The 104,584-nt window shown below is 69.5% G+C and carries 85 protein-coding genes and 6 pseudogenes (1 of these 91 only partly in view); 50 read left to right on the forward strand and 41 right to left on the reverse strand.

Going from position 1 to position 104,584, the window contains the following annotated elements:
- The 11 genes from drmD to ACQPXS_RS47300 form a co-directional block, all read left to right on the forward strand.
- Positions 1-717 carry the final stretch of a DISARM system SNF2-like helicase DrmD gene (drmD, locus tag ACQPXS_RS47250; protein WP_433456573.1) on the forward strand. Its footprint begins 2,499 nt before the window's first position, so only the last 717 of its 3,216 coding nucleotides appear in the window; its start codon lies off the left edge, out of view; its stop codon occupies positions 715-717.
- The gene (locus ACQPXS_RS47255; protein WP_433456575.1) at positions 717-4,703 is read left to right on the forward strand and encodes an Eco57I restriction-modification methylase domain-containing protein; all 3,987 of its coding nucleotides are present in this window, start codon (positions 717-719) and stop codon (positions 4,701-4,703) included. The genes drmD and ACQPXS_RS47255 overlap by 1 nt, the downstream gene beginning before the upstream one ends.
- Before the next feature lie 43 nt (positions 4,704-4,746).
- A complete protein-coding gene (gene drmA / locus ACQPXS_RS47260) occupies positions 4,747-8,274 on the forward strand; it encodes a DISARM system helicase DrmA (RefSeq protein ID WP_433456577.1) in 3,528 nt (1,175 codons plus the stop codon).
- A complete protein-coding gene (gene drmB / locus ACQPXS_RS47265) occupies positions 8,271-10,106 on the forward strand; it encodes a DrmB family protein (protein ID WP_433456579.1) in 1,836 nt (611 codons plus the stop codon). Before drmA ends, drmB begins: the two co-directional genes overlap by 4 nt.
- Entirely contained in the window at positions 10,103-10,921 is an 819-nt protein-coding gene (drmC, locus tag ACQPXS_RS47270) for a DISARM system phospholipase D-like protein DrmC (protein WP_433456581.1), read from the forward strand. The genes drmB and drmC overlap by 4 nt, the downstream gene beginning before the upstream one ends.
- A gap of 215 nt (positions 10,922-11,136) precedes the next feature.
- A complete protein-coding gene (locus tag ACQPXS_RS47275; RefSeq protein ID WP_433456583.1) occupies positions 11,137-11,469 on the forward strand; it encodes a hypothetical protein in 333 nt (110 codons plus the stop codon).
- 395 nt (positions 11,470-11,864) lie between these two features.
- Positions 11,865-12,527 (forward strand): DUF6308 family protein, encoded by a 663-nt coding sequence (locus ACQPXS_RS47280; protein ID WP_433456585.1) that lies wholly within the window; start codon positions 11,865-11,867, stop codon positions 12,525-12,527.
- Positions 12,528-12,726: 199 nt separating this feature from the next.
- Positions 12,727-12,891, forward strand: a complete 165-nt coding sequence (locus ACQPXS_RS47285; protein WP_433456587.1) for a hypothetical protein — start codon at positions 12,727-12,729, stop codon at positions 12,889-12,891.
- 372 nt (positions 12,892-13,263) lie between these two features.
- Positions 13,264-15,402 (forward strand): UvrD-helicase domain-containing protein, encoded by a 2,139-nt coding sequence (locus ACQPXS_RS47290; RefSeq protein WP_433456589.1) that lies wholly within the window; start codon positions 13,264-13,266, stop codon positions 15,400-15,402.
- A 335-nt stretch (positions 15,403-15,737) separates the two neighbouring features.
- The gene (locus tag ACQPXS_RS47295; protein ID WP_433456591.1) at positions 15,738-18,296 is read left to right on the forward strand and encodes a GmrSD restriction endonuclease domain-containing protein; all 2,559 of its coding nucleotides are present in this window, start codon (positions 15,738-15,740) and stop codon (positions 18,294-18,296) included.
- A 44-nt stretch (positions 18,297-18,340) separates the two neighbouring features.
- The gene (locus ACQPXS_RS47300) at positions 18,341-18,715 is read left to right on the forward strand and encodes a hypothetical protein (protein WP_433456593.1); all 375 of its coding nucleotides are present in this window, start codon (positions 18,341-18,343) and stop codon (positions 18,713-18,715) included.
- Here the strand turns inward: ACQPXS_RS47300 and ACQPXS_RS47305 are convergent.
- Positions 18,690-19,769: an integrase core domain-containing protein gene (locus tag ACQPXS_RS47305; protein ID WP_433456595.1), complete on the reverse strand. Its 1,080-nt coding sequence runs from the start codon at positions 19,767-19,769 to the stop codon at positions 18,690-18,692. The genes ACQPXS_RS47300 and ACQPXS_RS47305 overlap by 26 nt on opposite strands.
- 6 nt (positions 19,770-19,775) lie before the next feature.
- Between ACQPXS_RS47305 and ACQPXS_RS47310 the strand changes: the two genes are divergently transcribed.
- A complete protein-coding gene (locus tag ACQPXS_RS47310) occupies positions 19,776-20,705 on the forward strand; it encodes a hypothetical protein (RefSeq protein WP_433456597.1) in 930 nt (309 codons plus the stop codon).
- A 154-nt stretch (positions 20,706-20,859) separates the two neighbouring features.
- Here ACQPXS_RS47310 and ACQPXS_RS47315 read toward each other — a convergent pair whose 3' ends face one another.
- The 4 genes from ACQPXS_RS47315 to ACQPXS_RS47330 form a co-directional block, all read right to left on the reverse strand.
- Positions 20,860-21,213: a hypothetical protein gene (locus ACQPXS_RS47315; protein ID WP_433456599.1), complete on the reverse strand. Its 354-nt coding sequence runs from the start codon at positions 21,211-21,213 to the stop codon at positions 20,860-20,862.
- A 345-nt stretch (positions 21,214-21,558) separates the two neighbouring features.
- Positions 21,559-22,065, reverse strand: coding sequence for a hypothetical protein (locus ACQPXS_RS47320; RefSeq protein ID WP_433456601.1), 507 nt, complete (start codon positions 22,063-22,065; stop codon positions 21,559-21,561).
- A complete protein-coding gene (locus ACQPXS_RS47325; RefSeq protein WP_433456649.1) occupies positions 22,062-26,279 on the reverse strand; it encodes a DUF6531 domain-containing protein in 4,218 nt (1,405 codons plus the stop codon). The genes ACQPXS_RS47320 and ACQPXS_RS47325 overlap by 4 nt, the downstream gene beginning before the upstream one ends.
- A 28-nt stretch (positions 26,280-26,307) precedes the next feature.
- Positions 26,308-26,673 carry a hypothetical protein gene (locus tag ACQPXS_RS47330; protein WP_433456603.1) on the reverse strand — a complete coding sequence of 122 codons (366 nt, stop codon included), beginning with the start codon at positions 26,671-26,673 and terminating at the stop codon, positions 26,308-26,310.
- Positions 26,674-28,108: 1,435 nt separating this feature from the next.
- Between ACQPXS_RS47330 and ACQPXS_RS47335 the strand changes: the two genes are divergently transcribed.
- Positions 28,109-29,026 carry a replication-relaxation family protein gene (locus ACQPXS_RS47335; RefSeq protein WP_433456605.1) on the forward strand — a complete coding sequence of 306 codons (918 nt, stop codon included), beginning with the start codon at positions 28,109-28,111 and terminating at the stop codon, positions 29,024-29,026.
- 71 nt (positions 29,027-29,097) lie between these two features.
- Here the strand turns inward: ACQPXS_RS47335 and ACQPXS_RS47340 are convergent.
- The 3 genes and pseudogenes from ACQPXS_RS47340 to ACQPXS_RS47350 all read right to left on the reverse strand — a co-directional run.
- A pseudogene (locus ACQPXS_RS47340) lies at positions 29,098-29,340 on the reverse strand (WbqC family protein); the annotation flags it as partial.
- Positions 29,341-29,369: 29 nt separating this feature from the next.
- Entirely contained in the window at positions 29,370-30,059 is a 690-nt protein-coding gene (locus ACQPXS_RS47345) for a YdcF family protein (RefSeq protein WP_433456607.1), read from the reverse strand.
- A gap of 499 nt (positions 30,060-30,558) precedes the next feature.
- Positions 30,559-31,032, reverse strand: a complete 474-nt coding sequence (locus ACQPXS_RS47350) for a winged helix-turn-helix transcriptional regulator (RefSeq protein ID WP_365334520.1) — start codon at positions 31,030-31,032, stop codon at positions 30,559-30,561.
- 543 nt (positions 31,033-31,575) lie between these two features.
- Here ACQPXS_RS47350 and ACQPXS_RS47355 point away from each other — a divergent pair.
- A complete protein-coding gene (locus ACQPXS_RS47355; RefSeq protein WP_433456609.1) occupies positions 31,576-32,274 on the forward strand; it encodes an SDR family oxidoreductase in 699 nt (232 codons plus the stop codon).
- A 308-nt stretch (positions 32,275-32,582) separates the two neighbouring features.
- Entirely contained in the window at positions 32,583-35,054 is a 2,472-nt protein-coding gene (locus ACQPXS_RS47360) for a SpoIIE family protein phosphatase (RefSeq protein ID WP_433456611.1), read from the forward strand.
- Positions 35,055-35,670: 616 nt separating this feature from the next.
- Here the strand turns inward: ACQPXS_RS47360 and ACQPXS_RS47365 are convergent.
- Positions 35,671-36,261: a TetR/AcrR family transcriptional regulator gene (locus tag ACQPXS_RS47365; RefSeq protein ID WP_433456613.1), complete on the reverse strand. Its 591-nt coding sequence runs from the start codon at positions 36,259-36,261 to the stop codon at positions 35,671-35,673.
- 166 nt (positions 36,262-36,427) lie between these two features.
- Here ACQPXS_RS47365 and ACQPXS_RS47370 point away from each other — a divergent pair, with 166 nt between their 5' ends.
- The 4 genes from ACQPXS_RS47370 (at position 36,428) to ACQPXS_RS47385 (ending at position 39,533) form a co-directional block, all read left to right on the forward strand.
- Positions 36,428-37,057: a cysteine hydrolase family protein gene (locus tag ACQPXS_RS47370; protein ID WP_433456615.1), complete on the forward strand. Its 630-nt coding sequence runs from the start codon at positions 36,428-36,430 to the stop codon at positions 37,055-37,057.
- The gene (locus ACQPXS_RS47375; RefSeq protein ID WP_433456617.1) at positions 37,054-38,631 is read left to right on the forward strand and encodes an aldehyde dehydrogenase (NADP(+)); all 1,578 of its coding nucleotides are present in this window, start codon (positions 37,054-37,056) and stop codon (positions 38,629-38,631) included. Before ACQPXS_RS47370 ends, ACQPXS_RS47375 begins: the two co-directional genes overlap by 4 nt.
- 231 nt (positions 38,632-38,862) lie before the next feature.
- Positions 38,863-39,348, forward strand: coding sequence for a lipocalin-like domain-containing protein (locus ACQPXS_RS47380; RefSeq protein WP_433456619.1), 486 nt, complete (start codon positions 38,863-38,865; stop codon positions 39,346-39,348).
- 56 nt (positions 39,349-39,404) lie between these two features.
- Entirely contained in the window at positions 39,405-39,533 is a 129-nt protein-coding gene (locus ACQPXS_RS47385; protein ID WP_433456621.1) for a hypothetical protein, read from the forward strand.
- 442 nt (positions 39,534-39,975) lie between these two features.
- Here ACQPXS_RS47385 and ACQPXS_RS47390 read toward each other — a convergent pair whose 3' ends face one another.
- Entirely contained in the window at positions 39,976-41,577 is a 1,602-nt protein-coding gene (locus tag ACQPXS_RS47390; RefSeq protein ID WP_433456623.1) for a TROVE domain-containing protein, read from the reverse strand.
- A gap of 797 nt (positions 41,578-42,374) precedes the next feature.
- On the opposite strand from ACQPXS_RS47390, the gene ACQPXS_RS47395 reads away from it, so the two are divergent.
- On the forward strand, positions 42,375-42,512 hold the full coding sequence (locus tag ACQPXS_RS47395; RefSeq protein ID WP_433456625.1) for a hypothetical protein: 138 nt from the start codon (positions 42,375-42,377) through the stop codon (positions 42,510-42,512).
- 411 nt (positions 42,513-42,923) lie between these two features.
- On the opposite strand, the gene ACQPXS_RS47400 is transcribed toward ACQPXS_RS47395, so the two are convergent.
- Entirely contained in the window at positions 42,924-44,276 is a 1,353-nt protein-coding gene (locus ACQPXS_RS47400) for a hypothetical protein (protein WP_433456627.1), read from the reverse strand.
- A gap of 210 nt (positions 44,277-44,486) precedes the next feature.
- Between ACQPXS_RS47400 and ACQPXS_RS47405 the strand changes: the two genes are divergently transcribed.
- The 6 genes from ACQPXS_RS47405 (at position 44,487) to ACQPXS_RS47430 (ending at position 49,231) form a co-directional block, all read left to right on the forward strand.
- Positions 44,487-44,921 (forward strand): ATP-binding protein, encoded by a 435-nt coding sequence (locus tag ACQPXS_RS47405; protein ID WP_433456629.1) that lies wholly within the window; start codon positions 44,487-44,489, stop codon positions 44,919-44,921.
- Positions 44,918-45,295 (forward strand): hypothetical protein, encoded by a 378-nt coding sequence (locus tag ACQPXS_RS47410; protein WP_433456631.1) that lies wholly within the window; start codon positions 44,918-44,920, stop codon positions 45,293-45,295. The genes ACQPXS_RS47405 and ACQPXS_RS47410 overlap by 4 nt, the downstream gene beginning before the upstream one ends.
- Before the next feature lie 127 nt (positions 45,296-45,422).
- Positions 45,423-45,719: a putative ATP-grasp-modified RiPP gene (tgmA, locus tag ACQPXS_RS47415; RefSeq protein ID WP_433456633.1), complete on the forward strand. Its 297-nt coding sequence runs from the start codon at positions 45,423-45,425 to the stop codon at positions 45,717-45,719.
- Positions 45,716-46,663 (forward strand): ATP-grasp ribosomal peptide maturase, encoded by a 948-nt coding sequence (tgmB, locus tag ACQPXS_RS47420; protein ID WP_433456635.1) that lies wholly within the window; start codon positions 45,716-45,718, stop codon positions 46,661-46,663. The genes tgmA and tgmB overlap by 4 nt, the downstream gene beginning before the upstream one ends.
- Positions 46,660-47,778, forward strand: a complete 1,119-nt coding sequence (gene tgmC, locus ACQPXS_RS47425) for an ATP-grasp peptide maturase system methyltransferase (protein ID WP_433456637.1) — start codon at positions 46,660-46,662, stop codon at positions 47,776-47,778. The genes tgmB and tgmC overlap by 4 nt, the downstream gene beginning before the upstream one ends.
- 883 nt (positions 47,779-48,661) lie before the next feature.
- On the forward strand, positions 48,662-49,231 hold the full coding sequence (locus ACQPXS_RS47430) for a MarR family winged helix-turn-helix transcriptional regulator (RefSeq protein ID WP_433445813.1): 570 nt from the start codon (positions 48,662-48,664) through the stop codon (positions 49,229-49,231).
- Positions 49,232-49,265: 34 nt separating this feature from the next.
- On the opposite strand, the gene ACQPXS_RS47435 is transcribed toward ACQPXS_RS47430, so the two are convergent.
- Complete coding sequence (locus ACQPXS_RS47435) at positions 49,266-51,596, reverse strand: SpoIIE family protein phosphatase (RefSeq protein WP_433445814.1); 2,331 nt, start codon at positions 51,594-51,596, stop codon at positions 49,266-49,268.
- A 64-nt stretch (positions 51,597-51,660) separates the two neighbouring features.
- Complete coding sequence (locus ACQPXS_RS47440; RefSeq protein WP_433445815.1) at positions 51,661-52,344, reverse strand: TetR/AcrR family transcriptional regulator; 684 nt, start codon at positions 52,342-52,344, stop codon at positions 51,661-51,663.
- Between the two features lie 117 nt (positions 52,345-52,461).
- Between ACQPXS_RS47440 and ACQPXS_RS47445 the strand changes: the two genes are divergently transcribed.
- The 3 genes from ACQPXS_RS47445 to ACQPXS_RS47455 are packed head-to-tail and all read left to right on the forward strand — an operon-like array spanning position 52,462 to position 55,323.
- Positions 52,462-53,583: an aminomethyltransferase family protein gene (locus ACQPXS_RS47445; protein WP_433445816.1), complete on the forward strand. Its 1,122-nt coding sequence runs from the start codon at positions 52,462-52,464 to the stop codon at positions 53,581-53,583.
- A 19-nt stretch (positions 53,584-53,602) separates the two neighbouring features.
- A complete protein-coding gene (gene purU, locus ACQPXS_RS47450) occupies positions 53,603-54,448 on the forward strand; it encodes a formyltetrahydrofolate deformylase (protein WP_433445817.1) in 846 nt (281 codons plus the stop codon).
- A gap of 20 nt (positions 54,449-54,468) precedes the next feature.
- Positions 54,469-55,323 carry a bifunctional methylenetetrahydrofolate dehydrogenase/methenyltetrahydrofolate cyclohydrolase gene (locus tag ACQPXS_RS47455; protein ID WP_433445818.1) on the forward strand — a complete coding sequence of 285 codons (855 nt, stop codon included), beginning with the start codon at positions 54,469-54,471 and terminating at the stop codon, positions 55,321-55,323.
- 156 nt (positions 55,324-55,479) lie between these two features.
- Here the strand turns inward: ACQPXS_RS47455 and ACQPXS_RS47460 are convergent, their stop codons facing one another.
- From ACQPXS_RS47460 to ACQPXS_RS47470, 3 genes are read right to left on the reverse strand one after another with little or no spacing between them, the layout of a single operon-like run.
- A complete protein-coding gene (locus ACQPXS_RS47460; protein ID WP_433445819.1) occupies positions 55,480-56,430 on the reverse strand; it encodes a hypothetical protein in 951 nt (316 codons plus the stop codon).
- Entirely contained in the window at positions 56,396-57,097 is a 702-nt protein-coding gene (locus tag ACQPXS_RS47465) for a gamma-glutamyl-gamma-aminobutyrate hydrolase family protein (protein ID WP_433445820.1), read from the reverse strand. Before ACQPXS_RS47465 ends, ACQPXS_RS47460 begins: the two co-directional genes overlap by 35 nt.
- On the reverse strand, positions 57,094-58,584 hold the full coding sequence (locus tag ACQPXS_RS47470; RefSeq protein ID WP_433445821.1) for an aldehyde dehydrogenase: 1,491 nt from the start codon (positions 58,582-58,584) through the stop codon (positions 57,094-57,096). Before ACQPXS_RS47470 ends, ACQPXS_RS47465 begins: the two co-directional genes overlap by 4 nt.
- Positions 58,585-58,695: 111 nt before the next feature.
- On the opposite strand from ACQPXS_RS47470, the gene ACQPXS_RS47475 reads away from it, so the two are divergent.
- The gene (locus ACQPXS_RS47475) at positions 58,696-59,406 is read left to right on the forward strand and encodes a type 1 glutamine amidotransferase (RefSeq protein ID WP_433445822.1); all 711 of its coding nucleotides are present in this window, start codon (positions 58,696-58,698) and stop codon (positions 59,404-59,406) included.
- 5 nt (positions 59,407-59,411) lie between these two features.
- Here ACQPXS_RS47475 and ACQPXS_RS47480 read toward each other — a convergent pair whose 3' ends face one another.
- Both ACQPXS_RS47480 and ACQPXS_RS47485 read right to left on the reverse strand, forming a co-directional pair.
- The gene (locus tag ACQPXS_RS47480) at positions 59,412-60,518 is read right to left on the reverse strand and encodes a class II histone deacetylase (protein ID WP_433445823.1); all 1,107 of its coding nucleotides are present in this window, start codon (positions 60,516-60,518) and stop codon (positions 59,412-59,414) included.
- Between the two features lie 93 nt (positions 60,519-60,611).
- Positions 60,612-62,069 (reverse strand): APC family permease, encoded by a 1,458-nt coding sequence (locus ACQPXS_RS47485; protein WP_433445824.1) that lies wholly within the window; start codon positions 62,067-62,069, stop codon positions 60,612-60,614.
- Between the two features lie 526 nt (positions 62,070-62,595).
- Here ACQPXS_RS47485 and ACQPXS_RS47490 point away from each other — a divergent pair.
- On the forward strand, positions 62,596-63,837 hold the full coding sequence (locus ACQPXS_RS47490; RefSeq protein WP_433445825.1) for an RNA-guided endonuclease InsQ/TnpB family protein: 1,242 nt from the start codon (positions 62,596-62,598) through the stop codon (positions 63,835-63,837).
- Between the two features lie 39 nt (positions 63,838-63,876).
- Here the strand turns inward: ACQPXS_RS47490 and ACQPXS_RS47495 are convergent, their stop codons facing one another.
- The 7 genes from ACQPXS_RS47495 to ACQPXS_RS47525 all read right to left on the reverse strand — a co-directional run bounded on the left by ACQPXS_RS47495 (position 63,877) and on the right by ACQPXS_RS47525 (position 70,335).
- Entirely contained in the window at positions 63,877-64,089 is a 213-nt protein-coding gene (locus ACQPXS_RS47495; protein ID WP_433445826.1) for a ferredoxin, read from the reverse strand.
- 58 nt (positions 64,090-64,147) lie between these two features.
- Complete coding sequence (locus tag ACQPXS_RS47500) at positions 64,148-65,329, reverse strand: cytochrome P450 (protein WP_433445827.1); 1,182 nt, start codon at positions 65,327-65,329, stop codon at positions 64,148-64,150.
- Positions 65,330-65,538: 209 nt separating this feature from the next.
- Positions 65,539-66,174: a TetR/AcrR family transcriptional regulator gene (locus tag ACQPXS_RS47505; protein ID WP_433445828.1), complete on the reverse strand. Its 636-nt coding sequence runs from the start codon at positions 66,172-66,174 to the stop codon at positions 65,539-65,541.
- Between the two features lie 81 nt (positions 66,175-66,255).
- Entirely contained in the window at positions 66,256-67,101 is an 846-nt protein-coding gene (locus ACQPXS_RS47510; protein WP_433445829.1) for a fumarylacetoacetate hydrolase family protein, read from the reverse strand.
- A gap of 11 nt (positions 67,102-67,112) precedes the next feature.
- Positions 67,113-68,039, reverse strand: a complete 927-nt coding sequence (locus tag ACQPXS_RS47515) for a 3,4-dihydroxyphenylacetate 2,3-dioxygenase (protein WP_433445830.1) — start codon at positions 68,037-68,039, stop codon at positions 67,113-67,115.
- Positions 68,032-69,495: an aldehyde dehydrogenase gene (locus ACQPXS_RS47520; RefSeq protein ID WP_433445831.1), complete on the reverse strand. Its 1,464-nt coding sequence runs from the start codon at positions 69,493-69,495 to the stop codon at positions 68,032-68,034. The genes ACQPXS_RS47515 and ACQPXS_RS47520 overlap by 8 nt, the downstream gene beginning before the upstream one ends.
- Positions 69,496-69,528: 33 nt before the next feature.
- Entirely contained in the window at positions 69,529-70,335 is an 807-nt protein-coding gene (locus tag ACQPXS_RS47525; RefSeq protein WP_270086148.1) for an acetoacetate decarboxylase family protein, read from the reverse strand.
- Between the two features lie 211 nt (positions 70,336-70,546).
- Between ACQPXS_RS47525 and ACQPXS_RS47530 the strand changes: the two genes are divergently transcribed.
- Complete coding sequence (locus ACQPXS_RS47530; RefSeq protein WP_433445832.1) at positions 70,547-71,752, forward strand: IS110 family transposase; 1,206 nt, start codon at positions 70,547-70,549, stop codon at positions 71,750-71,752.
- Positions 71,753-71,770: 18 nt separating this feature from the next.
- Here the strand turns inward: ACQPXS_RS47530 and ACQPXS_RS47535 are convergent, their stop codons facing one another.
- On the reverse strand, positions 71,771-72,991 hold the full coding sequence (locus ACQPXS_RS47535) for an NAD(P)/FAD-dependent oxidoreductase (RefSeq protein ID WP_433445833.1): 1,221 nt from the start codon (positions 72,989-72,991) through the stop codon (positions 71,771-71,773).
- A gap of 5 nt (positions 72,992-72,996) precedes the next feature.
- The gene (locus ACQPXS_RS47540; protein ID WP_079307251.1) at positions 72,997-73,185 is read right to left on the reverse strand and encodes a ferredoxin; all 189 of its coding nucleotides are present in this window, start codon (positions 73,183-73,185) and stop codon (positions 72,997-72,999) included.
- A 351-nt stretch (positions 73,186-73,536) separates the two neighbouring features.
- On the opposite strand from ACQPXS_RS47540, the gene ACQPXS_RS47545 reads away from it, so the two are divergent.
- From ACQPXS_RS47545 to npdG, 4 genes are all read left to right on the forward strand, one after another.
- On the forward strand, positions 73,537-74,892 hold the full coding sequence (locus ACQPXS_RS47545; protein ID WP_433445834.1) for a glutamine synthetase family protein: 1,356 nt from the start codon (positions 73,537-73,539) through the stop codon (positions 74,890-74,892).
- Between the two features lie 36 nt (positions 74,893-74,928).
- On the forward strand, positions 74,929-76,245 hold the full coding sequence (locus ACQPXS_RS47550) for a cytochrome P450 (protein ID WP_433445835.1): 1,317 nt from the start codon (positions 74,929-74,931) through the stop codon (positions 76,243-76,245).
- A gap of 91 nt (positions 76,246-76,336) precedes the next feature.
- Positions 76,337-77,275 (forward strand): TIGR03619 family F420-dependent LLM class oxidoreductase, encoded by a 939-nt coding sequence (locus ACQPXS_RS47555; RefSeq protein ID WP_433445836.1) that lies wholly within the window; start codon positions 76,337-76,339, stop codon positions 77,273-77,275.
- Between the two features lie 100 nt (positions 77,276-77,375).
- Entirely contained in the window at positions 77,376-78,104 is a 729-nt protein-coding gene (npdG, locus tag ACQPXS_RS47560; RefSeq protein ID WP_433445837.1) for an NADPH-dependent F420 reductase, read from the forward strand.
- Positions 78,105-79,252: 1,148 nt separating this feature from the next.
- On the opposite strand, the gene ACQPXS_RS47565 is transcribed toward npdG, so the two are convergent.
- The 3 genes from ACQPXS_RS47565 to ACQPXS_RS47575 all read right to left on the reverse strand — a co-directional run bounded on the left by ACQPXS_RS47565 (position 79,253) and on the right by ACQPXS_RS47575 (position 82,592).
- The gene (locus ACQPXS_RS47565) at positions 79,253-79,978 is read right to left on the reverse strand and encodes an ABC transporter permease (RefSeq protein WP_433445838.1); all 726 of its coding nucleotides are present in this window, start codon (positions 79,976-79,978) and stop codon (positions 79,253-79,255) included.
- Between the two features lie 107 nt (positions 79,979-80,085).
- On the reverse strand, positions 80,086-81,648 hold the full coding sequence (locus ACQPXS_RS47570; protein ID WP_433445839.1) for an ABC transporter permease subunit: 1,563 nt from the start codon (positions 81,646-81,648) through the stop codon (positions 80,086-80,088).
- Positions 81,645-82,592, reverse strand: coding sequence for an ABC transporter ATP-binding protein (locus ACQPXS_RS47575; RefSeq protein ID WP_433445840.1), 948 nt, complete (start codon positions 82,590-82,592; stop codon positions 81,645-81,647). The genes ACQPXS_RS47570 and ACQPXS_RS47575 overlap by 4 nt, the downstream gene beginning before the upstream one ends.
- 125 nt (positions 82,593-82,717) lie before the next feature.
- Between ACQPXS_RS47575 and ACQPXS_RS47580 the strand changes: the two genes are divergently transcribed.
- Both ACQPXS_RS47580 and ACQPXS_RS47585 read left to right on the forward strand, forming a co-directional pair.
- Positions 82,718-83,971, forward strand: a complete 1,254-nt coding sequence (locus tag ACQPXS_RS47580) for a sensor histidine kinase (RefSeq protein ID WP_433445841.1) — start codon at positions 82,718-82,720, stop codon at positions 83,969-83,971.
- Entirely contained in the window at positions 83,968-84,645 is a 678-nt protein-coding gene (locus tag ACQPXS_RS47585; protein WP_433445842.1) for a response regulator transcription factor, read from the forward strand. Before ACQPXS_RS47580 ends, ACQPXS_RS47585 begins: the two co-directional genes overlap by 4 nt.
- A gap of 500 nt (positions 84,646-85,145) precedes the next feature.
- On the opposite strand, the gene ACQPXS_RS47590 is transcribed toward ACQPXS_RS47585, so the two are convergent.
- The 5 genes and pseudogenes from ACQPXS_RS47590 to ACQPXS_RS47610 all read right to left on the reverse strand — a co-directional run bounded on the left by ACQPXS_RS47590 (position 85,146) and on the right by ACQPXS_RS47610 (position 89,936).
- Positions 85,146-86,012, reverse strand: coding sequence for a hypothetical protein (locus ACQPXS_RS47590; RefSeq protein ID WP_433445843.1), 867 nt, complete (start codon positions 86,010-86,012; stop codon positions 85,146-85,148).
- A gap of 465 nt (positions 86,013-86,477) precedes the next feature.
- On the reverse strand, positions 86,478-87,005 hold the full coding sequence (locus tag ACQPXS_RS47595; protein ID WP_433445844.1) for a hypothetical protein: 528 nt from the start codon (positions 87,003-87,005) through the stop codon (positions 86,478-86,480).
- 151 nt (positions 87,006-87,156) lie between these two features.
- Positions 87,157-87,537: pseudogene (locus ACQPXS_RS47600) on the reverse strand (DUF4158 domain-containing protein); the annotation flags it as partial.
- Positions 87,538-87,636: 99 nt separating this feature from the next.
- Complete coding sequence (locus ACQPXS_RS47605) at positions 87,637-88,299, reverse strand: hypothetical protein (protein ID WP_433445845.1); 663 nt, start codon at positions 88,297-88,299, stop codon at positions 87,637-87,639.
- Positions 88,296-89,936, reverse strand: coding sequence for a serine/threonine-protein kinase (locus tag ACQPXS_RS47610; protein ID WP_433445846.1), 1,641 nt, complete (start codon positions 89,934-89,936; stop codon positions 88,296-88,298). The genes ACQPXS_RS47605 and ACQPXS_RS47610 overlap by 4 nt, the downstream gene beginning before the upstream one ends.
- 965 nt (positions 89,937-90,901) lie before the next feature.
- Here ACQPXS_RS47610 and ACQPXS_RS47615 point away from each other — a divergent pair.
- The 3 genes from ACQPXS_RS47615 to ACQPXS_RS47625 all read left to right on the forward strand — a co-directional run bounded on the left by ACQPXS_RS47615 (position 90,902) and on the right by ACQPXS_RS47625 (position 92,389).
- Positions 90,902-91,171: a hypothetical protein gene (locus ACQPXS_RS47615; protein ID WP_433445847.1), complete on the forward strand. Its 270-nt coding sequence runs from the start codon at positions 90,902-90,904 to the stop codon at positions 91,169-91,171.
- A gap of 78 nt (positions 91,172-91,249) precedes the next feature.
- Positions 91,250-91,714: a MarR family winged helix-turn-helix transcriptional regulator gene (locus tag ACQPXS_RS47620; RefSeq protein WP_433455630.1), complete on the forward strand. Its 465-nt coding sequence runs from the start codon at positions 91,250-91,252 to the stop codon at positions 91,712-91,714.
- Between the two features lie 258 nt (positions 91,715-91,972).
- Positions 91,973-92,389 carry a hypothetical protein gene (locus ACQPXS_RS47625; RefSeq protein WP_433445848.1) on the forward strand — a complete coding sequence of 139 codons (417 nt, stop codon included), beginning with the start codon at positions 91,973-91,975 and terminating at the stop codon, positions 92,387-92,389.
- 556 nt (positions 92,390-92,945) lie between these two features.
- Here the strand turns inward: ACQPXS_RS47625 and ACQPXS_RS47630 are convergent.
- Positions 92,946-93,203, reverse strand: a complete 258-nt coding sequence (locus ACQPXS_RS47630; RefSeq protein WP_433445849.1) for a hypothetical protein — start codon at positions 93,201-93,203, stop codon at positions 92,946-92,948.
- A 380-nt stretch (positions 93,204-93,583) separates the two neighbouring features.
- On the opposite strand from ACQPXS_RS47630, the gene ACQPXS_RS47635 reads away from it, so the two are divergent.
- From ACQPXS_RS47635 to ACQPXS_RS47645, 3 genes and pseudogenes are all read left to right on the forward strand, one after another.
- A complete protein-coding gene (locus ACQPXS_RS47635; protein ID WP_433445850.1) occupies positions 93,584-93,748 on the forward strand; it encodes a hypothetical protein in 165 nt (54 codons plus the stop codon).
- 357 nt (positions 93,749-94,105) lie between these two features.
- Positions 94,106-94,525 (forward strand): hypothetical protein, encoded by a 420-nt coding sequence (locus ACQPXS_RS47640; protein ID WP_433456639.1) that lies wholly within the window; start codon positions 94,106-94,108, stop codon positions 94,523-94,525.
- A pseudogene (locus ACQPXS_RS47645) lies at positions 94,458-95,568 on the forward strand (IS110 family transposase); the annotation flags it as partial. The gene ACQPXS_RS47640 and the pseudogene ACQPXS_RS47645, both read left to right, overlap by 68 nt.
- A gap of 71 nt (positions 95,569-95,639) precedes the next feature.
- On the opposite strand, the gene ACQPXS_RS47650 reads toward ACQPXS_RS47645, so the two are convergent.
- Together ACQPXS_RS47650 and ACQPXS_RS47655 are read right to left on the reverse strand one after the other, a co-directional pair.
- The gene (locus ACQPXS_RS47650; RefSeq protein ID WP_433445851.1) at positions 95,640-96,179 is read right to left on the reverse strand and encodes a GNAT family N-acetyltransferase; all 540 of its coding nucleotides are present in this window, start codon (positions 96,177-96,179) and stop codon (positions 95,640-95,642) included.
- Between the two features lie 297 nt (positions 96,180-96,476).
- On the reverse strand, positions 96,477-97,028 hold the full coding sequence (locus ACQPXS_RS47655) for a hypothetical protein (protein ID WP_433455632.1): 552 nt from the start codon (positions 97,026-97,028) through the stop codon (positions 96,477-96,479).
- Between the two features lie 118 nt (positions 97,029-97,146).
- Between ACQPXS_RS47655 and ACQPXS_RS47660 the strand changes: the two are divergent.
- Positions 97,147-97,517: pseudogene (locus tag ACQPXS_RS47660) on the forward strand (helix-turn-helix domain-containing protein); the annotation flags it as partial.
- Between the two features lie 33 nt (positions 97,518-97,550).
- On the opposite strand, the gene ACQPXS_RS47665 reads toward ACQPXS_RS47660, so the two are convergent.
- Complete coding sequence (locus ACQPXS_RS47665) at positions 97,551-98,786, reverse strand: IS110 family transposase (RefSeq protein ID WP_433445852.1); 1,236 nt, start codon at positions 98,784-98,786, stop codon at positions 97,551-97,553.
- Between the two features lie 261 nt (positions 98,787-99,047).
- Here ACQPXS_RS47665 and ACQPXS_RS47670 point away from each other — a divergent pair, with 261 nt between their 5' ends.
- From ACQPXS_RS47670 to ACQPXS_RS47680, 3 genes are all read left to right on the forward strand, one after another.
- Positions 99,048-99,560 (forward strand): hypothetical protein, encoded by a 513-nt coding sequence (locus tag ACQPXS_RS47670; protein ID WP_433445853.1) that lies wholly within the window; start codon positions 99,048-99,050, stop codon positions 99,558-99,560.
- 204 nt (positions 99,561-99,764) lie between these two features.
- The gene (locus ACQPXS_RS47675) at positions 99,765-101,525 is read left to right on the forward strand and encodes a S8 family serine peptidase (protein WP_433445854.1); all 1,761 of its coding nucleotides are present in this window, start codon (positions 99,765-99,767) and stop codon (positions 101,523-101,525) included.
- A 318-nt stretch (positions 101,526-101,843) separates the two neighbouring features.
- The gene (locus ACQPXS_RS47680; protein WP_433445855.1) at positions 101,844-102,311 is read left to right on the forward strand and encodes a hypothetical protein; all 468 of its coding nucleotides are present in this window, start codon (positions 101,844-101,846) and stop codon (positions 102,309-102,311) included.
- A 60-nt stretch (positions 102,312-102,371) separates the two neighbouring features.
- Here ACQPXS_RS47680 and ACQPXS_RS47685 read toward each other — a convergent pair whose 3' ends face one another.
- Positions 102,372-102,764, reverse strand: coding sequence for an aldehyde dehydrogenase family protein (locus tag ACQPXS_RS47685; RefSeq protein WP_433445856.1), 393 nt, complete (start codon positions 102,762-102,764; stop codon positions 102,372-102,374).
- A 422-nt stretch (positions 102,765-103,186) separates the two neighbouring features.
- Between ACQPXS_RS47685 and ACQPXS_RS47690 the strand changes: the two are divergent.
- Positions 103,187-103,354, forward strand: a pseudogene (locus ACQPXS_RS47690) (ATP-binding protein); the annotation flags it as partial.
- Here the strand turns inward: ACQPXS_RS47690 and ACQPXS_RS47695 are convergent.
- A pseudogene (locus tag ACQPXS_RS47695) lies at positions 103,340-103,498 on the reverse strand (ATP-binding protein); the annotation flags it as partial. The pseudogenes ACQPXS_RS47690 and ACQPXS_RS47695 overlap by 15 nt on opposite strands.
- A gap of 254 nt (positions 103,499-103,752) precedes the next feature.
- On the opposite strand from ACQPXS_RS47695, the gene ACQPXS_RS47700 reads away from it, so the two are divergent.
- Entirely contained in the window at positions 103,753-104,001 is a 249-nt protein-coding gene (locus ACQPXS_RS47700; RefSeq protein ID WP_433445857.1) for a hypothetical protein, read from the forward strand.
- Positions 104,002-104,584: the final 583 nt, after the last annotated feature.

The raw sequence follows: 104,584 nt of genomic DNA on the forward strand, positions 1-104,584 counted from the left end.
CTGCTGCACCTGGGCCACCGGCTGGTGCAGATGTGCCTGCGCCTGCTGCGCGCCGAGATCTGGGCCGGCGGCACCAGCGCGAAGCTCACCCGGGTCACCGCCCGCGTCGTCCCCGGCGCTACCCTGCGCACCCCGGCCGTCATCGCCCACGGCAGGGTGGTGGTCACCGGCTCGGAAGGCACCCGGCTGCACGAGGAGATCGTGACCGCCGGCGGTCTGATTGAGGGCGGCAAGCTGGTCCGCGCCAAGGAGGCCGACCTGAGCTCCTGGCTGGACGCCGCCACCGAACAGCTCCCCGACGTCGCCCTCCTGGGCCGGCTCACCGACTTGTGGCCGACTCTGGAAGGCCCCCTAGGCCGGGCTCTGGGAGCCAGGGCGGAGCAGCGGGCCCGCAGCCTGCACAGCCTGCTCGAGCGGCGCTGCAACGAAGAGGTCACCGGAGTCGAGAGCGTTCTGGCCGACCTGGAGCGCTCCATCCGCACCGCGCTGTCCGACCACGCCCACTGGGAGCAGGCCAGCCTCTTCGAGGTCGCCGCCGAGGCGAACCAGCTCCGCAAGGACCGCGCCGCGCTCACCGAGCGGCTGGAGACAATCCCCGGCCTGCGCGAGCAGGAAACCGCAGCCCTGCGCCGGCGCTACGCCGACCCCACCGCGCGCTGGTTCCCCGCCGCCGTCACCTTCCTCGTCCCCTCCGCGCTGGCCCGAGGTGCCCGCTGATGCCGCGTTCAACCAACCCCGCCGCACCCGCCCCCGGCAAGCAGCACGCCGACTGGCTGCGCCTCCTCCCGGTCGACGGGCCGTTCCTCGCCCTGCCCGTCCTCACCGAGGTCTTCCCGCACGGGCTGGAGACCATCCCCGACGACACCCTGGCCCGCGTCCGGCAGGCCTGGGCCGAGGTCTGCCAGGCCCCCGACCTGCTCGCGCCCGCCTGGACGGACCTGGTCCTGCGCGAGCTGCTCGCCTACAGCGGCCCCACCCTCACCGAAGGGGCGGCCGTACCGGCTGAGTTCACGGCACCCGCCTCGGCCGGCGGTGGCAACCTGCGGCCGGACGCCGTGGCGTTCGGCCCGGACGGGACCGGCGGCCGCGCCGCCCGCCTGCTCGTCTACCGCCGTCCCTGGGAGGAACGGCTCACCCGCGCGTCCAAGGGCGAGTCCTCCCCTGTCGAGCAGGCCGCCGAGGCCTGCCGCCGCACCGGTGTCCCGCTCGCCCTGGTCACCAGCGGTCGCTTGTGGATCCTCGTCCATGCCCGCCGCGGCGAGCCCACCAGCGCCGCCACCTTCGATGCCGACCTCTGGTTGGAAGAGCGCATTCTGCTGCGCGCGTTTGCCACCCTCCTCAGCACGCAGCGGGTCCTGCCGCCCGCCACCCGTCCGGACGGGACACCCACCCAAAGCCTGGCCGCCCTGTTCGACCGCAGTGCCTCAGCCCAGGCCGAGATCACCGACACCCTGGGCCGTCAGGTCCGCGCCGCCGTCGACCTGCTGGTGGGCGAACTCTCCCGACTGGACCGCGAATCCGGCGGCACCCTGCTGGATCAGGTCGAGGCCCGCGATATCTACCGGGCCGCGCTCACCGTGATGATGCGCCTGGTGTTCCTGCTGTATGCCGAGGAGCAGCGCCTGCTGCCGATCGAGTCGGAGCTCTACGCCGATTCCTATGCCATCTCCAGCTTGCACCGGCACTTGGAAGACGAGCGCAGCCTGTACGGCGAGGAGGTCGGCGACCGCCGCTCCGCCGCGTGGCCGCGCCTACTCGCCACGTTCGCCGCGCTGCACGACGGCAGCGAGCACCCCGATCTGCGCATCCCCGCCTATGGCGGCTCCCTGTTCGACCCCGACCGGTACCCATGGCTCGCCGACACCAAGGTCAGCGACCGGGTCGCCCGCGAGATCCTCGACGCACTCCTGGTGCTGCGCGGCAAGCACGGCGCCGAACAGCTCTCGTATGCGAGTCTGAACGTCGAGCAGATCGGTCACGTCTATGAAGGCCTGCTGGAATTCTCCTGCCTGCGGGTCACCGAACCGTACGTGGGGCTGGCCGGCAAGCTGGAACCCGAACTGCCGCTCGCCCAGGTCGAGCACGCACACGGTGAAGGCGAAGCCGCCTTCGCTGCCTGGCTGAAGGACAAGGCCGGCTTCACCGCAGCCACCCTGAAGAAGGCACTCGCCGCCGAACCGACCGGCGACGACCTCGCCGACCTGGACGCCGCCTGCGACAACGACGCCGCCCTCGCCGAACGGATCCGTCCCTTCCTCGGCCTGCTCCGCCGAGACCTGCGCGGCTGGCCCGTGGTCGGCCCGACCGGCTCGGTCGTCCTCACCCAGGTCGGCGACCGCCGCGCCACCGGCACCCACTACACCCCGCGCGCCCTGGCCGAAGAGGTCGTCGAACACACCCTCGCCCCCCTGTGCTACTCACCCGGGCCCGCCGACGGCGCAGAACCCGACGCCTGGCAGGTCAAGAAAGCCGACCAACTGCTGGCCCTGCGCGTTGCCGACATCGCCATGGGCTCCGGCGCCTTCCTCGTCTCCGCCTGCCGCTACCTTGCCGAACGGGTCGTTCAGGCGTGGGAACGTGACGGCCTGCCCGCCGACGTGAGGGCGCTCGTCGGTGAGGAGGCGGACCGTGATGAGTGGGCCCGCACCGCCCGCCGCCTGGTCGTCGACCGCTGCCTGTATGGGGTGGACCGCGACCCCATGGCCGTCGAACTCGCCAAACTCTCCCTCTGGCTGGTCACCCTCGCCAAGGACAAACCCTTCAGCTTCCTCGACCACGCCCTGCGCCACGGCGACTCCCTCATCGGAGTCACCTCCATCGACCAGATCACCGCCTTTCATCTCAATCCCGAGATTGGCCGACGCATCAACGCGCGCCTGCACGGCGATATCGAGGAAGACGCGGCTCGCATCCTCGCCCGGGCCACCGAAGTGCGCCAGGACATCGCGGCCACACCCGTCATCGACATTCGGCAGGCGCAGCTAAAGGCGCAGAAGCTGATGTATGCCGACGACCTCACCGAGAAACTCCGACTTGCCGCCGACGCCGTGGTCGCTGCTGCCCTGTCCGCTGCTGGCCAGAAGGCGAATGCCTACGATGACCGGCTGACCGGCCTGTCTGAAGAAGTCCACGCCGCACTACGTGGGATTGCGAAGGCGGAAGAGACGGCACGGCAGCAGATCGATGGCTGGCTAGGCGGCCCTCGCCCCGAGCCAACCAGGCCACTGCACTGGCCGCTAGAGTTCCCCGAACTGTTCGGCCCAGACGGTCGCGGGTTCGACGCGATCGTAGGGAACCCTCCGTTCGTGGGCGGGCAAAAGATCACGGGAAGCTCAGGTAAGGACTACCGCGACTACCTGGTCGAGCGGATCGCCGATGGACGCACCGGCAGTGCCGACCTGTGCGCGTATTTTCTACTCCGTGACAGCGATCTGGTGCCAGCAGGTCGGATCGGCATCATCGCCACCAACACCATCGCCCAGGGCGACACCCGTGAAGTCGGCCTGGACCAGTCACTTGAGCACGGCCGAACGATCTATCGCGCCGTGAAGTCCCAGCCGTGGCCAGGCACCGCGTCGCTGGAGGTCTCGCTCCTGTGGCTGGGCCGACCTGGCGAGATCGAACTTCGGGTACTTGACGGTCGACCGGTGCGCGGCATCACACCCTCACTCGACCCGGTCAGTCGGGTGAACGGTAACCCGCGTCGACTGGCGGCCAACGCAGGGCAGTCGTTCCAGGGCTCAATTGTGCTCGGCAAGGGATTCATCCTCGAGACCAAAGAGGCACGCGCCCTCATCGCGAAGGCTGCGCGCTACGCCGACGCGCTCTTCCCCTACCTCAACGGGGAGGACCTCAACTCTCGGATGGACTGCTCGGCCAGCCGCTGGGTGATCAACTTCCACGACTGGACGGAGACGCGTGCGCAGGAATATCCGGATCTGTACGCGATCATCGAGGAGAAGGTCAAGCCGGAGCGAGCGCAGAACAAGCGGAAGGCGCGTCGTGAACGGTGGTGGCAATACGCCGAACGCGCCCCACAGCTGTACCGAACCATCGCCGGCTTGGACCGCGTACTTGCGATCGCATTGGTCAGCAAGACAGCATTGCCGCTCTGGCAGCCAAGAGGGCAAGTGTTCTCCCACGCGTTGGGAGTCTTCGCCACAGATCGTGCCGCAAATCTGACGCTGCTTTCCAGTGCCCACCACTACTGGTGGGCGATCACGAGATCGTCCAGCCTCAAGGGCGACCTCCGCTACACCCCTTCCGACGTCTATGAGACTTTCCCCAAGCCTGCCCTTACCGCCCGGATGGACGAGGCCGGTGAAGAGCTGGACTGTTACCGTCGCTCGCTCATGTTGGAACGGCAGCTCGGCTTGACCAAGCTCTACAACCAGGTACACGACCCGAACGTGGCCGATCCGGCAGTCGAGCGACTGCGGCAGATCCACATCAAGATCGACCGCGTAGTAAACGAGGCCTACGGTTGGACCGATCTGGAGCTGGGTCACGGGTTCCACGAGACCTGGCAGGGTCCACGGTTCACTATCGCGCCCGACATAAAGGTCGAGGTGCTGGACCGGTTGCTGGAGCTGAACCTTGCACGTCATGCCGAGGAACAGGGCGGCGGTGGCCGAACAAAAGGTAGTGACGCCTTCATCTTCGACGACGGGGCACTGCTGCCTCCGCCGGATTCCTTGTTCTGAGAGGGCTGTCTGGGTGTCAGTCGTGGAACCTAGGGTGATCCGCATGGGTGATGAGGGCGTGCTGCAGGTGCCAACCGCGGCAAAGATCCGGAACGAGTTGGAGGAGGCCGTGGTGGCCGACCTGCTCGGCCCGGTGGGCGATGTGCAGGAGGAGATCGCGGAGCGCCCGACAGACCGCTATTTGCTGGGGCGGCTCGCGCCGAGGGGCGCGGTGATCGAGCCGGGTGAGCAGGAGAACCTGGCCGGCGCGGAGCCCAGCGGTGGTGAAGAAGGCGATGCGGAGCCGGACGCCCCCAATGTGCCGAGCCTTTTCCCGTCCACGTTCGGTTTCACCTCGTGCGTGGATGGCGAGGCCCGGGAGCTGGCTGTGACGGCTACGTGGGGTCGCTACGAGACGGCGACGGCGCCGGAGGGCAGTCGTCGCAGCAGCGTGTGGCGGCGGGTCCCGATGGGTGACACGGTCACGGTGCCGCTTGTCGAGGGTGACTTGCAGTCGGTCGCGCCGGATCCGGAGGCGCCGCAGGTGCGGGTGCGGGGCCGGGCGCGGCGCTTCGGTGGTAACTGGCTGGTGTCGCTGTTTCTCGTCAATGATCAGGCGGGCGCCATAGGTAAGCAGCAGGCGTGGCTGTTCCAGGCTGAGTTGTCTGCCGCGGCTGCGGACGGCGTTGCGGTGTTCCGGCGCCGTGTGGTCGATCGGGCCTCCGGTGGGGACGCCGCTGATCGGCAGGAGCAGAACCGGTTGGCGATGACGTACCGGTTTCATCCGGAGTTCGCGGTTGGGCATGGCGTCGCGGTTCATGTCGAGGCGGCCCCTGGGGATCCGTTGGCTGCGGTCGCGGTCCGCACGGCCGCTGTGCCCGGGTACGAGATTCCGCACACCGACGTGCCCACCGCGGCGGAGGACCCGGACCTTCCGGAGCTGGCCGAGTTGGTGACGGACATGTCCCGGCTGGGGACGATGGGCCCGGCGGAGCTGGAGGCGGCGTTGATGCCGCTGGTGACCGGCTACCGGCGGTGGATCGCCGACCGTGAAGCGGAGATCGGTGACTCCCGCGCGCACTTGGACGATTTCGCGCTCGAGGCCAATGCCAACCTTGCGCAGGCGCGGGAGGCGGCCGAGCGGATCGAGGCTGGTATCCGGCTGGTCTTGACCGATGCGACGGCGCGGCAGGCGTTCGCGTTCGCCAATCAGGCCATGCACCTGCAGCGCGTGCACAGTCTTGCCGCCGCCATGCGCCGTGCGGATCCGCAGCGGGTCACGCTGGAGGCGGCGCTGGCGGAGTGCGATGTTGCCAAGAACCGGAGCTGGCGGCCGTTCCAGTTGGCGTTCGTGCTGCTGAATCTGCCAGCGCTGGCCGATCCGGCGCACCCGGAACGCGGGACGGACTCGGGTGTGGCGGACCTTTTGTGGTTCCCCACCGGTGGCGGTAAGACCGAGGCCTATCTGGGGTTGACCGCGTTCACGCTGGCGATGCGCCGCCTGCAGCCCGCGTGGGGGGATCGTGACCCTCGAGCCGGCATGGCTGTGTTGATGCGCTACACGCTGCGGCTGCTGACGATCCAGCAGTTCCAGCGGGCCGCGGCGCTGATATGCGCGTGCGAGGTGCTGCGCCGCCAGGACCCGGGCACCTGGGGCGAGGAGCGGTTCAGGATCGGCCTGTGGGTCGGTGGGCAGGTCACACCGAACCGGACGGATGCAGCCGAGGACTGGCTGACCCGGCTCCGCAGCGACAGGGGCGAGTCGCACCGCGCTTCCCCGCACCAGCTCACCGGCTGCCCGTGGTGCGGCAACCCGATCAGCCCGGGGCGCGACATCCGGGTCGACGGCCTTCGGCGGCGCACGTTGATCCTGTGTGGCGACCCTCACTTCGCCTGTCCGTTCACGGAGTGGAACAGCTCCGACGGCGAGGGCCGGCCCGAGGGTTTGCCGGTCGTGGTGGTGGATGAGGAGATCTACCGGCTGCTGCCGTCCTTGGTCATCGCGACGGTCGACAAGTTCGCGCAGCTGCCGTGGAAGGGCGAGACGCAGGCGCTGTTCGGGAACGTCACCGAGCGCTGCGAACGCCACGGCTACCTGACCGCGGATTTGAAGGACGCCGAATGGGAGAGCGGCTCCCATCCGGCGAAGGGGGATGCGCGGGCGGCGCGTACGGTGCCGGTGAGTGCGCTGCGGCCGCCGGATCTGATCATCCAGGACGAGCTGCATCTGATCTCCGGGCCGCTCGGGTCGCTGGTGGGCCTGTATGAGACGGCGGTGGACCGGCTGTGCACGTGGGAGATGGGCGGCGGCCGGTCGGTCAGGCCCAAGGTGATCGCCTCCACCGCCACCGTGCGGCGGGCCCAGCGGCAGATCAGCGCGCTGTTCTTCCGTGACACCCGCGTCTTCCCCCCTCCGGGCCTGGATGTGCGCGACACCTTCTTCGCCCGACAGCGCGACACCGACACGGTACCCGGGCGGCGCTACGTGGGAATCTGCGCCCACGGCACCCGGATCAAGTCGACCTTGATCCGCGTCTATGTGGCGGTGCTCGGATCGGCGCAGCGGCTGCATGAGAAGTACGGCCGCAACCCGGTCACCGACCCGTACATGACGCTGGTCGGCTACTTCAACAGCTTGCGGGAGCTGGGCGGCATGCGACGCCTGGTCGAGGACGACGTCTCCACCCGTCTGGCGCAGGCCGACGGCGCGGTGCTGGCCCGCCGGTACGATCCGATCCTGCGCGAGTTGACCTCCCGACTGTCCAGCAGCGACATCCCGGAGATCCTCGATCAGTTGTCCACCGCTTTCCCAACCACCAGCGTCAGGACGGGCAAGAGCGGCAAGGCGAGCAAGCGGCCCATCGACGTGCTGCTGGCCACCAACATGATCGCAGTCGGGGTCGACGTGCCCCGACTTGGTGTGATGGTGGTGGCCAATCAGCCGAAGTCGGCCGCCGAGTACATCCAGGCCACCAGCCGCGTGGGCCGTGCGGCGCCAGGCCTGGTCCTGACCGTGCTCAACTGGGCCCGGCCTCGGGACCTGTCGCACTACGAGCGGTTCGAGCACTACCACGCGACGATCTACCGTCACGTCGAGGCGCTGTCCGTGACACCGTTCGCCGAGCGTGCCGTCGACCGCGGGCTGACCGGCGTGCTCACCGGGCTGATCCGGAATCTGGAGTCCACGTACAACGGCAATTTGCGGGCTCGGGATGTCGACCGGCACAGCCGGCTCGCCGACCACGTGGTGCGGTATCTCAAGCGGCGTGCCGCGGAAACCACCGGTGCCAACGCCACGGGTGTGGAGGTGGAGCAGGCCCTCGAGCAGCGGCTGGATCACTGGGCGCACGAGCGGTCCGTCCCGGCCCGCCGGCTCGCCTACCGCAAGCCCTGGGGCAAGGCCGACGATGTCGCCGGGCTGCTACGCGAACCCGATCAGGGGCGCTGGCGGCTGACGACGTGCCCCACCTCGCTGCGGGATGTCGAGCCCGGCATCCGGTTGCTGATGGCCACCGGCAACGATCTGGGGGATCACGATCAGCCGCCCTTCCTGCCCGCATCGAGCCCGGATGGCACTGGAGGGAACGCGTGAATGCCACTGTGCGGCTCGGAGAGCTGCGCCCCAACCAGCTCCTGCACACCTTCGGTGTGGGCGCCATCGCAGACCTTCCCAATTTGTCGGTGATGGTCCTCGGGCTGGACGGCTGGCAGCTGGACCGGGCGGACATCGTCCGTGAGGAGCGCCTGCTCGCGGCGGTGCGCAAGGTCCTCGGCCCGCAGGTCGACACCCTGCGCACCCCGCCCTACACGCCCGAGGACTCCGACCCGTTCGGCGACTGGAGCCGCATCGGCGTCCCGGTCGGTCTGTTCCCGCGGTGGCTGCGCTGCTCGAACCCGCAGTGCAACCGGCTCGCCCCGGTCGTGTCCGGGTTGTTCGAGCTGGTCACCAACGCCTACGCCCCCGACAAGATCCGCTACGTGCACAACTGCCGGGGCAACGGCCGCAACCGGCCCACCGCCGTACCCGCCCGTTTCGTGCTCGCGTGCCCGGACGGGCACATGGACGACTTTCCGTGGGTGTATTTCGTCCACCGGGGCGCCGATCCCTGCCCGGACGGCACATTGAAGCTGATTGGCCGCGGCACCACCGGTGAGGTCACCAGCGTCTATGTCGAATGCTCCTGCGGGGCGCGGCGCGCCATGTCCGAGGCCTACGGGGAGGCCGCGGAGCGGAACCTACCCGCCTGTCGCGGCCGCCACCCCCACCTGGGGTCCTTCGAGCCGTGCGGCACCGCTGCCCGCACCGTCGCTCTGGGCGCCACCAACAGCTGGTTCGCCATGCAGATGCGCGTTTTCAGCCTTCCCCGTGCGGTCGAGCCCCTCGACCACGCGGTCGCCGAGCACTGGGGGCAGCTGGAATTGCTCGCCCCGCTCCCCGAGGGGGTCGCTCTGGGGCTGATGCCCAGTCTGCAGTGCTGGCCCATGCTGGAACCCTTCGGCAAGGCCGCCGTGATGAAGGCGGTACGCCGCAAGGCCGCCGCAGCCAACACCCCGGCTGGTGAGGGGGACGACGTCCTGGACCTGGCTGCGCCCGAATGGCAGGCCTTCACCGACCCCCGCGATGTCGAGCTGCCCGATTTCACGACCCGCCGCACCGCCGTGCCGGCGGGGAGCGGCGACTGGCTCGACGAGGTCGTCTTGGTGCCCCGGCTGCGTGAGGTCGCTGCCCTGTACGGCTTCGCCCGCATCGACGCGCCCGAGTGGGGCGTGGTGGACACCGAGGAATACCGCCGCGCCCCGCTCACCTCCCACGCCCCCACCTGGCTGCCCTGCGCCGAGATCCGCGGCGAGGGCATCTTCCTACGCTTCAACGAGGACCGCATCGCCTCCTGGGAGCAGCGGCCCGATGTCGCCGCGCGCCAGGCGGTCCTGCGATCAGCCCACCGCTCCTGGCGCGCCCAGCGCCGCCTGGAACCCGATGAGGGCTGGCCTGGGGCGCGCTACCTGCTGCTGCACACCGTCTCCCACGTCCTGATCCGGCAGCTCGCCCTCGAGGCCGGCTACAGTGCTGCCGGCATCAGCGAGCGCATCTACGCCCGCACCGGTCCCGAGCCCATGGCGGGCATCCTGCTGTACACCGCCGCACCGGACAGTGAAGGCACCCTGGGCGGGCTGGTCGGCCTCGGCGACCCCGACCGGCTCGGTCCTCTGCTCGAGCAGGCCCTGGACGCGGCGAGTCTGTGCAGCTCGGACCCGCTCTGTGCGGAGCATGACCCCCGGGGCCACGGCCGCCTGTATGGGGCGGCCTGCCACGCCTGTTTGTTCGCCGCCGAAACCACCTGCGAACGCGGCAACCAGTACCTGGACCGTGCATTGGTCGTCGACACTCTTACCGGCCCCGCCGTCGGCTTCTTCAAGCGGTGACCGCACTGCCTGCGCCGGCCTCGGAGCCGACGCCTGCAACCGACCTGCCAGTGGTGCTGGCGCGCCTGGCGGCCGAACTGCCACCTGCCCACCGGCAGGCCTGGGTCCGAGTGCTGCACACCTCGCCTGCGCCTGCCCCTGGCGTGGAGGCGCGGCTGCTGACGGCCTGGCCCGGTGGCTCCCGGGCCGAGCTCGCCCGGGCGCTGATGCGTGCCTGGAGCAGCGCCCGCCCATCGCTCGACGGTCCGGCGGTCGCTCTCGCCCTGCAGGCCGCGGCCGTCGCCCACACCACGGCGGCTGAGGCCCGCCGCGTCGACCTGGTGGTCAGCGGCCCTACAACAGCGGCCGTGCCCGTCCGGTACACCGCCCAGGTCATCGCCGAAGTGATCCGGGCCGCCCAGCGGCGCCTGATCGTCGTGAGCTTCGCCGCCTACCAGATCCCGGAGGTTGTGACCGAGCTACGCGCCGCAGCCGACCGTGGCGTCCGCCTCGACGTGGTCTTGGAGTCCCCCCGCGAAGACGGAGGCGTGTTACGCAAGGACGCCCGCACCGCCTTCGGTACCCTGGCCGCGGACTTCTGGCACTGGCCTGCCACCCGGCGCCCTACCGAAGGCGGACGCGCCGCGCTGCACGCCAAGCTCATCGCCGCCGACGATCACACGGCCTTCCTCGGCAGCGCCAACCTCACCGGGCAAGCCTTGACCCACAACCTCGAGGTCGGGGTGGTCCTGCGCAACCCCGAGGTGGTCGGCCGCCTCGTCGCGCACTTCCGCACGTTGATGAGCCAGGAGCACGGCATCCTGCGGCGGCTGTGATCACGACGGGCCGCCCACGACCGCGGTAACGGGCGTAGCACCGCATTCACCCCTTGCGGGTGTTTTTGGGTGTCAATGACCTCACTAAGGACGTTAAACCTGCCAGGATTCCCGGCAAGTGCCCGGCCAGGACTGCACGCAAGTCAGACCTCCTGCATGACACGAGCCGTCATTCGTCCCCTATGGCGCGAGCGGGCGGACCTAGCGTCTGCATCGTGTCGGCCGGGCTTGGGTTCTGCGGCAAGGGCGATATGGGCGACTGGGACATCATCCGGGCAGAGCTGGATGCCGCGGAACGCGAACGCAGAGTGATCTCCGACCTCGTGGCGCGGATCATCGCCTCCCAGTTCTACGACAGCCAGTCCGCCGCGCTGTACGCGTTGTCCTCCACCGGCACCGTCGAAGATGGCTGGGACCTGGAGATCCGGACCGCGACCGCGCACGCCACCGGCCCCGACGAGCAGCGCGCGTTGGAAGCTTTGACCACCTACTGCACTCATCGCACGGACAAAGGCCCGCAACCACACTGGTCCGCTCTTAGATGGTGAGGCTGCTTGGGTGTTTAGCATTGCGCTCACCCCGTGTGGGGGCCGGTAGCTGAGCCGCGATCACGAGCCCTTGCGTCAGGGATCTTGTGCAAGACCGCGGGCACCGGTTGCCATGGCCCGGCGCGGCAGCACGTGAAGAGGTCGCGGCGACGAGTCGACTGCGACAGGCCCACTGAACCCTGCGAGGCAACTGTCCCCCTCGATGTCGGCAGCCTCGGCTAACGTTCGCCGTGACGTCTTCCGTCCGGCGCAACAGGTCGCCGGAGAGGAAGAGGTCGCTGGTGTTTGAAGGCACGGGGCGGGCGATTTCTAGGGCACCCAAGGGGTTGGCGCGCCAGTACGGGTCGCGTTTTTGCACGATGGGTCACTCATAGTCAGAGCAACTGGGGGGCATCATGATCGAGCTGACGATCCCGAAGTTCTACTGGGACGACGCGGAGGCCGTGCGCCTACTGACCGAATACTTCACTCGTCAGCGCTCGCGCGGCGACCTGTACTACTCCGGCGCGTACTTCGAACGTCTCGGCGGTGGCGGGGATACTCAGCAGGTCGCGAACCGCTTCGACAGCAACGACTTGGTGGCCGTCACCACGCTCAGCGTCTCTCTCGCGCCGCATGGAGCACTCGACCTGCTGAGCGATCCCCAAGGGCACTGGACGCGCCTGCTGTCGCAGATCCCGACGGACGCCCGCCTGGAAGATCCTGCAAGTGACACCCTGATAGCCAAGGGCGGTCCCGCGTGGGAGCTGTGGGAGCGCCTGGCCGACAGCAAGAAGTATCCGAACAAGCCCGACGGCAGTGGGCCGGTCATCGCGGGCAAGCTGCTGGCTCGCAAGCGCCCCCACCTCATCCCGGTCTATGACATCCGCGTCAAGCAGACCTTCAAGCGGCCGGCGATCGACGACTCCTTCTGGGCCGCGCTGGCCGCCGCACTCCGGGCGAACGGCGGTGCCTTCCGCGATCAGCTCGTCCGCCTCCGCGACAAGGCAGGCATCGGCGAGGACATCGGCATCCTGCGCGTCTGCGACGTCATCGCCTGGATGTACCAAGGCGGATAAAATCAGCAGTCGAGGAGCTGATGCTTCCCAGACCGCAGCCCAAGCTGCCCGCCCTGACGCCCCCTACGTCAACTCAGGCCGACCGACCTCGTCTGCCGTGGCTTGTCAGCGGGTGGTCGGCGTAAATGATCGACCGGCAGATCCAGGTGCACAAGTAGGCCGATTCACCACATCACTACCGAGAGGACGAGCCGTGGCTATGACGAGGGAAGAGTTCGATGCGCTGTGCCGCGAGAAGGGCTACACGGACCCGATGCTCGGCGAGCTGTGGGACATGGACCCGAAGATCGCGGAGATGTCGGTGAGGCTCGGGCCGCCGCCGGTGGACTTCAGCGAAGACCTCGTCGATGAAGGGGAAGCCTAGGGATAACTCAGAGAAGCCGTCCTCATACCGAAGTGGTCGCTGAATTTCCTTCGATAGGAGCGGGTCCGGCTTGGTGAGGGAGGCGATGTGAGGCCTGCCTGCTCCTGACGGGTCTTCAAACGCCGGATCGCTGCGCGGAGCTGAGCCCTATCAGCAGATCCTTGCGCTGCTGCCCGCGGCGGTGCAAGACGCGGGGCGGGGGCATGTACGGGGCCTGAACGTGCTGATGGGACCGTACCGAGATGGGAAACCCACCACCCGTAGGGCGGATGCGATTCATCAGGTATGTTCACTGCAGGTCGTGGGGGTCGGGGCAGCAACGGGGTGTTGGGCTGTGCCCCTGTTGTTGGCGCGTGTTGAGGGGAAGTGCACTTGCCGAAGCTCGGTGTCGCCAAGGACTTTCTCGTCGAGTACGCCAAGTTGCAAAAGCCGGTACAGAAAGCGGTGGACGACGCGATCACGAAGTTCGCGGCGCACACGCACGCCGGCCTGCACCTGGAGAAGCTCGCCCATGCACGCGACCCGCGTATCCGCACCATCCGCATCGACAAGTTCTGGCGCGGGGTGGTTCTCGCGCCGGAGACTGGCGACGACTACTGCCTGATCAGCGTGCGGCCGCATGACGACGCAATCGAATACGCGCGCAGCCGCCGTTTCGGTGTCAATGCCGTGCTGGGCGTGTTGGAGGTGCGCAATGAGCAGGCGTTGGAGGCGATCACGCCGGCGATGGAGCACATCGCCGGGACGACCGAGAAGCGTCTGCTCAGTGCGGTAAGCGACGCCGACCTGCTGCGGCTGGGGATCGACCGCGATCTGCTTCCGCTGGTCAGGCTTTTGACCACCGAGGCACACTTGGACGCGCTCCAGAAGATCATTCCTGAGAATCAGTACGACGTCCTGCTGGCGTTGGCCGCCGAGATGGATCCCGATGAGGTGTGGCAGCAGGTCGCGGCCCAGCAGCTGCCGGACGGCAAGGCTCCGGACATGGTGGACGCCGCCGACATCGGTGCGGCGATGGAGCGCAGCCAGGGTCGCATCGCGCTGGTCGACGGGCCCGAAGAGCTGCTGGGCATTTTGGCCAGGCCGTTCGATGCCTGGCGGGTTTTCCTGCATCCCACGCAGCGCCGTGTGGCCTACCGGCCGTCGTACGCGGGTTCCGCGCAGGTCACCGGCGGTCCTGGTACGGGCAAGACGGTGGTGGCCTTGCATCGCGTGGCTCATCTGGTGCGCGGGCTTGCCGACGGGCAGCGCATCCTGCTGACCACGTACACCAAAGCCCTGGCCGCCGGGCTGCGGCAGTCACTGGCCCTGCTGCTCGAGGAAGAGCATCTGCGCCGGGTGGACGTCCTGCACGTGGACAGTCTCGCCCACCAGCTGGTCCGCGCCGCTCGCGGCGACCAGCGGCTGGAGGTTGTCCTCGACGCTGACGAGAAGGCCCGGTGGGGGCGGATCATAGAGGAGCTGGATCTGCCGTGGACCGAGCCGTTCCTCGCCCAGGAGTACCGCCACGTTGTGTTGGCGCAGTCGATCTCCTCCCTGGAGGAGTATCTGAAGGCCTCCCGACGCGGCAGAGGCAGCCAGCTCGGGCCGGTTCAGAGGGCCAGGGCGTGGCGGGCGGTGGAGATGTTCGTCCAGCAGCTGCGGGAGGAGGGCAGGTTCACGCATCTGCAGATCGCCGACGAGGCGGCCCGGGTGCTCGCTGCGCGCGGTGAGCCTGCGTACCGGCATGTGGTGGTCGACGAGGCTCAGGATCTTCACCCGGCGCAGTGGCGGATGCTGCGGGCGTGCGTCGCCGAGGGTCCGGACGACCTGTTCATCGCCGGCGACCCGCATCAGCGCATCTATGACAACAGGGTGTCGCTGCGCAGCATGGGGATCAAAGTGGCCGGGCGATCGGCGCAGTTGTGGCTCAACTACCGGACCACGCATGAAATCCTCACCTGGGCCACGGCCCTGCTGACAGGTGAGTCGTTCGACTCTCTGGACGGCAACGACGACGGTGGCATCGGGCAGAGCGCCGAGGGCCTCGACGGGTACCGGTCCACCTTGCACGGCACCCGCCCCGTCCTGCACCAGGCCGCGACCCAGGTCAAGGAGCTGGATGCCCTGGTCGACCAGGTAGGCGCCTGGATGGAGGCGGGGGTGCTGCCGCAGGAGATCGGGGTGGCGGCCCGTACCCGCAAGCTCGGCGATCTCGCAGCCGGGCGGCTTGCGGAGGCGGGCATCGAGGCGGCGATGCTGCGAAGCGATCCGGCGCCGGAACGTGAGGCCGTGCGGGTCGGGACGATGCACGCGATCAAGGGGTTGGAGTACCGCTGCATGGCCGTCATCGGGGTCACCGCCCATGGCGTGCCTGCCGCCAGCGCGCTCACCCCCATCGAGGTGGACCGGCTGCAGCACCAGACCGACATGCTCGCCGAGCGGTGCCTGCTCTTCGTCGCCTGCACCCGTGCCCGGGAAGGCTTGTTCGTCTCCTGGCACGGTGAGCCCAGTCCCTTCCTGCCGGACTGAGCCACCCGGGACCGCCGGCGGTGATGGTCGCTGCATGATTGCCGGCGCTGTCGGTTGCTCGGCCGGTCGCCTGACGCAACCTCTGTATGGGGCGGGAGGCCTGAAGGTCACCTACCTCCCGGTCACGGGCCGCCCGCTCTCGTGCGCCATGCAGGGGATGTCAGGGTGTGGGCGCCGGAAGGGCCGGTGGGACTGAATTGGTCGCAGGTCGTCGTTGATCCACACCTTCCGTGGGGCGCTGTCACAGCGGGGTGATATGACGGACGTCATCGGAGTCGGGGCTGCGGCACGGGCACCGACTTGGGGTGGGGCATGCGGAAAGTTGTGAGGGGACAATGAAGGCGTCCGAGACGATCCTGGCTGATCTGCTGCAGGGCCGGGCTCAGCAGTACCAGATTCCGCTGTACCAGCGGACGTACTCCTGGACGGAGCGGCAGCTGGATCAGTTGTGGCGGGACATCCTCGACCAGGCGAGGCTGTTGGCGGAGCGGAAGAACGGCACCACGCACTTCCTCGGTTCGGTGGTGCTGGCGCCGTCGCCGATGACGGAGCCGACCTTCCCTCGGTGGCTCGTCGTGGACGGCCAGCAGCGGCTCACGACGCTGTCGTTGGCGCTGACCGCGCTGCGGGACCACCTGGCGGCCACCGACCCCGAAGCCCGCGAGCGCATCGATGAGGAGTACCTCATCAACAAGCGCAAGCAGGGCGAGGACTACTTCCGGCTGTTGCCGACCCAGGCGGACCGGGCGCACTACGCGGAGTACATCCGGGGCACGCACGCCGGCAGCGGCGGTGGCCGGGTCGGCGAGACGTACCGCTTTTTCAGGAGCAGGCTGGTCACGGCTCAGGACCCCGCCGATCCGTACGATCTCGCCCTCGTCGAGCAGGCCATCGCCTCGCGGATGACCCTGGTGGCGGTCAGTGCGGAGAAGGACGACAACGTCCACCGGATCTTCGAGTCGCTGAACAACACGGGCTTGAAGCTCAGCCAGGCCGACCTGCTGCGCAACTACCTGTTCATGAAGCTGCGGCAGCGCGGGCAGGAGGTGTACGACACCTACTGGCTGCCGCTGCAGGAGGCGTTCAGCAACGAGGACCTCGAGCATCTGATGTGGCTGCAGCTGGTGCTCGACGGAGATGACCGGGTGCGTCGGCAGGACCTGTACACCGCGCAGCAGCAGCGCTTTGCGGAGGTCGGCGCCGACGAGGACTCCGTGCTCGCCTACATCAAGGAACTGCACCGGCGCGCGGAGCACTTCTCCCGCGTTCTGCACCCGGAGCGGGAGCAGGACCGCAGCGTGCGCGAACACCTGCACAGGCTGCAGGAGTGGCAGGCCAGCGTGGCCCACCCTGTGGTCAGGCTGATGCTGGACGAACGGTCCAAGGGCAACATCGACAGTGCCGAGGTGGCGCGGGCCCTGTCCTATGTGGAGAGCTTCCTGGTCCGGCGCATGCTGTGCTGGATTCCCACCAACAACCTCAACCGTATCTTCCAGGCGGTACCCGGCCAGCTGCCGGTCGACCTCTCCCCCGCCGACGGCCTGCGGCAGTTGCTGTCCGCTCCCCGGCGGTTCTGGCCCACCGACGATGAGGTCCGCCTGCACGCGCGGACCGGCCGGTTCTACGAACGCGGCCGGGTCAACCAGCGCAGATTCGTCCTCCAGCGGCTTGAGCAGAGCTACGACCATCCCGAGCCGGTCGACTTCACCCAGGCCAAGCTCACCGTCGAGCACGTGATGCCGCAGTCCGCCGGACCGGAGTGGCTGGCCGCGCTGGCCCAGGACTGCGCCGACGGCGAGACCCCGGAAGAACTCCACGCCCGCCTCGTACACACCCTGGGCAACCTCACCCTGACCGCCGTGAACTCCCAGCTGTCCAACAATCCCTTCGACCGCAAGAAAGACCTGCTGCACGCCAGCCATCTGGAGATGAACCGGCGGATCGCCGGCACCGACCGCTGGGGGGCAACCGAGATCCTCACACGCGCCGACGAACTCGCCGACCGGGTGATCGACCTGTGGCCCGCCCCGGTGGAAGGCGTATCCCGGGTCGAACGCGGCCGTGACTGGGGCCAGTTGCACCAGGCGCTCGCCGCCCTGCCGGATGGAACCTGGACCACCTACGGCGACCTCGCCGCGCTCATCGGCTCCAGCGCCGGAGCGGTCGGCACGCACCTCCTGGCCACTCCCGGCTTGCTCAACGCCCACCGCGTGCTCACCTACGACGGGCGGATCGTCGAGGGCTTCCAGTGGGCCGATGGACACGACCGCGGCGACGTGCGGGCACTACTGGAAGCCGAGGGCGTGGAGTTCGCCGCCAACGACAGCGCCCTGCCCGCCCAGCGGCTCGACGCGGAAGACCTGGTGGTACTACTCGGCCAGGACGAGCCCGAACAGGAGATCACTCGCCCCAGCCTTTCACCCGGCGCCCAGGCCGCCTGGCAGGAACGTCTGGAACGCTTCCACGAACAGCTGGCAGCCGACAACCCGAAACCCCTCGTCGCCTCCGTCCGCGAGCTCCTGGACTTCTGGGAGGCGGTCGGCGGCTGGGTGGGACTGGGCACCGGACACACCTACACCAGTGCCTTCCTCAACCTCGACCGCTCTGCCACCCAGGCCACCATCTGGCCACTTGCGATCTTCCCCGGAACCGGGCGCGGCGGAGCCATGGAAGTGGTCTTCCAGCACCTGGCCTCTCGCGAACCGTTCACCGACCCCCACCTGCGCGACGAACTCCGGCAGCGACTCAACCGGATCGACGGCGTGACCATCCCTTACGGCAAACTCGCCCTGCGCCCCCGCTTCCCCCTGACCGTGCTGGCAGACGAAAACAGTCGAGCAACGCTGTTCGAAACACTCGCCTGGTTCCGCGACCACGCACTGCGCACGACCTGACCGGTAGACCTATTCCGGGGACCCGGCTGCTGGGAGCACAAACCATGGCGCAGGACCGGCTGGTGGTGACATATCGCGTCACCACCAGCCCTCCGGTACAAACTCGACGGGAGCCGGCAGAGCAGATGTCGCTGTTGCCAGGGCCCATCAGTCGACGGGAGTCCGGCGCGACCTTGCAGCGCAGACCCACTGCGCGCTCAAAGACAAACCTGTATGCGGATCGCCTCAAGGACGATCTGCAACCGCCAGCTGGGCCGGCGCCCTGCCCCAGCGCGCGTCACACCCTCCAGCAGCGCCTGCCCGCAGCCGACCCGGAGGCGGCAAGCGACACCACGACACCACCGCCCGACAACAGCCGCAAGCCTGTGCCGCTCGAAAAGTCGTCGCCGCAGGTCACGCGGCGTATCTGTACTCGTTGATGAGGCCACCGAGGATCCGGGTGTGCAGCAGCTTGTGGGCGCCGCTGTCTATCGCGGTGGGCTGTTTCTGGGCATCGGGTGGTAGCTGGTTGCGCGCCTGGTGGGGCCGATGCTCGTTGTGGTGCCTCTGGTAGGCCGCAAGCACCTGCCGGGCATGCGCCTCTCCCATGACGAGTATGTGGTCGAGTACCTCGCGGCGGAAGCTGCCGATGACGCGCTCGCAGTGGGCGTTCATCCGAGGCGCCCGCGGTGCACTCTTGATCACGTCCAGTTCCTCTGCCTCGAAGACGGCGTCGAACGCCGCGCCGTACTTGCCGTCTCGATCGCGCAGCAGAAACCGCAGGGACTCCATGCGTATCCCGAGGTCGGCGGCGAGATTCCTCGCCTGCTGCACCGTCCACTCCCGCGTCGGATGGGCGGTGACGCCGGTGATGCGCAGGCGCCGGGTGTCGTGCTCGAGGAAGGCCAGCGCATAGAGCCGCCTGCCGAGCGCGGTGTCGATGTGGAAGAAGTCCGCCGCGATGATGCCTTCGGCCTGGGCGGTGAGGAACTCACGCCAGGTCGGACCGGAACGACGCGGCGCGGGGTCGATGCCTGCTGCGTGGAGAATCTCCCACACCGTCGAGGCTGCGATCCGGTGCCCAAGCCGAGCCAACTCTCCTTGGATCCGCCTGTGGCCCCATCGTGGATTCTCGCCGGCAAGTCGCAGTACGAGGCTCTTGAGGGCCGTGGCGGTCGGCGGCCGACCGGTGCGCCTGCGCGCGCTGTAGTCCCACTTCGCGGCGACGAATCGGCGATGCAAGCCGAGCAGGGTGCCCGGAGTGATCGGGAAGACCTCGCGCCAGCGACACCGAGGTATCAGCCCCGACAAGGCAGCAAACCAGAACCGATCGACTGGCTCGTAGCGGACCGGGCTGGCCAGCTGCCGGCGCAGCACCGCGTTCTCGTGGCGCAGGACGAGAAGCTCAGCGTCTTTCGCCGCATCCCCGCGGAGCAGCAACGACGGCAGGGAGAGCAACTTCCGGGTCGCCTTGTACAACAGGGACACGATCATCCGGGCATGCTCCCAGCCGACGAACCGTCACCGCTGCCACCTGCGACGACGACTTTTCGAGCCGCACACGGGCTGGGGCTGGAGCGGCTCGTGGTCAGTGGCGTGCGCATCACCTCGCCCCGGCAGGAGGTGACATCGCCGCTGCGCGGGCAGGTCGCCGTCCAGCAGCCGTCGGGTGTTCCGCTCGTCTCCCTGCCCATGACGTTCACGCACCGGGTCACCGGCATGGACGGCGGAACGCTCCACGGCCGCGACGACACCGGAGTACTGCGAGTGCTGCTGCGCTACACCCCCCGTGATCACTCCGCCAAGCTGACGTTCTCCTTCGAGCTGCCCGAGTCGGTCCTGCCGCAGGCCATGGTGCCGGTGCTCCGGCTGATCGCACTCAGCCGCCCCGGACACTTCCTGGAGGTCGGCTTCGCCGGAGCCGGCACCGGCCGGATGCGGGCACCGATCACCACGAGCATGACGCCAGCCAGCTGGGAGGCCGGCGAGGCCCAGCTGTGGGCCGACGCCTTCGACGATCTGGCACGGTTGCAGACCCGCACCAGCCAGTTCTTCCCGCTCCCCGACGACTTCGGCAAACGGGATGCACAGATGGTCAAGGAGGTTCTCGCGCTGCTCGACGGGGAGAAGATCGTCCTGCGGGGCGAGACCGTGTCCGTGGGCGTGGCCAGTGCCGAGGACCTTGACCTGCTGGCCGACGTGAGCGGCTCGATGTTCCGTGTGACCGTCGGCTACCAGTCGATGCTCTTCATGCTCGGCGAGCACCAGATGGACCTCGGCACCTGCACCGAGCTCTACACCATGGACAAGATCCTGAACATGGAGGAGGCCCGGCGCGACCTCGCCGCCCACGGACACGCCACCGTCGTGCTGCGCCTCGCCGAGCGTTTTCCGGCTGTGCGCTATCTCGGGCCCGAACGGCCGGCGTGATGCCGGAAGGGATCGTCCCGGCCGTGCTGTGCGCCGTCTGCCGGACCGTCGTACGCGCCTCGCCGTTCATTCCTTGTGGTGGCAGGGGCTGTTCACCACCGCTCGCCGGTGGCGTGCACGGTCGGGCGCTCGGGAAGAAACGTCGACGTGTTGCTCAACGCTGGGCCGTTTCGTTTTTCTGGCCCAGCCGGTAGGCGTCGACGTCCCCCGCAGTGATGAGAGCTTCGCGCAGTTGGCTGAGGGCGGCTTCGGGCCGCTGGCTGGCGGGGAGGTGTCCGGCGGCGGTCAACAGCCATCGGGCGTGACTGCGGACGGTCGTGTCCGTCCACGGCAAGGGGCTAGGGTGAGTAACGAGCAGGGCTGCGATCTGTGCTGCCTGCTCGGTGCCGGGGTGGTCGGCGGCGCGCCGGGCGACGTCGTCGGCGTCGGTGAGCTGGGGGGTGCGGCGTGCGGAAGCGAGTGTGAGGTCGGGCGCAGGTCGGCGGAGCGGGCTCGGGTTGTCGGTCATGGGGGACCCGGTATGGCTGGAGACGGGCCCGGCGGCTGTCGGGTGTGCGGTCGGGCTCGCGCGACGGTCGCTGCGTGCTTCGGCACGGGCCGCAGTTGCGGCCCGTGCCGAAGCACGCTCTCGTCACGGCACGTGATCGGAGTGCTGACGGTGCCGAACCCGGTGAGTTCGCCGCAGCGACGCCCGGCAACCCGGTCAGGCGTCACTCATGCGTCCGCCCGCCTACGAACCGCAGCAACCTGCGCGGGTCCCAGAGCGGGTGGCAGATACCCGGCGCCCACTCCAAGATCATTCATGAGGTTGGTGGCTGCCAGAGCAGGGCGGGGATGGTGGCACCGGGCAGGGCTACACGCTCGACATGTGAAGCGGATTACACGTGGAGGACCACGATGGCAATTCCCGTTCGATGCGCTCCTGACTCATCTCCGTGTAGTCAGGTGGAACGTCGCCGATCCCGTCTACTTCTAGAACGTAGAACTCTGCCTGCGTACCTGCGACGTCAAGTTGCGCGTTCGGGAAGAACTCGAACCTTGCGCGAAATGAGTCGGTAGCTCGATCGGGCAGGCTGGATACTACTGTCAGGGCTGCGAAAGGCACTTGTAGTGCCGAAGACTTCCAGCCGAACGATCTCAGTCCGCGCACGACAAGTAGTGCCGCGTTTCCGGCGTCGAATTGCAGCGAGGTGCGCAGTTCGAAGAGGAGCGCAGCCGTCGAGGTCAGCTGGCACACGCGGGTATCGAGCAACTGGGCTTCTTGCAGGGTGTCGACCTCCCGCAGGGGATCCGGGGCGGCCGCCTCGACGAGAGCCGTGAGTTCGCGCCTCGCTGCAACGAGACTGTTCACTGAGATCATGGAATCTTGATGTGGTTGTAAGGGTCAGCTTTGCTGACCGTCTGACCGGTTAGGGGATTGACTGACTGTCCTGCCTTGTTCATGTAAACCACGTATCCGTTGGGGTACTGATACTTTCCTGTCGTTACCGGATCCATGACTCGGACCTGCGTAACCCTAGGATCGAGCCCCTTGGTGCCTGCCGGAATATCATAAGCCCAGCCCTTTCCAGTGTTGACTGGTGTCCCGGTTGCACCCTTGGGGAGAGGCAGTGTTTCCCCGGCGGGGCCCGTCACCGATGCTATGCCGCAGGGATTCAGTCCGAGCGGATCTGATATCGACAGAGGCGATGCCACATACGCGTGGTGGTTGGGCGCGGGTTCAAGGCCCAGGGGGTCGGGGCTGATGTATCGGGCGGTCTCGGGATCGTAGTAGCGGAAGTGATTGTAGTTCAGGCCGGTTTCCGCATCGGCGTACTGCCCAGGGAAGCGGAGCGGGCATTCCACTGCTGTCTGGCTGTCTGCCACTGCGGGAAGCTCGGTTCCCCATAGCGCGGTGCGGCGCTGCCATGCCACTTCGCCGTCAACGGTGACTAGTTCGGTAGGAGTTCCTACGAGATCGGTGACAGTCGCGTGGAAGCGCGTGCTGCGATCCACGTTTGTATCCTCGGCGAGCTGAGCTAGGAAGGAAGTCCCCGGAGTGCGCGGGCGAGACCAGTGATCGGTCTGAGTGAGTGGGCGGTGAGTTCCTGGGGCGTAGGCCCAGGTGGTGGTCCGCCCATCGGTTCCGGTCTGTTCTGCGAGCCGGGTGTCGTCCCAGCTGAAGTCAGTTGTCGAAGCTGAGCAGCCGTCGGTGGCCTCGCGGCGTTTGGAGATGCGGCGGCCGAGTGGGTCATAGCTGTAGTGCCAGCACTCTCCGTCCGGAGTGGTTACTGCAGTGAGGCGGTCTTCCGCGTTCCAGGTGTAAGTCCAGGTGTGAGTCTGGCCGTTGAGTAGTTTGCGAGTCTTGCGGACCAGCCGTCCCTGGGGATCGTGCTCGTATGCGGTGCGGCCCGCAGTGCGCAGGAGTGTGCCTTTGAAGGAGCGCCCATCGGGCTCAGGGTGGCCGGGAGCGGTGGCGTGCGTGAGGTTGCCCGTGGTGTCGTACACGTAGGTCTCGGACCATCCGAGAGCATGGACCGCTGTGGTCCGGCCGGCCGCGTCGAGGTCGAAGCGACGGGTGCCGGAGGTGAGTTCGCGGATCTCGGTGACGTAGCCGTCGGGGCGGTAGGCGTAGCTGCGGTGTTGGAGCAGGGCTTCCGCGGTCTGGGGCGAGGACGGGGCGCTCAGGGTCTGAGTGGTGAGGCGGTCGGTGGCGTCCCATGCTTGGGTGAGGATCACGCCGTCGCCGATGCGGCGCTGGGTCTCGCGCCCTGCGGCGTCGTACGTGAAGGCCAGCGAACCGTGCTCCGAGCGGAGTTCGGCGAGGCGGCCCGCTGGGTCATACGTCCAGTCGGTGGCCAGGCCGGTGGGGGTGACGCGGTGGGTGCGCTGCCCCAGGGCATCATACGCGTACGCCATGGTGCGGCCGTTGACGGTGTCCGACAGCAAGCGGCCCAACGCGTCGTATTCCAGTAGTACTTCGGCATCCGCATTGGCGGCGCGGCTTAGATTGCCGCTGGAGTCGTACGCGTATGTCGTGACGTCGCCGGTCTCGGTGCGTTGTTCAACGACTCGGCCCAGGGTGTCCCGAGTGTAGAGGAGTGCCTCGTTTGCACCGTTGGTGCGAGCGGTGAGACGGCCTGCCTCATCGTGGGTGTAGGTGATGGTACGGCCGTTGAAATCGGTCTCTGCGGTCAGGTGGCCAGCCGCATCGTAGGTGTAAGTCCAGCTGAGCCCTTGTGCGTTGGTGACCGACGCGAGTCGCAGTTCCGTGTCGTAGGCGAACTCATACTGGGCGCCATCGGGATCCGTGCGCGTAGCCGGGACGTCGAACAGGCCAGGAGTGTGTTGGGTGATGTTTCCCGCAGGATCGGTATGGGTGAGGAGATTGCCCTCACCATCCCAGGTCCACACCTCGCGAGTGCCGTCGGGGAGTTCACGCCAGGCGGGCTTGCCTTCGATCGTCCAGCCTGTCCGCGTTGTATGGCCAAGCGGGTCGGTGACCTCGGTGATACGCCCGAAGATGTCGCGGCGGAGCACGGTGGTGTGTCCGAGCTCGTCGGTAACCGATATGGGGAGCCCGGCAGAGTTCCAAGCCGTGGTGCGGGTATGGCCCAGCGCGTTCGTGACTGCCGTCGGGCGGCCCGCATCGTCGTACTCGTACTGTGTCTCGGCGCCTAGCGGGTCGACCGTCGCCAGCCGGTTGCCCCGCTCGTCGTACGTGTGCCTCCAGATCGCTCCGCTCGGCTCGACCACCTCGGTCGGCAAGCCGAACGCGTTGTACTCCGCCCGGGCCATCGTGCCGTCCGGGAGGACCACGCCTGTTAGGTTGCCGGCGTCGTCGTAGGTGTATCGCGTCGTGTGGCCCAGTGGGTCCGTCACTGCGAGCGGCCGGGCCCCGTACTCGTCCCAATCCGTATGGGTGACATGCCCAAGGGGGTCCGTCTCTTCCACAACCAGGCCCTCGGCGTTGTACCGGTGGACCGAGACATGACCCTGCGAGTCCGCGTACGTCGTGGTACGGGCGGTGTCGTCGTAGGTCAGGGTGCCCGAGAGAATGCCGTCGACGCCCTCGGTGCGGACAACCCGGCCTCGGTCGTCGTAGACGTAACCGAACCAGGTGCCGTTGCGGTCGGTCCAGCGGCTGACGCGTCCCTCGGTGTCATAGGTGAAGCGCAGCGGCTCGTCACTGGAGTTGATGACCTCGGTGAGGTTTCCGGAGGCGTCGTAGCCGTAACGCATCACGACCGTGCCCTCATCGGGCGTGGTGCCCGGGTGGTATCGAGAGGGCGGTTCGTCCAGCAGACGGAGGGCTGTGATGCGTGGGCCCTTGGTGTCGACGGCGACGTAGTAGCCGCCTGAGTGACGGATGCCGAACGGGATGCCTTCGTCGTCGCGTTCGACGTCGATGCGGTTGCCGTTGCGGTCGGTCCAGGAGTCCAGCGCAAGGTGGAACACGCCGAAAGACGGGGAGGGGACGGGTGCGGCGAAGGTGCGGGTCACGCCCGTCGACGGGTCGGTGACCGTCATCGCGCCGTCCGGCTTGCCGTCCCACTCCAGCGGCCAGCGGGCACCCTTCACCGGCATCGTCGGCACGCCCGGCTCCGGCACCGGGTACACCAGGCGCATGCCGTCAGCCGCGGCGAAGACGACTCCCTCGCCGTCGATCTGGAGGCACTCGTCCAGGGTGGAGATCCAGGTCGGGCCGAAGCAGACGCCGCCCCGGTAGGAGGAGAGGTGGGTGCGTGTGAACTCGAAGGGCAGCGCGGCCGGCAGGGCCAGGTCTGTCTGCGTCATCAGCATCGCGCCGGTCGCCACGTCGATCGGCTCGCCCACGCACGGCGTGCCGTCGGCGTTGCGGGCCGCTGGGCCCAGATCGACGAGGTCCGGGCGGAGCGATGGCGGGCGCAGCAGCAGCGGGGTGGTGTCGGCGAGGCCGCCTTCCATGCTCGACCTCAGCAGGCCGCCGCCCGCTCCCAGTGCACCGCCGAAGATCATGCCGTCCTTGGCGGCCTTGTTGACCTCGTCGAGGCTGAAGCCGTGCTGCAGACCGGCCGCCATCTGCAGCGGCTGGGCCACGGCAGCGTCGATGGTGACCGACTCGACGCCGCCGAACGCGACGCCGGCGAAGGCACCTCCGATGATGTCGGCCACCACGGCGGAGACGCCGACGCCTATGGTGGCGCCGAACTCGATGACCGCGTCCGCCGCAGCGGCCGCCGCCCCCGAGGCGATGCCCGCGGTCATGATGGCCAGCGTGATGCCGCCCGCGATCACGACCGCGTCGATGGCTATCCGCGTCCACAGCTTGTTGATCGCGTCGTCGATGGCGCCGGCGAACTTGTCCAAGGCGCCTGCCATGTCCCGCGAGGACTTCGCGAGGTCGCTCAGCCAGCCGCCGTCCTTGCCCTTGGAATAGCGGTCCCAGAACTTGTGGAACGCCTCGATCGACTCACCCGTGTTGTTGTGGATGATCCCGGATGCACTGCGGTTTACAGGGGCGCGGACGTCGTCCACCGAATCGGCGAATGCGCGCCACGCTTTCGCCGCGTCCCGCAGCTTGTCGGGGTCAGCCTCCGGCCACCACAGGCCCATCTTGAGAAGGATGTGGCGGGCCTTGTCCTCAACGCTCACCGGCACCGTCGCTCTGCTTGTCGGTCTTCACTTCCTTGAACATGCCGGCGACGAGCTTGTCGTTGTCCACGTGCCCGTCCGACATGTCCATCATGGCCTCGTGAATGCTCGTCAGCCCGAGCACCAGGATGCCCGCCGCGCTCTCGATCGACTTCTGGTGCGGCTTGTAGACGCCGCCGAACTGGTTGCCCTGCTCATCGTGGCCCCAGGGCTCGCCGAGGCCGTCCAGGGTCTTGATGAGAGTGGTCAGGGCCTTGCTCAGATCGGTGGCGCCCTTCTGGAAGGCCGGCGCCGCCGCCTTGATGTCGGCAGTCTTGATGTCCAGCACCTTGCCGGGGACCTTGCCGTCGCCCATCTATGAACCCCGTTTCAGTCGCGGCTTCCGACCCTAGGATGACCAGGTCAAGCTGGCCCCATGACCAGGTAATGCGGATGCGATGTTCGCTGGATATGGCTTGAAGCGGCGCATGCACGCCGATCGGATCGCGCTCAAACGGATCACCGTTCTGGACAACGACTTCTGGTTGGTCCACGGCCGGTTGATCCGCGGGAACCGCTTCGCCGGCGCCAGCGCGTCGATCCCAAGGGAGGGCAGCAAGATCCAGCCAGTGCGAGGTCCAGGCGCCAGCGTGTACCGGTCACGGCTACACAGGCCAGGCGGGCTTCGGCGTCGTCCACCGGATAGATCGCTGCCGAGCTGCTCTGGTCCGCCCGTTGATTCCCGTGCCGCGTACGAGGGTCCACTGCAGATCTCCCGAGTCCGTGCAGGCCTGCCATGATCCCAGCAGTCCTGTTGCCACCAGTCGGTCAAGCGTGGCCGGCAGTTCCGCAGGCTGGGTACCGCAGGCGCGCGCCATCTGGTCGAGTTCGCCCAGGCCGCTGCTGGATTCCGGGTCCGTGTGCGCTGCGAGGTACACGCTTGCCAGTTGAGGCAGCGCTCCGATCGCCCCTGCTGCACAGGAGGAGCCTGCGCGCAGTGCCCAGTCCGAGGCATGTCTTCGGTCGGGGCGGGCTGGGGCTTGGCCCAGCACTGTGACATCGAGCAGTTCAGCGGCGATCTGGTTGGCTGCGTTCCCGGAGGTCGTACGCAGCCATCGGGCCTGCTCCAACTCGCGCCACGGGTCCGAGGTGGTGTTGAGGCGGAGGCTGCGCAGCACACCTGTGGGCAGCCGGACTTGCATCCTGGAGTTCATGCGGGCACTGCTGGGGTTCAAGAGCGTCAACTCCTTCTCCAGCAGCCTGTCGCAGGGCAACCTGCCCTAGCTTGAAACCCCCGACGCCCTCACGGAAAAGGGCGGGCGCCGGCGGTGGACGCGCCGGCGGATCCTTGAGCAGGCCGCCAAGCCCCGAGGCAGAAACCGGCGGTGAGGGCGCCTTCGACCACTGCCCCATAGACGCGGCATCCGGTTACGGGTCGTTGGTCCCTTGCGGGCCGGGTGCCGCACGATGGCCAGCATGGCGTGGCTCGCCACCACGCCCCGCAGCAGCCCGGCTGCTGCGGACCGGCCATCGCCGAACTTCTCGCAGGGCCGCCCTCTCCCTGGTTCGCCGGCGGCCCCTTGCCGAGGTAGTGACGAACTCCCCCGCAAGCACAAGCTGCCCTGGCGCGGGTGCGGCCCGTGGTCGGGGCCATGGATGTCGGTCACGGCGCTAACCGCGCGGCTGTTTCGGCTTCGTGACCATGGTCGGGGCTTCATGGTCGGGGGTCTGGTCGGGGCCGGCGGGTTTCCTCAGCAGCAACCGAAGGTTTCCGTTTCGAAGACCGCCAGGCCGCGGAAGGAAGCACCGCCATGAGCAGCGCCGCACGGAGCACTCCGGCGACAAAACTGGCCCCCAGCCCCGCTGAGCCCCTGGCCCACCAGACACTGGCAGCGCTCGCCCAGCACCGCATCGCCACCACCAGCCAGTTGCGCCGGATGCTGCGCCCGGACGGCACGCGGCAGCTGATGTCCCGCGTTCTGAACAGGCTGCGCTCCGACGGCTTCGTCGACTGCACGGTGCTGCCGGACGCGAACCGCACGCGTACCAAGGCCTGGTACCTCACGCAGGAAGGCGCGCGGCTGACCCGCGACCTGCCCGTCCTGCGGGGGCGGCCGCCCTACCCCATCACCTCGACCATGGCAGCGTCGCTGAAGACCCCGCACACGCTCGCCGTCGTACGCGCCCACCTCGCCTTCGCCCAAGACGCCCGCCGGCTCGGTCACGAGCACGGCCCCTGGGACTGGACCCCCGAGGTGTCCCACTCCATCGGCGAAGGCGAGCGGATCGTCGCCGACGCCCTCATGTACTACACCGCCGTCGAGAGCGAACACCGACGAAAGCTGCGCGCCTTCGTCGAAGTCGACCGCAGCACCATGAGCAGCGAACGGCTGGCCGCGAAACTGATCGAATACGCCCGCCTGTTCCAGCACGAGACCCAGCCCGTCGGCCGCCGCAAGCCGCACGGCACCCCCGGTCCTGCCTGGCTGCGCTGGTATCCGGTCTTCCCCCGCGTGCTCTTCGTGCTCACCGGCGCCTCCCGGACCCGGCTGGAGAATCGGATGAACGATCTGCAGGCGATGGTGGCCCACCACCCACTCGTAGCGGCCCTCGCCCGCGAAGCCCGACTCGGAGCCGCCGTACTGGAAGACCTCGAGCAACACGGCCCCGCCCAAGCCGTGTGGATACCGTTGGCCGGCGACAAGCCCCGCCCCTGGACAGATCTGTAAGTCGCCTGCGCAAGCAATAGTTGTTGATCAGCTTGCCGTTCCCAGGAACTCGGCCCTGGAACGGCAGTCATTGAACGGCGGAGGTCAGCGAGCCGGGCGTCTTTGATCAGTGTCTGACGCCCGTGCGGCAGGTGTGTGGGAAGGGTGAGCCATTGTTGCCGTGCCGGGTCGGCGAGGACGGCAAGCCGGGCGCGGTGCTGGTAGTCCCGTCGGGCGAATTTGACGTCGTCCAGGACGATCCACCGGTCGGCGGCGTAGAGCTTGGCCAGCGTGGACAGCCGCGGGAAGAGGTTGGGTTGATGGATGGCGCATATCCCGCCAGGCTGCCCGAGGGTGCGCCGTATCAGCTGTTGATGAGGCGGCTGTCGAATCCGGCGCGCAGAAGGCGCTCGTAGGCGTCATAGACGTCCCTTGGTACCTCCTGCTCGACGGCGAAGCCGAGCTTCGGGTACTCGATCACCCGTTGCAGGTCACCGACGAGCATGTCGACGACGAGCTTCTCGTCGCCGATGGATTTGATGTAGTCATCCAGTTCCAGCGGCTCGGAGGCGCAGACGACGTGCACCTCGGGCCACAGCTTGCGGCACGTTGCGTACGAGCGGCGCTCCATATAGGGCTTGGAGATCAGCAACAGCGACTCGACCTGAACGCCGGCTTCGGCCAGCAGTTCGCGGGAGAAGGTGATGTTCTGGCCGGTGTTCGCCGCGTTCGGCTCGACCAGGATCACCTCGCCTGGCACGCCCAGGCTCAGGGCATGCTCGCGGTAGTGGACGGCCTCGCCGCGCGGGAAGCGGGCGCGGGTGGTGGGGCTGTTGCCGCCGCTGAAGACCAGGACGGGGAAAAGGCCGGCGCGGTAGAGGTCGGCTGCCGCGGTGGCCACGCCCAGATCGTGGCTGCCCAGTCCGATCGCCGCCGAGCAGGGGCGCGGTCGGTGCCCCATCTGGTGGTAGTTCCAGATCAGTGCCGCGTCGTGGAACTGCTTGTCAGTGATCTGGCGCTGCTGGTGCTTGGGCACTGACACTCCCTGGCTCATTGCTGCTGGCCCTATCGGATGCCCTCGATGCTGCGTAACTGGTGGCTCAGTCCATACTGCCGGGCTACCTCTCCACGTGAATCCACCGACATCGGACAGAGCTGCGCGCGGGCGGCACGGCCTGGACATGAGCACCGGACGGAACACCGCAGGACGGCCGGCCAGGGCCCCGTCGATGACTCCGGCGGACAGGCCCTGCGCTCAGTGGTCTCGCGGCCAGTCCCCACGTATCCGCGGCTGCGAGGACCGTCGGAAGAAGGGGCCCAAAAACCCCGCCCTATCGGCGGGAGCGGGCGCCACAGCAGCGAGGTGCGGGCGGTCAAGGTTCATGAGCATGCGGGTGTCCGCCCGGGGCGCGCACCCGCTGCCGGTGACTGCTCCCTGGCCACGGGGCAGGGCGCCACGCAAGTCTCCCTGGTAAACGGGGAGTTCAATGGAAACAGCGAGGGCTCTCCAGCCGCCAGCGGGGAGGGCCGGCTCGGCCTGCCTGCGACTTCGGTCAGGTCCTGGCCACCGTGTCCGTGATGCTGACCACCTCGGTGACGGGCACCTCGTGACCGTCGTCGTCGACGTACCCCACATGGACGGGTGAGCCGGAGCGCGTCCGCCGCAACGTGGAGGGGCCCGAGGGACGCGGGCGATGGAGGTCGCCCCACTGCTGGAGTGCGGACATCACCACCCGCAGATCGCGCCCCGCCTCCGTCAGGTGATAGCTCTGCCGCGGCCTGCTGCCCGGCTCCTGATAGGTCTGCGTGCACAGCACGCCGCTTTCGACAAGAAGCTTGAGCCGGGCGCTGAGCAGGTTCGATGCGATGCCCAGGGCTGACTGGATCTCGACGAACTTGTGGTGGCCGGCGAAGATCTCGCGGAGCACCAGGAAGGACCAGCGCTCGCCGAGTACCTGCAGACTGCGCTCGATGGAGCACGCCGGTTCGTCGTCCGTGGGGCCTGACCACTGCCGTTCGATTGACACTACCCACCTCCCACAGGGTGCCGACTCCCGCATGCGTCGGCTGCGGCACGGTGCAGGACGAGCCTACCTCCTGAGTTTCATCTTGCAATTCAGGCCTCCGATCACCGCTTCGACCGGCACGCCTGCAGAAGCGACCACGCGCCCCGGACCTGCCCCCACTGCAGCGCCCTGACCGCGGGCGTCCTGCCGACACCCGGCACCCGCACCGCCACTCCGCAGGCTCCTGCACCTCCTTCAACGGCTGCAGCACTGTGCAGCGCCCAGAGCATTGCAGTTCTTGATTAATCCACTGAAACCCGATTTAGTCTGACTTGCATATATAAATCCAGACGTTAGCCTGGGACCCAGGAGCGGCGTGCTGGACGCGAGCCGCTCGGGAACGCCTGACTGTGGGATGCCCTTCTGCCCGCGCCGGATGGTGTGGCAGCGGCCGTCGAGCCGATCGCAGCCGGACTCCCCGTTTGTGCCGGTCCTCCCGGCCGGCGGACGACCACTTACCGAGAGCCCGCCTGAACGGGGCGTGCCTGTTGCAAAGGAAGCACGATGGAGATCAAAGGATCAGTCGCCCTGGTGACGGGCGCCAATCGCGGCATCGGCCGTGCGTTCGCCCGCTCACTGATCAGCCACGGCGCAGCAAAGGTCTACGCCGGCGTCCGCGACCCGGCCGGCGTGACAGATGCCGACCTCGTCCCGCTGCGCCTGGATGTCACCGACCATGAGGACGTCGCCGCGGCCGCCGCCGTCGCGAACGACGTTTCCATCGTGATCAACAACGCGGGAGTCGGCGGAGGGAGCACCCGGCTGCTGGAAGGCACCTTCGACGGTGCACGCCAGGCGATGGAGGTCAACTACTTCGGCACCTGGGCGGTGGCCCGGGCCTTCGCTCCGGTCCTGGCCCGAAACGGCGGTGGAGCACTGGTCAACATGCTCTCGCTGGCGTCCTGGGTCGGCCAGCCGCAGTTCCCCGGATACGCGGCCTCCAAGGCCGCACAGTGGTCACTGACGAGTTCCCTGCGGCAGGCCCTGCACCCGCAGGGAACCCTGGTGGTGGGGGTGCATGCCGGTTTCGTGGACACGGAACTCAGCGCCTGGACCAACGCATCGAAGGTCAGTCCCGCCACCGTGGCCGAGCTGACCATGGACGCCCTGACCGGCGACCGGTTCGAAGTCCTCGCCGACGAGGAGACTCGGCGCATCAAGGCCACCCTGTCGCAGCCGGTCAGCGCGCCATCTGGCACCTGATGCGGCGCGGCGCCCGACGGTACGCCGGCCTGGGCCGGAAACGGCCGGCGCACACGGTCCTTGCGCAGGGCGTTGCGGACGTGCGCAGGCCGGGGAATCCCCGCCCCCGGCGCACCCCCGGCTCCCCGGGTCTGCCGCCCTGGGCGGGCACTTTCTGCCGGGGCGGCGGGGTGGCACGCGTTAAGTCCTGGCGCTTGGGGGGCAGCACCGCTGGTGGCCGGTGACCGGCGCGCGAGCACAACGGCCGGCCACCCGGCACGCCTGACCACGGGGGACTCAGACGCGGGGGACACAGAAAGGAATGATCGATGGGCAGTTCCCTGGAAGCGGCATTCTCCGTGGCCCAGACGGCCGTTGAGGCGGCCGGCGCCGGCGCGGCCATAGCCCTGCTGGATGCGGATGAGCGGGTGGTTGGTTGGACGCAGACCGCCGAGCGGCTTGTCGGCTACGCGCCCGCGGACGTGGTAGGCCGCTCCGCTGCCCTCCTGCTGGCAGACGGCGAGGACCGGGCGAAAATCTCGGCGTTCTTCGAGCAGGGCACCGCCCCCGGCCGCTGGTCCGGCTCCGCGAAGGTCCGTCACCGCGACGGCCACAGGATCGACGTGCGCCTGTGCGTGCAGTCGCTGTCCGGACAGGACGGCCGGGCCCAGTGGGTCGTCTCGGCGAGCGACAAGGCCACGCCTCCCTCATGGGCGGCGCACGGAGCGGCGCATCCCTCGCTCCCGGGGGCGCTGCATCTGCCCAGCCGCCTGCCGGTCGGTGTCGCGATACGCGACACCGAGCTGCGCTGCACCTGGGTGAACGACACGCAGGGCCTCAAGGACGGCATCCCCCTCACCCGGCGGCTTGGGCGCACGCTGGCAGAGGCGGCCCCCGGCTGCGAGGCCGAAACGCTCGAGGCGCTGATGCGCCAGGTGCTAGAGAGCGGCGTCCCGACGCTCAACGTGGAGTACCGGGCGTTTTTGCCGCCGCAGGCACGCACGGAACGCACGCTGACGGCCTCCCTCTTCCGCCTCGACGACGCACAGGGCCGTGCCCTGGGCGTGTGCGCCGTGAGCGTGGATGTCACCGACAGCCGACGGGCCCGCGAGCGTCTGGCGATCCTGGGCGAGGCCGGCAAGCGGATCGGAACCACCCTGGACGTCATGCAGACCGGCCAGGAACTGGCCGACCTCGCGGTGCCGCTCCTCGCGGACTACGTCACCGTCGACCTGGCGGAGTCGGTTCCCCTCGGCGAGGGGCCCCTGGCCCGCCTCGGACAGGGCGGACGCCCCCGCGCGTTCCGCCGGGCGGGCCTGGCCTCGATCCACCAGGTGGCCCCGGGCTCCCCCATCTCTCGGGGGGAGCCGGTCCCCGTCCCACCGGCGTCGCCCTTCGCCGGCGTCCTGCGCTCTGGACAGTCCCACTTCGAGCCGGTGCTGGACATCTCGCCCGGCACCTGGGCGGAGCACCACGATGCGGCGCCGGTGGCGATTGACGACGGCTCGGCGCACTCGCTGATGGTCGTCCCGATCCACGCGCGCGGTGCCCTGCTGGGCGTGGCGATGTTTGTGCGGACGGATGACCGTGCGCCGTTCGAGGAGGACGACCTGCTCCTGGCCGAGGAACTGGTCAGCTGGGCCGCGCTGTCCCTGGACAACGCCCGCCAGTACGCGCGCGAACGCTCAGCCGCTCTCGCCCTGCAGCGCCACCTGCTCCCCCACCACGCAACGGGCGGGTCCGCCGCCGACGTGGCCTGGCGCTACCTGCCCGCAGACAGTCACCACGGCGTCGGGGGCGACTGGTTCGATGTGATTGCGCTGCCTGGCGCCCGGGTGGCCCTGGTCGTCGGAGACGTAGTCGGGCACGGCATCAACGCGGCCGCGACCATGGGCCAGCTCCGCACCGCCGTACGCACCCTGGCCAGCATGGACATGCCTGCCGATGAACTGCTGGCCCGTCTCGACGAGCAGGTCATCCGCCTCGCCGAAGCCGATGCCGACCCCGGGGACCCGGCCGGCGCAACGATGGCCGCCACCTGCCTGTATGTCGTGTACGACCCGGTGACCCGGTGTTGCACGATCGCGCGGGCCGGCCACCCGCCGCCCGCGATCATCGATCCGCGCGAAGGCGTCACCTTTCCCGATCTGCCCACCGGGGCGCCGCTCGGCCTCGGGCTGGTCCCCTTCGAGTCCGTGACACTTCAGCTGCCCGAGCACAGCGTGCTCGCCCTCTACACCGACGGCCTGATCGAGGACCGTAACGACGACATCGACACCGGAATGCACCGCCTGAGCATCGCCCTGGCGCGGCCTGGCCTCCCGCTGGACGAACTCAGCGCGTCGGTGGTGGACACCCTCTCGGCCAGCGCACCGGACGACGACGTCACCCTGCTCCTCGCCCAGACCCGCGCGCTCGGCCCGGACCAGGTCGCCTCCTGGCAGCTTCCGGCCGACCCGGCCGCCGTCAGCCGCGCCCGGGCCCTGGCCACCGGGCAACTGGCCCAGTGGGGACTGGATTACCTGTCCCCGTCCACGGAACTGATCGTCAGCGAACTGGTCACCAACGCCATCCAGCACAGCGACGGCATGATCGGCCTACGCCTCATCCACCACGAGTCGCTGACCTGCGAGGTCTACGACACCAGCACCAGCTACCCGCGCCTGCGCCACCCCCACACGATGGACGAGAACGGCCGCGGCCTCCTCCTCGTCTCGCAGCTGTCCCGCAGATGGGGAACCCGCCACACGCCGGAGGGGAAACTCATCTGGGCCGAACAGCCACTGACATCCAGTTCGTGACGCCGCACCCTCACACCCTTGGTGTCAGTCGGGGTGTGACCCATCGCGCCCGTATGCGGTGACGAGGCCGTGCGGATGCCGCCTGGTGCCGCTCGGGCGGACGCAACTGTTCCGCCGATCCCCCACCAGAGGATCCCCGTGAAAATTCCCAAAATACTGAACTACGTCAAAATACGCCGAACCCCGGACTTCCCGCGACCGTCGGACGAAGTGTGCAACTGGCGCCACTCATCTGACGGTTGGCCTGCCTCGACGTGTTCGGCGGTCGAGCCGTCCGCCTGGGCCTGCGTCCGAGCCGCCGGCAGGCTCCGGGGCCCGCCGCGAGCCGACGGCCGCAAAGACGGCTGCGGACGAACAGGAAGCCTCGGCCGATCGCCGCGGCGCCAGGGCCCCTCACACCCCGGGCACGGCCGCTGGCACCGCTTTCCGGGCGGCAGGCCAGGCACTGCGCCCACCGCCGGCAAGCCGGCCGCGCCGCGATGACGTTTTGACCGGGCGCGGACGAGAACCTGGCGGTGGGCCCGCGCACAGCATCGGCCGGAGATCATCCCGTCGCGCTGCGCCGGATGCGGCCTGGGTACGTTGCCGGACGGCGACCAATCCGTGCCGGTACACGTCAGGCGGCGTCGGACGGGGCCCCCGACGCGTGCCGCCCGAGCCGGCCGGCAACCGTTTTGAGCAGTTCGTCGGAGAGGTGGGGATCGGCCACGGCCCGGGCCATGAGCGTGGCGCCGACCAGGGCGCTCAGGGTGAGCATCGCCTCGGCGCGGGCCTGCTCGGAGTCGTCGCCGAGGCCGGCGATCAGGTCGAGGTAGGCGCGGACCTGTTTCTCGTAGGCCTCTTTGAAGTGCTGGTCGCCGCGTCCGGCAGCGGCGCCGAGGGTGACCAGGGCGCAGCCGGTGGCCGGCGCGTCGCGGTGCTGTGGGGCGAGGTAGGCGCCGACGAGGCCGGCACGCGGATCCTGTTCGTTCTTCCGCGCGGCTCGCTCCATTTTCGCCGAGCCCTCGGCCAGGGCCACGGCCGAGGCCTGGGCGATCAGGTCGTCCCGGGAGGCGAAGTGCTTGTAGAAGCCGCCGTGCGTCAGTCCGGCCTCCTTCATGAGGTCGGCGACACCGGGACGGTTCACGCCCTCGGCGCGGACCTTGCGGGCCGCCACCCGCAGCACCCGCTCACGGGATGCCGCCTTGTCCGCCTGCGAGTGCCCCATGTCGGGCCTCCCTTCGAGGAGCGGCGCATGTCGCCGGACGAAAGATGATTCGCATCATACACAGGACGCAAAATGCCGCTGTGATCTGCATCTATTTGACTTTCAAGATGATGGAGGTAATCCTCAAATCTGGATGTTATCTGTCATCCAGATCGGAGGAGACACCATGACCGAGACCTACGTCCCCCGCCGCACCGCGGTCCTGCTCGTCGATCCTTACAACGACTTCCTCTCCGAGGGCGGCAAGATCTGGCCGCGCCTGGAGCCCATGGCGGCCGAGACCGGCCTGCTCGACCACCTGCGCTCGGTGGTCGCCTCCGCCCGCCAGAGCGGCGTGCGCGTGGTGTTCGTCCCGCACCGCCGCTGGGAGCCGGGCGACTACGAGAGCTGGGACCACCCCAATCCCACCCAGCAAAAGATCCAGGAGCGGCACAGCTTCGCCCGCGGCACCTGGGGTGGGGAGTTCCACCCCGACCTCCAGCCGCAGCCCGGCGATGTGGTCGCCCAGGAGCACTGGGCGCAGAGCGGGTTCGCCAACACCGACCTGGACCTCCAGCTCAAGCAGCACGGCATCACCCACGTCGCGGTGATCGGCCTGCTGGCGAACACCTGCATCGAGTCCACCGGCCGGTTCGCCATGGAACTCGGCTACCACGTGACGCTGGTGCGCGACGCCACCGCGGCCTTTCTCCCCGAGGAGATGCACGCCGCGCACGAACTGAACGGCCCCACCTACGCCCACGCCATCGTCACCACGGACGAACTCACCGCCGCATTCAAGGGAGCCCAGGCATGACACTGACCGGAGAACTACTGATCGCAGGGGCCGCCGTGCCCGCCACCGCGGGAACGATGAAGGCGCTCAATCCCGCCACCGGAGAACTCCTCGAGCCCGCATTCGCCTTCGGCGGCCCCGCCGAGGCCGACCGCGCTCTGCGCCTCGCCGACGAGGCCTTCGACAGCTACAGCCACACCTTTCTGGCCGAGCGTGCCGCATTCCTCGACCTCATCGCGGACAAGCTCGAGGCGGTCAAGGACGAACTCGCACAACGCACCTCGCTGGAGACCGGCCTGCCCGCAGCCCAGTTCGAGGGTGAGACCCTCAGGGCGGCCGCGCACTTCCGCAAGTTCGCCGCCGTCGTCCGTCAGGGCCGCTTCCTCCAGGCCGCCATCGACCCCGCACAGCCGGACCGGCAGCCCGCACCGCGCATGGACCACCGGATGCAGAAGGTGGCCCTGGGCCCCGTGGTGATCTTCGGCGCCAGCAACTTCCCGATCTCCTACTCCGTCGCAGGCGGCGACACCGCCTCCGCTCTGGCCGCCGGCTGCCCCGTTGTCCTCAAGGCGCACAACGCCCATCCCGGTGCCTGCGAGATCCAGGGCCGCGCCATCCAGCAGGCCATCGCCCAAGCGGGACTGCATGAAGGCGTCTTCTCGCTGGTCCGGGGCGCAGGCAACGAGATCGGCGAGGCACTGGTGGAGCACCCCCTGGCGCGGGCGGTCACCTTCACCGGCTCCGAGGGCGGCGGCATGGCCCTCTACCGCCGGGCCCAGCAGCGTCCCGACCCCATCCCCGTGTTCACCGAGATGACCAGCGTCAACCCGACCTTCGTCCTGCCCGCCGCCCTGGCAGCCCGGGGCGCACAGATCGGTGCCGGCCTTGCCCAGTACGCGCAGTACAACGTCGGGCAGGCCTGCCTGAAGCCCGCCCTCCTCCTCGCCATCGACGGGCCCGGCTTCACCCAGCTACGTGACGCGGCGACGGCCGAGGTGGAAAAAACAGCCGCGCGGACCATGCTCACACCCGGCATCAACGACTCCTACACCCGCAACGTGCGGCGGATGGAGGAGGACGGCGCCGCCCGGATCGGCGCCGGAGCGGCCCCGGTCCGCGCAGGGGACGGCCAGTCTCTGCTGCACGAGGTCACCGGTGAGCAAGTGCTGGCCGAACCGGCCCTGCGTGAGGAGGTCTTCGGCCCGTCCATCCTGCTGGTCCGGCTGACCGACATGCAGCAACTGCACGAGGTGGCCCGCGCCTTCAGAGGACAGCTGTCGGCCACCATGCACGCCGACGCACCCGACCGCGCCGCCGCCGCACAGCTCCTGCCGATCCTGGAGCGCCGCACCGGCCGCATCGTGATCAACGCCTTCTCCATACCGCAAGAGGTCTCCCACGCCTCCGTCCACACAGGCCCCTTCCCGGCCACCTCCGACAGCCGCTTCACCTCCGTCGGCATGAGCGCGATCGAGCGGTTCCTGCGGCCCGTCACCTACCAGGGCTTCCCCGACGAACTGCTGCCCGAGCCACTGCGCGAGGCCAACCCACTGCACCTGTGGCGACTCGTCGACGGCGAACCCACACGCACCTGACCTCCACAGCCTCCCCGCCCCACAGGGCCCCCCGACTCTCCCTCCCCCAACACACCACCATGAACGCACTGTCCACCGGCGAGCGGTCTTGCGTGCCGCACGCCGTGCGCCGGCCGTCACCGAACACCAGCAGACGCCCCGGCGAGGCCGGCTGTGGCTCGTCCCGCCGCCGCGGGACACCGCACGCACTGGGGCCGGACAGGCGAACCCACCGATGAAAGGAGCCCATTCATGACAACCAACGACCAAGCGGCGGCGCGCAGCGAACGCCGTGCCCGCGAAGACCTGCGCAAGAAGCTGACGGGCGTCTGGGAACTCGTGTCGTACACCGCGACAAGCGCCGACGGCCAGATCATCTACCCCCTCGGCCCCAGGCCACACGGGCTGATCGTCTACACCTCCCACGGCTACATGTCCGCCCAGCTGGGCCGCGGCGACCGCCCGAACACGGGATCCGATCGTCTCGAGGAAGCCGCGGCGGACGAGCTGGCGCAGGCAGCGCTGACCTATGTCGCCTACGGCGGTCCCTTCCACGTCGTCGACCCCTCGACCGTCAAGCACCACGTCACGACCAGCCTCTTCCCGAACTGGGTCGGACAACCGCAGGTCAGGACGGTCAGCTTCGAAGGCGACCTCCTGAAGCTGAGCCTGCCCACCCCCACTCGCCTCTGGGGCACAGACCGCACCGCCGAACTCACCTGGCGCAGAGCGGACTGACGCCACCTCCCTTCCCCCTTCACGGCTGCGCCGGGAGGCGCATCTACGGTGAACGCGTGCGCGGGGCCGCCTGGTGGACCGTCGCACGGTGGTTCATCGTCGGCCCGCACCCGGTCCTGCTGCTGATGCTGGCCGACCTTCCCTGCTCGGTACTCCCCAACTCGCCGGCCCGTGCGTCGACGTGAAGCAGTGGTGGGCCCCGTACTGCATCACCGCGACCGCCCGAGAGCACGAGCACGCCCGCCGCGCCCAGGCCGAAGCCGACTCCCTGCGTGCCCAGCAGCTCTCACGGCGCCCGGCCCGCCGCCCGCAACCCCCGTGCACAGTGCCCCGCCCGTGCCCTGGCCCTGGCCCTGGTCGACGACTGCAGCCAGCTCTTCCCCCATCCTGCTGGCGTAGCGGCGGGCACTCGGCCGCGAACTGACCGCTGGGCAGGGCAGGTCAAGGCGGACGACGTCGAGAGCCTCCCCCAGACGTGACCGACGATTTGGAGGCCCGGACTGCGGCTGGACACGATGCCCGGCGGATACGTGAAGGTCTCGGACTACCGCGACCACCGGCCGCCCGACGCGGTCACCGCCGGTTACCGCATGCTCATGTGCTGAGCTCAGGCCCGTGTCTTTCGGATCAGGTCGGCTCAGCGGTCCACGGCCAAGCGGCCTCGCGGTCGGCCTCGATGAGGCCGACCATCCGGAACGCGGCGTCCGTGAGGCCACCGAAGGTGTGCCGGTGGGGGCCGGTGGGGCCGTGGGCGGGCCGATACCCCGCCAGGTTCCAGATGTAGACCGGGATGTCGGCCGGGACCGGTTCGGCCGGCTCGCCGGGGCCGTAGGGGGCGGCCTGCTCGTCGGTGACGATCAGAACCCGATCGTGCTCCCGGTAATGGGTCCGCACCGCCTTCGTGGTGTGGGTGCCTCCGAGACTGTGGAAGCGTTTCAGCACCTCGAGCACCGGCTCGCCCGGCTCGAACGGCACCTTTGCGCTGCTCCAGCCGAACTCCACCAGATCCGCCTGCTCGGCGCGCATGGCCAGCGCGGTGCCGAACACGGCCGCCGCGTCCGCCCGAGTCAGCTTGGACCGCTCGGAGACGGTGTCCCAGAACATGGAGTCGGACCGGTCCACCAGGATCAGAGTCCGGCCGGGCAGGGGCGGCACGTTGGCCAGGGAGTGCCCCAGTGCCCGTTCCAGCGCGTCCGCCCAGCGCTGCGACGGCGCGTGCTGGTGGGCGGCCAGGTAGCGGAAGGGAAACTGCCGGGACCGGGCGACCTCGGAGGCGTCCGAGAGCCGTGCGGCGACCTGGGCCGCGACTTCGTCCGAGACCCCCGCCTCGTCGAAGTTCCGCAGGTTCCGCAGGAGCGCCATCGGCGCCATCGTGGGGATCACGGCTTCCCAGACAGCGGCGTCCATCGGCCCGTGGAGCCAGCCCGCCAGGGCCTCCCACGTCATGCCCGCCGCGGCCAGCCGCTCGGAGCCGCCCGGCCCGGTCACCATCGCCCGCCGCTCGTCCGCAGCCGACTCCATCAGCGCCCGGTGGGCGGTCAGCAGGTGGTCGGAGGCCGGCGGAACCGCCTGATCCGGATGATGGCGGCGGTCCAAGGCGTACCGGAAGAGCGCGCCCTGCCAGGGCTTGTCCGGGTCGGGGGAGGCGTGCACCAGGTTGAGCACGTCGCCGAAGCGGAAGCCCTTGGACGCGGTGTCGTACTTGAGCAGGGACCGGGACGTGTACAGCCGGCGTACAGCGTCGGCGATGCCCCGCTTCACGGGCTGCGGCACCTTCCGCCCGTGCACCGAGATCCAGTGGGCGAGCAGTTCGCCGGGCTCGTCGGCTCGCTGGAGCACCGAGTCGATCACGGACCGGTTGGACGGGCCTGCAAACGCGCCGGCCTTGAGCCGAGCCTGCACGTACGCGGCGGCGCCCACCAGGGACGCCGTGCGCATGTTGCCCTCGCCGCGAAGCCAGCGCAGCAGGCCGGCCGTCCACACGGGGTCCTGGACAGCGAGTTCACCGACGAGACGGGTGTAGCGGTCGTCCCGCTCCTCACCGCTCTCGTAGAAGGTCCGCTGGGAGACGAAGTTGCCGACCGCAAGGAGAAAGAGTTCCTCGCGGGGCTCCCGGACGAAGGCCGGGCCGCCCTCGTAGGTGCACAAGTCCGCTCCGGCGGGCCCGTGATGGAACCGTGGTGGGGGCAGGGAGCCGGCGGCCGCCGAGATGTGCGGGGCCACGAGCATCTCGGACCAGATCTTGGAGACGCGTGGGGTGTAACGAGGCAGCGAATCCCCCCGGATTCAAAGGATGGGACGGCCCCGGCCAAAAGATCTGACGGGGCGAAGACGCCCGCGCCTGCCGAGATCAAAGAGGGCGGCGGCGTCACTTGGTTGTCAGAAGGAAGTAGCCGCAGCCGGGCGCATCGCAGGCGCGGTCGCGATGCCAACGTACAGGTGCCACCGGGCCGCACACCAGCGATTAACACAAGGCCCACGGGAGCACGCGTCCCGCCCGCCCGGGCAGCAAGGCAGGGTCCGGGTCGCGAGTGTGTGCGCCGTCGTCGACGCCTCGGGGGCGTGGGTGACGGTACGACGGCCGCCCCAACTCCGTGATCCCGATGCTGCCACGTTCATTGGGGCCCGTCGGGAGTGGAACGAGCAGATCAGGGAGTGGGTTCCCGCTCCACCAAGACCAACTGAGGCGGTGACCCGTTCCCGGCCCATGGGCCGCGACCAACCGTCACGTCGGCCCCAGCACCAGGGAAAATTCCGTCCCCTCCGCGCTGGCCCGCCGCGCTCAGCCCCTTCGTTCTCCCCCTCCCCCGCTTCCTGCCCCAGGAGTTGCCAGGCTGCGAACGCTGCGACCGGCCCGTCTACGCATTCCCGCCCGCCGCTTCACCGCCGGAATCGCGGCGCTGCCGCCCACCGCCAGCGAGGCGCTCGAAACCGAGGTCAACGCCGAGGAAGCCGTCGCCTACAACCGCAGCCGTGTCGCCACCGCCACCACCGTCGCCCTCTACCGCAGCGGCTATGTGCTGCCGATGCCCGACGGTCACCTGGACGATGCCGTGCACGCCCTGGACTTCCCCTACTCGGTGCCGAGCCCGGAGACCCGCGCCGCCATCCGTGCCGCGCTCGCCGTCCCGGAAGCCGACTACACCGTCACCGTCACCCACTGACCAGCCACCCGCCCTTACCTCCGGGCCATCCGCCACGGGCGGCCCGCGACGGAAGGAGACCTAGTGTTTCCGCCGCCGTGCTGGAAGACCTTGAGCAACACGGTCCCGCCCAGGCCGTGTGGATGCCTCTGGTCGGCGGTAAACGCCGCCCACGGATGGACCTGTGAGTCGCCTGCGCCGGCGATAGCTGTTGATCAGCTTGCCGCCCCAGGAGACCGGTCCTGGGGCGGCAGGCAGTTTTCCGAACCGTGGGGCCGCTTGCTTAGCGTCCTGCGATGCGCGCGCCATCGAACTGTCGTACGTGTGGGTGCAGCAGGGAGGATGCGGCACGCTCGCTGCCTGCGCCTGGGGGCCGTATCGTGGGAGGTGCCTCCGGGGTTTGCCGACAGCTCCCCGGAGGCCCCCACATTTTCAGGCCTTGGCCGCAGCCACCTGCCGGACCCGCCCAGCGATCTCCTTCACCGCGCGCGTCTTCGCGTACGGCGCCAGGTCCGTGCGCATCGTGGCGAAGTGGTCATCGCCACGGACGGATGAGACATGCTCGTACTCATCCAGGAACCGAGCCCACGACTCGCATGCGGCCTCCACGTGCCCGTACCGCAGTTGACGCTGCGCGAGGACCGCGTAGGCGTGGACGCGGCCCTGCCGCTCCTGCGCGGGTTGCACACGGATCGACTGCTTCATCGCCTCGATGCTGCCCGGCAGGTCACCCTCTTCCATCAGCACGTGGGAGACGTGGAAGAGGTAGGCGGTCTGGTCGTAGCCGCCGATCGCATCACGTCGGTTGTCGGCTTTCGCCAGCGCCGCCTCGGCCTCGCGCAACCGGGCATGGGCCTGGCGCCGGTCCCCGACCATGGAGGCCGCGTGTGCCTGCTGTCCCCGCAGGAATGCCGCCAGGCGGGGGCCGGCCGACGGTGCCGCCTCGGCCGCCGAGTCCGCCAACTGAAGTGCCATCCGGCCGTGTCGCAGGTTCGAGGCTTGGAGGGACATGCCACGCAGCGTGCGGCAGTAGGTGAGGTGGTCGCCCGCCTCGTCGGCGAGCTTCAGCGCCGTGGTGTAGTACGTCTGCCCCAGGCCGTGGGCCTTCTCGTACATGGCCATCCAGCCCGTCAGGTAGGTCAGGTCGGACGCGGCGGCGAGCATGTCCTGCTTCACTGGCTCGGAGGCCTGCGCCCTGAGCCACGGGCCGACGGTGTTGACGAGGAACGCCGCCGCCATGGGGCGCGCGTGGCCGGCGCCGAACTCGTCCAGGATGTCGGCGATCCGCTCCGTCATCGAGCGCACCGAGGCGACCTGGGAGGCGCCGATCCGGGTGGTGGCCTTGCCCGGGGTGACCGGGTCGTCGGCGGCTCGGGCGCTGCTGCTGCTGAACGCGGGCACCGTCAGCGCGGCAGAGAACAAAGTCGCGGCCAGGACACTGCGACGGGATGGGTCCATATCCGCCCTTCCGAGGTCGATCAACTCCTCAACAGTGTCGACTGGTTCGGAGCCGTCTGCGGGGCGGGCGGCCTGAAGTCCGGCTTCCGCGTGAGTGACCGGTCGCCCTAAGCGGGCGGACAGCGCCTCAAGGATCAAAGGCCTGACCTCGGGTTTCGGTGGCGTACCGGCAATCCAGTGCGCGACAGCGGTCCGGTCGTACGTCAGTTGCAGTCCGGCCTGCGGCCCGAGCCTGTTGACTTGCTGCGCTAACTGCGTGCGCGTCCAGCGTGCCTGCTCAAGCAGCCTGTCCAAGGCTGGATTGGGCGTGCGTTTCCTCGTGGCCATGTCTCAACTCCCGACAGCTCCATGGCGTTCACGGTGTTCACGGTCGCACCTACGGCCCACGGTACCCGCAGACGGTGACCGCGCGATTACCTCTTACGAGTAAAGCGACTGATCTCGGCCTTGGGAGCAGCGGTGACGAGCGCACCACCCTTGAGAACTGGCTCGGCGACGCCGACAGGCGGCCCCTGCATAGAGCGTGGGCGCCCCCGCGTGGCCGAAGACCTGATGAGTGTGTGCTTCTGCGTCTCCCCGGGCAGCAACGGGCGCGACGTCGCTGAGCCGGACGCCCGTCGCGTGCAGATGGCCCGCCGGGTCACCGCGGCCTGGCTGCGCTACTGCGGTCTGCCGGACCTGGTCGATGACGCCACGCTCATCGTGTCCGAGCTGGTCACCAACGCCGTCGTGCACGGCAGCGGATCACAGGTCACCCTCACCCTCGCGGTCCGCGACGGCTTCCTGGACCTCGCCGTGCACGACGAGACGCCCGGCGATTTCACGGTGCAGAACGTCGGCAGCGACGCCGAGCGCGGCCGCGGCCTGTTCCTCGTTGGCCACCTTGCCGGCGCACACGGCGGCGGGTGGGGAACGAGGGATGAGGGGGCCACCATCTGGTGTCGCCTCGCCCTTGCCGGGACGTGTCAGTGAACACGCGCGATGCGTCCGCTGACCTCGAGGCGGCGCCCATCGACGCTGACCTGATCCGCCAGAGCTACAACACGGTGCTGCTGGCCACCGGGCACCTGCCGCAGGAGCAGCGGGCGCGTCTGGCGGGGCTGCTGCGCGGGCACGCCGGGCTTCTCCTGCCCGAGGTCGAGGGCCAGGCCCCGCACATGCGAGGCGAGTGGTGGCACACCGCGGAGCACGTCGTGCGCCGCACGCACAGGGCCCTCGACGTCACCGTCGCCGAGTCGCGTCGGGCTGACCGCCTGGACGATCTGGCATCCCTGACTCGCTCACTCCTCATGCTGCACCAACAAGCGGCGCCGCCGCGGCCGCTCACAAGCTCCGCCCGCTCCTGACCAGGCAGTCGGCACGGGCGGAAGTGCCGGCGCTGGGGTTACCCCCCTTGCGAGCCCCAGCGCCGGCCGCACGGTCCACGGCCCGCCACCTGGGCGGGCCAACCCCTTTCGACACGAAGGAGACAAGATGTTCGTCCACGCCGACCGCATGCCGACCAGCACCGCGGTCCCGCAGGGCTTCGCCACCCATGTTCCTTGGGGCGTCGGCCGCATGGCCCCGTACCCGACCATGGCGCCGGAATACGCGCGCGTCATGCTGGACCCGGCCACCCAGACCGCCGTGTTCTTCGACGCGTCCGGGCACGTCATGGAGGCGCCCGGGCACGGCACCAGCACCGGCACCACCCCGGCCACGGGTACCAGCCCCGACGGGCAGGGCCAGGGCAACACCGACTCCGACCAGGGCAGCGACAGCGACCAGTGAATGACTCGCGTCCGGTGCTGGTCGTCACCAGTCTGTACGACCCCACCGCCGATGTGGTGATACGCGAGCTGCACGACCGGGGCGTCCCGGTCGTGCGGTTCGACTCCGGGGACTTCCCCGCATCACTGTCGGTGGAGGCCGAGATCACCTCACGCGGCGTGAAGGGGCTCATGCACACCTCGTCGCGCACCGCCGACCTGACAGCCGTCCGCTCCCTCTACTACCGGCGCCCCACAGGGTTCGCCTTCCCGCACCTGAGCGAGCAGGACGCACGGTTCGCCCTCACCCAGGCCCGGTACGGACTCGGCGGGGTACTGGCCTCCCTGCCCGGCTGCCTGTACGTCAACCACCCGCACCGCATCGGCGACGCCGAGTTCAAACCGTCCGGGCTGGCCGCGGCCGCCGCTGCCGGGTTCTACGTGCCACCCACACTCATCACCTCGAGCCCGGACGCGGCCCACGCCTTCATCAAGCGGCACGCCCCGGTCATCTACAAGCCGCTGTGGAACCCCGTCTACCAGATCGACGGTGTCTCCTCCGTCGTGAAGGTCGCCGAGGTGACACCCGAGGACATAGACGACCGCGTGGCCGGCACGGCGCACCTGTTCCAGCAGCTGGTGCCCAAGACGGCCGACGTGCGCCTGACCGTCATCGGATCCCACATCTTCTGCGTCCGCATCGACTCAGACCTTCTGGACTGGCGCACCGACTACCGCCGACACACCTACACCCCGGTCGATCCGCCTCCCAGGATCGAACCGGCCCTTCACCGCTACATGGACCGCTTCGGGCTCCTCTTCGGCGCTTTCGACTTCTGCGTCGGCGAGGACGGGCGATGGTGGTTCCTGGAGTGCAACCCCTCCGGCCAGTGGTACTGGCTGGAAACCGAGACCGGCCTGCCGATGCTCGCCGCCCTGGCAGACCTGTTGGAGAGGACGAAGTGACCGATCAGACCCTGCTGCACAAGCAGCTCATCGACACACTGACTGCCCAGGGCAGCCTGCGCGCCGAACCGTGGAAACGCGCGGCCGAGACCGTCCCCCGGCACGAGTTCCTACGCGGCGGGTTCTTCCGCCGCGTCGAGGGTGCCGCACCGGCAGCGTGGGCGCCGGTCCTGGACGACGACCCGGCATGGCTCAAGGCCTGCTACACGGACGAGTCACTGGTGACCCAGATCGCCGGAACGATCGCGCCCACGGACATCCGGGGCCAGATCATGCGTCAGCCAACGAGCTCCAGCACCCTGCCCTCCCTCGTCCTGCGGATGCTGGAAGCCCTCCAAGTCGAGCCGGATGCACGGGTGCTGGAGATCGGCACCGGAACCGGCTACTCCACTGCGCTGTTATGCGCGCGCCTCGGGGATGAGCGTGTCACCTCCATCGAGTACGACCAGGAAGTGGCCTCTCGGGCACGCGCCGCCCTCGCCCGGCTCGGCATGTATCCCACCCTCGTCACCGGTGACGGCCTGCTCGGCTACGCGGAGGGTGCACCGTACGACAGGGTGATCGCCACGTGCGGGGTGCGCACGCTGCCGGAAGCGTGGATCGAGCAGACGCGGCCCGGCGGCATCATCCTGGCGACCGTCGGCGGCTGGCTCGCAGCGTCGGAGCTGGCGCGGCTGACGGTCCACGACGACGGCACGGCGTCGGGCCCGCTGCTGGGCGGGCAGGTCAGTTTCATGCTCGCCCGCCCGCAGCTGCCGCCTCCGCTCGGGCTTCTGCCAGATCTCAGCGCGGGCGTGGTGCGGGAAGCCATCGTCGGCGCCGACGTCCTGGACGACTGGACGGCACGGTTCGTCGTGCAGGCCGCCGTACCGGCCGCGCAGCGTCTGACGCTCACGCAGGACGGACGAGAGCAGCACGTCCTGGTCGACGTCGGCTCCGGCTCCTGGGCGGCCATGCACGAAGAGGATGGCCGCTGGACCGTCCGCCAGGACGGCCCCGATCTGCTGTGGGACGCTGTCGAGGACCAACTCGGCCGCTGGCGCGCCAGTGGTGCGCCGCCGCTGGAGCAGTGCACCGTCCACATCGCCCCCGAAGGGCAGACCATCCGCTGGTAGATCCTCCCGGTACGGCCCCGCTGTCTGCCTCCCCCGTGGTGGATGGGCGGGGCTTTCTGCTGCCTCCGACCACCCCGCCACGCACCGGCCCAGCCCGGGACGCAGACGGGCCCGTCCTCACCGCGTTCGAGGAGGAGCTCACCTGCCCATGGGCGCTGTACCCCACGTGCGGCGGATCCCGCCGGTCTCGAAGGCGGGCCCGCCCCGACGCGGCCGGGCGCTGCGCTCGACGGAGCGGGGCGACGTGGGCGGGCGGCGGCGCTGGGCTGGCAGCTGCATGCCGTCGTGGGCCGCCCGATGCCGGGGCCGTGACGTGGGCGGGCACCGTACCGCCTCGGAAGCGTCACGGCGTCCCAGTCGAGGTCGACGAGCGGTACGGGCGGGTGAGGGCGTGGATACGGCGCCGCGGCAGAACCGTCCGACGGTGGAAAAACTGATGTTCACGGCCCCGTTCGGAATCCAATATCACGCTTCGCCGGCCGGCACCGGCGCGTTCTACTCCTTTCTGTTCCGGACGGCTGATATGGCGGCGACGGCACAAAGGCGCCAGCTCCATGGGCCCGTAATTTCGGGACCCACACACACGAGCCAGGAGGCACCATGACCGCTAAGAATGCGGGCCTCTCAATCGAGGAGCATCCGCTGTTGCGTACCCTGCGGACGCATGGGACATGCCCGTCGAGGGCTGGCCACAGCCCTGCGCAGCCTGTTCCGCGCACTCAAGCGCGAGCGCGTGATCTTCCGCAACCCCGCCTGGAACCTCCCGGTCTGCGACATCAAGGGGTCGACCCTCATGAGGGCGAGGGCAACGAGGCATCGTATATTTGGGCCCGAACAATTCCGATGTCTCATGCCTTCGCAGGCGGCCCGAAGGAGTGTGCTCGTGCCTGGCCATCGATCCATCGCCGAAGCCGAGAAACTGGCAGCGGCCAGACTCGGCGGTATCCCCGTCCGGCATGACCAGATGGCCGTTGTCGCCAACATCTATCGCGCCGCCTCGGCGGTGCGGCAGCACCTGGAGAACTCCGTGCTGCGCGGCGTCGACCTGACCTGGACCGCCTTCGTGGTGCTCTGGGTCATCTGGATCTGGGGCGAGTCGGAGACGCGGCACGTGGCCGAAGAAGCCGGGATTTCCAAGGGCACGCTCACGGGGGTTGCCCGGACGTTGGAAAGACGAGGGCTTGTGCAGCGAGCAGACCATCCCACCGACGGGAGGCTGGTGCTCCTGAGCCTGACCGACGAAGGGCAGGAGCTGATGCAGCGCCTCTTCCCGGCGTTCAACGAGGAGGAATCCTTCGTCACCGGGCGGCTCAGCGACGCGGACTGCCGGGCCGTCGCCGACGGACTGCGCCGGGTGGTGCTGCAGGTGGAGGAGAACGGCGAGGAGCGCCGCCAGGATCTGTTGGGCGGTGCCGCCCCCGCACCACGCCGCAGCGGCCGCCGTAAGGCCTGAGCCGCGACAGTCCCGGACGAGGGAGCCCGGATCGCTACAAGTCGAATTGTTCGCCTGCGAAGATTCCTGGCATCTGGGCTGGAACCAGCGACACCTCGGTCCAGATGGTCTTGCCCGTTGGCGTGTACCGGGTTCCCCACCGCTGCGTGAGTTGCGCGACCAGGAACAGACCTCGGCCGCCCTCGTCCTCCATCGCGGCCCGCCGCAGGTGGGGCGAGGTGTGGCCGCCGTCGGAGACCTCGACGATGAGGCCACGTTCCCGGATGAGCCGTAGGCACACCGGAGCGCCGCCATAGCGGATCGCGTTGGTGACCAGTTCGCTGACGACGAGCTCGACGACGAACGACGCGGCTTCGTCGACTCCCCAGGCGGCCAGCTGATCAAGGGCCAGCGCCCGCGCTCTTGCCACTTCTCCGGCGTCGGAGGCCACGTCCCACGTCGCCACCAGATTCTCGGCCAGGGCGTGGACGCGGAGCAGCAGCAGTGCGGCGTCGTCCTCGGGGGGCTGGGGCAGGAGTGTGGTGATGACCTTGTCGCATGTCTTGTGCAGTTGGCCGTCCTCGGGCCCGGCGAGTGCGGTGCAGAGAGAGCTGACTCCCGCGTCGATGTCCGTGTGACGGTTTTCGACGAGTCCGTCGGTGTAGAGAGCGAGCGTGGCGCCTTCCGGCAGCTCGATGTCGGCGCATTCGAAGGGCAGGCCGCCCAGGCCGAGGGGCGGTCCGGCGGGAAGGTCCACGAGCTCGGCGTGTCCGTCGGGGGTGAGGAGCACGGGCGGCAGGTGGCCCGCCCGCGCCATGACGCAGTGCCGGGAGACGGGATCATAGATCGCGTACAGGCAGGTGACTCCCAGTGCCTGGTCCTCGGCCTCGGCGGGCCCGGAAGGCGGGGCGCCGGTGCGCGCCACCAGGTCGTCGAGACGGGCGAGCAGTTCGTCCGGTGCGAGGTCGAGTGCCGCGAGCGCCGCGACGGTGGTGCGCACCCGGCCCATGGTGGCGGCCGCGCCCGTGCCGTGTCCGGCGACGTCGCCCACCACCAGCCCGACGCGTGCCCCGGAGAGGGGGATGACGTCGTACCAGTCCCCGCCGACGCCGGCGGGCCCGGCCGCGGGCAGATAGCGGTGAGCGACCTCCACGCCGGGCTGCTGGGGCAGGGTGCGGGGGAGTAGATCACGCTGGAGCGTGAGCGCGGTCGCGTGTTCTCGGGTGTAGCGGCGGGCGTTGTCCAGGCAGACCGCGGTGCGGGAGACGAGCTCTTCGGCGAGCTGGATCTCCTCGTGCTCGAAGGGGTCGGCGTGTCGGGAGCGTGCGAAGGCCACCACACCCAGGGTGGCGCCACGGGCCTTGAGGGGAAGGGCGAGCGCATGGGTGGCCGCGTCGGTGGCCGGCGCGTTCTCGGCCAGACACCGCAGGCGGACGGTGTCCAGTGCGTCGTCCGCGGTGTCCTCGGCCGCGGCGTGATCGGTGCGGTGAGCCACCCGGCACAGGGTGGGCCGGGTGCCGAAGTGTTGTGGTTCCTGCCCGCTCAGGACGGCTTCGACGATGTCCACGGTGACGGCGTCGGCGAACTCGGGGACCACGAGTTCCGCCAGATCTTGGGCCGTGCACCGGATGTCCAGGGTCCTTCCGATACTGCCGCTGGCCCGGCTGAGCAAGGCGAGACGCTGGCGCGCCACATAGCGGTCGGTGATGTCGAGGCCGGCCTCACAGACTCCGATCGGCCGGCCGTCATCGTCCTGAAGCCGGAAGTAGGAACACGACCAGACGCGTTCGTGACGGGGGTCGAGGTAAGTGGGGCTGCGGTAGCGGACGTCAATCTCGGGTGCGCCGGTGCGGGCCACGCGCTGGACGATCTCCTCGACGCTCGTGGCTGTCCCGTCGGCCTCCCCCAGCACCTCGCCCTGCGGCAGGATGTCCTTCACGAATCTGCCGACAGCGTCCTCCAGCGGGATTCCGAACTGTTTTTCGATCGCGGTGTTGATCCAGCGCACCCGAGCGTCCGTGTCGTAGACCACCAACTGGACGGGCGCTTCCCGATCGAGTCCGTCAAGCATGGCCCGGCCGATGGCCTCCCGGTGCGCCAGCTCGGCGTCCACGGCCGTCAGCAGCCACCCGGTCGCACCCGCCCCCAGGGCGAGCGGGGTGAGAGACAAGGACACGGACACCGGGCGGCCATCACCACGGCGGACCGGCCGAGGGCCGAGCGACCATGCCGCACCACCGCCACCAACTGCTGAGACGCCGGCACCCGTCTCGGTGTCGGCCAGGACGGCGTCGGCGGGCCGGCCCAGGACTTCTTCGGACGCCAGACCGAACAGCTCCTCGGCTTCCCGGCTCCACCCGGTGAACCGCAGGTGCTGGTCCAGCACCGCGGTCGCACCGACGGGCGCCGGTATGACTGAGGAAAGCCTGCCGTGCGGCCGGACTGGCTGGTCACGCCCTTGGAAAATGCTCGTCATCGCCGCTCCTGAAGCGGGTGCAGGAGAGCTTCGGCTCATTCAATGTACCGCCGGTCGCCCTCGGTGACGCCTGCGCGCGATGGGCCGCGAGGAGCCGGCGCAAGGCGTCGACACTCTCCTCGGTACGCTCCGGTGCGCCGGACGTGACCTGGTGGAAGACCAGGCCGTCCAGGGCCGCGAAGACGATCTCCGTCATCTCCTGCGACACGTCGAAACAGGCCAGTGCCTCGCGGACGGCATCGCGGTAGGCGTCGTAGAGCAGGTCGACGTGGTGGCGCAGTTCCGGCCGTCGGCTGGATTCGAGCTTCAGCTCGTACTGGAACGCCTGCAGATCCGGATCGGCGGCGATGAACGCGGCCAGCGTCGCGGCGAAGTCCTCCAGGCGGCCACTGGTGGGCACCAGCGACGACGTCTCGATGCTGCGTCGCACAGCCCAGCCCAAAGCCTCTTCGAGCAGGGCGTCACGTGATCCGAAGTGGTGGACCACGAGGCCGTGGGTCACCCCGGCCTCGGCAGCCACGGACCGGTACGTCAGCTTCCGCAGGCCCCCTCGGGCCACGACCTTGAAGGCCGCGGCCAGCAGGGCCTCCCGTCCCTGGCCGTATCCGGGCCGGGTGTCCTGGCCACCGGTCTCCTCCTCGATCACCGTCTCGGTCATGCACCCCCCTTTCATTTCCGCCGCACACGCCGACAAGGGAATCTATCCTATTGACAAGTTATCCGAATGGATAGATTCTCGGCGGTGCCTCACTTCCTCCGCCTCACTGGAGTTCCCATGGCCCTGCCCGAAGGACTGCGCAGCACCCCGTTCTCCCCGCGGTACGACGACCGCGTCGAGGAGTGGATGGACGTCTACGGCCATGCCGTGCCCCTGTTCATCACGGACCCGGCCGAGGAGTACGAGGCATTCCGCACCGCCGCCGGCGCGCTGGACTACTCGATGCTCTACAAGTGGCACGTCGAGGGCGAGGACGCGCTCGCCACCGTCGACGCCGTCTTCTCGCGGAGCGTCCGCGGGCTCGGCGCCGGTCGTATCGCCTACGGCGTGGTCGTCGACGCGGACGGCTTCATGATCGACGACGTGACCGTGGCCGTCCTCGCGCCAGGCCACGTGGTCGTCACCGGCGGCAACCCCGCCACCCAGCAATCGCTGACTGCGCACGCCCCCGACGGCACCACGGTCACCGAGCGTCGCGACGAATTCGCCGTGCTGACCTTGCAGGGACCGCGCAGCCGCGAGGTCCTCCAGCGGCTCACGCACGTCGACGTCTCCAACGCCGCCTTCCCCTATTACACGTTCGTCCGGGACGTCCTGGTCGCCGGCATCGGTGCGCAGGTCAGCCGGATCGGGTTCACCGCCGAACTCGGCTACGAGGTCCAGGTGCCGCGCGAGCGGGCGCTGGACCTGTGGGACGCGGTCCTCGACGCGGGGGCTGACCTCGGGGTGAAGGCCGCCGGCGCGCTCGCCCTGCTGACGTGCCGCACCGAGGCCGGAATGATCATGGGTGAGCTGGAGTACGACCACACCGTCACCCCGTTCGAGTGCCGGATGGGCTGGGCGGTCGACTTCGACAAGGGCGCCTTCCAGGGCCGCGACGCGCTGCTCGCCAAGAAGGGCACCGCGCCGGGGCGTGTGGTCAGCGTCGTCGTGGACGCCGCACCCGAGGCGGCCGAGGGCGCGCGGCTGGAGCTGGACGGACGGGACGTCGGCTACGTGACGATGGCCGTGCCCTCGCCCGTACTCGACGGCGCCACCCTGGGGCTCGCGCGCGTGCACCGCGACGCGGTGAAGTCGGGGACCGTGCTGACCGCGGTCGCCGCCGACGGTTCCAAGGCCGACGCCACGGTGAAGCCCACCCCCGTGTACGACCCCGAGCGCACCCGCGTACGGGCCTGAGCCGGAAGGCACCGCAGCCATGCAGCGCTACATCCTGACCGTCAGCTGCCCCGACCAGCCTGGCATCGTGCACGCCCTGTCCGGTGGCATCACCGAGGCCAAGGGCAACATTGTGGAGAGTGCCCAGTTCTCCGATCCCGGCACCGGCACTTTCACCATCCGGGTGCTCCTGGAGACCCCGCAGGCCGACGTCGAGAGCCTGCGGGACGAGCTCTCCCTGCGCCTGGCGCGCTTCGACCCCGTGCTGTCCCTGCGGCCGGAGCAGCAACGGCGCCGAGCCCTGCTGATGGTGTCGAAGTTCGACCACTGCCTGATCGACCTCCTCTACCGCTGGCACCTGGGCGAACTGCCCGTCGACATCCCGCTCATCGTTTCCAACCACCCCGACCTGGCGCCCATTGCGCAGCGCTACGGCATCCCGTTCGTCCACCTCCCTGTCACCCGCGACACCAAGCCGGAGGCCGAGGCCGAACTGCTGCGGCTGGTCGCCGAGCACCGGGTCGACTTCGTGGTCCTCGCCCGCTACATGCAGGTCCTCTCCGACGACCTGTGCCGCAAGCTGTCGGGGCGGGTCATCAACATCCACCACTCGTTCCTGCCGGGCTTCAAGGGCGCCAAGCCGTACCACCAGGCCCACGACCGGGGCGTCAAACTCATCGGCGCCACCGCCCACTTCGTCACCGCCGACCTGGACGAGGGCCCGATCATCGAGCAGGACGTCGTGCGCGTCGGACACCGGCACACCGCGCCGGAGCTGGTCGCCATCGGCCGGGACGTCGAACGGGTCGTCCTGGCGCGGGCGGTGCGCCTGCACGCCGAGGACCGGGTCGTGCTGACCGGCTCCCGCACCGTTGTGTTCTCCTGACCCGAGAGGTTCCTACGACCATGACCACCGCGACGCTGCTCGACGGCAAGGCCGCGGCAGCCGAGATCAAGGCCGAACTCGCCGGCCGGGTCCAGGCGTTGCAGGCCCGGGGCGTCACCCCGGGCCTGGGGACCATCCTGGTCGGCGACGACCCGGCCAGCCACTCCTACGTCGGCGGCAAGCACCGCGACTGCGCCCAGGTCGGCATCGCGTCGATCCGGGTGGAGCTGCCCGCCACCGCCTCCCAGGCCGACGTCGAGGCCGCCGTGCTCCGGCTCAACGCGGACCCGGCCTGCACCGGCTTCATCGTCCAGCTGCCGCTGCCGGCCCACATCGACACCCACGCCGTACTGGAACTCATCGATCCCACCAAGGACGCCGACGGGCTGCACCCGACGAACCTCGGGCGCCTCGTGCTCGGCATTCCCGGGCCGCTGCCCTGCACGCCCCGCGGCATCATCGACCTGCTCCGCCGCAACCAAGTGGCCATCACCGGCAAACAGTTCTGCGTGATCGGCTGCGGCATCACGGTGGGCCGTCCGCTGGGCCTGATGCTGACCCGAAGCACCGAACACGCCACGGTCACCCTGTGCCACGAGGCCACCCAGGACACCGCGGCCCACGCCCGGGTCGCCGACGTGGTCGTAGCCGCGGCAGGCGTGGCCCACCTCGTTGGGCCCGACTGGATCAAGCCGGGCGCCACGGTCCTGTCCGTGGGCATCACCCGGACCGTGGAGGGCATCCTCGGGGACGTCCACCCGGACGTCGACCAGGTCGCCGGCTCCCTGGCCCCACCGGTGGGCGGAGTGGGGCCGATGACCCGGGCCATGTTGCTCACCAACATCGTCGAGGCCGCCGAGCGCGGCCGGCCCTGACGGGGAAGCCGCGGGGCCGAGCCTGTTCGGGCTCGGCCCCGCAGCCGTGTGCGCGCCAACAGGGAAGGCACCGACGGCGCCGGGGCCGGGCAGGCAGTACGCGCGCATGCTCGCCGTCTGCCCCAGCCCACAGGGCCCGGCGCGCCGTACGCACGATCAAAGGCGGCCGGCGTAGAAGGTGTAGCGCTCCAGCGGTTCTCCCTCGTGGCCCCACGGCCAGGGCGTCACCAGGCCGTCGATCGCGGTGAACACCGGGCGGGCGTCACCCGTGCGGCCGGCGCGCACCAGGCAGTAGGCAAGCAGCCCGAGGTCGGCGACGGCGGCGGCCTGGCGCAGGCGTCCGGGGCTCAGCCAGGAGGTCAGCGCCTGATCCACCCATCGTGCGACGTGCGGTTGTGTCCAGTAGCGGCTCGCCCCCAGCGCCCGGACTCCTCCTCCGTCCAGGTCGCGGTGGTACTGCCGCACGGCGGCCGTCAAGGGCAGGCATGCCGCCGGAGCGTCCGGCGGCATGACGGCGACGACGTCGTCGAGGAAGTCCCGCAACGCGCTCTGGCTCCCCTGCTCCTTTGGGGAGAGGTAGCCCAGGATCTGCAGATGCGCCTCCCGGTGCCACGGCTCACGCGCACGGATCTCCTCCCAGAGCGGTGCGAGCTCGGCACGGGGCCGCCCCAGCGACCGCAGCGCCGCCAGCGCGCCCACCCAGGGCGTCGGATCGCCCGGACGCGCCTCGGCGGCGAGGCGGCAGAGCGCCAGGGCACCCCAGGGATCCGTGGCCAGTTCGGCCCACCCGGCGAGAACCAGCGCGTCAGGGTCGCGCGGCCGGCGCTTGTGCCACCCGCGGGCCAGCGCGGGAGCAGCCTGCGCGAGCACGGAGATCCGGTGGCAGCGACGGTCCCAGTCGGGCCCGGTGTCCCGCAGGAGCTGCTCGATCCGGGCGATGGCGAGGTCCTGTGGGCCCGGGCCCCGCAAAGAGGCGATACCTCTGAGCACCCGGCCAAGGGCGGCATCGTCGAGTTCCGGGGCCAGCCGGGGCTTTGGCCGCCTGGTGCTGCCGAAGAGTGCCATCGCGGTGTCAGCGTCTGTCGTGGGCGGCTCGGACGAGGGCATCGAACAGTCCCTGCTGGGTGGGGTCCTCGTGCGCGGTGTCCTCCGGGTGCCACTGGACGGCGGTGAACCATCCGTGGACACCGGGGAGTTCGAGCCCCTCCACGGTGCCGTCGGCCGCGCGCGCGGTGACCGCGAGTCCCACGCCGGCGCGGTGGACGCGCTGGTGGTGGTAGCAGGACGCCTCGACCTTCTGCGCGCCGGTGGCCTGCTCCAGCAAGGTGCCACGCTGGATCGCCACGGGGTGGACGACATGCCGGTGCTCCCGTTCTGGGCCGCCCATGTCCTGCTCCAGGGTGCCGCCGAGGGCGACGTTGACGACCTGGAGTCCTCGGCAGACCGCCAGCAGCGGCAGGCCCGAGTCGATGGCCTGGCGGGCGACCTCGATGTCGAAGTCGTCCTGGAGGTCGTCGACGTCGTAGACGCTCTCGTGCGTGTCGGTCGCGCCGTAGCGGTGCGGGGCGAGGTCTCCGCCGCCGGGGAGCAGGACGCCGTCGAAGCGAGCGAGACGTTCGGCCACGTCTGCGGAGGCGGGGTGGATGCTCGCCGGTTCGCCGCCCGCCCGCCACACCGCCTCGATCAGCGCGCGGGCGCCCACCTCGGCGGCGTAGCGCAGCGCGGAGGTCGTCGCGGAGAAGCGGGCGGGGATCGCGATCAGGGGTCGGGTCACAGCTGGATCCAGGTGGTCTTCAGTTCGGTGTACTTCTCGATGGCGTGGGCGGACTTGTCGCGGCCGTTGCCGGACTGCTTCATGCCGCCGAAGGGGACGGTCAGGTCGCCCTCCTCGTAGCAGTTGACCCAGACGGTTCCGGCCCTGAGCGCGCGGGAGACCTGGTGAGCGGTGGACAGGTCGGAGGTCCACAGGCCCGCGGCGAGGCCGTACTCGGTGTCATTGGCGAGTTCAACAGCCTCGTCGAGGTCGTCGAAGGTGAGGACGGACAGGACGGGGCCGAAGATCTCCTCGCGGGCCAGTTGCATGCCGGGGCGCACGTGGTCGAAGACGGTGGGGCGCAGGAAACTGCCGCCGGTCTCGGCCAGGGTGCGGCCGCCGCCGACGCGCAGGCGGGCGCCTTCCTCGAGACCTGTCTCGATGTGGCCGAGGACCCGTTCGAGGTGACTCTCACCGGCCATCGCACCCATCTCGGTCGCCGGGTCGAGTGGGTCCCCGACGACCAGTTCCCGGGCTCGCGCCACGATCGCGTCGGTGACCTGTTCGGCGATGGAGGAGTGCACCAGCAGCCGGGAGGGGGCGGTGCACATCTCGCCCTGGTTGAAGAAGATGCCCCAGGCGGCGGTGGCAGCGGCCTTCTCCAGGTCGGGCGCATCCGGGAAGACGATGTTGGGGGACTTGCCGCCGAGTTCGAGCCAGACCCGCTTGAGGTTGGAGTCGGCCGCGTAGTGCAGGAAGTGACGGCCCACGGCGGTCGAGCCGGTGAAGGCCAGGACGTCGACGTCGGGGTGGAGACCGAGAGCGCGCCCGGCGACGGGGCCCTTGCCGCCCACCACGTTGAGCACACCCGGCGGCAGGCCGGCCTCGGTGGCGAGCCGGCCGAGCAGCAGGGCGGAGAGCGGGGAGTTCTCCGACGGCTTCAGTACGACGGTGCAGCCCGCCGCGAGTGCCGGAGCCACCTTCCAACCGGCCAGCGTCAGGGGAAAGTTCCACGGCACCACCGCGCCCACGACACCGGCCGGCTCCCGGGTGACCAGCGCGAGGGCATCGGGGGCGGTGTGGGGCGAGGCGTCGGTGAGTTTGTCGGCCAGCTGCCCGTACCAGCGGAACGTGCTGATGACGGCGCGCAGCTCGATCTCGTACGCGTCCGTGATCGGCTTGCCCATCTCCAGGCTGACGGTCAACGCCAGTTCCTCGCGGTGCTCTTCGAGCAGGTCGGCGATGCGCAGCAGGATCCGGCCGCGGTCGGCCGGTGCGAGGCGGGGCCAGGGGCCGCAGTCGAAGGCCCGGCGGGCGGCGGCCACAGCCGCGTCCACCTCTTCCGTGCCCCCGTCGGCGACCTGGGTCAGCACCTGGCCGTCGCGGGGCGAGACGGCGGCGAAGGTCGCCCCTCCCCCGCCCTCGTCGGCACCGTCGATGTGATGCGCGCCGGCCAGGTCCAGTGCCTTGGCCCGGCGCAGCCATTCCTCGTGGGTGATGTCCAGCATGCAGAACCTCCGGATATTTTATTTGATTCCAAACGATATGGTGTGGGCTCAGCCGTCACAAGCGTTCACGGATCGATCCGACGGGTCCGTGAACCCGGGAGGGAGCCCACCGTGCGCGCACTCGTCATCCAGCACGACCACGTGACCGACCCCGGTCCGGTCGGGGCCCGGCTCGCCCGGCGCGGATACGACCTGCACGTCGTGACCGTCGTACCCGAACACCGCCACCACGCGCCGGACGTGGCCTTCGACTTCCCGGCGGCCGACGGCTGGGACCTGATCGTGTCGCTCGGCGCGCCCTGGTCGGTGTACGACGAGACGGCCGTGGGTTCCTGGATCGGCGGAGAGCTGGCGCTGTTGCGCAAGGCCCACCACCTCGGTGTCCCGGTGCTCGGGGTCTGTTTCGGCGCGCAGGCGCTGACCACCGCGCTCGGGGGCTCGGTCGAGGCGTCGCCGCGCCCGGAGATCGGCTGGGTCCGGGTCGACACCGACGATCCCCAACTGATCGGCCCGGGCCCGTGGTTCCAGTGGCACTACGACCGCTGCCTCCTGCCACCCGGAGCCGAGGAGGTGGCCCGCAACTCCGTGTGCACCCAGGCGTTCCGGCTCGGGCGGAGCCTGGGGGTGCAGTTCCATCCGGAGATCACGCCCACCACCGTGCGCCGGTACCTGGAGCTCGGCGGCGCCGAGCAGTGCCTGCAGCACGGCGTGGACCCCGGGGAGCTGCTCACCCGGACAAGGGACCTGGCGGCGACGGCCCGCGCGAACGCCCGCCACCTGGTCGACGGGTTCCTCGACCGGGTGGCGGGCACGGCCGGCTGACCGTCTCATGCGGGCAGCACCAGCGCGGCGACCTCGTCGACCAGCGCCTTCTGGTGGGGCGCGAGGTCGTGTCCCGTCATCCCGCCGACCACCGGGAACAGCGCGTCGTCCAGCACCTTCACCCCGGCCAGCGTCTCGATGACGGCGTGCCCGCAGAACGGCACATAGAAGGGGCTGTAGCCGCCCTCCTGCACCATCGCCACCCTGCCGTCGCAAACCTCCGCGGCGACCTGGAGGACCTGCTCGGTCATGCCCCGGAAACCGCGGCTGGTCACCAGCTGGCGCGCGAGCGGGTCCATCGCGCCTGGATCGAACCCCGAGGCGACGACGATGAGTTCCGGGGCGAAGGCGCGCAGGGCGGGTACGACGACCCGTTCGAAGGCGTAGAGGTAGCCGAAGTCGCCGGTACCGGGCGGCATCGGAATGTTGATCGCGCTGCCTGGCGCCGATGGACCGCCGCGTTCCGTGAGATGCCCGGAGCCGGGCGGGAAGCAGCCGTCCTGGTGCACGGAGAGGGTCAGGACGTCGGGCTCGTCCCAGAAGACGGACTGGGTGCCGTTGCCGTGGTGGACGTCCCAGTCGACCACCGCGACCCGCCGCACACCCAGGGCGGCACGGGCGTGCGCGACCGCGATCGCCACGTTGTTGAGCATGCAGAACCCCATGCCGGTGTGGGCCGGGGCGTGATGCCCGCATGGGTGGACGAGCGCGTAACCGTTGTCCACCCGTCCGGTGACGACCGCTTCGACCAGTTCGATCGCACCGCCCGCGGCGAGCGCCGCGATCTCGTAACCGCCCTTGCCGAAGGGGGAGATGCCGTCGCCGGCGTCACCCCCCTTGGGCAGGGTGCTCTCACGCCGCAGTCGGCCGACGTGTTCGGGGGTGTGGACCCGCAGTACCTCTTCCTCCGTGGCATGTCGTGCCTCGACGCGTTCCAGATGGCCGATCAGGCCGGACACGGCGACGAGCTCGTGCAGCCGCCGCTTGGTGTCGGCGTGTGCCACATGGTGGCCGATCGGCTGGAGCCCGGCGGCCGGATCGGCGGGGAACAGCCCGCCGCTGCCGCTGTCGACCCAGCCGAACAGCTCGTGCCACACGTATCCCGTGCTCAATGAATCCTCCGTGGGCGGGTGGGAGCCGGACGTGGCCGGCCCGGTCCCGGGAGAGCGGGAACCGGACCGGTCACACCGCGAGAAGCAGCGTCCTCAGACCTGGTCCGTCGCCCGGTCACGCGTCACGCGGGCGGCGACGACGCCGAGGACCAGGACCGCCGGGACGGCGAGTTCGAGCCAGGTCGCCGTGGTCGAGTCGCCGCCGATGAGGGTCGTGAAGTTGGCCAGGATCAGCCAGATCGCACCGGCGATGCCGAGCGCGCCCAGGATGGGGGCGATCAGAGTGTTCCAGGGGCGGGCATCCAGCCGCTCGCGCCGGAAGAACACCACCACCGACACGGAGGTCAGCAAGTACAGGAGCATGATCCCCAGCACGGCCACCCCGCTGAACCACGAGAAGAGGGTCAGCACCGGGTCCTTGCCCAGCAGTGCGAAGGGCATGACGAGCAGCAGGGAGAGCACGGTCTGCACACTGCCCGCCACCCACGGGGAGTGACGCCGGTTGATCGCGGTCAGCCCGTGGGGCAGCAGGCCGTCGCGGCCGAGGGAGAAGAGGTAGCGGTTGGCGGAGTTGTGGAAGGCCAGGATGCCGGCGAAGAGGGAGGTCGCCAGGAGGATCGGCAGCACGTCGCCCACCCATGCGCCGAACTGCGCGGTGATCGGTGCGAAGACCCATGCCGTGGCGTCACCGTTCGCCAGCGCCTTGCCGGCCTCAGCGGTGGCACGGGCGGCGCCGTGGGCGGAGACCAGCATCCACGAGGTGAAGGCGAAGAAGCCGGTGATCACGGCGACGGAGAGATACGTGGCCCGGGGCACTGTCCTGCGGGGCTCGCGCGCCTCCTCGCCGTAGATGGCGGTGGCCTCGAAGCCGAACATCGACGCGACGGCGAACATCAGGGCCACGCCGGGAGCACCCTGGAGCGCAGCGTGCGGCGAGAAGCTGTCGGCGAAACCCAGCCCCTCGGGGCCGCCGCCCTTGAAAAGGGTGACCAGGGCGAAGACGAGCAGGATGCTGAACTCGGCCAGGACGAACACGGCCAGCACCTTGGCCCCCATCTCGATGCCGGCCGCGCCGAGGACCTGGACGATCGCCATGGTGACCAGGGTCCAGACCCACCACGGGGCGTTCAGACCGGTGTACTGCTCCACCAGGGCGCTGACGATCGATCCGTACAGCCCGTACATGGCCGCCTGGACCGCGCAGTAGGCGAAGAGCGCGACACCGGCGCTGCCGGACCCGGTCGGACGGCCGAGCCCCTTGCCGATGTACGTGTAGAAGGCGCCGGCGTCCACAACATGGCGTCCCATGGCGACGAAGCCCACGGAGAACAGCAGGATGACGATGCCGGCCCCGGCATAGGCGGCGGGCGTACCCGCGCCGTTGCCGATGGCGACGGCGATGGGCACAGCCCCGGCGATGCCGGTCAGGGGGGCCTGTGCGGAGAGGACGAAGAAGAGGATGCCGAGGACGCCAAGGGAGTTGGGCTTGAGTCGGCCAGCGGTGGGTTCGTCCTGCACGGTCTGGTTTTTCTGGACCGTTTGACTGTCCACGCGGATCACCTGCCAGGGGAGCGGAGCGAAGGAGGTTTATTTTGGAGCCAAACGAGTTGCCTCATAGTGAGGCGGAACTATCCACATGACAAGGGGTTGGGTGATGATTTTCCGCTACCGCTACCGTCCGGGAGGACATCCCCACGGGAACCGGCGGGGCCATCCGGCCGAGCCCTCGGGCGCCCGCCCGAGGGCCGCCGCGGTAGCGGCGCCAGAACGGCAGCGGAAGTCCGCCGCGTCACCCTTCGGCGGCGAGACGGCCGGACAGCCGTCGTCGACGACCTCGACACATCAACCCGGCAACCGGGCAACCCGGCGGCCATCGGTGACCTGTCGATGCCCGGCTACCGGAGATCATTCGAAGTGCTCCGGCCTTCAGGCCGGGGGTGAAGCGAATCTTGTGGCTGCGACGCGGAGCGTCGCGGTCTCGTTCCGGCGGAGCCGGACCCTGCTCGTTCGTGACGCTGATGGATCGTTTGCATGTTCCCGGTGACGACGTGGGTTCGACGTGCCTAGTGTGGTCGTCATGCAGCTCCGGTACGCCTTCAGGTTGTACCCCGACGCCGCTCAGCAGGCCGCGCTGGCCAGGGCGTTCGGGTGCGCACGCGTCGTGTTCAACGACGCCGTGCGTGCCCGCGAGGACGCCCGCAAGGCCGGGGAGCCGTTCCCGACGGCCGGGCAACTGTCCACATGCCTGATCACGGAAGCGAAACGGACTCCGGAACGGGCCTGGCTGGGTGAGGTGTCGGCCGTCGTCCTCCAGCAGTCCCTGCGCGATGCTGAGGCCGCGTACAAGAACTTCTTCGCCTCCCTCAAGGGCACCCGGAAGGGGCCGAAACTGGGCCCGCCCCGGTTCAAGTCCCGCAAGGACGCCCGGCAGTCGATCCGGTTCACGGCCAACGCCCGCTGGAGCATCAGTGACGCTGGCCGTCTGAGCCTGCCGAAGATCGGCGCGGTGAAGGTGAAGTGGTCCCGCACCCTGCCCGCCGCCCCCACCTCCGTCACCGTCATGAAGGACGCGGCCGGCAGGTACTTCGCGTCTTTCGTCATCGACACCGACCCCGCAACCGATGCGATGCGGATGCCGGAGACCGACAACACCATCGGCATCGATCTCGGCCTCACGCACTTCGCGGTCCTCTCCGACGGCACGAAGATCGACTCCCCGCGTTTTCTGCGGCGCGCGGAGAAGAAGCTGAAGAAGGCCCAGCAGGAGCTGTCCCGCAAGCAGAAGGGAAGCAAGAACCGCGCCAAGGCCCGCCTGAAGGTCGCCCGCGCCCACGCCAAGGTCACCGACGCACGCCGCGAGTTCCACCACCAGCTCTCCACCAGGCTGATCTCCGAGAACCAAGGGATCGCCGTGGAAGGCCTGTCGGTGGCAGGACTGGCCCGCACGCGCCTGGCCAAGTCCGTGCACGACGCCGGATGGTCCTCGTTCATCAGCATGCTGAAGTACAAAGCGGAACGATACGGGCGGACCCTGGTGAAGATCGGCCGCTTTGAGCCGACCTCCCAGATCTGCTCCACCTGTGGCGCCATGGACGGGCCCAAACCCCTGCACGTGCGGGAATGGGCCTGTAGGGCCTGCGGCATCGTCCACGACCGGGACCACAATGCCGCGATCAACATCAAACAGGCCGCCGGACTGGCGGTATCGGCCTGCGGAGCGCCGGTAAGACCAGGAGCAATCCCGGCACAGCGCGAAGAAACAGGAAGCCACGGATTCCCGACCGGAAACCGTGCCGCGAAGCGGCACAGCAACCGGTAGAGAAGGCCAGAATCCTCGTTCTTCAGGACGGGAAGCATGTCAATCGTGGACGGTGATGGCCTGCAGCGGGCAGACGTCCGCGGCTTCCTGCACCTCGTCGACGTTCGCCGCGTCCAGCTCCGCCGTGTACAGCTCGGTGGCCTCGTTCCGCAGGGACAGGCGTCCCTGCTCGTCCAGGGCGAAGAGTTCGGGGGCGGCGTAGACGCACTGGCCGTGGTCCTGGCACTTCTTGAGGTCGACTTCGACGCGCATGATGGCTCCTGGTGTGGTGCTGTGCTGTGTGCTGGGGGGAGGAACGGCCGGCGTACGGTCAGCGCAGCCGGATCGGCAGGTGGGCGATGCTGCGCAGGAACTCGGTGTGGGTGAAGGTGGGCTCACCGGCGAGTTCGATCGCGCTGAAGCGGTTGACCAGCGTGGTGAAGACGACGTCGGCCTGCGCGCGGGCGAGCACCTGTCCCGCGCAGCCGTGCTGGCCCGAGCCGAAGGCCAGGTGCTGGCTCGCGGCGGCCGGACGGTTGTGGTCGAAGCGGTCCGGGTCGGGGAAGGCTTCCGGGTCGCGGTTGGCGGAGCCGATGAGCAGGACGAGGACCTCGCCGGCGGGCACGGTCGTGTCGCCGATGACCGTTTCCTGGGTGGTGAGGCGGGAGACCATCTGCTCGGGGGTCTCGATGCGCAGCACCTCGTTGATGAAGCCGGGCCGGATTTCCGGCTGGTCGCGGTAGATCCCGATGTACTCGGGGTGTTCGGCCATGTGCCGGATGCCCTGCACGATGAGGTGCTTGATGTCCAGGTGACCGACGGCGAAGAAGAGCAGGATCGAGAAGATGACCTCGTTCTCGGTCATGTTCCCCGCGTCCTGCTCGGCGAGGAAGTGGTCGATCAGTCCGCTGCCGGGGTGGGCGCGCTTGTGGGCGATGAGGGCGCGGTTGTGCTGCTCGTACCACTCGAAGGCTTCGCCGGTGACCCGCCAGTCGTCCTCGTCGGACCCGGGCCCGAGGCTGACGCCGATGTCATAGGTGGCCTTCTGGATCTCCAGCATCTTCGTGGGCTCGACACCGAAGATGTGGCAGATGGTTTCGAAGGTGGAGCGCAGGGCGAGGTCGTCCACCGCGTCGAGCGTGCCGCCCGCCTCGACCGCCTTGTCGAGTACGGCGTCCACGGACGCCTGCATCGCCTTGGACCACTCCTCGACCGCCTTGGGCGTGAACCAGCGGTTGGTGATGCGGCGCAGCCGGGTGTGGTCGGGGGCGTCCTGGCCGAGCACCGTGTCGTGCAATGGATCGGCCACACCGAAATCGAGCTTGCGGACACTGAGGGTGGGGTTGCGGATCAGCTTCGCGACGTCCTCGTAGCGGGACACCACGTACACGCCGATCGGATGCCGGTAGACGGGCGCCTCCGCGCGGAGCCGGGCGTAGTACGGAGCGGGGTTCGCCCGGTAGCCGGGGTCGCGGAACGGAAGCAGCTCGGCTGCGGGAGCCTCGATGGTCATGGGGATCTCCTAGGGATGCATGGCGGCCGCGGACGGTCCCTGCCATGCAGGCGAGAATTATCCATCTGGAAAGATGCGTCAATGCTTCCGGCGGCCGTAACCAACTCTTTACTCGTACGGAATCAAACGAGATCATCGCGCGGAACAGCGAAAGGCTCCGGACGCGGAACGTCCGGAGCCTTGGAAAAGAGCAGGTCAGAGGGGTTTTTTCAGCCGTCCTCGGCGGCACGGTCGCCAGCAGTGTCACCGTTGGCGTCGAGGAATCTCAGCAAGGTGCGCAGCTCTTCCAGTGCGGCATCCGTGACCTCGGGCTCACCGAGGACGAGCTGGTGCAGTACGAGGCCGTCGAGCGCGGCGAAGACCAGCCGGGTCAGTGCCTTGTCCGCGCCGGCGGGCAGCATGCGGGTCAGTTCGCGCTGGGTGGCGTCGAAGTACTCGTCGTACAGTGCGCGGATCTGGGGCAGCAGCTCGGGGCGGCGGCGCGATTCCAGCAGCAGCTCGTACTGGAACGCCTGGATGTCCGGATCCGCCGTGACCATCTCCGACAGCCCCGCCGAGAAGTCCGCGACCTTGCCGGTGCCCGGTTCGAGCGCACTGGTGTTGAGGGAGGTGCGGATGGTGTGGGCGAGGGTCTCCTCGATCAGGGCGTCGCGCGAACCGAAGTGGTGCACCACGAGGCCGTGGGTGACCCCGGCCTCCTCCGCGACGGCCCGGTAGGTGAGCCTGCGCAGGCCGCCCCGCGCCACCACACGGACAGCGGCGTTCAGCAGGGCTTCCCGGCCCTCGCCGTAGTGCAGGCGCTTGCGTGAGGGCCGGCTCTTGGGGGCGTCGGTGGACTCGGTCATGGGGGCGACCCTACCTGGGCGGGCGGCCGCACCGGACGCCTCGGTCGGCAGGCCCGGTGCGGCGCCGTTCATGGGCGTCCGTCAGCGCCTGGGCGGGCGGATGCCGCGGAACTCCCAGTCGCCGCCGAGCGCGGTGGACAGGACCTCCTCGGACTCGGTGGGCTGGGCGCCGACGTCGGTACGGATGGGGGTCGGGCCGGTCACGATGCGGTTCGTCAGCCGGCCGAGCCCCTCCACCTCCACCTCGACCACGTCGCCGGGCTGGACGGGCCGGGAGTTGGCGGGGGTGCCGGAGAGCAGGACGTCACCGGGGTAGAGGGTGATGGTGCGGGCGATGTCGGCGACGAGGTAGTGCATGTCCCACTTCATCTCGTCGGTCGACCCGTCCTGCACCACCTCGCCGTTGACGTAGGTGCGCAGGCGCTTGCCGTGGAAGTCCCAGTCGGTGACGAGACCGGGGCCGAGCGGGCAGAGGGTGTCGGAGCCCTTCACGCGGAGCATGGACCCGGCGTCGGTGTCGCGGAAGTCGTGCAGGCCGTAGTCGTTGGCGATCGTGTAGCCGGCGATGTACTCCCCCGCCTCGGCCGGGGAGATGTTCCGCGCGGTCTTCCCGATGACGATGGCGACCTCGCCCTCGTAGTTGAGCCACTTGCAGCCCTCGGGGCGGACGACGGCGCCCTTGTGGGAGTTGAGGGAGGAGGTCGGCTTGTGGAAGTACGTGGGAGTGTCGGGCAGGTCGATCCGGAACTCGTCGACGCGGCTGCGGTGGTTGAGGTGGACGGCGATCACCTTGGACGGCACGACCGGCGGCAGATGCTGCGCGTCCTCGATCTTGAGGCGGCGGCCGTCCCCGGCGACGAGCTCATCGCCGTCGACGGTGACCTGGACGACCGCGCCGTCGAGGAGGATGCGGCGGTACTCGGGCATGACGGGCCTTTCTAGATACGGCTGTGAGGGGTGCGCGGGGAGGGCAGGCCGGCGCCGGTCCAGCCGTCGGCCGGGCGGTCGAACCAGAGGTGGACCTGACCGGTGCCGATGGAGTTCTCGTACTCCCCGTACTGCCGGGCCTTGGCGACGCACGCCTGCTCGCCGAGGGCGCCGGCCATCATCAGGTAGTGGAAGAACTTCGCCTCCGGCTTGTACTTCGAGAACTCCGGCATGGTGTCGAGGACCTTGTCATGGCGGCCCTCCTTGAACCAGGCGATCCGCTCGTAGTCGGCCGCGCGCGCTTCCGGCGTGAAGATGTGCACGGGGTCGCTCGACTCGTGGTCGCGCAGCTCGCGCAGCGGCCAGAAGGTGTGTGACAGCGCACCGGAGGCGATGAGCAGGACCCGGCGGCCCGGGGTGGCGGCGATGCCGTCGGCCAGCGCCCGGCCGAGGCGCAGGTGGTCCTCCACGTCGCCGGTCTGGCAGACCCCGATGGTCACCCACCGCTTGTCGGGCAGCCCCTCGCCGAGGAACTTCCAGAGGTTGATGGTGGCGTAGTAGATCGGCAGGTACTCGTCGTCGATCGCGGTGATCCAGGTGCCGTGCCTGTCGGCGAACTTCTCGATGTTATGGGCGAGTTCCTGGTCACCCGGGAAGTCGTACGGCATCCGGCACATGCCGCGCGGCAGCTCCTCGGAGGTGAAGAGGCCGGCCCTGCGCGCTTGCGCGGTGACGACGAACTCGACCGTCGTGGCCCAGTGGGAGTCCAGCACGACGACGGTGTCGTAGTCGTCGCGCTCGAAGACGTCCTTGCGGAGCTGGTGCAGGCCGGTGACGAGGGTGATCTCCTTGCCCCCGTTCAGCTCCAGCCGCGTCTCCTGCGGAAGCACGATGGTGGGGACGTGGGCGAGCAGGCCCGCCCCGACGATCTCACCCATGGTTCCTCCAACCGTTCGGCGCGGTCACGGTGTTCTTCACGTCGCAGTAGAAGTCGAAGCTCCAGGTGCCGCCCTCGCGGCCGACGCCGGAGTGGCGGGAGCCGCCGAAGGGCGCCTGCAGGTCGCGGACGAAGAAGCAGTTGGTCCAGACCGTGCCTGCGACCAGCTGGGCGGTGACGCGTTCGGCGCGCTCAGGGTCACCGGTGGCGAGCGTGGCGGCCAGCCCGAAGCGGGTGTCGTTGGCGAGGCGGACGGCCTCGTCCTCGGTGGCGAAGGTCTGCAGGGTCAGGACCGGTCCGAAGACCTCCTCCTGCACGATCTCCGAGTCCTGGGCGACGTCGGTGAGGAGGGTCGGCGCGTAGTACTGGCCGTCCCCCCGGTGGCCGCCGATGACCGCGCGGGCCCCGGCCGCGATTGCCCGCTGCACGAACCCGTCGATCTTCTCCAGCTGGCGCGGGTGGATGTTCGGCCCGATGTCGGTGGCCTCGTCACGCGGGTCGCCCTGGGTGAGCTGCCCGGCCTTCGCGACGAAGCGGCGGGTGAACTCCTCGGCGACCGACTCCTGGACCAGGAAGCGCGTTGCGGCCAGGCACACCTGCCCGGCGTTGTCGTACTGTTCCACCGCCAAGTCGACTGCGAGGTCCAGGTCGGCGTCGGCGAACACCAACAGGGGTGACTTGCCGCCGAGTTCGAGGCTGAGCGGGGTCAGGTTCGCGGCAGCCGAGGCCGCGATCCGCTTCGCCGTCGGCACCGAACCGGTGAAGCTGATCCGCCGCACGTCAGGGTGCGAGGTCAGGGCGTCACCGATCTCCGAGCCGTACCCCTGCACGACGTTCAGCACCCCGGCCGGCAGCCCGGCCTCGGCGGCGATGTCGGCCAGCAGGGAGGCGGTCAGCGGGGTCCACTCGGCGGGCTTGAGGATGACCGTGTTGCCTGCGGCGAGAGCGGGGGCGACTTTCCACGTGGCCAGCATCAGGGGGGCGTTCCACGGGGTGATCAGAACGCAGGGGCCCGCCGGGTCCCAGCTGACGTGGTTGGTGTGCCCGCGCGTCTCGAAGTCCTCGTGCTCCAGCTTCAGCAGCCAGTCCGCGAAGAAGCGGAAGTTGTGGGCGACGCGGGGCATGACGCCCCGGCGGTGGGAGCGGAGCAGGGCGCCGTTGTCGCAGGTCTCGACGATGGCGAGCTCTTCCAGCCGCTTCTCGACGCCGTCGGCGACGGCGTGCAGGATGCGGGCACGTTCGGCGCGGTGGGTCGCGGCCCAGGCGGGGAAGGCGGCCTTCGCCGCGGCCACCGCGGCCGCAGCCTCCATCGCGGTCCCCCGGGAGATCTCCCCCAGAAGGCTGCCGTCGATCGGCGAGACATCGGTGAACGTTTCGGTGGAGGCGACGCGCTCGCCGCCGATCCAGTGCCGGGTGTCGACGGCGACCCCGGCCACCGTGAGGGTGTGCTCGGTCATGTCCGGTCTCCAAGTCCTATGGTGCGTACGGGGTTACTCGGCGCCGGACGTGCCGGACTCCAGCAGTCGGCCGCCGTCCCAGACGACGCCGACCTGCCGGTAGTAGGCGGCGATCGGTTCGCGGATCTCCAGGCGTGCCAGTTCCTCGGTGGGCGCCTCGAACAGCTCCAGCTCGGCGTCGCCGCGCCACGGCTGCCCGCCCTCGAAGGAGGCGGCGCCGGACTCGATCAGCTCGTCGAGCGCCAGGCCCTTGCCCTTCTCGATGGAGGGCAACCAGCGGTGGTGGGCCATGGGGTGGGCGTTGACGAAACCGTTGGTCTCCGACGGCTCACGCAGGGTGACCACGGCCTGGGCGAGGCGCCGGTCGGCGGCGGCGAGGGTCGCGCCGAAGCGGGCGCCGGCCTCGATGCGCGGGGCGGGGCCGTACGGGTGCGGGCGGGTCTGGTGGATGGAGCCGAGCTTCTTCGGATAGCCCTGGTGCAGCCCGCGCGCGATCGCGAAGTCCTTGTCGACCCAGATGTAGACGCAGCGGGTGTAGGTCTGCCCCCGGTACTTGCAGCGCACGACCGCGAACGCCTCCTTGTACTGGGCGAGCACCGGGTCCAGCAGCTCCTGACCAGAACCCGAGCAGGACTGCCAGTCGGCCCAGATCAGAGCGACCGCGCCAGGGTCCTCGTCCGCCAGCTCCAGCGGCTCGGGCAGCAGTTCACGCACCCGCGCGGGATCCGTGCGGTACTCGACGGTCAGCAGGTCGCCGGAGTAGCGCCACGGCGGGGACGGGATCAGCGAGGAGGCACCGCTCGCCGTCTTGGGGTGGAAGTAACCACGGACAGTGGACATGAAGGGGTTCCCTAAGAATGTTGGCGGTCCGGGAGGACCGGGTGTGGCTGATGATGGGTTGCCGTTGATGGCTCGGAAGGAATGGCCGCCCGGTCCTCCGGGACGCTCCGACCACTGATTGAGAACTGCGGTCATCGCTGGTTAGGGACCTGTCGGCGGGGTGTTCCTCGGGCCACGAAGGTGCTGGTCACGGTGGAACGGAGCGACGGGCTTGAGCACGCCTCACGCGCGGATATGGGTCGGCATCGACGCCGGCAAGGGACATCACTGGGCAGTCGCGGTCGACGCCGACGGCGAGACGCTCTTCTCGACGAAGGTGATCAACGACGAGGCCCAGATCCTCACGCTCATCGAGACCGCCCGCGAACGGGCTGAAGAGGTGCGGTGGGCGGTGGACATCTCCGGCCGGGCCGCCACCCTGCTGCTGGCCCTGCTGATCGCGAACGGCCAGCAGGTCGTCTACGTGCCCGGCCGGACGGTCAACCGCATGTCCGGCGCCTACAAAGGCGAGGGCAAGACCGACGCCAAGGACGCCCGCGTCATCGCCGACCAGGCCCGCATGCGTCCCCGGGACTTCACCCCGCTGAGCACGCCTGCGGAGCTGGTCACCACGCTCCAGGTCCTCACCAACTACCGGGCCGACCTGATCGCCGACCGGGTCCGGCTGATCAATAGGCTCCGCGACCTGCTGGTGGGAATCTGCCCCGCACTGGAACGGGCCTTCGACTACTCCGCGGCCAAGGGACCGGTGGTGATGCTGACTGAGTATCAGACCCCGGCCAGCCTGCGCCGGATCGGCGTCAAGCGGCTGACGACCTGGCTCGAGCGCCGCAAGGTCCGCGGCGCCGACACCGTCGCCGCCAAAGCGGTGGAGGCGGCCCAGTCCCAGATGACTGCGCTGCCGGGCGAGAAGCGGGCCGCCAAGCTGGTCTGCGACCTCGCCCACCAGCTTCTGGCCCTGGACGAGCGGATCAAGGACAATGACCGGGAGATCCGCGAGACGTTCCGTGCCGACGACCGCGCCGAGATCATCGAGTCGATGCCCGGTATGGGTCCCATCCTGGGCGCCGAGTTCGTCGCCATCGTCGGCGACCTGTCCGGCTACCGCGACGCGGGCCGACTCGCCTCGCACGCCGGCCTGGCCCCAGTCGCCCGCGATTCCGGCCGCCGCACCGGCAACTACCACCGGCCCAAGCGTTACAACCGGCGCCTGCGGCACATCTTCTACCTGGCCGCCCAGACTGCCATGATGCGGCCCGGCCCGTCCCGGGACTACTACCTCAGAAAGCGTGCCGAGGGACTGATCCACACCCAGGCCCTGCTTGCGCTCGCCCGACGCCGCGTCGACGTGCTCTGGGCGATGCTGCGTGACAAGAGACTGTTCACCCCCACCCCACCGGACACGCAGACGGCTTGACCTCATCATTGAGATTCCTTACGCGGTGAGGGCGGGCTGCTTGAGCAACTGGGCGCGATAGCGGGCGGCGCCCATCGCGGCGGCCTGACCGCCGAGCGCGACGACGCCGACGAGCCGACCGTCGGTGTGGTAGCCGACCAGGACGTCACCGTCGGGGTCGCCGTCCAGGATCCGTACGTCGTCCTTGCCCAGGACGGGCGCGCCGAAGGACTGCAGCCGGAAGTCGTGCTGGTCGCTCCAGAACGTCGGGAGCGGGGCGAAGGGCACCAACTCCCCGTCTATGCCGGTGAGATGGGCGACGAGGCTCTTCGCGGCGTGCTTGGCCGTGTCGGTGGGGATCGACCAGTGCTCGACACGCCGGGGTACGCCGTCGTAGCGGGCATTGGGGAAGCGGGCGACGTCGCCGACCGCGACGACCTCCGGCCGTCCCCCGACCCGCAGCTGCTCGCAGGTGAGGACGCCGTCACTGAGGTCGAGGCCGTTGCCCTCCAGCCACTCGACGTTGGCCACGGAGCCGACCGACTCCACGACCACATCGGCGGGCAGCACGCTGCCGTCGCTCAGCACGACCCCGGTGACCCGGTCCTCGCCCTCGAAACCGGACACTCCGGTGCCCAGCACGAAGCGCACCCCGCGCTCCTCGTGCCGCTTCAGCAGCGCGCGCCCCAGCAGCTCGCCGAGCGGGCCGACCATGGGCAGGGGGAACGGATCGACGACGGTCACCTCCCGGACGCCGAGGCCCACGGCGGTGGCGGCGACCTCGCAGCCGATGAAGCCGGCGCCGACCACGACCACGCGGGCACCGGGGCGGGTCAGCTCGTCGCGCAGGCCCTGGGCGTCGGCGAGGGTGCGGACGGTGTGGCGGCCGGTGAGCGGTCCGGGGCAGCGCAGGCGCCGGGGCCGCATGCCGGTGGCGACGACCAGTCCGTCGTACGAGATCGCCGAGCCGTCGTCGAGTTCGACGACGCGCCGGTCGAGGTCGGCGGCGACGACCTTCATGCCGAGCCGCCACTCCACGTCGGCGGCGGCCGCCTTCGGCGTGAAGGCGAGCGACTCGAAGGGTGCCTTGCCTGCCAGCACCTCCTTGGACAGCGGGGGCCGGTTGTAGGGCATGTGAGGCTCGTCACCGATGACGGTGATCGTCCCGGTCCAGCCCGCGGCGCGCAGTTGTTCGGCGGCGCGCAGGCCGCCCATGGAGCCGCCGGCGACGACGACACGTCCGGTCGTGGGTGCGCTCATGGCGGTCATCCCTCGATCCGGATGGCCTGCAGCGGACACACATCGGCGGCCTCTTCGACCTCGTCGCGCAGCGCGTCGTCGGGGTCGGACACGTACACCAGGTGGCCCTCGTCGTCCATCGAGAAGACGTCGGGGGCGGCGAAGACGCACTGGCCGTGGTCCTGGCACTTGTTCATGTCGACGACGACCTTCATGGCGGTCCTCCTGAGGGGTGAGGGCATCGGAGCAAAGAAGCAGAGAGAAAGAGACGGGCCCGGCCCGGTTGAGCCGGGCCCCTCGGCCAAAGGGGTCGAAATCCAGCGGATGCCGCACCCCTCACTCGTTTGGCTTCAAACAAGATAGGAAGTCGCCCGACCCTGGTCAATACCTGTCCAGATGGATAACTTTTTTCTACCAGCCCCTTGCGGGGTGACAACCCCCTCCATATCGTTCGGGATCAAATGACTAGCCCGGGGCGCGCTTCTCCCCCGCCCCGGCCCCCCTCCGCACCCCCTCCCCAGTGCCCCCGGCACGGGGAGTCCCTTCCTTCCGCCAAGGAGACACCGGTGAGCGCATCCGACACCCCAGACATCCGCCGGCACATGGAGCGGCTCGCCGCCGCGGGCGTCGACGTGGTCCGGGTGGTCTACCCCGACCTGATCGGCACCGACCGCGCCCGCGAGGTGCTGCTGGACCATCTGCCGTCGGCCTGCGAGCACGGCCTGGCCTTCTGTCGCGCCGTCTACCACACCACCCCGCAGGGCGACGTGGTCCCGGTCGCGGGCGGCCTGGACGCCGGCCTGCCGGACGTGACCGTACGCCCCGACCTGTCCACCCTGGCCGTCCTGCCCTGGGAGCCCGGTGTCGCCGCCTGTCTCGGCGAGGTCACCGACCCGGCGACCGGTGCCCCGGCGCCCGAGTCCTCCCGCGACCTGCTGCGCACCGTCCTGGCCCGCTGTGCCGAGCAGGGACTGCGCCCCGTGGTCGGTCCCGAGCTGGAGTACTTCCTGCTGGAGGCCGCCCCCGGCTCGTCCACTGGCTGGCGCCGCTCACCGCAGACCACCGGCGCCGTGTACACCGCGGGCCTGCGCGCCGACCCCGACAACCACCTGCTGCGCACTCTGCGCGCGCTGCGCGATCTGGGGCTGGGTGTCGTCACCGGCAACCACGAGTTCGACGGCGGCCAGTACGAGATCAACCTGACCCATTCCGCCGCCCTCGACGCCGCCGACCGCGCTTTCCGTTTCAAGGCCGCGGTCAAGGAACTGGCCCGCAAGGAGGGCAACCTCGCCACCTTCATGGCCAAGCCCTTCGGCGACGCGGGCGGCTCCGGCTTCCACCTCCACCTGTCCTGCAACGACGCCGATGGCCACAACGCCTTCGACGACCCGGCGGGCTCCTACGGCCTGTCCGCCACGGCCCGGCACGCCATCGCGGGCATTCTCGCCCACGCGCCCGCGCTCGCGGCCCTGGCCAACCCCACCGTGAACTCCTACAAGCGCTTCGGCCCGGACACCCTCGCACCCTGGCTGATCGACTGGGGGCTCGACAACCGCAGCGCCATGGTCCGCATCCCGCCGGAGCGCGGGGGCGGCGCGCGGCTGGAGCTGCGCCTCGGCGACGCAAGCGCCAACCCGTACCTGCTGATCGCCGGCACGATCGCCGCCGCGCTGCTGGGCGTCCAGGCCGGCGAGGAACCGCCCGCCCCGCTTCAGGGCTACGGCTACGACGCCTCCCGTGCCGCCCTGCTGCCCCAGAGCCTGTCGGCCGCGCTCGACGCGCTGGAGTCGGACACCGCCCTGACCGACCTGCTCGGCAAGGACTTCACCACGTCCTTCCTCACCTACAAGCGGGACGAGCTCGAACGCTTCGGGCGGCACGTCACCGACTGGGAATTCACCGAGTACGCCTACCACCTGTAAGCCCGCCCCGAAACCCCCGCCCGAAGGAACCGCCACATGACCAGCCCCACCGTTCCCGCCGTCCCCACCACCCGGGCCGAACTGCGCGCAGCCCTCGACGAGCCCCTGCCGCTCAGCCGGGTGGACCTCGCCGACCTCGACAACTTCGCCGACGGCATCACCCCGTGGCGCATGTTCCACACCCTGCGCCACCAGGACCCGGTCCACTGGCAGCCCGAAGAGGCCCCCAACTCCGGCTTCTGGTCGGTGACCCGCCACGCCGACATCGCCACCGTCGACCGCGACCCGGAGACCTTCACCTCCACGCGCTTCGTCAACCTCGAAGAACTCGACGACGACCAGATCAAGAAGCGCGCCTCCATCCTGGAGATGGACGGCGTCCGCCACCGCGCCCTGCGCAGCGTGATCCAGCGGCAGTTCGGCGCGAGCGTCATAGGCAGCTACAGCGACTTCCTGCGCGGTCTGACCGCCAAGACCCTGGATGCGGCCCTCGCCAAGGGCACCTTCGACTTCGTCGCCGACGTCTCCGCCGACTTCCCCATCAACGTCCTCGCCCGCCTCCTGGACGTCCCGCCGGAGGACAACCAGCAGCTCATCGACTGGGGCAACCGGATCATCGGCAACACCGACCCCGACTACGCGGATGTCCTGCTGCACAGCGCGGAGAGCGAGAAGTACCGCGACCTGCCGTTCCGTTCCCCCGCGTCGATCGAAGTCTTCGAGTACGGCAGGGAGCTGGCGCGGCAGCGGCGCGGCGGCGACGGTACGGACCTGGTCTCGAAGCTGGTCAACACCACCCCGCGCGACGGCGTCCCGCTCTCGGCCCAGGACTTCGACAACTACTTCCTGCTCCTGGTGGTGGCCGGAAACGAGACCACCCGCCACACCATCTCCCACTCCATGCTGGCCCTCCTCCAGCACCCCGAGCAGCTGGCGAAGCTGAAGGACGACCCGTCGCTGATCCCCACGGCGGTCGAGGAGTTCCTGCGCTGGGCCTCCCCCGTCTACCACTTCCGCCGCACCGCCACCCGCGACGTCGAACTCGGCGGCAAGAAGGTCAAGGAAGGCGACAAGGTCGTCATGTGGTACGCCTCCGGCAACCGCGACGAAGAAGTCTTCGGCAACCCCTACGACTTCGACGTCACCCGGCAGAACAACGACCACGTCACCTTCGGCAAGGGCAGCCCCCACCTGTGCCTGGGCAACCTCCTCGCCCGCACCGAGATCCGCATCATGTTCGAGGAGCTCATCCCGCGCATCGCCGACATCAAGCTCGCCGGCGACGTCCCCCGCGTCCGCTCCAACTTCGTCAACGGCATCAAGCACCTGCCGGTCGAGGTCACCCTCGCCTGACCGCCGGCCGCAGCCGTCCCGACGGCTGCGGCCGCCCGGGCGCCCCCGCCCCTCACGTCTGCCCTCAAACACGCTCGTCCCGAGGATCGCCATGACCACTCCCCGCATGCAGCTCGTCCTGAGCGAGAACTGGACCATGACCGCAGGCCGCGCGGACCTGCCGACCGTGATCCGCTGGGCCCGCGAGGCCGAGGACGCGGGATTCGACTCCGTCATGATCAGCGAACACATCGTGCTCGGCCCCGACGCCGGAGCAGGCGGCGTTATGGGCAACCCCCGCGACTACGCCCTGCCGGGCAACCAAGACCCCCACACCCCGTGGCCCAACTCGCTCATGCTGCTCAGCGCGATCGCCGCTGTCACCGAGCGCCTGCGTCTCGCCGCGTCAGCAGTCATCGCTCCCCTGCGCCATCCCCTGCTCCTGGCCCGTGAGCTCGGCACCCTCGACCTTCTTTCCGAGGGCCGTCTGATCGTGCTGCCCAACGTCAGCTGGAGCCGGGACGAGTACGCGGCACTCGGCGTCCCGTTCTCCCGGCGTGGCAAGCTCCTCGACGAACACCTGGAGATCTGGGCGAAGTTGTGGGGCCCCTCTCCCGTGTCTCACGTCGGCGAGTACTACACCTTCCAGGACGTGTACTTCGAGCCCAAGGCATACCGCCCGGACGGCCCCCGACTGTGCTTCGGTGGCGCGGGCATGCACGACGCGATGGTCCGCAGGATCGTCCGGTACGGCCACGCCTTCAACCCGCTGGGCAAGGTGACGCCCGAGCACATGCAGACGCTGAAGACCGCCATGGCCGCCGCAGGCCGCGACATCGCCGACCTGGAGATGATCGGCGGCACCCGCGCCGTGTTCCCCGACGACGACTCCTGCGCCGACCTCGCCCAGGCCCTCGAGGCCATCCCCGAGCAGATGGCCCAAGGATTCACCACCTTCTGCGTCAAGCCCTCGCAGTTCACCGACGACCCGAACGGAGTGGGCGCGTTCTGCCGCGAGGTGATGCGCCGCGTGGAGTTGCTGACCGCCTGACGGCGCCGGCCGATGTCCCGCATCGCGGCCCGAGCAGCCCGCTGACGACGAACGGCACCGGGCCGCGGAAGAACGAACCGAACGAGCCAAGGACCACAGCATGACGACTCCCGACGAAGCCGCCGGCGCCCGTCCCTCCACTCCCGCCGCGGCCACTCGAAACGACCCCCATCGCCTTCCCGACGTGTCCGGCCTGGTCGTCGGCATCCTCGGCGGAACCGGCCCACAGGGGCGCGGCCTCGCCTACCGGCTCGCCGGCGCGGGCCAACAGGTCGTCATCGGCTCACGGAACGCCGCCCGAGCCGCCTCCACGGCAGCAGCCATCGGCAACGACGTCCGCGGCGCTGACAACGCCACGACCGCGCGGGAGAGCGACCTGGTGATCGTCGCCACACCCTGGGAGGGACATGCCGAGCTGCTGGCCACGCTCCGCGATGAACTCGCTGGCAAGATCGTGGTCGACTGCGTCAACCCGCTCGGCTTCGACAAGAAGGGGGCCTACGCGCTGAGGCCCGAGGAGGGCAGTGCCGCCCAGCAGGCTGCCGCGCTGCTGCCTGACTCCCGGGTGACCGCCGCGTTTCACCATCTCTCCGCCGTCACTCTGGAAGACCGTCAGATCGAGAAGATCGACACCGACGTACTCGTCCTGGGCGACGAACGCGCCGCCACCGACACTGTCCAGGCACTCGCCTCACGCCTTGCGGGCGCACGCGGCGTCTACGGCGGACGACTGCGCAACGCCCACCAAGTGGAGTCGCTGGTAGCCAACCTGATCTCGGTGAACCGCCGCTACAAGGCCCACGCCGGCCTGCGCCTCAGCGACGTCTGAGAAGACTCCCAGCGTCTTTCACCCAGCCCCGCCCCCAAGCTTCGCTTCCGATCCGGTACAGCCATGGGACGCAACCAGAGATGGCGCGCCACCGAGTGGTGTAGCCATAAGGATCGCGTGGATCCGCTCAGCGTCGAGCCGGCGCTTCCCGGCCGGCTCGCGGGTCTGGTGTGCGTGCTGCTCGCAGGCGTCAGCACCCCGTTCCGGCGCGGCGGCGACTACGTCAGCCGACTGACCTGCCAAGTCACGAACTCTGCACCGCAACACCACTCGGTGGGGCACCACCCAACCAGACTGTCATCGACACCAGACGGCACCGTCCCCCGTCGTGCCCCACGGCGTGGTGTAGCCACGTGGAAGACGCGCTGACACATGGCCTGTGACCGGGCTGCGCGGTGGAGCTTCCTATGCCGCCGGCCGGCTGGTCACAGCGGCATGACCCACAAGGTTCCCGGGTGCCGGGCGGATCACCGCCGCGATCTGCGGCATCACGAAGGCGGCTCGACTACACCACACCACCCGCCGGGACACCATCTCTCCGTGTCCGCCGCGCGCCCAGCAAGCCTTCGGCTGGATGATCAGCCGATAGCCTGCCCCCGGCAGTCAGTCGGGGACGCGGTCAGTGCAGGAGCAGCCTGAACGGCCTGTTCCCAGCCGGTGTGAGCCCCAGACGGCATGCTGTTGCAGCATGTGGGGCTTTTCCGAGTTCCGGCCCCTTGAGCCCCTGCGGCCTGCGCGGCGGACCGCGTTCGATCCCGGCGGCTGCAAGCCCTACTGCTTCGGCGTCACCTGTTCCCGTCTCGATGGCCATCCGCTGGAGGCTTATAGGCGTTCTCACAACATCTGCGGCAGTCTCAATCGGCTTGCAGGATCGCAGGTCAGCCGCGCTCCCCTCTCCCAAACCGCCGCTCAAGACTGTCTCAGCGCATCTGCGGGATCGCAGGTCCCAGCCGCACGGCTACCGCAGCATCGATGAGACATCACACTCGCTGTGCGCGAAACTGGTGGGAACCAGGGAGGCGGCGCGCATCTGGAGCACGTTCGCGACCTCGGGGTGCTCCTTGGGGAACGGCAGTAGGGCTGCCTTGTTCAGGGCGCCGGGCCGGGGAGGGGCCCGAAGCCACCGTGCTCGCGGACGCTCGATTCGGCTACGCGTCGCGCCTGTGCAGCAGCAGGCTGCCGACCAGCAGCGCGGCCGCGGCCCACGTGGCGAGCACGCCCAGGCCGGCCCATGGGCCGATGGGCAGTTCGTGCAGATGGACGGTGGCTTGGACCGCGAGTCCCGCGGTCATGGGCGAGATCTGCTGGAGGTGGCGCTGCCACTCCGGGTCGTTGACTACCCGGGTGACTACCGGGAAGAGGTAGAGCAGTCCGAGCACGATCCCGATGGCGCTCGCCGCGTCCCGTACCGCCGTCGCCACGCCGAGGCCGATCAGGGCGATCAGGACGAGGTAGAGGACCGATCCCACGGCCGCCCGCAGGGTCGGGCCGTCGGCCAGGGAGAGCGGGGCATAGGCGTGCGCCTCGGTGAATCCGTTGCCGGGCAGGATGTAGCGGCCGGCGAGGAGGGAGGCCAGGACGGCAGCCGTCCCGCAGGCGAGGACGACCGTGGTGAGGATCGTCGCCTTGGCGGTAAGGACGGTGATCCGGTGTGGCACTGCGATGAGCGTGGTGCGGATCATCCCGGTGCCGTACTCGCCGCTGACGGCCAGCACCGCGAGGACGGCGATGACCGCCTGCCCGACGGTGACGCCGGTCAGGGCGAGCTTGACGGCGTCCTGGCCGCACCCCGCGTCCGGGCACTTCACGGCCTTGGCGGTGCCGCAGCCGACGGCCACGGTCAGCGCGACGGCGAGCAGGAGCAACCTGCCCATTTCCCCTGTGGTGCGCAGCTTTGTCCACTCCGCGCGCAGGGCGCGGCCGAAGTCCCCTCGCCACGCGCCGTCAGCCGTTCTCGTGAGTCGTGCACCGCTCAGGAGACTCATACGTCCCTCCCGCGCAGCCGTACCACGGCCAGGCCGAAGGCGAGCGCGGCGTATCCGCACAGCACGGCGAGGCCGGCCCAGGGCGCCAGGGGGTAGTAGCCGGTCGACGGTTCGTACACGCTGAGCACCTGCGCGTACTGCGGCAGGGTCTGCTGGATGGCGAAGCCCGCAGCCGGGGTCACCCGCAGCAGCCACTCCGAGACGCCCGGGGGCAGTACGCCGGAGGTGGCAAGCAGGAAGGGCGGCACGATCGACGCGATGACCAGGGCGGCCGCCGTGCCGCTGCGCCGCAGCAGGGCACCGATGCCGAGAGCGAGCACGGCGGCGGCTGCGCAGAGCAGGCCGGTGCCGGCCATGACGCGCACTTCGGTCGCCGGCGTGACGGGGAAGACATGGAAGCCTCTGCCGCGCGCGCTGCGTTCCCCGATGGGAATGGTGATCGCGGAGGCGACCAGGCCGATGGCGAACGCGACGCCCCCGGCCACCAGCGCCTTGGCACCAAGCACCCGGCCCCGCAGGGGAGTTGCCGCCATGGTGGTACGCAGCAGACCGCGCCGGTACTCGCCGGTGATGAACACCGTGCCCACGGCGATCACCACGATCAGCCCGGCGAAGGTGCCGACGAGGAAGCTCTCGACGGAGAAGCCGACGCCCATGACGGGCCCGCCGACGACCGGTGCGATGTCACCGGCCCCGGTCACGGTGAACCCGCCGCCGTCGGTCTGGGTGAAGCCGCCCTTGGTGGTGTTCGTGTAGCTGCCGGAGGTGCCCGCGTCGCCGCCCACCTGTGTGCCGCTCCACGCGCTCTGGGACCAGCCGCCGGTGAGGCCGGGACGGCCGAAGGTGCCGGTGGCCACGGCGGGGCTGAAGCCCGTGCCCGCCGCGGTGTCCCGCTTCGCCTCCGGTGACGCCGCGAAGAGCCCGGCCTGCACGGTGCGCGCAAGCCCCGGCAGCTTCGCATGGCCGACCTTGGTCCAGTGGGTGCCGTCGGCGGAGGTGGAACCGGTGAGGCTGTCGCCGGAGCGGACCAGGCGCAGCCAGCGCGGGGACTCCTGGGTGACCTTGCCGGAAGGGCCCGCCGTGTCGTGCGTGTAGTCGTACTGCATGCGCACGCCGTGGCCGCCGGTGGCCATGACCGCCGCGTACGGGGATCCCTGGGTGAGGCTTTCCTTCACGATGATCCCTGCCTTCGCCCAGGGCTGGGCGCCCTGGGCCGTCTTGCCGGTCCCGGTGTCGGCCGCACCAGTCAGGGACCGCAGGGCAACGGTGAGGGTGCCGTCGCCCGTGAGCGCCTTGTGGACGAAGTAGAAGCTGTCGTTGACGGCCTCGCCGCCGGGGCCCTTCGGGTACGAGGCGGAGTCGGCGCCGCGACCGCCGGGGGCGGGGGCGGCCGTGCCGAGCAGGCCGACCACGATCGTCACCAGGAGCGCCCCCGCCGTGGCGAGGACCCAGCCGCGTACCGTACGGAACTTCGTCCACTCGGCGTGCAGCGTCCTGAGGAATCCGCTCCGCTCAGCGCGCCTCGTGGCCGGGGGGCGTGGAGTGAGGATGGCGGTCATCGCGTGGCCTCCCCCGCCGGGATGCCCCGGTACTCCACCGCGTCCCGGGTGAGCTCCATGTACGCCTCTTCGAGCGTCGCCCGGTGCGCGGACACCTGGGAGAACGGCACCCCGTTTTGGGCAAGCAGGGCCACGATCTCCTCGGCGGGCAGGCCCGTGACGCCGAGGGTGCCGGGGCCGGTGGCGAGAACGGTGGCGCCCGCGCCATGCAGGACCTGGGCGGCGCGCGGAGTCGCGGAGGTACGCAGGGTGACCCGGCCGCCGGACGCCTCGGCGAGCAGCTCGGAGACGCTGGTGTCCGCGACGACCCGGCCGCGACCGATCACCACGAGATGGTCCGCGGTGTCTTGGAGTTCGCTCATCAGGTGACTGGAGACCAGGACGGCGCGGCCCTGCCGGGCCAGCTCCGCCAGGAAGCCGCGCATCCACACGATGCCGTCGGGGTCGAGGCCGTTGAACGGCTCGTCCAGCATGACGACCGGCGGGTCACCGAGCAGCGCCGCCGCGATCCCCAGGCGCTGGCGCATGCCCAGCGAGAAGCCGCCGGCCCTGCGCCGGGCCGCCGTGCCCAGGCCGGCCTGTTCGATGACCTCGTCCACGCGCCGGGGCGGCACGCCCTGTGAGTGGGCCAGCCACAGCAGGTGGTTACGGGCGGTGCGGCTCGGCTGCAGCGCGGAGGCGTCGAGCAGTGCCCCCAGATGCCGAAGCGGGCGACGCAGGGTGCGGTACGGCACCCCGCCGACCAGGGCCTTTCCCTCCTCAGCCGCGTCAAGGCCCAGGATCACGCGCATGGTGGTGGACTTGCCCGCGCCGTTCGGACCGACGAAGCCGGTCACCCGTCCGGGCCGCACGGTGAACGTCATCCCGTCCAGAGCCAGCTGTGGCCCGAAGCGTTTACGCAGACCGATGACCTCGATCGTCGCCTTCGTACTCTCATCGCTCATGGGCCCCACCCTGTGACGGAGCGCGTTACAGGGGCCGAACGGCCGCTGTCATCTCGCTGTTAGGCGCCTCGGCTTAACCTGGCCTGGTACGTGCCCTGGTGCGGTGGCGAGAGGGGAGCATGCGGATGAAATGGAGTCCGCCCCGACGGCTCGCGGGCCTGACTGCCCGGCTCGGCCTGCGCCGTGGCACTGCCCGCACCCGCTTCACCGCCTTGTACGTGACTCTGTTCCTGCTGTCGGGAACGGCGCTGCTGGCCCTCGCGGCTGTGGTGGCATCCGGCGGATCGCGCTCCAGCCAGACCGCCCCCGATGGCGGCACCGATCAGCCCGCCACGGCGGCACAGGCCCAGGGCCGCATCGACGCGCTGGAGCAGCAACTGGCCCAGGCGCACGACACCCAGTCCCGGCAGATCCTGCTCGGCTCCGCCATCGCCCTCGGCGTCATGGCTGTGATCTCGGTCGGCCTCGGCTGGTTCGTCGCCGGCCGGGTGCTGCGCCCGCTACGCGTGATGACAGCGGCCACCCGCCGGATCACCGCCGACAGCCTGCACGAACGCCTGGCCATCGGCGGCCCCGGCGACGAGGTGAAGGACCTCGCCGACACCATCGACGACCTCCTCGGCCGCCTGGAGGGCTCCTTCGACGCCCAGCGCCTCTTCGTCGCCAACGCCTCCCACGAGCTGCGCACCCCGCTCACCACGATGCGGGCCTCCCTGGACGTGGCCCTCGCCAAGCCGGGCCCGGTACCCGAGACCACGGCCACGCTGGCCGCCCGGATGCGCGCCGAACTCGACCAGGTGGACCGGCTGCTGGAGAGTTTCCTCGTCCTGGCTCGCACCCAGCACGGCGAGTTCACCGACTCGGCGCACCTCACCCTCGGCCAACTCGCGCTGACCGCCCTGGCCGGACGGGCAAAGGACATTGCGGCCAAGGACCTGACCGTGCGTGAAAACCGGATCGACGACTCCGCGTGGGTGTGGGGCAGCCAGACGCTGCTGCGCCGCGCGGTCGACAACGTGGTCGACAACGCGATCACGCACAACGACCCCGGGGGCTGGATCAGTGTCGCGGTACGGGCCGAAGAAGACGACGCAGGCGCGGTGTCCCTCGTCGTCGAGTCCAGCGGACCGGTCCTCGGCCAGCGGCGGGTGGCGGACCTCGCGCAGCCCTTCCGCCGCCTTGGCGCCGACCGGACCGGCACCGGCCAGGGCAGCGGCCTCGGCCTCTCCATCGTCGCAGCCATCACCCAGGCCCACCACGGCACCCTGGACCTGCGCGCCCGCCCCGACGGCGGCCTGCGCGTCACCATCACCCTCCCCCGTACGGACGGCAGGGCGACGGCGGAAGCCCCCGACACAAAGACAAGCGTGGCGCGTTGAGAGTCCTGGTGGTCGAGGACGCCCGCCCCCTCGCCGAAGTCATCGCCGAGGGACTGCGCGACCAGGGCATGGCCGTGGACGTGGCCCACGACGGGCTCGTCGCCGCTGCCAAGCTGGACGTCAACGCGTACGACGTCGTCGTGCTCGACCGCGATCTGCCAGGCATCCACGGCGACACCCTCTGCCAGATGATCACCGAACGGGACGGCCACGTGATGGTCCTGATGCTGACCGCCGCCGACTCACCCGGCGACCGCGTCAGCGGCCTGACCCTGGGCGCCGACGACTACCTCGCCAAGCCCTTCCACTTTCCCGAACTCGTCCTGCGTATCCGCGCTCTGGCCCGCCGCCGCCCCGCCGCCCGGTCCCGCACCCTGAGCACGGCGGGCATCGAACTCGACCCGATGCGTCGCACCGCCAGCCGCGACGGCCACCAACTCGACCTCTCCGTCAAGGAATTCGCGGTACTCGAAGCCCTCCTGAACGCGAGCCCCGCCTTCCTCAGCACGGAGAACCTCCTCGAACAGGTCTGGGACGAGCACGCCGACCCGTTCACCAACACCGTCACGGTGACCATCAGCCGCCTGCGCCGCAAACTCGGCGACCCCCCGGTCATCGCCACCACGCCCGGCGTGGGGTATCGGATCATCGACCCAGCCGTCCCACCCGACTGAGCAGCCGCCAGGGGCCGGCGGCCCGCGAGCGGAGACCACGCTCAGTGCACCCGACTCCAGTCATCTGCGCAGCCGACTTCGGAGACTGACACACGCGGTTACTCTCACAAACGTTCCTTTGCCGGAGCAAGATCAAGAACGGGCCGCCGAGCCCCCATTGATCTTGGTTCGGTTCTCAGAACCCGTTCTCACTCAAAAGCGGGTTACACCCCCTTCTGAGACTTGCAGGAAGCTTCTGATCTTTCTCGACAGGCATACTGCTGATGATGACGACGACCACCCAGCGCCTCCTCGACCTCGCCGCAGCCGCACCGGACAGCCTCGACGAGGACTTGGTCTGCTCCTGCGCGAAGCGAGCGAGCTGTACCAGCAGGGTTTTGCAACCCTGCGCGACACCGTGGCGGCCCGCTTCGCCGGACTGTCCGGCCGGGATCTGGTGGCAGCCGCAACCGCGGCGAGCATGCCGGCCTGGCCGAGTTCGACGGCGGTCTGCTGGGTGATCAGTAGGTGGGGGTTTGCCGTGTTCGGCCAGCGGTTGCGGCGGTGATCGAGCCAGTCCCCAGGCCGTAGTAGAAGGGCGAGGACGCGTCGAGCCCCGCCCGCTCCAGGAACAGCCCCTCGTAGTGCTGCAGCAGCTCCATGCCGAAGTCGACCTCCGGGGCCGTCCCGTCCTCCTTGAAACTGCCGAGAAGAAGCTGCGTCCAGCGCTGCTCGACAGCCGACCACACCACCAGGTGCGATGGCGCGAAGAACACCCACACAGCGTCGATCTCGTCTGGCAGCGTCGGGGCAGTCAAGGTGTGCGCGATCGCCAGGTCGAGACACTCCACGTAGGGCCGGTCGAGAAAGTGGGACACGATGAACACAACCCGTGCCCTGTCGGGCGAGGACTTGTCCCGCAACTGCTTCGCGGCCTTGGCGATCATCGACTGGGCCGCCTCGACGACATCGTTCGCTGACACGAACGTCGCCCGATGAGTGCCTGGCTCCTCACCTCGCTTCAGTGCCCGCGAGACCGCTGCGTCGTGCTCGCGGAAGTCACCAGGTATCGGTTTCACCTCGAAGTCGGCGAACTCGACACCGTTGCGGCCGAGCAGCGACGACAGTGCGTCGCTGTCCGAGTCCGCCACGCGGTAGACGAGATCCACGCCGCCGTGGACGTCTACGGCGACCGGCACGATGCCGAGATAGGCGGTCGTCAGCATCGCCGCGAGATGCTCGCCCGCGGCCAGCTTCAGCTTCTTCAGGCCGTCCGCCGGTACGTGCGCCGGCAGTGCCTGCGTCGCCCAGTCCATCACTTCGTAGGTGATGGCGTTGACGTCGGTGCTGATGGCTCCGCCGAGGCTCTTGGCGCTGTCGTCGCTCATGGGCGCGAGTGTGGCAGCACCGTGATGCGGTCGCGACGGGTTTCGGGGCCAGGTGAGGGCCGCGGCGGTCTCGTCCGGCGCCTTGAGGGCCCGGCGCACGCTCGCGGTGTGCGGGTCCTGCGCCCCAGGGCTCAGCGGCGGTTGCGCATACCGATCTGTGCACCACCGATGGCTGTGACAGTCGTGCCGATGCCGCCAACCGCAGTCGCGAGGCGGCGGCGAAGATCGCTAACCGGCCCCGCAGACTGCGGGGGTCGGCTCGCCTGTGGCCCATGCCGGTTCCAGGGTGGCCATGCTGCGAGTTCCCTCCTGAGACACCATGCCGGAAGTACTGCCGCCCGCCGGAACCGAGTTCCGGCGGGCGGCGGTCCGGGGCCCGCTGAAGACCAGACAGGCATTCCGTCACCTCACCCGCCACATTTCGTCGGTAGCCCGGTCCCGGGGTGAGATGTCGGCTCGCATCGTTCAGGTGTTGGGGTTCTCGTCGACTTCGAAGACTTCGGCTGTGATGTTGTCGATGCTCCCGTCCTGGGCGATGGCCGTGCGAATCCTGACGGGTCGGACCGGGTTCGGCGGAACGACCGGGTTCGGCGGGACGACCGGGCCCCGCGGGTAGATCTTGAGGAAGGTGGGGAAGACGGCCACGGGCGTGATCGGGTCCGGCGGGTATGCGACGGTGTTGTGGTCCGCGCCGACGAAGCGATAGCGGCCGCCGCTGGTCTGGCCGATGCCAGTGGTGTTCACCAGTTGGCTGGTGATGTCGGCGCTCCCGCCGCCGCCCGGGTCGCTCCGGGTGACGACGGTGACTCGGATACCGCCCGTGACGTCGACCCGCTCCGGGCCGGAAAACAAGGTGCCGCTCAGCGCCAGCAGTGCGGTGCGCCGGTGGAGGACCGCGGCGGAGGCGCTGGCCGTGGTCATAGGAAGGGCCAGGCCAAGCAGTGCCACGATCAGGCAGATCTTGCTGATGGCGCGCAGAGGGTGACCGCGCATGAATGCTCCCATCGATGAGGCGGGACCGCATGGCCGCCCCCTCCCGCCGAGGACGTCCAGCCTGCCCAGGCGAGCGAACCGCTGTCTTGCAGTGACACGCGTACCTGGCCCGGTAGATCGAGGCGTTCACCTCGGTGCGGACCTTCGCCGCGAGCGCGTCCAGCGTGGTGAAGCCCGGCAGCTCCAGCCCGGCTTCGACGACCTTCTCCAGTGCGATGTTGATCAGGTCCGCCGGGCGGTTCTTCGAGACCGCCTCACTCCGCATCACCGGCTCGGCGATCTTCCGGGCCTCCGCCTTGTCGTACGACAGACCCGTCCGCTGCCGTACGACGGTTCGCTGTCGTTGCGCCGTACGGTTCGCCGCTCTCGGCACCGTGCCTTCCGGCAGGTCGACCGCGCGGCGGACGAAGTCGACGACCATATCCGGGATCTCGTCCAGCTTCGGGAAACACCCCATGCGCTGACACGACTTCAGCGCGAGCAGCTGGACCAGCAGATGCTCGTCACAATCGGCACGGGCGGACCCGCTCACGAGGCCAAGATCATTGCGTGGCGGGTTTCTGGCGTATCTGGAAACGCCCCGAACATGCCCCCTGCGGTGGCCACGTCGGCCGAACTGGCCACCGCGGGGTCATCGGCAGTCGTAGGTCAGCCTCGTGACCGCTGTGTGCACGGACGGCGTGAGGACGCGGAGTTCCGCTCGGCCGGCGTGGTGGCCCTTGCCCTCGAAGGTCCAGCGGAGGCTGAGGGTGGCGTGACGTTGGCCGCGGGGCAGGCGTTCGCGCAGGACGTCCGAGGACGTGCCGTCGCTGCGGAACCAGCGGTAGGTGAACGTGCCCGGGCGGCCGTTCGTCGTGACCTGGGCAAGGATCTGCGCCGTCTCGCCGCAGCCCAGCTTGGCCGGGCGGGTGGCGACCGACACGTCGCGTACCTCCACCGAGGGGCCGAGCCGCTGCCACGCTAGGAAGGCGAGGACGCAGAGGAAGACCAGCGCCGTCAGCGCGTAGCGGCGCAGGCCGCTGCGTGGGCCGGGCGGGGGCGTGACGGGCAGCGTGCTGTGGATACGGTGGGCCGCCGCCGCCGTGACGCCAGGGCCGAAGCGCAGGACCGTGTCCTCCACCCGGTCCGGCGCCGTCGTGGCCGACTCGTCCAGCACCGTCGCGGCGGACTCCTCGCGCTCCGGGCCGGTGAACCAGTGGCTGGCCAGCACCGTCGCGCTGTACTCGGCGTCAGCGGAAGAGCCGCCCAGGCTGCGGGCGGGCTCCTCGGGGACACGGTCGTCGGGTGTGGTCATTTCACACACCCCCCGGCACTGACCCCAACCTGCTGGGACGCGCCGCCGTCGGCGCTCGCGGGGTCGGTCGCCGCCTGGACCGTCCAGAACCAGAAGCAGCCGGCGTTCTGGAAGGCATGGTCGACGGTGCCCTTGTAGGTGGTGGCACCACTGAGCTCGAACCGCTGGGCCGCCCCGTCGGGCGCCCCCGGAAAACCCAGGTCCTGGCCCGAGAACCACATGACAGTGAGGGACAGTGGTCCGGTGCCGTCCGTGGTGATGGTCAGCGTCGCCGTGGCCGTGGACGGCCCGGTCTGCCGGAACTCCGTCACCGTGATGTCCTTCACGGCGGGCGGAACAGGCTTCGTCACCGGCGGCGGTGTCGTCGTCACCGGGTCCGAGGGCACCCCCACCGGGCTCGTTGTCGACGGCGTCACCGAGACGCTGGACGACTCCGTGGGCGTCGGGCTGGTGCTCGCCACTGAGGCGGAGGGCGTCGGGCTGGTGCTCGTCACCGAGGCGGAGGGCGTCGGCGTGGGCGTCTCGCTCAACTCCGCAACGTGGTCGGCCCCGGGTCCCACGCTGCTCGTCGCCAGCGCCCGCGCCGCCTCGCGCGGGAAAACGGCCGGGTCCGACTGGACACCGTAGGCCAGAAGTACGCCCAGCAGCACCAGGGCCGCCGACAGCACCAGTCCCGCCCGGCCCGGCAGCCACGGCCGCAGCCGGCCTCCCGCGGAGGGCTGACGCAGCACCGTCCGGGCGACGTCCGTCGTGGAGGCCGGGGACGTACGCCCCGATGGCAACAGCAGGGGCAGCAGCGCAACCAGCGTTGCGAGCGCCTCGCGGCCGCGCTCCTCCCAGTCGGGCCCGTACGCCGCCCCCGCCACCACCTCCAGCTCCCGCACGAACTCCTCGGCGTGTGCGGGCCGTTCCGCCGGGTTCTTCGCCAGGCCCCGCGCCACCAGACTCCGTACCGCCTCCGGCACCTGCTCCACCGGAATCGGCGCGTCCAGGTGCCGTAGTGCCAGCTCGGCGAAGTTCTCGCCCTGGTACGGCTTACGGCGGGTCAGGCACTCGAAGAAGGTGGCCGTGGCCGCGTACACATCGGCGGCGGGCGAGGCGGGCGCGCCGGTCCATTGTTCCGGCGCCATATAGGCCGGGGTCCCGGCGATGCCCGCGCTGACGCCGGAGTCCACCGCGATGCCGAAGTCGACGAGGCGGGAGGACCCGTCCGTGCCGACCAGGACGTTCTCCGGCTTGTAGTCGCGGTGGACGACACCGACCCGGTGCGCGTCGGCCAGCCCCAGCAGCGAGCCCTTGAGGACGGTGAGCGCCGCCTCCGGCACCAGCGGGCCCTGCCTGATCAGCAGGGTGCGCAGCGAGATGCCGTCGACGAGCTCCATCACGATCGCGGCCCCGCCGGGGCTCTCGACGTACTCATACAGGCCGACGACGTACGGACTCTCCAGCCCGCCCAGCAGCCGCGCCTCCGAGCGGAACCCCTGCACGAAGCCCGGCTGGGTGCGCAAGGAGTCGCTGAGGTACTTCACCGCGACCGGAACCCCGGTCTCCACATGAACGGCGAGCACGACCCGTCCGCTCGCCCCCGAACCGAGTTCCAGCGACTCGGTGTATCCCGGCACCGCCCACGTGCTCATGTCCGTCCCCCCAAGGCCGCCGCGCCCCGGTACCTCACCCGTCCCGGAGCATCGAGCACGGGATGAGAGACACATTTTCGGACATCACGGTTGCGGCAGGACACCCCTAGTAGGCCGCAACGTCCTCCGGTCACGCTCACCGACCTTGACTGCCTTGTGGCTGTCGAGGCGTTACGTGCCGAGCCCGCCGAGCCCGCCGAGCGGCTGCGGCACGACCTGTACCGCATCAGGCAGCTACTCGATGAGGAGCTGAAACCGGCGATTGCATCCCTGGAGACGTCATCGCCCGCCGATGTGTTCGGCGTTGATGCCGTCGCACAAGACCATCGTCGACCTGTTAGCCGGCTCTCCCTGCCGCGGTACGCGACCAGGTCTGCCCGCCCATGCTCGACCTCGAGAACCGCATGGGTGCGGTCATGGCCGAGGGTGGCCCGGACCTCCACACCGCCGCCCTGGCGCTCGTCGACCAGTGCGCGCAATACGCCCACCGGCTGCGCCACGACGACGCCGAGTCGGGCCCGGCCGGCCCCTCTCAAGCAGACGCCGATGCTGTTCCTGATGGCCTGCCGGGAGTACCTCGGCGCCGAGGCCGAACAGCGCTTCGGCCTGCGCCCCACCGGGCGCAGCCTGCTCGCCCGCCTCTCGACGAGGTGAGAACTTGCCGGCCCTCGGGTTGCCCGCCGCAGCGAGCCGGGACGCCGCGATCGCCGCACCTAATCGATCCGGCCGTCAGCGCGAGCGCGCCGACCGGGTCGGTGGGGAAACCGTCGCTACCTGCCAGCGGAGCGCGAGCAGGGTGCGCCAGAAACCTCGCAGGTCTTTGAGCGGCTTGCGCTGCGGTGACGCTGCCTGGGTCGGCTGAGTGCCGGTGTCGGTCTGCACGGTGGAACCTCCGCTCCATCACCCGGGAACGTGGACGCGTTGCCCCTGCGCGCCCTGCCCTGCAGCTTCGGGCACTTCATGACGTGTCCGCCTACGCCCATGCCGAGGATGTCGAGCTCAGGCTGGATGCCACCGAGACCCAGGGCCGGCCGGCCTGTGGCGAGCCGCAGGGACAGAAGGGCGTTCATGTCGGGAAGAAGAAGCAGAACATCATGAAGGCCACCGTCGTCGCTGACCAGCGCGGTCGCACGGTGATGGACCTGCCCCCTCTGCGACCAGGGCGGATACATGACAGCCCGCGGCCCTGCGCCACCGCCGCGCCCCCCGGGCTCTGCGATCCCCTCCATCATTGATTATCTGATATCATCGAAACTACTAAATGATCTTAATCGAGTAACAGTTTACGAACTGGTACGGTAGGTGGGGTGACAATGACTGCGGACCTGACCGGCACCGTCGAGGCCGAGCCCCTCGACCGGCTCGGCTTTCTGCTCGCCCGGCACGGCGCCATCGCCCATGCCCGCATGGAGCGCGCCTTCAAGCAGTGCGGACTGACACCCCGCCAAGGCGCGACGCTGGTCCTGCTGGGCGAGTCGGGACACATGAGCCAGAAGGGCATGGCGGAAGTCCTGGAGGTGGATCCCAGCATCCTGTGCGGGATCCTCAACGACCTCGAGAACACGCAGCTCGTCGAGCGCCGGCGCGACCCGGCCGACCGGCGCCGCCACATCGTGGCGCTCACCGACGAAGGCGGCCGCACCCTCGACAAGGCCCAGGACGCCATCACCGCCGTGGAGAAAGAACTCTTCGCCGACTTCACCCCCGAAGAGCTCTCCACCCTCCGCATCCTCCTCGGCCGAGTGAGGACGTCCCCGAGCGACTCCGCCTGCACCTGACCGACCCGCCACCAGGCAGCTTGGGGCCACGGGCATTCCCGTGGCCCCTTTGTCATGCCCGTTTCTGGGAATCCACAGCATTCCGGCAGCTTCGTTTCGGTGAGTCGACAGTCACACCCGTTCATTCATTGACGAGCCTCAACGATCTGTTAGCGTCAATGCATGACGTTGCTCGGCCGTATCGGCCACGAGCCCTTCGGCAACGCGTCGATCGTTCACCGCCCGCACCCCACACCGGGCGAAGCAAGGAGACACACCATGAAGAAGCTGATGACCCGCATCGCCCTCGCAGCCGCCACCGTGACCATGACCGGCAGCGCCCTCGTCGCCGTCACCGGCCCCGCCTCGGCAGCCACCCTGCCCTCGGGGCACAGCACTCACCACAGCGCCGTCGCCACCGTGACGGAGCGCGCCGGCTTCACCCGCATCGGCCAGGGGTGGTCCCTCTGGGACGGGCAGCGGGAATGGCACGGCGAGCGGGACCAGTCGGGTCACTCGTACTGGCGCTCCGGCGGCAACGCTCAGCAGCTTCGCTACGACGGTCACCGCGTCTACCACGTGAGCCGGGGACAGTGGGTCGCCGTCGCTCAGGCGGACGAGCAGGCCTACGCCTTCAACCGCTGGCACTTCGACCAGCTCTGGACCGTCCGCGCCGCCGGCCCCCGCGGCATCTGAGCACAATCCGCTCCCGAGAACACCCGAACAGAGAACATGATGAAGCAGTCGATCCGCACCCTCAGGACCCTTCGCCGCCGTCGTCCGGTGACGGACTTCGGTGCCGGCCGGCACCGTGGACAGCCTGCCGCCGAACGCCCGTCCGCCCTGGACGCGCCCGGAAACGGCCGCCACCGCCGCACCGAGACCCTCGCTCTTCCCGCGTCCGCCTGAGGCGCCCTCGCGCGAGCCGACCCCGCGAGGCCGACGCCCCGACGAGGCCCCGCTGCGCACGCACAGTGCCGCCCAGCACAGATGCCTCCCGACGCGCCACGGCTGTGGCCAACCGTGTGAACAACACCGTCAACCTCCGCCTGCGAGCCGAGTGACACGCGCACACCACCGCCCGGCCGGCCCACCCCCCGCCACGGCGCGACGCCCGGCGAAGAGCACGCGCCTGCACCTGCATCTCCACAGCGGGAGCGGACCCGGACAGCGCCCCACCCCGCCGACTCCGCCGTCAACCACACCGCGACGCCGCCGAAGAGCGCGACCGACACGTGGGCGACCCGGCGGATCAGCAGCAGCGCGGGGACGCGCAGGAAGAAGCCCGCGCAGCCAGCGGCGTCACCGAGCGACGACCGACGCGGTCCGACAGCGCGCCCGCGAGCGGCCGCACGATCGCACCGAGCACGACCAGCGCCAGGGTCTCGTCGCAGTGGAGTTCACTCGCCAGACGGCTCGGCATGCAGGACAGCAGCCTGTAGTCCGTGACGTTGAAGATCTGCACGAGGCCCATGCACAGCGGCAGCACCCTCCACTGCCCCGTGACCATGCCGCGTATCGGCACCTTCGGCCGCTCGCGCCCCGTATCGGCACCTTCGGCCGCTCGCGCTCCTGATCAGCGGCCTTCTCAGGCTCCCGGCGGCAAAAGCGGGTCTCCGCGGGCTTCGTCCACAGCTAGAGGCCGATGATGCGCATCGGGCCCGCGATCAGGGAACAGCAGGCGCCAGCCCCAGGACAACAGGTCGTCGAGATCACCCGGGAGCCGTTGCGGATACCGCCGAGGGGCCGCCACGGCGGCTCCGGGCGTCCTGCCGGCGGCAGAACGCAACGATCGCGGCCGTCGTCAACGAGCACCCCGAGAGCGACGATCATCACGGCCGCCTCGTGTATGGCGGGCCGCCCGGATCGATGCTGCCCGAGGCGGCCCTCATGGAACTGACCGGAGCGGTATTGCTGGCGCTGACCGCCTTCGTGCTCTCCTTCGGCCGTCTTGGCTCTCCACACACCCACCCGGTTTTGAAGGCTTCGGCACAGCCCGGGGAGATATCCAGGTCGAACGGTGCGTTCGCGAAGTGCTCCTTCACCGCGGGATGAGCCCGGCCGGCCACCGCCGCGGACGGAGATCCTTGTCGTCGTGCGGCGCCCGGTCCCAGAGTGCGCGGAATCAATCTCCGCACCAAGAAGGCGTTGACGGCCCTGCTCAGAGGCGCGATCGCCCTCGGCGGCTGGACCGTCTACGGGCTGGCCCGTTGGGGGGGGGCACTTCGCGATCACGCCGCTCTTCCTCGCCTGCGTCCTGCTGTTCGTGGCGATCACCGGGTACACCTGGTGGTGGTACGGAGACTCGGAGAAGGCGATCGCATTGCGGTCGAAGGCCGACGCCAAAGAAGTCGAGCGCACTGGCCGGTAGGAGACCGCAGGCCAACCCTGGCTGTCGGCATCTGCGGGACGATGAAGATCCACGCCGCGCCTGACGACTTCGAGTCCCCTGCCCCGGCCGTCGCCACATCGGTGGAGACACGGCTGCCCCGCTACCTGCGGAGCCTTCTGCCACACATGGCCCTCAAGGGTTGGGTGATGCCGCTCGTCTTCGCGGTCATCACGTCCCTGTTCTGGGCCTACAGCAGCAGCCAGGCGGATCTGACTCCGAAGAAGCATGCTTTCGAGGCCTACTGCTTCGCCGCGGTGACTGTGTTCTTCGTGCTGGCCCGGTTGTGGGTGGGCTGGCGGGTACGGCAGTTCCAGGCGGCGAAGCAGGGCCGATCCCTCGGCCTGGACACCCTCGCCGTCAACCAGCGAGCCCGACAAGCTCCTGGACCTCCGGGCCGAACACGGCGACGACCCGGAGAGCCCCATACCGGTGGCCATTGAAACCAGCCGCGGCCTGCTCGCGGCCGCCCTGCGCACCGGCAGCCGCAAGGTCTTCGTGATCAACCCCTCGCCGCCTCCCCCTACCGTGACACGGCGTCAGCCGCAAGAAGGCCCACCCCGGCGACGCGCTGGTCCTGGTGAACATCCTGCACACCGACATGCACGCCCACCGCCGCTGCCAGCTGATTCGGAACTCGCCCGGGCCATCACCGTGCCGGCCCGGGCCCGGCAGGACACCGTCTGGAGCCGTCAGCAGGTCCCCAACCAGGTCCGCTCGCTGCTGCGCGAGTACTACCCCGCCGCCCTGCACGCCTTCCAAGGCAAGGACGGCGGCCTGGACCAGGCCGGATGCCCGGCTGATCCTCGCCCTCGCCCCCATCCCGGCCAAGGGGTGCGAAACTCACCCCCGCCCAGCTGCGCGCCGCCTTCAAGCGCAGCGGCCGCACCCGCGCCTGTGACACCGAGACCGCGCGCCTGCGGGACATCTTCCGCTCCGAGTACGTCCGCCAGCTCCCGGCCGTCGAGGACGCGTAGGGCCGTCAACTCCTGGCCCAGCTCGTGCAGTTGGATGCCACCTGCCAGGCCACCGACGACCTCGCAGCAGCCACCGAGGCCGTCATTCATCAGCACGCTGACAGAGAGATCCTGCTCGGCTTCCCCGGCCTCGGCCCCCTGCTCGCGGCCCGCGTCCTCGCCGAGATCGGCGACGAGCGAAGCCGCTTCGCCGACGCCGAAGGACTCAAGTCCTATGCCGGCTCCGCCCCGATCACGGGCGCCTCGGGCAAGCAACGCTTCGTCGGCCGCCGCTTCGTCAAGAACAACCGGCTTGTGCACGCGGGCTTCCTTCGGGCTTCCCAGCCCTCCAGGCCTCGCCCGGAGCGAACGCCCATTACCGGCGCCGGCGCGAGCACGGTGACCGGCACAACGCCGCCCAGCGCCACTTGCTCAACCGCCTCCTCGGACAACTTCACCATTGCCTCCAGACCCGGCAGCCGTTCGACCGACAACGCGCCTTCGCGCCACTCCTTCAAACGCCTGCATGACCCGCAAGCCCGCCCGGCCTCGTCAACGAGAGCGACAGCACTTCGACAGGTCAGCGCTGTTGAGCGCGAGCTCAATGGCAGGGCACGACCGGGGACCGCTGACCGAGCCACTGCTCAGCGTCCCAGGCATGGAACCGCTCTACCTCGCAGAATCCCAGCTTTGCCGCGAGGCGCATCGAGCCGACGTTGGCGGTCTGGGTGTGGAGCACGACCGGCTCGCCGGGAAGGACGCCGCCGAACCAGTCGAGTGCCGCCGCGCAGGCCTCGGCGGCGTACCCGAATCCCCACGCCCGCGGCAGGAACAGGTAGCCGAGATCGACCTTCCCCGCGGCAGCCGGGCGACTGTGCTCCGGTGCTCGCCTGAGCAGGATCTGGCCGATCATTGCCCCGTCGAGATCGACGACGAAACTCCCGGGCCACCGCTCGGGCACCCCGGGCATCTCGCGCTCAACCTCCTCACGCGGCCGGGGCCCGCCGAGGTAGGTGTGCACCTCTGGCGACGCCAGCAGCTCGATGAATGCCGCACGGTCCCGGGCCTCGGGCTCACGGAGCACAAGCCTTGCGGTCCTGATCGGGGCAGGTGGCCAGGCGACGGGTCCGAGATCAGTCATGTCGGCCAGCCAATCAACAGGCTCAGCAGCGTTTCAAGACTCGCGGGAGGACCACAAGCAGTGGTGCGCGGATCCTTGCGGCCCAGGGCCTCATCAGCACGGGTCTGGGGATCAGCGCGTCTGCGACGCATCTGATGATCCTCGGTGACCACGCCGGCTGAGCTGGGTTGTCACCGCAGCGGACGGCTCGTCGAACACGGCAGCCACGACGAACTCATGGCCGTCAACGGGCGCTAAGACTTGTCCCGTAACGATCACGCAGACGGTGTCGCAGCCGGTTGTCGAACGGCTGCGGTGTCAGTCAAGGCCGGTTGCCCATGCCGTCAGCGTGGCGAAGTCGTCGATGGCAAGGCCGCATCGCGGGTCGACCCGGTGCAGCAGGGCGGGACCGTCGTGGTGCTCCATCACCCAGGTCCGATCCGCCTCTGTGATCTCGTCGTCGACCCAGGCGAACGCACGGCCTTGCGCCCAAGCGACGATCTCAGGCGTCTTCCAAAACACACCGCCCCCGGGCTCGGGCCGCCGCGAAGGCCAGCGAATGAAGGGCAGTTCGGGCAATCCCAGGACTGGTGCGACGAAGGCGTTGGCTTCTTCTTCCCACGTTGTCGCCCACACCAGGTCGAAGGGAAGCGCGTGCAGCGCCGGGCCGTGATCGGGGTTGAGCCACACCCGCAGCGGCTTCACGGGCTTGTTCGGCAGCCCCCACTCAGTCAGCCGGCGCCGCTCGGCGGCCTCCCAGCGAGGGGTCAGCAGGCGGTGCGTCTGATAGCCCTCGGGCCGACGGTGCGGCTTGGCGGCATACGGGTTCAGCGGTCCGTCCACGTCCACTAACAGCACTGGTCGCACCAGCTCATCCCCCTTGGTTCTGCATCGCACCGTACCGGCCGGTGACGAGACCGCCAAACACATTTCTGGCGGGTATTGATCTCCGCAGCTCTTGGCTCCGGGGTGGTGGGACGATCTTGACGTGGCAGCAGTGATCACGGCGTCTCAGCCGTCCTGGACAGGCCTGTTCACGGGGTTGAGCCCACGCTGCTTCGGCAAGCTGGTGTCCGCCCTGCACCGTGAGGGAGCGGACGCGGTCCGCCGAGGCCGACCGTGGGGCCTGCCCCTGGAGGACCGTGTCCTGCTGGTCGCGGCGTACTGGCGCACGAACGTGACACTGCGCAGCTGGCGCGGCTGTTCGGCATCTCGAAGTCCGCGGCCGATCGCATCATCAACCGCCTGGCACCGCTGCTCGCGCTGAGAGCGCGCCGGCGGTTCCGCAAGGGCACCGTGCTCATCGTGGACGGCACCTTGGTCCCCACGCGTGACCACGCAGTGGCCGAGCAGTCGAAGACATCTCATGTCGTTGAGAGGTCAAGTCAGTGCTCAGACGGTGAGGGGCAAAGGGGCTGGGAAGGCCCGGTCAGGGTCGTATGTCGTTCTGTTCTGCAGGCAGTGGTAGAGGCAGCCCAGGAGCTTGTTGAACAGGTTCCGCAGTGCGGCGGTATGGCGTTCCCCGCCGGATCGTCGCTTGTCGTAATGGCCGCGTGGAGCGTCGGTGCGGAGGGTGGCGAAGGCCCACATGTAGCCGACGCTGGCGAGTCGTTGGTTCTTGACGGTCCGGGCTACGACGACATGGCTACGACCTGAAGCGCGTGTCACGGGTGCCGCGCCGGCGTACGCCTTGACCGCCCTCGCGTCCGCGAACCGGGAGCGGTCGTCGCCGATCTCGGCAAGTACTCGCGCCCCGGAGAGCACGGACAGCCCTGGGAAGCTGGTGATGATGTCGGCGTCCGGGTGTGCGAGGAATGCTTCCTCCGTCGCCGCCGCGAGGTCGATGACACTGCTGCAGGCAGCGTTGACCTGCTGGATAAGTGCCGATGTCTGGTGCCCCATAGCTTCTTCGACCAGGGGCAGCTGGTGAAGCTGCTCGGCGCGGAAGATCTCCCGGAGCCGCTCGACCTCCTTTTCGATGCCGCGGCGCAGGCGGCCTGCCCGGGTGAGGAGTGCGCGCAGCTGGCTGCGGGTGAGTCGGGCCGCAGCGGCCGGGGTGGGGGCGGCTGTGAGCACCGCGCGTGCGTGTGCGGAGTCGAGTCCCGGCTTGCCCTGTCCGTGGAAGGCGGTGAGGGCGGCCGGGTAGTACTCGCGCAGATGGGACCGGAGTCGGTTGACCATCTGCTGTCGGTCCCAGACCGCGTCCTGCTGGGCGCGGGCCAGGACGGCAATGGCCTGCCCGGCCTCGCTGTCTGCGGGCAGCGGACGATGGGAGTGCCGGTCGGTGCGGAGAATGTTGGCCAGTACGCGGGCGTCAGCGGCGTCAGACTTGGCCCGCGAGACGCTGCCGCGGTCGCGGTAGCGTGCGGCGGCCAAGGGGTTGATCGCATAGACCTTGCGGCCGGTGGCTCGCAGCGAGGCGACCAGCAGCCCACGGGGAGTCTCGATGGCGACCGGGATCAGGTTCTCGGCGCTGTCGCCATGTCGGGCCAGTAGTTCCAGCAGGGCGTGGAAGCCGGCGCTGTCGTCGCTGATCCGCAACTTGGCCAACTGGCTGCCATCTTGGTCGACCAGGGCTATGTCGTGGTGTCCCTCCGCCCAGTCGATGCCGCAGAAGATCGCGCTCAACCTCTCTACCTCCCTTTTGTCGTGCACGTCGTTTCCCGGACGGAGCACGCGGCTACTGGCCCCGGTGCCGTCGCCATGCGTGTGCGGGGCGGGCGCCGTGACTGCGGTGACGGCCGGCGCGGTGACGTACTCCACCGCTTGGCGGTATGTCCAGGAATGTGTTCTTGGTCGGGTGGTGGTTTGCTGCTCGGTGACGGCGTCCAGGGCTGTCCGGTGCGCCGTTCTTCCCTGTTTCCCGGAGAGCTCAAGGAGGAGTTCCGCATGTCCGTGTACACCCCCCAGCAGATCAGCCAGCCGCAGACCCAGCAGCCGTACAGCCAGCAGCAGATGTTCGGCCAGCCCTCGATGGCGCAGCCGCAGTTCGGCCAGCAGCAGCCCTGGGGCCAGATGGGCCAGCAGCAGATCGGGCAGGTGGTCCAGCAGGCGATCCAGCAGGCCTGCCAGCAGGCGGGCCAGCAGATCGCGCAGCGGCTGCAGCAGACGCTGCAGCACATCCAGCAGGTCCAGCAGCAGCTTCAGCAGCAGGGCCTGGCCCACCAGGCGCACCCCTACCTGGCCGTCGCGCTGCACCACACGCTGCAGCAGGGCGTGCGCAGCGCGGTGGAGCAGTCCGTGCAGCAGGCGCTGCCGACCGCGATCCTGACGCTGGTGCAGCAGAGCCAGCAGGGCCAGCAGGGCCAGCAGCCGTGGGGCGGCGGCTTCGGCCAGCAGCAGTTCGGCCAGTTCCCAGGGCTGCAGCCGCAGTTCGGGCAGCTGCCGCCTCTGGGCCTGTGAGACACCCGGCCGGGCAGCGCGCTCTTCCTCGCGTGCGGGGAAGCGGGCCTGCCCGGCCGGATACCCCGCCGCGCCGGGACGTCGAGGCGACGGTGCGGCGATGGCCGGCCGGGCAGCCCATCGCCCCCGCTTCCCGGCCGGCGGCGTATGGATCCAGGGCGTGTGTACGACGACTCTTCGTATCTGAGATGGCGGTTGGCTTGTATGAGTGAGCAGGGCGGCAACGGTATGAAGCCGGGCAACGGCAAGAACAAGACCCCGCGTGCGCAGGGCGCGGCGGGTGAGGCCGGGCAGCCGGCGGCGGGCGGGCCTCACAGCACGGGCGCCGAACGCCGCGCGGCGCCGGAGGCCGGTGTGCCGGGTCAGCGTGTGCGGGCGGGGTGGGGCCGGTATCTGGTGGCGCCCCGGCCGGTGGGGCTGCTTGCGGGCGGGGTGCCGCCGATCGAGGCCTCGGCGCTGTTCAGGCTGCTGGAGGAAGACCCCGAAGTGGAGCCGGTGGCACAGCTGCGCCCGCCGCGTTCCCGCAGTGCGGGAACCATCGCGGAGCCGCACCCCGCCTGCCCCCCGGTCGCGGTCGTGAGGATGCCGCAGGAACGGGCCCGCGCCCTGGCCCAGAACCCACAGGTGGTCGTGGAGATCGACCAGCCGCTCTCCTACACCCCCACCCCGTCGGTGGGCATCGGCCCGGCGCCGATGATCGACCCCATGCTGGCGATCACACTGGAGGAGCCCGAGCAGCTCACGCTGCGGGTGGTGGGTGGCTACGGGGAGGCGGTGGCCGGGGCGCACGTGTGGGCGATCGGCACCGGCGGCCCGGCCCACGGCACCACCGACCCGGACGGGCGGCTGACGCTGACCCTGGCCGCGGACACCCCGGAAACGCTGCAGGCCCTCTACGTCCGCCCGGTGGCCGGCTACTGGCCGGCCCGCACCGGCACCCCCCAACCCGCGGGCGGGCAGGAGACGGTGGTGAGGGTGCAGGCGCTGTCGGAGACGTTCGAGGGCTTTCCCGGCAAGGCGCTCACCAGTTGGGGCGTCCAGGCGATGCGGCTCCACCAGATCCCCCCGACCTACCGCGGCCACGGCATCAAAATCGCGCTGCTCGATTCCGGGGTGAACACCGCCCACCCGGACCTGAAGGACACCGTCAAGCACGGGCACGACTTCACCAGCGCCCACAACGACACCTGGGGCCTCGATGCATGCGGGCACGGCACCTGGTGCGCCGGCATCATCGCCGCCGCGGACAACAACGCCGGCATCGCCGGAATCGCAGCGGAAGCCGAGGTGCACGCCCTGAAGCTGTTCCCCGGCGGGCACCTCAGCGACCTGCTCGAAGCAGTCGACTACTGCATCACCCACACCATCGACATCGCCCAGATCAGCCTCGCCTACCCCGTACGCTCCCAGCTGGCCGCCTGGAAACTCGCCGACGCACACGCCGCCGGCATCACCATCATCGCCCCGGCCGGCGACACCGCCGGCCCCCTCACCCAGCCCGCCACCCTGCCGGGAATCCTCGCGGTGGGGGCACTCGCGCACACCGGCACCTACCCCCCGAGCAACCCGCTCACCGGCGTACAACCGCCCTGGCCCGGCCCCTTCCCGGCACCCTTCACCCCCACCGGCCCAGGCGTGGACCTGGTCGCACCCGGCGCGGCAGTCATCACCACCAGCCTGGGCGACGGCTACACCGCCGCCGACGGCACAGCGATCGCCGCCGCCCACGTCACCGGGCTAGCGGCGCTGCTGCTCGCCCACCACGACCACCTGCGCACCCAAGCAGTACCGCGCACCGCAGCCCGCGCCGACCGCCTCTACCAGCTGATGCGCACCGCCTGCCGCCCCCTGCCCGCTACCGACCCGCGCCTCGGCGCAGGAATCGCGGACGCCCCCACCGCACTCGGAATCCCCGCAACCTGGCAACAGACCGACCACTACACAGCCACCGGACGGCGCACCTGACCACCCGAACCGACCACACCCCCCTGCCGCCCCACCGCCCCCCGGACGGCAGGGGGCGCGCAAAACAGCGGCCGGACCCGGTCAACCGAACAGACCGCGCACCCAGACCGTGCACACCCTCAACCACCAGGCCCCGGCACGCCAGGCAACCGCTCACACACCGCGGCTACTGAACTTGATCGGGTGATGTCGGGTCGTTCGGCTGAGCGTTGAGCGGCCTTCGAGGCGTGACCAGCATGGGGAACCTGTCACCCGAATGCGCGCTCGGTAACATCGCGTCGCCCGGATGAGGTTTCGCCTGACGAATCGAGTGAGCCCGTGAGTGACGATGTCCTCTCTGTCATTCCGACCGACCCGCACTGGCAGCCTGAGCAGGCCGCGGCTGAGCGTGCTGCGGCGCTCGTGGAGGACCTGGCCCCCGGGCTCCCCGACGGCGTCGACGTCGAGATTGACGTCACCTGGCACGACGCACTCACCGTTGTCGACTGTGGTCAGAATCTGGAGAAGATCGGTTGTCCCCAATGCGGCGCGTCGATCGACACCGAGTGGTGGGCTGACCTACTCGAAGCTCACTGCGACGACGGCTTCGCCACCCTCGCCGTGGTGGTCCCCTGCTGCGGCGCTGCGACCTCGCTGGACGAGTTGGAGTACGACTGGCCCTGTGGCTTTGCCCGATTCGAGATCGCCATCTGGAACCCAGAGCGCGTCTGGTTCAGCGACGAGGAACTGACTGCCATCGGGGATGCGCTCGAACATCCGGTGCTGCAAGTCAGGGCCCACATCTGACACAGGTCAGCCCGCGAGGAACCCGACATCACAAGTTCAAGTTCAGTAGCATGACGTCCTTCAGCGGCTGCCACTTGGGTCGTCCACGCCGGCGGCTTCAAAGGAACACCACGAGATCCAGGCAGGAGGCCGTGAGACATCCAACGGCCCCCTCTTGGCCGGCTCTCCCAGCCAAGAGGAGGCCGACGTGGACCAGGTGGAGAAGTCCACCGCGACCGCGCCCCGCTCGCGGAAGGTGTTACTGGAAGAGTCGCCGACGCCGCCCAACGGCACGTTGAGATCCAAGCCGGTGGCCGGCCGGCTGACCCTGACCACCCCCACGCGGACAGCCGCGGCGAAGCAATGGGCGGCGGCCAGGCCGCGGGTGCAGATGCCCGCGGCCAGGCCGTAGCGGGAGTCGTTGACCAAGTCGACCGCGTCGTCCAGGTTCGCCGCGGACAGTACCGCGGCCACCGGGGGCGAAGATCCCCTCGCGCCCCGACCGCGCTCTCCTGACCCAGGCCGCAGAGCACGGCCGGGGCGAGCATCAGCCCCTCGGGGACCTCGCCGCCCCCGGCGACGGTCACGCCCTCGACCCTGGCCTGCTCCATGGCGGCGGCGACCGTGGCGAGCTGCCGCGCGATAACCCCCGGGTCCATCGGGGCGCCGTCGTCCGGGCGGTAGCGGGCCGCCTCCATGGCCAAGACGGCGACGAAGCCGTCGCGCACGCCCGGAGTGCAGAACACTCGCTCCGGACGGTCCGGGACGGGAAGATCATTGGTGGCCGGGAGTACTGGACAGAGCCGGGCTCGGATCCCTCGCCGGAGCGGCGGGTTGCATCTGTGCAGCGGTTGTGACCAGGGTGCCCAAGCCCCCGACCTGCTGGTTCCTGGGGAAAGGCGTCCGTGGCCGTCGTCTCCAACGCATCGTTCGGAGGCTGGACGAGGACCTTCACCGATCCGCGGCTCTGCGCAGCGATCGTGGACCGGCTCACCTTCGGCGGCACCATCATCGAGACCGGCACCGACTCCTACCGCCTCGCCCGTCCCATCCCGCTCGGTTAAGACCTGGAACAGCAGTTCGGCGCCGCGGTGGTCCAGTTCCATGGAGCCGAGCTCATCGATCGCGAGGAGATCCACGCGGCCGTAGCGGGCGATGGTCTTGGTCAACTGCCTCTCGTCGACGGCCTCGACGAGCTCGTTAACGAGTCCCCCTTTCCGTGCCCCTCGCGAGCATCGACACTCACCGCACGTGTCGCCGCGTCCGACCCCGCCGCCCGCCGTCGGGGTCGATCACAGCGGCCTACGGCACGGTTCGCAGTATTCCTGACCTCCTCGCAATATGCCTCAAATCATGCGGATTCGGTGACATCATGAGTAATGAATTCCGCGTCATGACGGTCGTCCGACCAGGCGACACCCGAGCCTCTTCCTGCCTGCCAGTACGGGAAGGCGGTGAACACGTGAGCGACACCGAGCAGGAACCCACTGCGACCGAAGGAACAGAGGCGGAGACCACCCCCGAGGAGTCACCGGCCACGACTGAGACCGGCCCCGCGGAGGGCGAAGAGCCGACCCCCGAGGCGGCGGAGACGGAAACAGCAGCAGAGGAAGAACCAGCCCCCACCGAAGCCGAAGAAACCGAAGCCGAAGAACCAACCCCCACCACAGCCGAAGAAACCCAGGCCGAAGAAACCGCTACAGAGGAGTAGGAGAACGGCTGTGCGCGACGACCGTCGCGCACAGCCACGACGGCAGTCTCGAAAGCAGGCTCGGCACGCCCCTCAAGCAAACTCGCCGGCAGCCGGCTCGCTGCCCGCACCCACCGCTCACGCATCCCGCCGTGTGAGGACAGGACGTCCGGATACCTGCAGCACCGCCGATGCCACCACGGACGGGTCTCCGCAAGCCACCCAAGCGGGCCACCATCATCATGCCGTCAACGCTCTCCCGCACGCACCCCGCCACGACGCCAAGACCGCCCGGACGTTCACGCAGCACCACCTCGCCCGGCTCCTGATCATCCGCGATCTGCCGGTAGTCCCCCGAGTCGGGGCAACCCGAGAACTCGTACACCCAGCGGCCCATGCCCGCCATCCTGCCGGGAACAACAAGCACCCCACTGATCAGGCACGAAGGCGCTGGAGCGGATCCGCCCGAAGGGATGACAGACACTGCTGATCAGACAAGTCCACGCCCCCGAGGCCCTGGAGCCGTTGGTGATCACCTGACTCACGGATCTCGATGAGAAACGACGGCACTGTCGTGTCCCACGAACGCGGGACAGCCGGCCTC

The sequence above is a fragment of the Streptomyces sp. CA-142005 genome, from assembly GCF_050942335.1.
In the GTDB taxonomy this organism is placed as follows: domain Bacteria; phylum Actinomycetota; class Actinomycetes; order Streptomycetales; family Streptomycetaceae; genus Streptomyces.

Coding starts and splice junctions, on each gene's coding strand:
- ACQPXS_RS47500 (WP_433445827.1), bottom strand. CDS start 65,329: ATGACCATCGAGGCTCCCGCAGCCGAGCTGCTTCCGTTCCGCGACCCC.
- ACQPXS_RS47590 (WP_433445843.1), bottom strand. CDS start 86,012: ATGAGCGACGACAGCGCCAAGAGCCTCGGCGGAGCCATCAGCACCGAC.
- ACQPXS_RS47510 (WP_433445829.1), bottom strand. CDS start 67,101: ATGCCCGAGTACCGCCGCATCCTCCTCGACGGCGCGGTCGTCCAGGTC.
- ACQPXS_RS47320 (WP_433456601.1), bottom strand. CDS start 22,065: ATGATCTCAGTGAACAGTCTCGTTGCAGCGAGGCGCGAACTCACGGCT.
- ACQPXS_RS47540 (WP_079307251.1), bottom strand. CDS start 73,185: ATGAAGGTCGTCGTCGACATGAACAAGTGCCAGGACCACGGCCAGTGC.
- ACQPXS_RS47335 (WP_433456605.1), top strand. CDS start 28,109: ATGAGCAGCGCCGCACGGAGCACTCCGGCGACAAAACTGGCCCCCAGC.
- ACQPXS_RS47495 (WP_433445826.1), bottom strand. CDS start 64,089: ATGCGCGTCGAAGTCGACCTCAAGAAGTGCCAGGACCACGGCCAGTGC.
- drmA (WP_433456577.1), top strand. CDS start 4,747: ATGGGTGATGAGGGCGTGCTGCAGGTGCCAACCGCGGCAAAGATCCGG.
- ACQPXS_RS47460 (WP_433445819.1), bottom strand. CDS start 56,430: ATGCCCTCGTCCGAGCCGCCCACGACAGACGCTGACACCGCGATGGCA.
- ACQPXS_RS47310 (WP_433456597.1), top strand. CDS start 19,776: ATGCTCCCAGCCGACGAACCGTCACCGCTGCCACCTGCGACGACGACT.
- ACQPXS_RS47630 (WP_433445849.1), bottom strand. CDS start 93,203: ATGGTCACGGGGCAGTGGAGGGTGCTGCCGCTGTGCATGGGCCTCGTG.
- ACQPXS_RS47595 (WP_433445844.1), bottom strand. CDS start 87,005: ATGCGCGGTCACCCTCTGCGCGCCATCAGCAAGATCTGCCTGATCGTG.
- purU (WP_433445817.1), top strand. CDS start 53,603: ATGCAGCGCTACATCCTGACCGTCAGCTGCCCCGACCAGCCTGGCATC.
- ACQPXS_RS47305 (WP_433456595.1), bottom strand. CDS start 19,769: ATGATCGTGTCCCTGTTGTACAAGGCGACCCGGAAGTTGCTCTCCCTG.
- ACQPXS_RS47445 (WP_433445816.1), top strand. CDS start 52,462: ATGGCCCTGCCCGAAGGACTGCGCAGCACCCCGTTCTCCCCGCGGTAC.
- ACQPXS_RS47565 (WP_433445838.1), bottom strand. CDS start 79,978: ATGGGCAGGTTGCTCCTGCTCGCCGTCGCGCTGACCGTGGCCGTCGGC.
- ACQPXS_RS47395 (WP_433456625.1), top strand. CDS start 42,375: ATGCCCGACGGTCACCTGGACGATGCCGTGCACGCCCTGGACTTCCCC.
- ACQPXS_RS47380 (WP_433456619.1), top strand. CDS start 38,863: ATGACAACCAACGACCAAGCGGCGGCGCGCAGCGAACGCCGTGCCCGC.
- ACQPXS_RS47355 (WP_433456609.1), top strand. CDS start 31,576: ATGGAGATCAAAGGATCAGTCGCCCTGGTGACGGGCGCCAATCGCGGC.
- ACQPXS_RS47365 (WP_433456613.1), bottom strand. CDS start 36,261: ATGGGGCACTCGCAGGCGGACAAGGCGGCATCCCGTGAGCGGGTGCTG.
- ACQPXS_RS47440 (WP_433445815.1), bottom strand. CDS start 52,344: ATGACCGAGACGGTGATCGAGGAGGAGACCGGTGGCCAGGACACCCGG.
- ACQPXS_RS47280 (WP_433456585.1), top strand. CDS start 11,865: ATGATCGAGCTGACGATCCCGAAGTTCTACTGGGACGACGCGGAGGCC.
- ACQPXS_RS47535 (WP_433445833.1), bottom strand. CDS start 72,991: ATGAGCGCACCCACGACCGGACGTGTCGTCGTCGCCGGCGGCTCCATG.
- ACQPXS_RS47370 (WP_433456615.1), top strand. CDS start 36,428: ATGACCGAGACCTACGTCCCCCGCCGCACCGCGGTCCTGCTCGTCGAT.
- ACQPXS_RS47315 (WP_433456599.1), bottom strand. CDS start 21,213: ATGACCGACAACCCGAGCCCGCTCCGCCGACCTGCGCCCGACCTCACA.
- ACQPXS_RS47635 (WP_433445850.1), top strand. CDS start 93,584: ATGGAACTGACCGGAGCGGTATTGCTGGCGCTGACCGCCTTCGTGCTC.
- ACQPXS_RS47300 (WP_433456593.1), top strand. CDS start 18,341: ATGGCGCAGGACCGGCTGGTGGTGACATATCGCGTCACCACCAGCCCT.
- ACQPXS_RS47400 (WP_433456627.1), bottom strand. CDS start 44,276: ATGGCCACGAGGAAACGCACGCCCAATCCAGCCTTGGACAGGCTGCTT.
- ACQPXS_RS47325 (WP_433456649.1), bottom strand. CDS start 26,279: ATGGGCCTGTGGTGGCCGGAGGCTGACCCCGACAAGCTGCGGGACGCG.
- ACQPXS_RS47640 (WP_433456639.1), top strand. CDS start 94,106: ATGAAGATCCACGCCGCGCCTGACGACTTCGAGTCCCCTGCCCCGGCC.
- ACQPXS_RS47650 (WP_433445851.1), bottom strand. CDS start 96,179: ATGACTGATCTCGGACCCGTCGCCTGGCCACCTGCCCCGATCAGGACC.
- ACQPXS_RS47455 (WP_433445818.1), top strand. CDS start 54,469: ATGACCACCGCGACGCTGCTCGACGGCAAGGCCGCGGCAGCCGAGATC.
- ACQPXS_RS47555 (WP_433445836.1), top strand. CDS start 76,337: ATGACCACTCCCCGCATGCAGCTCGTCCTGAGCGAGAACTGGACCATG.
- ACQPXS_RS47345 (WP_433456607.1), bottom strand. CDS start 30,059: ATGAGCCAGGGAGTGTCAGTGCCCAAGCACCAGCAGCGCCAGATCACT.
- ACQPXS_RS47525 (WP_270086148.1), bottom strand. CDS start 70,335: ATGTCCACTGTCCGTGGTTACTTCCACCCCAAGACGGCGAGCGGTGCC.
- tgmA (WP_433456633.1), top strand. CDS start 45,423: ATGTTCGTCCACGCCGACCGCATGCCGACCAGCACCGCGGTCCCGCAG.
- ACQPXS_RS47570 (WP_433445839.1), bottom strand. CDS start 81,648: ATGACCGCCATCCTCACTCCACGCCCCCCGGCCACGAGGCGCGCTGAG.
- ACQPXS_RS47375 (WP_433456617.1), top strand. CDS start 37,054: ATGACACTGACCGGAGAACTACTGATCGCAGGGGCCGCCGTGCCCGCC.
- ACQPXS_RS47285 (WP_433456587.1), top strand. CDS start 12,727: ATGACGAGGGAAGAGTTCGATGCGCTGTGCCGCGAGAAGGGCTACACG.
- ACQPXS_RS47675 (WP_433445854.1), top strand. CDS start 99,765: ATGAGTGAGCAGGGCGGCAACGGTATGAAGCCGGGCAACGGCAAGAAC.
- ACQPXS_RS47575 (WP_433445840.1), bottom strand. CDS start 82,592: ATGAGCGATGAGAGTACGAAGGCGACGATCGAGGTCATCGGTCTGCGT.
- ACQPXS_RS47620 (WP_433455630.1), top strand. CDS start 91,250: ATGACTGCGGACCTGACCGGCACCGTCGAGGCCGAGCCCCTCGACCGG.
- ACQPXS_RS47625 (WP_433445848.1), top strand. CDS start 91,973: ATGAAGAAGCTGATGACCCGCATCGCCCTCGCAGCCGCCACCGTGACC.
- ACQPXS_RS47580 (WP_433445841.1), top strand. CDS start 82,718: ATGAAATGGAGTCCGCCCCGACGGCTCGCGGGCCTGACTGCCCGGCTC.
- ACQPXS_RS47670 (WP_433445853.1), top strand. CDS start 99,048: ATGTCCGTGTACACCCCCCAGCAGATCAGCCAGCCGCAGACCCAGCAG.
- ACQPXS_RS47255 (WP_433456575.1), top strand. CDS start 717: ATGCCGCGTTCAACCAACCCCGCCGCACCCGCCCCCGGCAAGCAGCAC.
- ACQPXS_RS47470 (WP_433445821.1), bottom strand. CDS start 58,584: ATGCTGGACATCACCCACGAGGAATGGCTGCGCCGGGCCAAGGCACTG.
- ACQPXS_RS47520 (WP_433445831.1), bottom strand. CDS start 69,495: ATGACCGAGCACACCCTCACGGTGGCCGGGGTCGCCGTCGACACCCGG.
- ACQPXS_RS47505 (WP_433445828.1), bottom strand. CDS start 66,174: ATGACCGAGTCCACCGACGCCCCCAAGAGCCGGCCCTCACGCAAGCGC.
- ACQPXS_RS47550 (WP_433445835.1), top strand. CDS start 74,929: ATGACCAGCCCCACCGTTCCCGCCGTCCCCACCACCCGGGCCGAACTG.
- ACQPXS_RS47490 (WP_433445825.1), top strand. CDS start 62,596: ATGCAGCTCCGGTACGCCTTCAGGTTGTACCCCGACGCCGCTCAGCAG.
- ACQPXS_RS47515 (WP_433445830.1), bottom strand. CDS start 68,039: ATGGGTGAGATCGTCGGGGCGGGCCTGCTCGCCCACGTCCCCACCATC.
- ACQPXS_RS47330 (WP_433456603.1), bottom strand. CDS start 26,673: ATGGGCGACGGCAAGGTCCCCGGCAAGGTGCTGGACATCAAGACTGCC.
- npdG (WP_433445837.1), top strand. CDS start 77,376: ATGACGACTCCCGACGAAGCCGCCGGCGCCCGTCCCTCCACTCCCGCC.
- ACQPXS_RS47390 (WP_433456623.1), bottom strand. CDS start 41,577: ATGCTCGTGGCCCCGCACATCTCGGCGGCCGCCGGCTCCCTGCCCCCA.
- ACQPXS_RS47610 (WP_433445846.1), bottom strand. CDS start 89,936: ATGAGCACGTGGGCGGTGCCGGGATACACCGAGTCGCTGGAACTCGGT.
- ACQPXS_RS47360 (WP_433456611.1), top strand. CDS start 32,583: ATGGGCAGTTCCCTGGAAGCGGCATTCTCCGTGGCCCAGACGGCCGTT.
- ACQPXS_RS47605 (WP_433445845.1), bottom strand. CDS start 88,299: ATGACCACACCCGACGACCGTGTCCCCGAGGAGCCCGCCCGCAGCCTG.
- ACQPXS_RS47295 (WP_433456591.1), top strand. CDS start 15,738: ATGAAGGCGTCCGAGACGATCCTGGCTGATCTGCTGCAGGGCCGGGCT.